We start from the raw sequence: 113,521 nt of genomic DNA, 5'->3' as shown, positions 1-113,521 counted from the left end.
TCTCGGACGGCGTCACCGGCATCACGAGCAGGTGCTCGATCGTACCGTGCTCGCGCTCCCGAATCAGCGCAGCTCCGGTCAGCACGATCGAGAGCATCGTGATATTCGACATCAGGTTGTTGATGGCGCCAAACCAGGCCTGCTTGAGCTCCTGGTTGAAGCGCGCCCGCAGGTCCAGATCCGCCTGCGGGGCGGCGGAGCTGCGATATCGCTTGAGGAACTCGCTGACCTCACTTGTGAGGATCGACTGGATGTAGCCCGCGCCGGTAAATGCCTGTGAGACGCGCGTCGCATCAATGTTGAGCTGAAGCGCGGGAGATTTCCTCGCCAGCAGGTCGCGCTGGAAGTTTGGCGGAATGTCGAGAGCGAAGGTGTCGATGCCATTGTCCATCCGGCGATCCATCTCCGGCTGGCTGATCAGCCGGGGCAGGGAAAAATAGGGCGGATTGAATGCCGTGATGATGCGGGACGAGGCCGGCGACCGATCCTCGTCGACGATGGCGATAGTCGCCATGTTCAGGTTTTCCGGCATCGACTTGGAGCCGGTGTAGATGGCGGCCGAGAACGCGTAGATGATGAGCACGAGCATCATCGGGTCGCGGAGCAGGCTGCGCAGCTCCTTGATGCCAAGCTGGACGATGTTGACGAACTGCATGATCAATCTGCCTGCTTCTTGAGGAGCGCGGCGCCGGCTCCGATCAGCACGGGAATGGCCGCGGCCAGCGGCAACAGCTGCGTCCACAGCTCGCGAAGATCGAGCGCCTTGGAGAAGGTGCCACGCGCAATGGTCACGAAATAGGTGGTCGGGTAGACCCGGCCGATGACTGCTCCCACGCCCTGCAGCGACGAGACCGGATCGATCAGGCCGGAGTATTGGACGGCGGGGATCATCGTGAGCAGCGTCGTAGCGAACATCGCCGCGATCTGGCTGCTGGTGAAACTCGAGATCAGCAGCCCGATCCCGGTCGTGGCGGTGACATAGAGCAGGGCGGCGAGCATGAAGGTCGGGAAGCTTCCCGTGAACGGGACGCGGAACACGAGGACTGCAAACAGGACGAGCAGCACCGCGTTGGACAGCGCGAGTGCGACGTAGGGAAGCTGCTTGCCGATCAGGAACTCGAGCCTGGTGACCGGTGTGACGTAGAAGTTGATGATCGAGCCGAGCTCCTTTTCCCGGACGACGCTGAGGGCCGCCAGCATCGAGGGGATCATCAGCAGCAGGAGCGGAATGACGGCCGGCGCCATGGCGACGAGGCTCGCCACGGCCGGGTTGTAGCGGTAGCGCATCTCGAGCTGGAAATCACTCGCGGCGGCGCGCTTCCCCAGGAGCTGGGTCGCCTTCTTCGACAGCCAGTCGGCATGGATGCCTTGCACGTAGCCGCGCACCGTCTCGGCGCGGCTCGGCATCGCTCCGTCGATCCACGCGCCGATCTGCACGTTCCGTCCGTGCTCGAGATCGCGGCCGAACCCCGGCGGGATCTCCAGCGCCAGACTGAGTTCGCCGTCGCGCATGCGCCGGTCCAGATCGGTATAGTCCGCGATCGGCGGCCTCTCGACGAAATAGCGGGATCCCGCGATCTGCAGCGCGTAGTCGCGGCTGATGGTCGTATTGTCGCGATCGAGCACGGCAAAGGACAGGTTGTCGACGTCGAGGTTGAGGCCGTAGGCCATCACCAGCATCAAGACCACGCTGCCGATCGTGGCGAGGGCGGCCCGGATCGGATCGCGCCGCAGCTCCAGCGCCTCCCGCTGGCTGTAAGCGAGCAGGCGCCTCGCATCGAACAGGCGCCGTCGCCCGGCATTGTGTTCCGCGGCGACGTCGTCTCCGTCCCGAGCCGTCGGGGCAGGCGTGGGCACCGGATCCGTTGCGTGCGTCGCCTCCTCCAGATACGCGATGAACGCCTGCTCCAGCGTCGACGCCGCGCGCTGCGCGACGATGGCCGCCGGCGTGTCGCTGACGAGCACGCGTCCCGCATGCATCAGCGAGATGCGGTCACAGCGCTCCGCCTCGTTCATGAAGTGCGTCGAGACGAAGATGGTGACGTTGTCCCGGCGCGACAGATCGGCCAGGATCCGCCAGAACGCATCGCGGGCCACCGGGTCCACGCCCGACGTGGGCTCGTCGAGGATCAGCATCTCGGGCAGATGGATCATCGCCACCGCCAGGGACAGCCGCTGACGGATGCCGAGCGGCAGAGCCTCGGGCAGTGCGTCCATGACGCCGGCAAGCTCGAAGCGCTGCGCCATGTCTTCGATCCGCGCCGGTGTCTCTGCCGGAGCCAGGCCGAACAGACGCGCGTGCAGCTCGAGGTTTTGCTGCACGGTCAATTCGGTGTAGAGCGAGAACGCCTGCGACATGTAGCCGACGCGGCGGCGGACGGCCATGTCGTTCGGGTCGACGTCGTGCCCGAATAGTCGCGCCTCTCCCGAGCTGGCCGGCAGCAGCCCGGTCAGCATCTTCATCGTCGTGGTCTTGCCGCAGCCGTTCGAGCCGAGAAAGCCGAAGATCTCGCCACGCCCGATGCGGAAGCTGACATCGTCGACCGCCGTGAAATCGCCGAACCTCATCGTCAGGTGGTCGGCCTCGATCGCGACGTCCTCGTCGGCTGCAGCGGCACGCGGCGGAATGACCACGGGCGCGTGGCCTTGGCGCTTTTCATGGGGCAGGAGCGCAATGAAGGCGTCGTCGAGCGTCGCCGTTCCGGTCTGCTGCAGCAGTTCGCGCGGTGTCGCGGCCGTCAGCACCCGTCCGGCATCCATCGCCACCAGCCAGTCGAATCTGGCCGCTTCCTCCATATAGGCGGTGGAGACGATGACGCTCATGCCGGCCGAGTCGGCCCGGATGTTGTCGATCAACTGCCAGAACTGGCGGCGCGACAAGGGATCGACGCCTGTAGTTGGCTCGTCGAGAATCAGAAGGTCCGGGTCATGAATCAGCGCGCAGCACAGCCCCAGCTTCTGCTTCATGCCGCCCGACAGCTTGCCGGCCGGCCGCTCGGCAAAGGCCGCCAGGCCGGTGCGCTTCAGCAGGTCGCCAATGCGGCGCTCGCGCTCGCGCCTGTCATGCCCGAACAGGCGTCCGAAGAAGTCGACATTCTCGAACACCGACAGCGTCGGATAGAGGTTCTTGCCCAGCCCCTGCGGCATATAAGCGATCTTCGGGCAGACCCGCGCGCGATGTGCGGCATCCGCCATGTCGCCGCCGAGCACCTCGACCCGGCCTTCCTGGATGACCCGCGCGCCGGCGATCAGCGACAACAGGCTGGACTTGCCGACGCCGTCAGGCCCCAGCAGGCCGACCATGCAGCCCGACGGCAGATCGAGCGTGATGGCGTCGAGCGCTCGCGTCTTGCCGAAGCGCAGGCCGAGTTCTTCCAGACGGACGATGTGGCGTTGCGGCTGGTGATCAGCGCTCACCGGCTCTCCGCTCATTGCACCAGACCTCGCTGCAGCGTCGCCGGCCAGTCCGCATTCTGATCGAGCTGGACATAGGCCATGCCCGGCAGCCCGGTCTTGACGTTGCGGATGTTCTTCCTGAGCAGCTCCGGCGATATCCGGGCCTTGATCCGGAACATCAGCTTCTGCCGTTCCTCCTCGGTCTCCACTGTCTTCGGCGTGAACTGCGCGACATCGGCGACGAACGTCACCTTCGCCGGCACGATGTATTGCGGCGCCGCGTCGAGCACGAGGCGGACATCGCTGCCCATGGCGACCCGCCCGGCCTCTGCCGTCGGCAGGAAGAACGTCATGTAGACGTCGCCGAGATCGACGAGGTTGAGGATGCGCCCGCCCGCCGCCAACACCTCGCCGAGCTGGGCGACGCGATATTGCACACGACCGTCGCGGGGTGACCTCAAGGTGCTGTCATTGATATCGGCAGAGATCGTCTCGATGGCCGCCCGCGCTGCGTCGACTGCGGCCTCGGCATCCACCACCTGGGCTTTGGCCGCACTCAGCGCTGCCTCGGTCGCGGCCGCATGGGCCTTGGCCGCACTTACCGCTGCCTTGGCCGCGAGTGAATTGGCGCGATCGTCGTCGAGCACCTGCTGCGAGACCGCGGCGGTGGTGATCAACTGCTCGGAGCGTGCACGCTTCTTCTCGGCCTGCTCGAATTTCGCGTCCTGCTGGGCAACCGTGGCATCCGCCGCGACGCCTTCCGCCTCCCTCTGGCGGATCAGGCTCTTCGCCGTCTCGACTCCGATCACGGCGCGCCGCAACTCGGCCTCTGCTTGACGACGCCGCGCTTCCAGCTGCTCCGTGTCCATTCGCACCAGGACCTGACCGGCGGAGACGAAATCGCCCTCGTTGACCAGAATCTCCTTGATCCGGCCGGCGATCTTGGTCGACACGTCGATCTCGGTCGCCTCGATCCGCCCGTTGCCGCCGGCGAGCCCTGGCGGGAGCCCCGGATGGCTGAGCTTCTGCCACGCATAGTACCCGCCGCCCGCACCCAGCAACAGGAGCAGCAACAGGACCTTCCGCCATGACGTCCGCGGCGGCGGCCGTTTGGTCGGCTTGACCGAAAGCGGGGCCGCGTCGGGCGGCGACATGGCTGGTTGCTGCGAACTCTTGGACGGGGTCTCCACGGCTCCAGCCATCGGTCAGTCCTCCATGATCTGCGTGACGCGACGCGCCATGCGCCGATGCGCGCCGAAGCTCCGCGTTCGACCCGCGCATGTGGTGGGAACTGCACCAGCCAATGCCGGACGTGCTCGCTTGACCATGGAGATGATTTCCTCTGCAGGTTCGAAAGGCTGGCTAAGTCTAGGCCATCACGGGCCGCCCGGCTTGATGCAAGTCAACACGCGTTGACCTTCTGGGCATGTTAGGATGATCGTGGCCGGACCGACCGGCATGCCGTTCCGCTCCTGTCCAATCGGAACGGCGACACCCGATAGCGAGCCCTCATGACCGCCACCGCAACATCGCGCCCGAAGACCAGCTCTCGCGAGCGGATCCTGAAGGCCGCCGTCAAACGCTTCTCGCAGAACTCTTACGAGCGGACGAGCCTGCGGGACATTGCAGGGGACGTTGGCATCGACGTCTCCTATGTGCATCGCTGCTTCGGATCCAAGGAGAAGCTGTTTACGGAAGCCATCCGAGACGCTGCGGACATGACGGATCTGATCGCGGGAACGCCGGAGGAGATCGCCGCCTCGATGGCGCAGCGCGCGGTGTCAAGTCGCGTACCAAAGGGGCAGGCGCTCGGGATCTTCATTCATTCGATTTCGAGCCCGGAAGCGCTGCCGATCTTGCGGCAGTTCGTCCTGGAGACGGCGATCGAGCCTCTGTCCGGCCGGATCGGGGATGCGAGCGCCCGCCGTGCGACGCTCGCGATGGCGCTGCTGACCGGGGTCACCCTGTTCAGGAACGTCATTCGCGTCAAACCTTTCGTGGAGTCCGACGAGGACGAGCTGCGGGCCCTCATCGCCGGCGTGCTCGGCGCAATCCTGGAGCATCAGGGCGAGGGCGGCACGGCATGACGACGCGGTCCCGCCACGCTGAGTTCACCACCGGGAGAGTGAGGGCCGGAAAAGTCGAATGAGCTGCTCCGCAGCGGGAGGTTCGCGTGAGCAGGTCCAACTCAGCCGACGTTGAAGCGCTGGGGCCGGTCACGGGCGCTTTCTGCGAGACAACGGCCGGGCGGATCCTGATGATGAACGATCCGACGCTGCGTTCCACTCGCGCATCCAGCGCACGAGAAATTCGCCGAAGGCCTCAGCTGCTGGAGGCAGCGACCGGCGCGTCGGTCGATACAGACAGATATCACGAACCGTTTCCGGCTTCGTGATGCGGCGCATGGTGAGCCCGAGTGGCCGCGCGACGACGCCGACGTAGGCAGGGGGCTGGCGTTGCGGCGAGTCCCTGCGCGGCAATGCCGAGCGCGGTCGTGATGTTGTCCACGATCTCAGTCGGCGCAACCGGCTTGATCTCCGGGGAGGCGCGGCCCATCTGGGCGACGCTGACTTCATGGTCCCGGCTCGCCGCGACCAGCGCAACATCCCTCAGATGATCGTTGAACGATGTCACCAAGGTCACCACCTTCGTCACCGACATCAGAAACGGTCCAGAAGCAGCAAGGTGCCGGAGCGAGGTCTTCGCGGGGATGACTCCGCCGGCGGGGACATTCGTCGTCGTCAGCCAGCTGGCCTGGGATGATGATCGAGGTCGACGTGATAGCTGCGACCGCGAAATAGTCCGTCTTGCGAGCAACACGCCGGAGATCTGCGACCCGGATGACGCTCTGGTCGTGTGCGCGGTCAGGCCGGGACGATACCCGGCTGGCTGCGTGCCAGAAGAAACACCTGCCGGCGTCGTCGCGGTGAGCGTGCGAAAATGACGCGCTCACCGTTCTTCGATCCGGACCGTTCGTCAGCGCTGCCCGTCGTGGACGCTGATGTCCGACGCTGCCAGGCCGCCGATCCGTGCATGCGGCCGCCCGCCGGTGGCCATCACAAGGCCGACGGCGATCTCGTCGCGCCGTGGCGCATCCCACAGGGTCATCTCCGCCGTGCCGAAATGGCTGCGGACATAGGCCGCATGGATATGGCCGAGCGGCACCATGAGGCGAGTGCCCGGGCCGCCGATCGTCTTGGCCGCGGGCACGATGGCCTTGGGCTGTCCCAGCACCTCGCGCATGCCCTGGCCGCCGGCTTCGTGCCAGACAGCGCCGTGTTCGAGCTCGCCGTCCTCGCCGACGATGATGCCCTTGCCATAGGCTTCGATCTGGGCCGCTCCGCCCAGTTGCGCAATCAGGCGCGTGGCCAGCTCGCGTCCAAGCTCACGCAACGCGACTTGAAACGGCATCAGGTCCGGCTCGTAGCGGCCCGCGAAAGGGTTGCGGATCACGGCCATCGATGTTCCGACCAGAAGCGGCGTCTGCAGCCGGGGTCCGCGCTCGTGCCAGACGGTCTCTACGCCGAGCGCCGTCTTCCGGACATCATATGACGACATCCGCCTACGCCTCATCCACAACGGGGTTGCGCAGCACGCCGATGTTCTCGATCTCGACCTCGACGACATCCCCCGGTTTGAGGAAGATCGGTGGCTTGCGGGTGAAACCGACGCCGGCCGGCGTGCCGGTCGCGATCACATCGCCCGGGACGAGGTCGAAAATGGTCGAGCAATATTCGATCAGCCTGGGAATCGAAAAGATCAGCATCGAGGTGTTCGACGACTGCATGACCGCGCCGTTGACGCGCGTCTCGAGCTTCAGATTGGTGGGGTCGCCGATGTCGTCCGGGGTGATGAGCCAGGGACCGAATGGTCCGGTGCCGACGAAGTTCTTGCCGGACGCGATCTGCTGCGCGTGGCGCTGCCAGTCGCGAACGCTGACGTCGTTGTAGATAGAATAGCCCGCGACGTGATCCCAGGACTCAGCCTGGCTGATGTGGCGGCCGCCCTTGCCGATGACGACGGCGAGTTCGCCTTCCCAGTCGAAATTGTCGGAGACTTTCGGCCGGATCACCGGGGCGTCATGAGCAACCTGGGAGCGCCAGATCCGCAGGAAGATGGGCGGAAACTCGGTGATCTCGCGCTTCATTCCGAACGCCACCGCCTCGTTGTGGTGGTCGAGATAATTGCGGACGGCGCAGACGATCTTTTCCGGGCGAGGGATCACCGGCAGATATTTGATGTCGCTGAGCAGCAGTTCCGGCTTGTGCTGAGCGACGATGGCGTCGCGGCGTTCGTAATCACTGCTGCCGAGGAAATCCGCGAGCGTCGGATACTGCGTGAGGATCCGGCCGAGGTCGACGACGCCGCTTCCGACGACGGCCCCCCAGCTTTCCCGATTTCCGTTCAAGAACGACAGCAGCTTCATGATTTCCGTTCCGAGAGTTCACGATTTCGATATTATATATTATTTTCGAAAATAAATCGATGCGCAAGTCCGCTGCCTGTGAAAAGTGGCTTCGAACTATTCGGCGAGAAGATGTCCCGCGTATTTGGCGACGTTGTCCGCGGTGGTCCGGATGTGCGTCTCGATCAGCTGCACGGCGAGATCGGCATTGCGGGACATGGCGGCCTGCATGATCGCCTGATGTTCGCCCGCCTTGTCGCGCGGGCGCGGCCGGAAACTGGCTGACAGGTGGCGATAACGCTCGGCGCGATCGAACAGCTCGGCGCGAATCCCGAGCAGGGTGGCGGAGCCGCAGGCAGCGACCAGCGCCTCATGGAACTGGCGATGAGCGACCTTCCATTCTGGATCGCGCAGCGGGTGCTCGGGGTCGCGCTGCTCGATGCGCTTCAGCCTGTGCAGTGTCGAGATCACCGCGATTTCCCAATCATCGTCGCCCCTCTGAATGGAGCGCCGGATCAATTCCACCTCGATCAGAACCCTGGCGTCGGTGATTTCGACCAGATCCTGACGGCTGACGGGCGCGACGCGAAATCCGCGTTGCTCCTGTGCATCGACCAACCCTTCCGCGGCGATTGCGGTCAGCGCCTCGCGCAACGTGGTGAAGCTCGCGCCGAACCGTTCGCGCAAGACGTCGAACCGGAGCGGTTCGCCGGGTGCAAGGCTGCACGTGATAATTTCCTCCCGCAGCCGATGGGCGATGTCGGCGGCAATCGTCTTGCCGAATTCCTTGCGGGAGCGAATGGCGTGGTCGGGCATGGCTCTGCCAGTGAACAGATGCCGCAAAATGCCCTGCGAACGCCCGTCTTGCAATAATTTTCGTAATCGATATGATTTTCGAAAATTAAGGAATTGGGAGGCATGGGCGGACCCATGAAGGCGGTTCTTGTGCGTCAACCAGGGGGGCCAGAAGCACTGGAGCTGGTCGAGGTTCCAATACCCGTGCCTGGTCCTGGTCAGGTACAAATCCGGGCCGAGGCGTTCGGCGTGGGGCAGCCCGACGTGCTGATCCGCCGCGGCGCCTACAAATGGATGCCGCCGCTGCCGGCCAATCCCGGCAATGACATGACCGGTTGCATCTCTGCGCTCGGGCCCGGCGTCGACGATGTGGCAGTCGGACAAAAAGTGCTGTTGAGCGCGCGAGACCTCGCCCAGCGCGGTGGCTGCTACGCCGAATATGTCGTCGCGCCATCCGACGCGGTCCACGCGCTGCCTGAAAACGTCGATCTGCACGAGGCCGTTTGTCTTTCGAACTATCAGGTGGCCTACGCACTCCTTCACGAGTGTGGTCATCCGCGCGCGCCTGCAAGCGTTCTGGTGATCGGCGCCGCTGGTGGCGTCGGCACCGCACTGGTGCAACTCGCCAAGCTTGCGCAGATGACCGTGGTCGGCACGGTCTCGACGGAAGAGAAGGCGGCGTTCGCGAAGCGCAATGGCGCTGATCACGTGATCTTCTACCGTCACGAAGACGTGGTGGCCCGGACCCGCGCGCTGACGAAGGGCGAGGGCGTTGGCCTGGTGCTCGATCATGTCTGCGGACCGGAGTTCACCGGATATCTCGGCGCGCTCGGCAAATGGGGAACGGTTCTCTCCTACAACGCCTTTGCCGGCCTTCCGGAAGACAATCTGATGGCTGCGATGCGCAATCACCTTGAGATCTGCCCGGCCATCCGCTGCTTCTCGTTCCACATCTACGACCATGATCGAGATGGACGGCGCGCGCTGATGCGTCACGTGATCGATGCGCTCAGCCGTAATGCGATCAGACCTGCAATATCTGCGCGGTTGAAGCTCGAAGAGGTGAGGGAGGCTCATGCGCTGCTCGAACAAGGGTCCGCTTTGGGCAAGATCATCATGACGCCATAGAGCGAGCCGGATCGACGAGAAGATCGCCGCCTCGATGCGGCCAAGAATCAAAACTGAGGGAGGGCGCACGCATGCGCGGCATAACGTGGTGGATGGCGGCGATTCTGTTCGCCGCAAGCGGATTGGTGGCGGGCCATGACGCATTGGCGGACAACTTCCCCGCGCGGCCGATTCGCCTGCTGCACGGATTTGCGGCGGGTGGCGCGGCCGATACCCTGTCGCGCATCATCGCAGACGGGCTTTCGAAGCGACTTGGACAGCCCGTCATCGTCGAGGCCAAGCCGGGCGCTGGTGGTAACATCGCCGCCGATGCCGTCGCCAAATCGGCGCCCGACGGCTATACGATTGCGCTTGTGACGGGCGCTCATGCGATCTCGGCTGCGACTTATAAGAGCCTGAGCTATCACCCGGTCGAGAGCTTCGAGATGGTCTCGACGCTCGTCTACTACGCGCTCGTCGTTGCGGTGCGCAGTGACTATTCCCGCCAAATCGCTGGGTGAACTGATCATCATGGCCCGAGACAAGCCGGGCGCTCTCAGCTTCGGTTCGGTCGGTTTCGGAAGCACGCACCACCTCGCCGGCGAATTGTTGAATGCGATGGCCGGGATCGACATCGTTCACGTGCCGTATCGCGGAGATTCGCAAGCCGTGACGGCTCTGCTGGGCGGCGAGATACCGGTCATCATTGGCACTCCCGTCCTGCTGGCGCAGCAGATCCAGAGCGGAGCGATGCGCGGGCTCGCGGTGACGTCGCCGTCGCGGATCTCGTTGTTGCCGGATATCCCTACGGCCGACGAGTCTGGGGTCAAGGGCTATGACGTCCGTACCTGGGCCGGACTGCTGACTCCGAAAGGTACGCCGCAGGTCATCATCAGCGCGCTGAACGCGGCGACGCTGGATGCGCTCAAGGATCCGGAGGTCAAGCGGCGGCTGGAAGCTGCAGTCGGCGGCGATGTGAGTGGTAGTTCGCCGGAGGAAATGAGGACGTTGATCGAGAAGGAAATCGTGAAGTGGAAGGCGGTCGTGGAGCGGGCCAAGCTGCCGCGGATCTGACGTTCAAGGCCATTCCGCAAGTCCTGATGGAATCGAGATCATGAATTCGAAGGTGAACATGCTTCATTCGCGTCCGAATCTGAGCCACGTCGGAATCTATGTGTGGGACATTAAGGTGATCGAGGAGTTTTATTGCAGGACGCTCGATCTGGTTGTGACTGACCGCGGCGTCGGCAGGCGCTTCCAGAACCAGCTTGTCTTCATGAGCTCGCAGCCAAACATGCATCACCAGTTGGCGCTTGCCTCAGGCCGCGAGCCGAGTTCGCGAAGCACGGTGATGCAGTTGTCCTTCAAGGTCACCGAGCTGGATCAGCTCCGTATCGCCCGCGCCAGGGCACTGGCCAACGGCGCCACCGACATGTTTGGCCTCAATCACGGGAATGCGTGGTCGATCTACTTCAATGACCCTGAGGGAAATCTGGTCGAAGTGTATGTCGATACGCCGTTCTATGTGCCGCAGCCGCATGGCGATCCGCTTGAGCTTGAGAAGTCGGATGAGCAGATCCTGCGCGAAACGGAAGAGGCCTGCCGAAAGGATCCCGGCTTCATGCTCGTCTCCGAGTGGGAGCAACTCATGGCGCAGCGTCTGGAGGCGGACGGCGCGCATTAGAGCGTGATGCGGTTCCACGGAATCGCATCACGCGCTCATCCCTTTGTTTGAGCATGATCTCTCGGAATACCGGTTTCCGCTTTCCGGATCATGCTCTAGGCGAGGCGATCGATCGCGGCGCCTGAACGACGTCACGAGACGCTTCGTTCGAGGATGCTCAGGGGAAGATGAGTCAGCAGATAGTCGATGAGGCTGCGAACCGAGGGAAGCATGCCCCGGGGCGGCGGATAGACCAGATGAATGATGTGGTCCGACGCGTACCAGCCCGGAAGGACCTGTTCCAGCGTGCCGTTCTGCAGAGCCCCGACCGCAATTGGCTCAGGCAAAAGCGCGATCCCGATTCCATGGGTTGCGGCCTGGAATTGAACGCGCAGATCACTGGAGATGAGCTTGGGGCGCAGCTGAAGACGGGTCAGCTGCTGCTCGCTGCCGGTCAGCAACCAGCGGGCAGCGCCTTCATGCACGTCCGTTGCATTGCTCAGGATGTTGACGTTCGACAGCTCATCCGGCTGTCGAGGTCGGCCGTGGCGATTCAGGAAGTCCGGGCTCGCGACCAGGATTCGTCGCGCACGCCCCACCTCGCGGGCGACGAGACCTGATGAATCCTCGATGTCGGGGCGTGCACGAAGGGCAAGGTCGAACCGTTCGTCGGCCGGGTTGGCCATGCGGTCCGAGGCTTCGATGAAGACGGTAACCTTGGGATGCGCCGCCATATATCCCGGGAGTATCGGGGCGAGATAGCTCTGCGCCAGCACCACGGGGCAGAGCACCCTGACGCTTCCTGCCGGTTCCTTCTTCAGCTGTTGCACGCTGTCATAGGCGGCCTTGGCGCTCTCCACGATCAGTTGCGAGCGCTCGTAAAACGCCTGACCTGCTTCGGTCAGCGCGATCCGCCGCGTCGATCGCTGCAGCAGGCGAACGCCAAGTCTGGTCTCCAGATTGGAGACGTGCCGGCTCAGCCGAGTCTTTTCGATACCGATCGCTCGCGCGGCGGCCGAAAATCCATCGTGCTCGACAACAGAGGTAAAATAGTAAATATCGTTCAAATCTTCCATCTCAATTATCAATATATATGCACCAGAGTGTCCGAAATTTGAGGATTATCCAAAGATTGGTGCATTGGTAAATAGTGTTCCAATCGTCACGGAGCATCAACGGCGAATCCGGCGGAAAACGTCGGTGAAGCAAGTGGATATCGAAGGCGGTGACGAGGCTCGGATCAACATTCGTGGATTCGATCGCTTCTGGACGCGTGGCTCCTCATCGATGTTGGGGCGCCCGAACCATCCCAGCTGATGGAGTCAGCCGTGAATGCCCCTGTCGGTTTCGTCGGATCGGCCGCTTCTCACGGAGGTGCGGAGCGACATGATCGAAAAGCGCGTCGGGCTCTGCGTCGTCTCGCGATCCCGACGACGACTTTGATCGTGGTCGCCGTTCTCATTGCGATGGCCATCCTCCGCTGGGATTCGTGGGAGAGCCGGGCCCTGATCCAGCAGACGGACGATGCTTACATCCGGGCCGAGATGACCCGGCTGTCGAGCCGCGTTTCCGGAACGGTCAGCAAGGTTGCGGTGACCGACTATCAGCGTGTCCATTCCGGCGATCTGCTCATTGAAATCGATGCTGCCGACTACGAGGTACAGGTGGCGCAGGCAGAGGCCGGCGTCGCGTCGGCGAAGGCTGTCCGTGACAATCTGGATAACCAGATCGCGCTGCAGAAGGCCATGATCGTGCAGGCCGAAGCTCAACAGGCATCGGCCGTAGCGCAGGAAGATCAGGCGCGTTCGGAACGCGGGCGGCAGGAGGAGCTGAGCACGCAGGGATTCAGTCCGCGGCAGAAGATCGAACAGGTTGTCGCCAGCCACATCAAGGCGCAGAACGACGTCCAGGCGGCGCGTGCAGCCGTCGAAGCCCAGCGTCGCCAGCTCGATGTCCTCGCAGGAACACAAGTTCAGCGCACGGCCGAGCTGCGGTCGGCCGAAGCCGCGCTCGCCGCGGCCCGATTGAAGCTCGGCTATACCAGAGTTGTTGCGCCATTCGATGGCATTGTCGGCGAAAGGCAGAGTCAGGAAGGCGACTACGTCAATGCGGGGAGCAGTCTCATCACGGTGGTCCCCCTTCCCAAGGTCTATATCACCGCAAACTACAAGGAATCGCAGCTGGCCGAAGTCAGCGAAGGCGATATCGTCGACGTGACGGTCGACACGTTTCCGGGGCAGACGCTCCACGGCCGCGTCGAGCGGATCTCACCGGCCAGCGGATCGCAGTTCGCTCTCCTGCCACCTGACAATGCGACCGGAAATTTCACCAAGGTCGTCCAGCGCATCCCGGTCCGCATCGCGCTCGACCGTGATCAGCCGCTGCTGGAGCGCCTGAGACCCGGAATGTCGGTGGTCACGCGAATTCGGACGCGATCCTCGTCGCCATCGGGCGAGCGACAATGAGCGGGGCAACCGTCGTCCGCGCCGGCCCGGTTTCGACCGGCCGACGGTCGCATCATCCTTTGCTGGCCGTTGGTGCGGTCATCTTGGGACCGTTCATCGCCAGCTTTCAGAGCCGCCTGCTCGGCATCGGGCTACCCGACATCAAGGGCGCGATGGGTCTCGGCTTCGACGAGGGCGCCTGGCTCAGCGCCGCCGCCGCTGCGCCGCAGATCCTGATCGCACCAGCTGTCGCCTGGCTCGCAACGGTCTTTGGGGTGCGTCGCCTGTTCGTGGGGCCGGCGTTGGCCTATGCGTACATCTCTTTGCTGATCCCGTTGGTCCACGATTATCGTCTGCAGTTGGCTCTCCATGTGCTGCACGGACTGTTGCTCGGCGTGTTCGTGCCTGCCACTATGATGGTCATTCTGCGAAACCTGCCGACGAAATGGTGGATCCCGGCGATGGCGGTCTATGCGTTCCGCCTGTCGTTTACGTCCAACGCAGGCGTCTCGCTGCTCGCGTTCTATGTTCAGACTGCCGGATGGCAATGGGTCTACTGGCAGGATGTGGCGGTCGCGCCGCTGATGGCCTTGTTGGCCTATTTCGGGGCTCCGAAGGAGCCGATCAACCGCGAGGTCCTGCTTCGTGCCGATTGGGGCGGCATGCTGCTGTTCGGTGCCGGTCTCATGTGTCTCTTTTTGGGGCTCGACCACGGCAACCGCCTGGACTGGACCTCTTCGGGAACGGTCATCGCGCTGCTTGCGGGTGCAGGCGTGTTGTTGATCTCGTTCCTCGTCCATGAGGCGATCGTTGCCGATCCATGGGCGAGTGCAGGGGTCATCCTGTCCCGCAACACGGGTCTGATGCTGTTGACGGCCCTGATGTTCCTGCTGACGAGCGTCTCCAATACGTCGCTGTTGCCGAATTTTCTGATCGCGATACGACAATTGCGGCCCGAGCAGATGGGGCCGCTGTTACTTGACTACGTCGCGCTTCCGCTTTTCGTCGTCACGCCCCTCACCGTCCTGCTTCTGCGGCGGGTCGATGCGCGTCTGGTGCTCACGGTTGGCATGGCGGCGCTGGGCATCGCCAGCTACCTCGGTACGCGGCTGACCGCCGATTGGAGCCTGGACGACTTCATCCCCATGGCGCTGCTTCAGTCGCTGGGGCTCGGAGCGACGTTTCTTGCGATCATCGTCTATGCGTTCGCCAATGCTGATTTCCGCCGAGCCACATCGTTCTCTGCCTATATTCAGGTGTTGCGGCTGGTCGGACCAGAGGTTGGCGCAGCCCTGATGACCACGGTCCTTCGGCAGCGGGAGCAGACCTATTCCTACCTGCTGGGTCTTCACGTTGCGTCCGGAGACCAGCGCGTGGCTCAGACTGTGGGGCGCCTGACTGGCGCCTATATGAGCCACGGCCCTGCCTCGGCGAACGCGCGCTCGCTGAGTTCCCTGTCGTCGATGGTCAGTCGACAGGCCAACGTCCTCGCCTATATCGACGGCTTCTGGCTGACGTTCGCGGCCGCCGTCATCGGACTCTGCGCTGTCATCTTCATGACAGCTGCACCGCCGGGGCCGCTCACGCCGAGAGGCGGTGCGCCATGAGGGATTGCCTCACCGCGCGAGAGAGGATGATTGCTTCCAGACCGAGACATTATTCCAGGCCGCGACATGAAACGCGACGCGCGGCAGGTGAAGACTACCGGGTCTGAAGTTCACGCTTGCTGCCGAGCTGAGTTGGGGCAGCGATCGAATGCCGGGACACGAAATCGAGCAAGGCGGTTCGCGCCGCACCATCCGGCGCGAGCAACTGCCCATGCGTGCCGAACAGCGTCACGGCGACTTCGATCTCTCCCTGCCAGTTCGTGATCGCGGACGAAATCGCATTCAAACCGGGAATGAAGCGGCCGTCGACCTGCGCAATACGCTCGCGCCGAATTGCCTTCGTCAATGCCTCGACGCTTGCCATGTCCGGCGTGAGATCCGGCCAGCTGACTCCGGCTGCCACGGCCCGGTCGAGTTCGAGCGCCAGTCGGACGGCGAGCTGCTGATGCGGCAGATAAGAGAGAAAGGCGCGACCGGTCGCCGAATCCAGCAGCGGGAACGTGCTGCCGAGCCCGATCGACGTCGTCGTCAGGTTGGGACCTCTCTCCAGCGCGACGACCGTCGGGCCGCTGTCGCTCCAGACGGCGAGCAGCGCGGCCTGGCCAGTCGCCCTGGCGAGTTCCTCGAGCTCCTGCGTCGCCCGGACGACGAAATTGTTGCGGCCAATGGCGGCAACGCCGAGCATTGCTGCCTCGCGCCCCAAATCATAGCGCCCGGAGCGCTCCCTCTGCACGGCGAGTCCGGCATGGATGAAGCTCGCCAAATAGCGATGCACCTTGCTCGGAGGCATGCCTGCTTCGCGGGCGATATCCGACAGGGCTGCCGGCCCGTCGAAGGAGCGCAGGACACGAAGCACCACGAGCGCAGCGTCGAGCGCCTGGATGCCGCCTGGCGCTGTGCCGCTGCCGTCGTCGTCAGTGTCCTTTGCCCTTGTGCGTTTCATGTCAGCAGTTCCCTGAACTCCTGCGGCACGCTTGCGCCGCGGAGTTCGCCCTTGTCCGAGACGGAGGCCCAGGCGCGCTGTTCGAAGCCGCTGGCCACCGGCACCGTCCTTACCGAGAGCTTGTAGTCGATTCGAAAACGCCGCTCCTGCCACTCGGTCACTTCGGCGCGGACGATCATTTCATCGTCATAGCGCGCAGGAGCTAAGAAGTGAGCGCCGACATTGACGAGTGGCGTGACGCTCCCGAAGCGGCGGCGCAGCTCGCGCTGGCTCAATCCGAGCTCGCGCAGCCAGCGCTGATAAGTGCAGTCCAGCCAATAGAAGTAGTTGGGATAAAAGACGATTCCCGCTTCGTCGCAATCGCCCCATTCGATCGTGAAGGCTGTCTCGAACATCCGAAATCCTTGCTGAGTGGCGTTGGGGCTAAGCCTAACCGCCTCGCCCGTATTGCGTATAACGCAATTGCTTTGCGTCAGTGAAATTTTATCTTGCGTAATATGGAAATGATTGCATAATAAGGAAAGAAGCGGGTCAACGATAAGGAAGAGGAACGTCATGCGGTTCAATCGCATCGCGGTGCTGGGGGGAGGCCCTGCCGGCCTGTATTTCGGGTCGCTTTGGAAGCGCCGGCATCCGGACGATCAGGTCGATCTGTTCGAGCGCAATCCCGAAGGCGCCACCTGGGGATTTGGCGTGGTGTTCTCCGACAGGGCGCTCGACTTCCTTCGCGCTGACGATCCCGAAATGGTCGATGCCGTCACCGCTCGCATGGAGACATGGCGCGACATCACGTTCGTTCACCGCGGAGAGCGCGTCGTGCTCGATGGCGTCGGCTTTTCTGCAGTCGGCCGGCTCGATTTCATCACGCAATTGACCGAGCGGGCGCGATCCGCAGGTGTCAACCTGCGGTTCGGCACCGTCGTGCGTTCGGTCGATGAGCTCGCGCAGTATGATCTGATCGTCGCTGCCGACGGGGTGAACTCGCTGGTCCGACGGACCTATGAAGGCGACTTCAGAACCTCGCTGTCATACGATGATAACAAGTTCGCCTGGTATGGCACGACGAAGCGCTTCGAGACGCTGACCCAGACCTTTGTCGAAACGGAGCTCGGCAGCTTCAACGCTCACCACTACCGGTACTCGCCGACGATGAGCACGTTCATCGTCGAGTGCGACCGCGCAACCTGGCTGCGGGCCGGTTTTGCGGACAAGACGGAAGAGGAGAGCAGGGCGCTTTGCGAGAAGGTGTTCGCGGACACCCTCGAGGGGCATCCGCTCGTCGCCAACAAATCGATCTGGCGAAACTTTCCCTGGTTGTGGAACGATCGCTGGTCTCATCGTAACATGGTGCTCGTCGGCGATGCGCTGCATACCGCGCATTTCTCGATCGGCTCGGGAACGCGCCTGGCGCTCGAGGACGTCATTGCCCTCGTTCACGCGCTCGATAGCGAGCCGCAGGACCTGCGCCGGGCGCTGGAAGCCTATGAGGCGGCACGTCGTCCGGTGGTGGAGACCCTGGTCCGCGCCGCGAAGACGAGCGCATCCTGGTATGAGCGCTTTCCGGAGCACATGAAGCTCGCACCGCTGGATTTCAGCTACAGCTACATCACGAGGTCCGGCCGGATCGACGATCGTCAACTTCGCGAGATGTCGCCGCGCTTCATGGAGCGCTACGATGCGCATTCGTCGCAATGCTCGATCGCGCGGCAATGAGGAGTGCTCCCATGACCGATCGGCCATCTTCGACGATCGTGGACCACGTCCCCAACGATACCGACGGGGCGCGCGAGATCGGTTTCGACGTCCCGCAGCGCTACAATGCCAGCGAAATCCTGTTCGGGAATCTCCAGGCGGGACGCGCCGACAAGATCGCCATCCATGCCGCGGCCGGCGATGTCAGCTATGGCGAACTCTGCGCGCGGGCGGCGAGAGCCGGACACGCGCTCACGTCTCTGGGTCTCGCTGCAGGCCAGCGTGTGCTGCTGCTCCTGAACGACACTGCAACCTATCCGGCGGTCCTGTTCGGAGCGATCCGCGCCGGGTATGTTCCGATGCTGATCAACACGATGTCGCCCAAGGAGCTGATCGGATTCTACCTGACGGATTCCGAGGCGATCGTCGCGATCGTCGATGCCGAATACGCGCATCTGTTCGACGAAGAGACGATTTCGGACACGTCGTTGCGTACGCTGATCATCGTCGACGGCGAAGCGTTGTCCGCGCCCGTCTCCGTCGACGTGAGGAATGGCGACCAATGGTTCGCACAGTTTCCTGCGGAGCTCGATCCGGCGCCGACCACGCGCGACGACATGGCGTTCTGGATGTACAGCTCCGGAAGCACTGGCCGGCCAAAGGGGATCGTGCATCTGCAGCACGACATGGCCTACACCGCCGAGAGCTTCGGTCGCCACATTCTGGCGATCAAGGAGACCGATATCTGCTTTTCCGTACCGAAGATATTCTTCGCCTATGGCTTCGGCAACTCGATCACCTTCCCGTTCTCGGTCGGCGCCAGCACCGTCCTTCTCGCCAGCCGTCCCGAGCCCAACGCGGTGATCGAAGCGATCGAGAGGTTCAAGCCGACGCTCTTCTTCGGTCTGCCAACTCTCTACAATGCGCTGCTGCACCATCCGCGAATCGAGCGGGCCGATCTGTCGAGCGTTCGCCTCTGCCTGTCGGCCGCGGAGGTGCTGTCACAGGACATCTTCAACGCGTGGAAGCGTCGCTTCGGGCATGAGATCCTGGAAGGGCTGGGATCGACCGAGGCTCTGCACATCTATCTTTCGAACACGCCCCACCAGAAGAAGGTCGGAACGGCCGGTAGACGCGTGCCGGGTTACGAGATCCGGCTGACGACTCCGGAAGGTGAGCCCGTCCCGCGCGGCCAGGCCGGCGTGATGTGGGTGCGTGGTCACTCCAACGCGCCTTGCTACTGGAACCGGCCGGACAAGACCGAGCAGACCATGCGAGTCGGCGGCTGGATCTGGACTGGCGACCGGCTGGTCGAGGATGACGACGGGTTCTTCACCTTCGTGGGCCGTGTCGACGATCTCATCAAGGTCAGCGGCCAGTGGATCTATCCGATCGAAATCGAGCTGTGCCTGGCGGAGCATCCGGCCGTGCGCGAGTGCGCAGTGCTCGGGATGGAGCTTCCGGACCGCCGCATGACGACAAAGGCATTCGTCATTCTGCGCGACGAGTGTTCTGCGAGCGAGGCACTGACGCGCGAGCTTCAGGATCACGTCAAGTCGAAATTGCTGCCCTACAAATATCCGCGCTTGATCGAGTACTGGCCGGATCTGCCGAAGACCGGGACCGGCAAGATCGATCGGCAGAAGCTGCGTAGCGCCGCGTCCGCGGCCAGAACGACAGATTGACCGCTCAACGGCCTGGAAGCGCGCGCTTGCCGTTGGACCGAGGTTTCGCGAACAGACAACGGCCGGCGCCGATCACGTCCAGACCGACGATATCCCCAACATCCAAGAGATGACACGATGTCTCACGAGAGAATCATCGCCCCGACAGCCGACACACCTGAACGGCGGGCATTCTACGACAAGATCGACAAGAAAAATCTCTCGGCTCTCTGGTTGTCGTTGGCCGACCTCGTGACGCCGGAGCCGAGGAGCGCTTGTCTTCCGGCGTCCTGGCGGTTTGACGAGATCCGCACGCACATGATCGAGGCCGGAGATCTCATCACCACCAAGGAGGCCGAGCGAAGAGTTCTCGTTCTCGAGAATCCCGGACTGCGTGGGCAGTCCAAAATCACGACCGATCTCTATGCCGGCGTGCAACTGGTCATGCCGGGCGAAGTCGCTCCGGCGCACCGGCACACCCAGTCGGCGCTACGCTTCATCCTCGAGGGCGAGGGGGCCTACACGGCCGTGAACGGCGAGCGCACCATCATGCATGAGGGCGATTTCATCATCACGCCGCCGTGGGCCTGGCACGATCACGGCAACCCGGGCACTGACCCGATCTTCTGGCTGGATGGTCTGGATATTCCGGTGGTGCAGATGCTGGATGCGTCGTTCGCCGAGCATCTCGACGTCGACGAGCAGCCGATCACGCGACCGATCGGCGACAGTGACGCCCGCTACGGTCACAACCTCTTGCCCGTGGACCACAAGGGCGGTGGAGGCGCCTCGCCGGTGTTCAACTATCCCTATGCGCGCACGCGCGAAGCGCTCGACCGCCTGCAGCGGGCCGCCGCCTGGGATGCGTGCCACGGTCTGAAGATGCGATACACCAACCCGATCACCGGCAATCATGCCATGGCCACCATGGCGACCTTCATCCAGCTTCTGCCGAAGGGCTTTGCGACCGCGGCCTACCGCTCGACCGACGCGACGGTGTTCGTGCCGATCGAGGGGAGGGGACGCAGCATCATATCCGCCCGGTCCGGCGACGAGATGGTGGTCGACTGGAGCAGGCGGGACATCTTCGTCGTGCCCTCATGGCATCGCGTGCGTCACGAGGCCATCGATGGCGATGCCGTGATCTTCTCTTATTCCGATCGACCCATTCAGGAAGCGCTTCATCTGTTCCGGGAGGACCGTGGCAATGCGTGACGATACGACCCACAGCGAATTCGTTCTGCCGCCTCCGCCGCAGGCGTCCGTCGCCGTCAACGGCTCGTCGGCGCGCTTTCCTGTGCGGCGGATCATCTGTGTCGGCCGAAATTATGCGGCCCATGCCCGTGAAATGGGACGCGACCCCGATCGCGAGCCGCCGTTCTTCTTCATGAAGCCCGCCGATGCCGTCGTCGATGACGGCACCGCCGTTCCCTATCCGCCGCTGACCAACAATTTTCATTATGAGATCGAGCTGATCGTCGCCATCGGCCGATCCGGCGCGGATATCCCCTTGGACCGTGCGCTGGATCACGTCTGGGGCTACGGTGTAGGGATCGACCTGACGCGCCGCGATCTGCAGCTTCAGGCGCGCGAGCAAGGCCGTCCCTGGGACTGGGGCAAGGGGTTTGACTTCTCCGCGCCCATTGCGCCGTTGCGCCCGGTGTCCGAGGTCGGACATCCGAAAGCGGGACGAATCTGGCTGGCGGTCGACGGCGTGACCAAGCAGGACTCCGATATCTCGAAGCTGATCTGGCCGGTTCAGGATATCATCTCGATCTGTTCGCAGTCCATGTCTCTTCAAGCCGGTGACATCATCATGACGGGGACGCCGGAAGGCGTTGGTCCGGTGCAGCGCGGGCAAACCATGACTGGCGGAATCGTTGGCCTGGGAGAGATCCGCATACCGGTGAGCTAGTCGCTGATGTTGCGAGCGGGCGGGCTGCCGCTGGGGTGGCATTGACGTCATCGGTTGGTCGTTGTGCACCCATTCATCGCTCGTGATCGAGTGAAGCCATGCGACGTCATCCTTGGCGCCTATCGGATCACATCAGCTGCGCCGTCAGCGCGTCGGCGCCCCGGCGAATTCCGGCTCGTGCCGCCTCCAAGGGACCGATGGTCGCCAGGACATCGATAGCGAGCGGATACTGCTTGCTGACGAAGGAGCGCAAGAGCTTGCGCGACGCTCCGTCATAGATCTCGACGACATAGGTGACGGACCCCGAGAATGCCGCCTGCTTGTCTCCGACGGTCGCGATCGTGTTGAGAACTGCGCCTGCAGGAACGATCTTCGTCGCCGTCGAAATGACCTGCTTTGTGGTCTCGACGCCGGTCAGCGTCAAATGGATGCGCAAGACACCGGAGGCGGGCGCCGTCGCGGACGCAAATCGCTTGCCGAGTGCCGTCGAGAACTGGTTCTGCATGTAGGTCGCAAGCGCGTGCTTGTCGCCGTCGGAGAGATCTCCAAACTGGCTGTCGGCCCCTGCATAGATCGTGACGGGATCGAGAACGAAGCCGGAGTAATTGGTCCAGTTCGTTCCCGGCATCGCATAGGAGAAGGGAACGTGGTCGCTGTCGGCCGATGTGTTCGGGACCATGGCCGATGTTGCGGCAAGGCCCTGATATTTCACTGGGGCGGTGCTGGCGCAGCCCGCCAGCAGCGCTGCGCTCAGCAATGTCAGGGCGGAGGACGTCCTCGAAACGCACATGATCGAACTCACTTTGCAGGGTCTCGGATTGTCGATCGATTGCTGTGGCTCGGGCTGGTTGACTCGTTGCCGTGGTCGGGACGATCGCCTTGGATCGTCCGATTGCTATCGAGATCCGGAATTGGCAGCAGGGAGAGGCTGCAGCCTCTCCCTATGGAGGACGTCCGGCGGCGTTCGCTACGGACCGTAGTAGTAGCCGTAGGGCGCGTAGACGACCGGCGGGGGGACGTAAACGACGCGCGGCGGCGGAGGCGCGACATAGGCCACCGGCCGCGAGGCGGCCGCGGCACCGATGGCAGCTCCGACGGCGAGACCTGCAACAGCGCCGGCCGCGACATTGCCGCGGGCACAGCATGGACCGCGCCCCCAATAACCGGACCCGCGCCAGGTGCTGCCTGCGACCGTGCCGCCGCGAGGCCCTGTGGCGACAAATTGGCCGGCCTGGGCTGAAGGGCCGCTCGTGATGACCGCGGGCAGGGCGAGGGCAGAGACCAGCACCAATTTTCGTAACATGTGCGCTTCTCCTCTATGGTGAGCACGGCACTGATACGGTGCACGGTCGTCTGCGCGACATGTCTGTTGATATTTTCTTGGTGTCGCTCGTGATGGGCCGAGAGCAGTCCAGCCGAGACGCAGGCTGCTGCGCCGTGTCTGAGATCGGGTCAGGGGGCGGATCTCATTCCCGGGTCGGCGGCCAGCCCTCTCCGTCTGCTCTCGGGAGATAGTCTGGCCAGTGCATCCGTCAGTGGTCCATCGAAGGCTTCGTAGAAGGCGTCGGTGGCCGCACGCCAATTCTTGAACTCCTGCTGCACGGCGGCCGGGTCGAAAGGCTCGGCAGCGATGCGCGTAACGAGTTGTTGCCGCGCCTTGGCAAGACCTTTCAGCCCTTCCGCGTAGCTGGGCGCCGCATCCAGGACGGACTTCCGGAACACCGCAGCATCCTGAGGCGGCAGCGTGGCGGTGGCATTGGCGAGCACCCGTGCGACGGGATCGTTTAAGACGGCGGTCCCGCGCAACCCGGAGAGGGCGTGCCCGGCGAGAATCGCGATCAGGAAGATGTTGAGAACAATCGAGGCCGGCAGCGCTATGCGGCGCCAGTTGCGGCGAAGCGTGTCAGTCTGAGACATCTCGTCCGTCATTCTGAGAAGATGTGAATGGGCGCCATCTCGAGTGAGGACAGCAGATCGGCCGGTGGAGGCGCCGCGAGGAAGTGCGACCCGATCAGGACGCCGGCAGCGACGACGATCGTACTGCTGGTCGCGAACCTCAACCACCCGCGGTCCGCTCCGATGGCGTCGCAATTCTCCAGCACATTCCAGCCGAGCGCAAACACCGCAGATCTGCTCCAGGGCAAGGGTGCGATACGGGCGGCAACACCCGATCTCAACCGCGCCAAGGCCGCGGCGTGCTCCCCGGGCGACCAGAGGACCATGTCCTCGCGGCGCCGTGCCGCTTCCATTGCGACATCGAGCTCCCGCTCCCGATCCAACACAGCGCGTGCCGCGGCGGATGCATCGCGCAGCGCCATTGCTTTCGACCTCAGCTCCGCGGGCCAGCGATCGAGATCTGCTCCGTAGCTTTCCGCGAGTGAGGTAAACTCGTCGAGCGACCACATTCTAATCACCCTTTCCAACGTATCCGGTGTGAAGCCTGTCACGCAGCGCGGTTCGCGCGCGGGCCAGCAATCGCTCCACAGCTTTGGCCGACAGCCCGAGGATGCGCGCCGCTTCCGCACCCGACAGCCCTTCATCATAGACCAGCGTCACGGCAGCCCGCTGGTTCTCCGGCAGTGCCCGCAGCGCCGCAGCGAGAGCTGCGTCGCGCTCGCTCGCAGCCATGGCCTCGTCCACCGGCGCGCCGGGGTCGATCGCATCGAAGTCCTCTGGCATCGTCTCTGGCCATACCCGCCGGCGCTGATCGATGCACAGGTTGACGACGATCCTATAGAGCCAGGTTCGGAACTGAGCTCGGCTCGGATCGAAGCGGCGCGCCTGCTTCCAGGCCCGAACCATCGCCTCCTGCGCGGCATCTTCGGCGTCTCGCCGGTCCGAAATCAGGCGAGCAGCGACATTCAGCGCGAATTGGCCGTGGCGCAGGACGATTTCGTCGAACGCTCGTCTGTCGCCTTCAGCCGACCAGCACAGGAGCTCGTCATCTGCCGCGTTGCCATAAGCGCGGAGCTTAGCCACGCCGAGGCTCCCGGTCTGGATCGCCGGTAACCGGCACTCCCCCCAACTGACCTCCAGCCATGATACCGCTACGCATCCTGCTCGCATGGGTGTCGTCCTCGTCATCAGCGGCCGACGTGACTGATACGGAGGACGCGGACCTTTCCCCCGGATCTGTGGACAGATTCGTCGGTGACTGCGCAGACGCGACTGCTGGTCCACCGCTTGCGGAGCCGCGTCAGGTCCAACGGATCACGCCGAGAACAATTTTCAGCCGCATTGCGTCGCATCGCATCGTGGGATCCGTACAACAAGGACAATTGAACTGAGCAGCGCGAGAGGGGACATGCAATTCGTCTGTACTCCGGAACATCATTTCGCCATCGTTCGAGCGGCCGACTTGCCGTGCGATGGCGGTGACATCGGTGTTTTGTCCGACGGAAGTGTTCAGGCAGCCGACCGCTGCCCTGCTTTCAGGCTGCTGCGTCATCACATCAAGAATGCGCTGCAACGGATCATCTCGCAATGTGAGACGAGCGCCTTGCGCAGCACACCATCAGGCGCTGCGCTTGCCGATGATATCCTTCGCCGCATACTGCTTTCGGCGGAGATCTCCGACGCTCTTTTTGGATTCACGGCGCCTCCTGCCGGCTTCGAACGGCGTTTCAGCTCCCTGGTCAGGGCTACGATCGCTCTGCTGAGCGACTGCGATCAGGCAATCCAGGCCAGGGTACAGGTTGCAGGACATTGTCCGGCGCCGATCGTTCCCGTGGTGCTTCAGGTCGGGCATGAACTGGTGGGCAACGCGGTCAGACATGGAATGCACATGCGTGCGACTGGGACGATCCTCGTTTCGCTGCGCGTCTCGTCCACGGGACATGTTCGCCTGACAGTCAGTGATGATGGCTGGGGACCTGGCGGCGCGGGTCAAGGCGAGGGCGGGGCAATCATCAAGGAGCTCATCGCGCCGTATCGGGGCTCGGCGAATTTGACGCGACGTGATGGGCTGACGGTCGCGGACATATCGATACCAGCCAAAGGTGTGTGACGTGGCCCGACGGCAACGATCCTGATGGAACAGACAGGGTCTGAACAGGTGAGCGGCGCGTATCTCGGCGGCGTGCTCGGTGCGATTCTGGATCGAGGGGCCAAGCATGGCACGACATGATGACGCGGAGTGTGGTCTGATGGTTGCCCGTCACCAGGGGTAATCCGTCGGATTGGAGGAGCCACGTCTGTGGCGTGCCTCGCTCGCTGCCGCTGGGACAAAAAATCTGTATTCGCAGGCGGCCGACGATCGTCCGCCCCCCCTAGATTTTCAGTCTCACCGCGATCGATTTGGCCGCCGGTGTCTTCGACTGCTGATCGTGATGCGATAGCGGCATGAGCGGATTCATCTCCGGATAGTACGAGCCGACGCACCCGGCAGGCAGGCTGAACGGCGTCACCTTCAACGGTCCCGCCTCGCGGTGGATGCCATCCTGCGCGTCGCTGATCAGCGAGACCATCTGTCCCTCCCGCAGTCCGGCCTTGGCGATGTCGTCGGGATTCATCAGCAGCACCTGACGGGTGCCCTCGATACCGCGCAGGCGGTCGCTGAATCCGTAGATCGTCGTGTTGAACTGGTCGTTGCTGCGCATCGTCAGCAGCCGGTAGCGTCCGGGTGCGTCGTCGAAGCCAGCGGCGTCCAGGGTGTCGGGGACGGTGAACTCGGCCTTGCCGCTGTTGGTCTTCCAGATTCGCTCGCGTGCGGAATTGCCGCGATAGAATCCGCCCGGCGTGAACATCCGTTCGTTGAAATCGTGGAATTCGTCCGGGTAGGTCTGCGCGATCAGATGCCTGATCAGGGCGTAGTTGCCGACCCATTCGCGCCACTTCGGCCTGGGATGGGGCGGCACGGTTGCCTCGGCCAGACTGGCGACGATATCGACCTCCGATTTGAGATGCTCGCTTGCCGGCTTCCGCAACCCGATCGAGCCCTGGATGCAGCTGAACGTGTCCTCCATCGACACGGCTTGAGGCCCGCTGGCCTGCATGTCCTGTTCGGTGCGGCCGCGACAGGGCAGCAGATAGGCGGTCCTGCCGTTCACCAGATGACTGCGGTTGAGCTTGGTCGCGATCTGGACCGTCAGGTCCATCCTGCGCCATGCACGTTCCATCGCCTCACGCTCCGGTATCGCCCGGACGAAGTTTCCGCCAAGGCCGAAAAAGGCTTTGACCTTCCCCGAGAGAATGCCTTCGCAGGCTTCGACCGTGTTCATCCCCTTGTCGCGGGGCGGATCGAATCCGAACTGTTCGGCGATCTTGTCGAGCGGCACCAGCTCCGGCTTTTCGGAGATGCCGACGGTGCGCTGTCCCTGCACGCTCGAATGCCCGCGGACCGGAGATATTCCGGTCCCGTCGCGGCCGATATTGCCCCTCAGCAGCAGCATGTTGACGAACATGGCGATATTCTCGAAGCCGTGAACATGCTGGGTCAGGCCCATCCCGTAGACGCCGATCACGCGGTCAGCCTTGACGTAGATCTCTGCAGCCCGCTCGATCGCGCCCTGGCTCAAGCCGGACTTCGCTTCGATCTCGGAGCATGAAGTCCCGCGCACCTTGGCCTCGAAGTCTTCGAACCCCTGGGTGTGTTGTTCAATGAAGGGGACGTCGAGAACCCGTTGTCCCTCGGCCTTGGCCGCGTCGTCAGCTGCGAACACATGCTTGCAGATGCCCAGCATGACAGCGATATCGCCGCCGAGCCGGACCTCGTGATATTGCGTGCTGATCGGCGTCTCGCTGCCGGTCAGCATCTCCGCCGGGTTCTGCGGGTTGGTGAACGCAATCAGGCCCTTCTCGCGCACCGGATTGAACGTGACGATCGGCACCCCGCGCTTCGCGGCATCCTGCAGCGGATGCAGGAAGCGAGGGCTGTTGAAGCCGGTATTCTGGCCGAAGAAGAACATGGCGTCGCAATTCTTCAGGTCGTCGAACACGACCGTCCCGACGCCGGCGCCGATGACCTTCTTCAGGGCCACTGAGGTGGTCTCGTGGCACATGTTCGAGCTGTCGGGCAGATTGTTGTTGCCGTAGGCGCGTGCGAACAGCGCGTAGAGGTAGGACGTTTCCAGGCTTGCCCGACCGGACGAATAGAAGATGACGGACTTCGGATCGAGCCGACGGAGCTCTGCGCCGATCGCGTCGAAAGCCTCCTCCCACCGGAGCGTGGTGAGCTCCCACAGCGTGGCCTTGGCTCCGTTTTCGCAAAACTCGAAGGTGTGGTAGTCCGCGGGCTTCGCCCAGGAGCAGGACACGCACATGAACCCCTTGGGCCTGTTCTGCCGCGCCAGGGTCTCAAGCGCCGCCGGCGTGGTCCACTCCTTGCCGAAGATCCGTGCGATGCCGCGCAGCGATCCCCAGCCGCCGCTGGGCCCTTCGTAATGGACTGTTTGCTCGTGTTCCTGAAGGCTCTTATGATCGGCGTGGGACATCTTCAACTCAGTACGGCACGAGCCCCGCACGCAGCCAACGCATATGCGATGCCGCAGTTCCTGAGCTCAGTTGGAGGACGATCGCGATCGCAGCTTGCAGGAAGGGTGGGGCCGTTGCCGAGTGGCTCAGCCTACCGTGCCGCGGGGGACTAGATCTTCCGATCTGCCGCGTATCCTTGCAGCGCGCGGGCCGCGGCTATCAGAGGACGGCCGCTTTTGCCGGCGCCTGTTCTTTGAACCGCGGCGGACTGTCGGCTGGTGCAGGGCGCAACCGCCAATTTGCCGTCGATCAATGGCTGATCCGGAGCAGGTTCCGCACGGCCGGCCGCCATTCGCCGGTCATGGTGTATTCGAGTCCGAGGCGTGCACCGCAGGTGATCGCGAGCATGGTCAGCGGCGCCGACAGCGCGAGCGTCGAGAACGCCGAGAGGCCTTGGCCGATGGTGCAGCCCATCGACATGATGCCGCCGGTGCCCATCAGCAGCGCGCCGACCATGTGACGTTTCAGTTCGCGCGCGTCGTCGCAGGCCTCCCAGCGAAACACGCGCGAGAACATCGCCGCGACGAAGGAGCCCAGGATCACGCCCGCCACCGAGCCGATCGCGAAATCGGCACGGCTGCCGGACAGCGTCGCGATATAGAGCACGGTGTTGCCGAGCGGGGCGACGAATGTCAGCGAGGCCAAGCGCGCCGGATCGAAATCGTCGTTGCCGAGCCAGCCGGTGGCGAACCAGCCGAACGCGACCGCGCCGCCGACGGCGAGGCCCGAGAGCAGCAGCCGTGGCGATCTGACGAGTCGTCCGTCGGCCAGCGCCCAGGCGGCCAGCGCGACGGCCGCGATGGAGACGACGGCCGGCCGCGCATATGATCCAAGCACCGCCGACAGCAGAACGTCGATGCCCTGGCTCATCGTCTCCGGCAGGCGCAGCGACAGCGGCTCGATGAGTCCAACGCGCAGGAATCCGGTGAGCCCGCGCATTGCAGCCAGGGCCGAGACGCCGAGCACCAGGAACACGACGATGGCGCGCAGATCGCCGCCGCCGATGCGGACCAGCGTGCCGAAGCCGCAGGTGCCGACCAGCGCCATGCCGATCCCGAACACAAAGCCGCCCAGGATGGCGCCGCCGAGCGGAATGGATGAGGTCAGATAGATGGAGCGCGAGAGATCGATGAGGCCGAAGCTCGCGAGCAATTGGGTGGCCACCAGCGCCACTGCCGCAGCCAGGGCGAAGGATTTGAGGCGCCGCGTATCCGCACCGAAAAACGCGTCCTCCAGCATCGCAAGCGTACAGAACCGGCCGGCGCGCCCGGCAACGCCGAGAACGCCGCCTGCCAGTACACCGCACATGAACGTCAATGCTGACGGACTGAGCATTGCCCCCGATGTCCTTGTTTTCGTCCCGGCATTGTGCGCCAGGATCGGCGGCGAAGCCAGACCTCCTGCCGCGCCCGCTGCTTGCGGCTCGCGCCTGCCTGCGGCGGGAGCCGGATGGTCAGCGAGGGCGATTGCGATGCGACGAATGTCAGCGGCGGCGCTTGCGGACCGGCTCACAGAAGACGTCGTAGATTGCCGTCAGGATCTTGCGGACGTCCTCGCTGGCGAGGCTGTAGTAGATCGTCTTGCCCTCGCGCCGCGTCGTCACCAGCCGGTCGAGCCGGAGACGGGCGAGCTGCTGGGAGACGGTCGACTGCCGCTCGCCCAGGAACTGTTCGAGCTCGGTGACGGATTTTTCGCCTTCGGAGAGGATGCAGAGCAGCAGAAGCCTGGACTCGTGGGACAGCGCCTTCAGCATCTCGCTGGCCTCTCGCGCCTTCTCGATCATCTGCTCGAGCTCGGCGGAGGTTTCGATGTCCTTCAACTTCGGCAGCGGCATGAATTCTGGATCCTCGATTGTCCGTCAGGAGCGGGCCGGCGTCCCGCTTGTAACATTCATTATACGGCCGAGCAGCCCAAAGAAAAACGCATCACCGGGATAGCCGCGGATCCGTCCGATTTCGCGGCCCTGATCGACCACCACGAAGGTCGGGGTGAACGCGCCCGGATCGATGCCGGCGAGATCCGCCGGCATCGGCTGGCTGAGGTCGACCCGCCGCAGCGGCAATGCGCGCCCTTCATCCGTCTTGGCATAGATCGGTACGATCTCGGCATTGAACCGGGCGCACCAGCCGCAGCCCGCGCGTTCGAACATCACGAGCTCGGAGGCGGCGGCCGGCAACGAGAGACAGAGGCCCGCCGCCACCGCCGATGCGAGCTTTGCGATTTTGAGCGTCATGCCGCAATCCTCTTGCTGGACTTGCGGTCCAATCTATCATTGAATTCGAATATGTACTAGTGCTCCGTTTCCGAAGCTCGCGTCGTCAAGGCGGGCGGCATGGGGCAGGGGTGTCCAGCCCGGGAGGATTGATGGATCTCGACGTCACGCTGGGCGCCGCGCTGGCCGCGGGGCTGCTGTCCTTCCTGTCGCCGTGCATCCTGCCGCTGGTGCCGCCGTTCCTGTGCTACATGGCCGGGGTGTCGGCGGCCGAGACCGTCACCGAGGCCGCACCGGTGCCGCGGCGGCGCACGGTCTTGACGGCGCTCTGCTTCGTCGTCGGCTTTTCGTTTGTCTTCGTCGGTCTCGGCGCCACCGCCTCGGTGTTCGGCCGATTCATCGCCGGCCATCTCAGCCAACTCGGCATCGTCGCCGGCCTCGTCATCATCACGATGGGCCTGCATTTCCTCGGGCTGCTCAGGATTCCGCTGCTGTACCGCAGCGCGACCATCGATGTCGGCCGCAAGCCGGCCGGACTGCTCGGCGCTTTCGTGATGGGGCTGGCCTTCGCCTTCGGCTGGACGCCATGCGCGGGGCCGATTCTGGCCGCCGTGCTGATGATGGCCGGCGCGGAGGCGACGGTCGGGAAGGGCATTCTGCTGCTCGCGGCCTATTCGCTCGGCACCGGCATCCCGTTCCTGATCGCCGCCGCCTTCATGAGCCAGTTCATGACCCTGCTGAAGGGCATCAAGCCGCATCTGCCGCTGGTCGAGAAGACCATGGGCGGCTTTCTGGTGCTGACCGGCACGGCCTTTCTTACCGGCGTGGTCCCGCGGATGTCGGAATGGATCTTCGAGCGCTTTCCCTCGCTGGCCACGATCGGCTGATCAGCCGAAGCGGAAGTCCAGCAGATTGACGAAAGATTGCAGCTCGATCTCATAGCGATGCACAAGACCGGCATCGCCCGCGCGCGCGGCGCCGCCGATCTCGCCCGCGCTTGCTGTGGCGCCGTCGATCAGGCGGCGGAATTCGGCTTGGCTCGCAACGTCCGGCGGCGCCAGGACGTTGCAGCGCTGCAGACGCTCGCGTAGCGCGGTGCCGGCCTGCTCGACCTCGCCGGGATCTCCCTTGTCCGCCGTGAACCGTATCGCGGCATTGCGCAACTCGTTCATGGCAGGCGACAGGTCGAACACGCAATCGCTGAGCTCGACGACGCCGGCCTCGCGTCTGAAGGCGTGAAGCGACTGGCGCAATGCGGCAATGGCCGCCGCAGCGCGGGCTCCGTCACCAGCGGCCAGCTCTTCGTCCGCCAGCTTCAGGCGATCGTGTCCAGTGGCGATCAGAGCGGCGAAGGATTGGGCCGAAGAGGGCGCATTGGAGCGCTCGGCGAGCCGGCTGAGCCTGGCCCAGGCGGTCCTGGCGTCGTCGAGCTCGAGCTGCGCCAAGCCCACATTGCCGGTGCGCCCATAGCTCGCGGCTGTGCGCAGGCTGGCCATCGCAGCGTGCATGAAGGCCGCAATATCCGCGTTCTCTTCGGTGTGCCCGCGGACGCCATGCGTGAGGCATGACAGCACGAGCGACAGCAGGATGGCGCGGCGCAGCATCGAATGTCCTTTTTCACATTCTGTTATTCGAATATTATGTATCGAGATTCCGTGGACTTGGCAAAGCGCGCGAGCAGGCTGATGACGACGAACCGGACGATGACGCGCCGCGATCTGGTTGCGCTGCTGCCCGCAGCGGCCGCGTTCGGCGCCATGCAATCGTCGGCGCGGGCCGACGCGGTGCTCGGCGACGACGGGCTCTATCACCAATCCTGGTTCCTCAACAGCTTCCTGGATCTGCGCGAGGACCTCGAGAGCGCCGCCTCCGAGGGCAAGCGGCTTGCGGTGATGTGGGAGCTGCGCGGTTGCCCCTATTGCCGCGAGACCCATCTGGTGAACTTTGCCGATCAAGGGATCACGGACTACATCCGCGCCAATTTCGAAGTCCTGCAGCTCAACCTGCTCGGCGCGCGCAAGGTGATCGATTTCGACGGCAAGGAACTGACCGAGAAGGAGCTTGCCGAGCGCTACGCGATCCGATTCACGCCGACGTTCCAGTTCTTTCCGCCGTCGGTCGACGGCGTTGCAGCCAAGGAGCCGCTTGCCCGCGAGGTGGCGCGCGCGCCGGGCTATCTCAAGCCGGCGCATTTCCTCGCAATGTTCCGCTTCGTGCGCGACAAGGCCTATGAGCGTGGCACGTTCCGGGACTATCTCGCGTCGACCAAGGGATGAGTGCGCTGCCGCATCGAATTCGGTTGACACCAGTCACATTATCAAATCATTATTTGTGAATATGACGGACCGTAAGTCCGTTGCATCAGCAGGCGAGGGGAAGCCTCGTCGGTCAGGGTGGAAACATGCGCCGTTTGATTCCGGCCGCCTTGCTCTCCGTGTTGCTGTCGGCAACCGCGCGAGGTGACGAGCCGATCAGGCTCGACATCGTCGACTATGCGATTCCAAAATCCCTGACGGGCGCGCCCGGCAATGCCGAGGCCGGCAAGAAGGTGTTTTTGACGCGGACGCTGGGCAACTGCCTTGCCTGTCATCAGGTCTCGGCGCTGAAGTCGGAAGAGTTTCACGGCGAGTTCGGTCCGTCGCTGGATGGCGTCGCGACCCGCTACAACACGGCGCAGCTGCGCCTGATCGTTGCCGATCCCAAGCGCATCTTCACCGATACGGTGATGCCCGCCTTCTACAAGAACGACGGACTCAATCGGGTCAGGCCGGAGTTCGTCGGCAAGCCCGTTCTCACCGCCGCGCAGGTCGAGGACGTCGTCGCCTTTCTCGAAACCTTGAAATAACCGCCTCTGGAGGATGATGCATGGGCGCAATCAACAGACGACAGGCGTTCCTTCTCGGCGGCGGTTTCGTCGCTTTGACGGTGCTGCCGATGGCCGCCAACGCCGAGCCGGGCAACGACGCGGCCGACTTGATCAAGAAGTTCACCGGCGGCAAGGAAGCCGCCAAGGGCAAGATCACGCTCGATCTGCCTGAGATCGCCGAGAACGGCAACACCGTGCCGCTCGCGCTCACGGTCGACAGCCCGATGACGTCGGACAACTACGTCAAGGAAGTGCTGTTTGTCGCCGACGGCAATCCGAACGCCGGCGTCGCGACGCTGATGTTCACGCCGATGTCCGGCAAGGCCGAGGCGTCGATCAGGATCCGTCTGGCGCAGACCCAGAACGTGATCGCGGTCGCGAAGATGAGCGACGGCTCGCTGTTCACGGAGCGCAAGACGGTCAAGGTCACCATCGGCGGCTGCGGCGGCTGAGGCAGGAGAGAGAACATGGCAGACAAGCCGCGGATCAAGCTTCCGAAGGAAGCCAAGAAGGGCGAGATCATCCAGATCAAGACGCTGGTCTCGCATCTGATGGAATCGGGCCAGCGCAAGGATGCGCAGGGCAAGCCGATCCCACGCAAGATCATCAACAAGTTCACCTGCGAGTTCAACGGCAAGCCGGTGTTCTCCTGCGCGCTTGAGCCGGCGATCTCGGCGAACCCATACATACAGTTCGACGCCAGGATCGATGAGGAGGGCACCTTCAAGTTCGCCTGGACCGATGACGACGGCTCGGTCGTGACGGCCGAGGAAAAGATCGCGTTGAAGGCTTGATCGCAGCGTGTGATCGCTACGGAGAGTGACGGATGTCCATTCGCTACGGTTCTCTCGCTGTCCTGGCCACGGCCGCGCTGACCTTCTCGGCCATCGCGGTGTTCGGCCAGGAGGCGGAACGGAAGGGCATTCCGGCGCCTCCCGGTCACGTCTTCAAGACCATCATTTCGGGCTATCAGTTCCGCACGAAGGAAACCCGCGCGCTGCAGGACGACGACCTGGAGAATCCGGGGTTTTCTCGCCGTGGAGCGGGCGGCCGATGTCTGGAAGACGGTTGACGGCGGCGAAGGCAAGTCGTGCATGAGCTGCCACGGCGAGGCGGAAACGGCCATGAAGGGCGTCGGCGCGGCCATGCCGAAATGGAGCGACAAGCTCAACAAGCCCGTCAATCTCGAGCAACAGATCAACATCTGCCGCACCGAGCATATGAAGGCGGAGCCCTGGGCGTTCAAGTCCAAGGAGCTGACGGACATGACGACCTTCGTGCGCTTCCAGTCGCGCGGCCTGCCGGTGTCGGTGAAGACCGATGGCCCGATGTCGCCGTGGTTCGAGAAGGGCAAGGAGATCTATTACACGCGCGTCGGCCAGCTCGATCTCGCCTGCGCCTCCTGCCATGAGAAGAACAACGGCAAGTTCATGCGCGCGGACTTTCTCAGCCAGGGCCAGACCAACGGTTTTCCGACCTACCGGCTGCGCGATCAGCGCCTGATCCCGCTGCACGAACGCTTCGAGGGCTGCATGTTCGACGTGCGCGGCGTGCCCTACAAGCCGCTATCGGATGAGTTCCTCGCGCTCGAGCTCTACGTCGCCTGGCGCGGCATCGGTCTGCCCGTCGAGACACCGTCGGTCCGCAACTAGTCGCGGACACAAGGAAGACACATCATGATATCGCGTCGCGAATTCGTTCAGGTCGCATTGGCGGCGGCTGCCTTGACGGGCGGCACGTCCCGCGCCTTGGCCCAGCAGAAGCTGACCGAGAAGGAGCTGCTGGCGTTCGATCCGGTCGGCAACGTCACCTTGGTGCACGTCACCGACATCCACGGCCAGCTGATGCCGCTGTATTTCCGCGAGCCGTCGACCAATCTCGGCGTCGGCGACGCCAAGGGCCAGCCGCCGCATGTCACCGGCAAGGATTTCCTCACTCGCTTCGGCATCGCGCCGGGATCGTCGTCGGCCTATGCGCTGACCTCGGAGGATTTCGAGGCGCTGGCCAAGACCTATGGGCGGATCGGCGGGCTCGACCGCGCGGCCACCGTCATCAAGGCGATCCGCGCCGAGCGCGGCGACAAGGTCGTGCTGCTCGATGGCGGCGACACGTGGCAGGGATCATGGTCGTCGTTGAAGACCCGCGGCCAGGACATGATCGACTGCATGTCGCTGCTGAAGCCCGATGCGATGACCGGGCATTGGGAATTCACCTACGGCACCGAGCGCGTCAGGCAGGCGGTGGATGCGCTCGGCTTCCCGTTCCTCGGCCTCAACATCCGTGACACCGAGTGGAACGAGCCGGCGTTCGAGGCCTCGACAATGATCGAGCGCGGCGGCGTCAAGATCGCGGTGCTCGGCCAGGCCTTCCCGTATACGCCGGTTGCCAATCCGCGCTGGATGATTCCGAACTGGTCGTTCGGCGTGCGCGAGGAGGATGTCCAGACTCAGGTCGACAAGGCGCGCAGGGACGGCGCTGGCCTCGTGGTACTGCTGTCTCACAACGGCTTCGACGTCGACCGCAAGCTGGCGAGCCGCGTCAAGGGTCTCGACGTCATTCTCACGGGCCACACCCATGATGCGCTGCCCGAAGCGATCAAGGTCGGTAAGACGCTGCTGATCGCATCGGGATCCTCCGGCAAGTTCGTGTCGCGGCTCGATCTCGACGTCAAGGATGGCTCCGTCAAGGCCTATCGCTACAAACTGATCCCGCTGTTCTCCGACGTGATCACGCCGGATGCCGCGATGACCGCCAAGATCGCCGAGGTCCGCAGGCCGTTTGCCGCGGAGCTCGCCCGGCCGTTGGGCCGCACCGAGACGCTGCTGTATCGCCGCGGCAATTTCAACGGCACGTTCGACGATCTGATCTGCCAGGCGCTGCTGCAGGAGCGCGATGCTGAGATTGCGCTGTCGCCGGGCTTCCGCTGGGGCACCAGCGTCATGCCGGGCCAGGACATCACCTTCGAGGACGTCACCAACGCCACCGCGATTACCTATCCCGCGGTCTATCGTATGGGCATGACCGGCACGCGCCTCAAGGAGATCATCGAGGACGTCGCCGACAATTTGTTCAATGTCGATCCGTACTACCAGCAGGGCGGCGACATGGTCCGCATCGGCGGCATGTCCTATGCGATCGACGTCAACAAGCCGCAAGGGCAGCGCATCTCCGACATGCGCCTGATCAAGACCGGCGCCGCGATCGATCCGTCGCGTGAGTACCAGGTCGCCGGCTGGGCGAGCGTCAACGAGGGTACGCAGGGGCCGCCGATCTGGGAGGTCGTGTCGAGCTATCTGCAGCGCCAGAAAACCGTGCGTCTCGAGCCCAACCGGGCCGTCAAAGTCTCCGGAGTGTGACGACGATGTCCAAGGACAAATCACTTCCCTCAGTCCCGCGCGCGTCGCGCCGCGGCTTCCTGACCGCCGCCGGTGGCCTCGCGGCCACCGCGCTGGCTTCGCCGGCCCGAGCCGGCGCCGGCAATCCCGCCAACCAGCCGCCGAACGTGCCGGAATGGACGCGCACCCTCGGCGAGGGCGTGGCCGTGCGCCCCTACGGCAAGCCTTCCAAGTTCGAGAAGGACGTCATCCGGCGCGACGTCGAATGGCTGACGGCCTCGCGGGAATCCTCGGTCAGCTTTACGCCGCTGCATGAGCTCGAAGGCATCATCACGCCGAACGGGTTGTGCTTCGAGCGTCATCACGGCGGCGTGGCCGATATCGATCCGGCCGATCATCGGCTGATGATCCATGGCCTGGTCGAGCGGCCGCTGCTGCTTTCGCTCGACGAACTCAAGCGCTTTCCGCGCGCCAACCGCATCCATTTCATGGAATGTGCCGCCAATTCCGGCATGGAGTGGCGCGGCGCCCAGCTCAATGGCTGCCAGTTCACGCATGGCATGATCCACTGCGTGCAGTACACCGGCGTCTCGCTGCGCACGCTGCTGGAAGAGGCCGGCGTCAAGACCAATGGCAAATGGCTGCTGGTGGAGGGCGCCGATTCCGCCGCGATGGATCGCAGCCTGCCGATCGAGAAGGCGCTCGACGACTGCATCATCGCCTACAAAATGAATGGCGAGGCGCTGTATCCCGAGCAGGGCTATCCGATGCGCCTCGTCGTGCCCGGCTGGCAGGGCAATCTCTGGGTCAAGTGGCTTCGTCGCATCGAGGTCGGCGACCAGCCCTGGCACACCCGCGAGGAGACGTCGAAGTACACGGATCTGCTGCCGAATGGCAAGGCGCGGCGCTTCACCTGGGCCATGGATGCGAAGTCGGTGATCACGAGCCCGAGCCCGCAGGCGCCGATCAAGCATGGCAAGGGGTTCACGATCGTGTCGGGATTGGCATGGTCGGGCAGCGGCAAGGTCAAGCGCGTCGACGTGTCGCTCGATGGTGGCCGCAACTGGTGGCCGGCGCGGCTTGACGGCCCGGTGCTCGATAAGGCGCTGACCCGCTTCTACTACGAGTTCGACTGGAACGGGGAGCCGCTGCTGCTGCAGTCGCGGGTGCAGGACGAGACCGGCTATGTGCAGCCGTCCAAGGCCGAGCTGCGCAAGGTGCGCGGCTACAACTCCATCTATCACAACAATGGCATCCAGACCTGGCACGTGCAGGCAAATGGTGAGGTCGAGAATGTCGAGGTCGCCTAAGCTGATCATTGCCGCCGCGGCGCTGGCAACGCTTGCTGGCTCGGTGGCGTTCGCCGGCGGCCCGGGCGAGAAGACCGAGGCCAAAACCGAGGCCAAGCCGCCGCAGCGCTTCAACATTGGCCGCGCGCCGAGCGCCGAGGAGATCCGCGGCTGGGACATCGACGTGCGTCCGGACGGGCAGGGCCTGCCGGTCGGCAAGGGCACCGTCGCCCAGGGCGAGAAGCTGTTCATGGACAATTGCGCCAGCTGTCATGGCGAGTTCGGCGAAGGCGCCGGTCGCTGGCCGGTGCTCGCCGGCGGCAAGGGCTCGCTGACATCAGACAATCCGGTCAAGACGGTCGGCTCCTACTGGCCCTACGCCTCGACGCTGTTCGACTACGTCCGCCACGCGATGCCGTTCGGCAGCCCGCAGTCGCTGAAGGTCGACGAGTACTACGCGCTGGTCGCCTATGTGCTCTATCTGAACGACGTGATCACCGATCAGAACTTCGAGCTGAGCAACAGCAATCTCGCCACGATCAAGATGCCGAACGAGGGCGGGTTCATCATGGACGACCGGAGTACGAGCGAGAAGGCGTTCTGGCAGAAGGATCCGTGCATGAAGAACTGCATCGCGCCGGTCAAGATCACCGGACGCGCGACCGCTGTCGACGTCACGCCGGAAGACAAGGACGGCAAGCCGCGAGGCGTCGAGTGAGGATTGCCGGATGCAGCCGCCGCCAGATGCTGTTGGCGGCCGCATCCGTCGCCCTGGCCGGAAGCGGGGCAGCGTCCATCGCCACTGCAGCCGAGCCGCACAGGCTCGCGCTGCAGATCAGCGACGAGGATCCGGCCAAGATGCGCGCGGTGCTCGACGTCGCCGCGAATGTCTCTCGCCACTATTCGGGCGAGGGCGCGGAAGTCGAGATCGTGATCGTCGCTTTCAATGGCGGCCTCGACATGCTGCTGGCCGACCGCTCGCCGGTGAAGGAGCGGGTGCTCGGCTTCGCCAAGTCGATGCCCAATGTGAGCTTCGTCGCCTGCGGCAATACCTTGGAGACGCTTGCGAGCAAGGAAGGGCGGCAGCCGCCACTGCTCGACGGCGTCACGGTGGTCAAGACCGGGGTCGCGACCCTGCTGGAGCTGTCGGAGAAGAACTGGACGATCGTGCGTCCGTGAAGGAATTTGCGATGCGGTTGTGGCTCGCTCTTGTTGTCTCGTTCATTGCGTCGTCGGTCGCATTCGCGGCCGAGGAGCCGCGCGAGGTCACGATCGGCGGGCGTACGGCGCTCGGCACGCTCCGGCTGCCGGCGCGGTCGGGGCCCGATGTGCCGCTGGTGCTGATGACGCACGGCACGCTCGCGCACAAGGACATGGAGACCATCCAGGGCCTGTCCAAGGCGTTGGCCGAGCGGGGCATCGCCTCGCTCGCGCACAATCTCGTGCTCGGTCTCGATCGCCGCACCGGCATGTACGATTGCGCCAAGCCCCATGACTATGTGCCTGACGATGCGATCGTGGAGATCGCGGCCTGGCTGAGCGAAGCGCGCAAGACGTCGTCGCGCATCTTCGTGCTCGGGCATTCGCGCGGCGCCAATCAGGTCGCCCGCTATCTGGTCGCCGATCCCAACAAAGCCGCGATCGAGGGTGTGATTCTGCTGGCGCCGGCGACGGCGGGCATCGAGACCGGCTTGAGGACCGCCTACGCGGAGACCTATGGTCAACCGCTGGCGCCGCTGCTCGACAAGGCTGAGGCTGCGATCGCCGCCGGGCGCGCCGGTGACTGGATGTCGGTGCCGGGCTTCATCTATTGCCGCGATGCCAAGGTGACGGCGCGCGCGTTCGCCGCATTCTATCGCGCCGACCGGCGCCAGGATACCGCGGCGCTGATCGCCGATCTGAGCCTGCCGGTTCTGGTGCTTGCGGCAGCGCAAGACAAGACGGTGCCGGACGTGGCAGCGTCCTTCGCGCCGCTGGCGTCAAGCGCCGGCAGCCGTGTCCGGCTGGAGACGATCGACGACGCAGATCACTTCTTTCGCGATCTCGCCGCCGAGGATGCCGCTGATCGCATCGCAGGATTCATTGCAGCCGCGCGTTAGGAGTCACCATGAAACGTCGATCTTTGATGCAAGCCGGTCTTGCCAGTCTGTTCGGAATCTTCGGCGTCGGCAGCGCACGCGCGGCGACGGAGTCTCCGCGCCAGCGCGTCGCCTATCATCTTTCCGATCAGGACCGCGCCCTGTTCGTTCTCGGAAACCTCCAGAACCACCTCGACGGCACCGGAGGACCTGGACGGGCCGACATTCGCCTGGTCATCCACGGTCCGGGCTTACGGGCCTTTCATGCGATTTCGGCCGACCAGACCATCTCGGCTCTGGCCGAGCGCCTCATGAAGGCAGGCGGTTGGCTTCGACGCCTGTGCCAACACCATGAAGGCGCAGGGCGTAAAGCTCGACGATCTCCTGCCGGGCTTCGCCGTGGCGGAGAAGGGCGGCGTGGTGCGCCTTACCGAGTTGCAGCAGAGCGGATATGCCTATCTGCGCCCGTGACGACCGCATACGTCCTTGCCAACGCCGACCGTCGCGTTGTGCGGCAGACTTGAACGACGAGAGCGCCCGTGCTCACCGCATTGATCGATCGTCTGGGTGAGGAGCCGGTGCTGCTGCTGTGCGGGCTCGCGGTCGGCGGTGCCTTCGGCTTCTTCGCCCAGCGCAGCCGCTTCTGTCTGCGGGCCGCGACGATCGAGTTCGCGCGCGGACAGGGCGGGCCGCGCCTCGCCGTCTGGCTCCTGACCTTTGCCTCGGCGCTGCTCGGCACCCAGGCGCTGGTGGCGATGGGCCAGCTCGACGTTTCGGAAGCGCGCCAGCTGGCGCAGCAGGGCAGCATCTCCGGCGCGATGATCGGCGGCCTCATGTTCGGCTGCGGCATGATCCTGGCGCGCGGCTGCGCCAGCCGGCTGCTGGTGCTTTCGGCTAATGGCAATCTGCGCGCGCTGCTGTCCGGACTGATCTTCGCGGTGACCGCGCAATCCGCCTATCACGGCCTGCTCGCGCCGCTGCGCGAGTGGCTCACCAATCTCTGGCTCGTCGACGGCGGACCGTCGCGCGACATCATGAGCGTATTCGGCGGCGGCACGCCGGAGAAGCTCGGCTTCGGCATGCTATGGTTCCTGGCCGGGCTCGCCGCGGTGTCGAAATTCCAGGTCGGAGGCCGGATCCTCCGTTCGGCGGTGGCTGCCGGGGCAGCGGTCGCAGCCGGCTGGTTCCTGACCTATCAGCTCGGCCAGGCCTCGTTTGCGCCGGTGCCGCTGAAGAGCCTGACGTTCAGCGGGCCTTCGGCGGAGCTCTTGATGCAGGTGCTCTCCAACACGCAACTCAAGCCAGGCTTCGATCTTGGCATCATTCCGGGCGTCTTCATCGGCTCGTTCGTCGCGGCCGTGCTGGCGCGCGAGCTGAATCTGGAAGGCTTTTCGGACGGGCGCGGCATGCGTCGCTATCTGATCGGCGCCGTCCTGATGGGCTTCGGCGCAATGCTCGCCGGCGGCTGCGCCGTCGGCGCCGGTGTGACCGGGGCGTCGGTGTTCGCGCTGACAGCATGGATTGTGCTCGGCGGCATGTGGCTCGGCGCAGCCGCCACCGATTTCGTCGTGGACCGTTGGCTGTTCGCCGCCAAGCCGATGCACGACGCTGCACTGCCGAGCGCCACGATACCCTCATAATTAATATTCACAAGTACGAATGTACGTATATAATCGTCGTTGTCAGCGCGGCTGCGCCGCGCGCGAGCAGGAGGATTGGCGTCATGACGATGATGACCGAAATCGTGGTCGGAGATGTACGGAAGGCGAGACGGATCGACTGGTCGCCCTATCTGGTCGGTGCCGGCATCGGCATTCTCAGCTGGGTGGCCTTTGCCGGGTTCGGCGATCCGCTTGGCGTCACCACCGCGTTTTCGCGCGTCGCTTCGCTGTTCGCGGTCCCGGTGATCGGATCCGACGCCGTCGCCGCCAACAGCTACTGGAAGTCGATGCCGCTGAAATGGGACTATGGCGTCTGGTTCCTGGTCGGCATTCCGCTCGGCGCGTTCCTGTCGGCGATCATCTCGGGCACCTGGCGTCTCGAACTGGTGCCGGAGGTCTGGAAGGAGCGCTTCGGCCCTTCCGTGTTCAAGCGCTTCGTCGCCGCGTTTCTCGGCGGCATCGTCATCATGTACGGCGCGCGTCTCGCAGGCGGCTGCACCAGCGGACACGGCATCTCCGGCGGGCTGCAGCTCGCGCTGTCCAGCTGGCTGTTCCTCGCGGTGATGTTCGCGACCGGCCTGTTGGTGTCGCGCCTGATGTTCCGCAAAGCCTGAGAGGAGAAGGTCATGACTTCAGTGATGAGCATTGCCGGCCCGCTCCTGATGGGCGCCGTGTTCGGCTTTCTGCTGCAGCAGGGCAAGGTGACGAGCTGCAACGTCATCGAGAACCAGTTCCGGCTGCGTGACTTCACCGTCTTGAAGGTGATGGGGACCGCGATCGTGGTCGGCGGCATCGGCGTGCTGCTGCTGGTCGATACCGGCAACACTAAATACTACGTCAAGGACGCCAACATGCTGGCCGTCGCGCTCGGTGCAGGGCTATTCGGCATCGGCATGGTCGTCTACGGCTACTGCCCGGGCACCGCGCTCGGCGCCATCGCCAGCGGCAGCGTCCACGCGGCCGTCGGGGCCTTCGGCATGATCGTCGGCGCCATCCTCTATGCGTTGAGCTTCGACTGGGTGAAGGCCCACATTCTCAACGTCTGGGCGCTCGGCAAGGTACGTCTGCCGGACATCACCGGCGTACCCGATGTTATCTGGTTCGCCGCTTTGGCGATCGGCGCGGGTGCTTTCTTCCTCTGGGTCGAATCGTCCGAGGCCAAGGCGCGGCGCGCGCTGGCCGGCTGACCGGCGCGGACGATGCATCATCAACAGTAAGAGGCGTCTCCAATGCTAGCAGGATTGTTCAACAGGCTGACGGGATCGGTCAGCGTGCCAGCCATCGCGCATGACGAGCTGGTCCGGGCGCATCAACAGCGCAGCTGCGTGATCGTCGATGTGCGCGAGGCGCACGAGTTCAACGGCGGCCATATTCCGGGCGCCGTCAATCACCCTCTGTCGCGCTTCGATCCCGGCGGTCTCATCCACGACAAGCCGGTGGTTCTGATCTGCCAGGCCGGCGGCCGCTCGGCGAAGGCGCTTCGGCAGGCGCTAGCGGCGGGACGACAGAACGTCCGTCACTACGCCGGAGGCATGAGCGGCTGGTGCGCACACGGCGGTCCGGTGGCCTGAGCCGCCGGTCCGCGCCCGGCGCGAAGAGTCGCGTCCGCGCACGATACCGGCGACGTTACCGCCTGCTATTTGGTCGCCGCGGCGCGGGCATCCGCAATGGCCTGCTTGAAGGCCTGGGCGTTCGGCGCCCCGGGGACGCGGAAATGGCCGATGATGAAGGCCGGCGTGCCCTGAAAGCCGAGGCCGGTGGCCTGCTCGTGGTTGCGCGCAAGCACCGCATCAATCTCGGTCCGCTTGGCTGCGAGATCGGCCTTGGCGCGAGCGAGGTCGATCCCGGCGGCCGAAAGCGCCACATCGACCTTGGCCTCGGACAGCTTCTCCTTGAGCGAGATCAGCGCCTGATGCGCCTCGGCGAACTTGTCCTGATATCTGGCGGCCAAGGTGAGGCGGGCCGCGTAGATCGAGACGCCGCCGAAGATCGGCCAGTCCTTGAAGACCAGCCGGACGTGACCGTCGTCGCGCACCACCTTGGCGAGGTCGGGGCTGATCTTGCGACAATACGGACATTGGTAGTCGAAATACTCGACGATCGTGATGTCGCCATCGGCATTGCCAATGGCGGGAATCGCGGGATCATGCAGGATGCGCGCTTCGCTGAGGATGTCGGTGTCGCCGTCTTCGGCGCGGGCCTGCAGCGGAAGCATTGCAGCTGTCAGCAGCAGCAACATCGCAAAGGATGAGCCAAGGCTTGTTCTGGTCATGTCTTGTTGTTCTCCGGGTGAGGTGGGTTGGATGCGGTGTGGATCGCGTCGAGCACGATCTGGGGAGTCAGCAGCTCGGGAAGCACGATGCCGGCTGGCGCGCCTGGGCCGAACACGACGTTGAACGGCAGGCCGTAGCGGCCGAAGGACCTGAGATAGGCCGCGATCGTATCGCTGGGCGAGGTCCAGTCCGCGCGGATGGCGACCACGCCGGAGGCGAGGCGGCGGCGCACGGCTACGCTGTCGAGCACGAGCTTCTCATTGACCTTGCAGGTGACGCACCAGCTCGCGCCGATGTCGACGAATACGGTGTGCCCGGCGCGGACCTGCGCTGCGATCTCGGCCGGCACCAGCGGCTGCCAGGCAATCCTGGTCGATGGTGTCGTCGCTGCCGGCTGCGGCACATGGGTGGCGGCCGTCAGCGCCAGCGCGATCGTGATGGCGAGGCCGGCTCCGGCCATCGCCCGCCGGAGCGGAAAGCGGCGCGCGGTCATGATCAGGATGGCAACGAGCAGCGCGGCGGCGAGCATGATGGCGGGCATCGGCCCGCTGATATCCGAGAGCACGGTCAGCAGCCATGCCACGGTCGCGGCCATCGCAATCGCTGCGACGGTGCGCAGCTTCAGCATCCAACGCCCCGGCCGCGGGACGAGCGTGGCAAAGCGGGGTGCTGCGGCGAGGCAGAGATAGGGCGCCGCCATCCCGACGCCGAGCCCGGTGAACACGAGCAGGATCTGAGGCGCAGCCTGCGACAACGCGAACGCTATGGCCGTACCGACGAACGGAGCCGAGCACGGCGTCGCCAGCAGCGTCATGACGAAGCCGTTCACGAGATGGCTCGCGAGCGTCCGATCGCCGGTGGCCGCTCCGAGCCAGCTTGCGATCCGCCAGGGCAGGTTGATCTCGAACAGGCCGAGCAGATTGGCGCCGAAGGCGGCGAGCACGATGATCATCGCGACGAGAAAGACAGGCTGCTGGAACTGCAGGCCCCAGCCGACTTGCGCGCCCGCTGCCTTCATGGCCGAGAGGACGACGGCGAGGGTCACGAACGATGCGATGATGCCGGCCGCCGTCGCCAGGAATGCCGATCGCGGCGAAGCCGACCGATCCGGCGCATGATCGACCAGCGACACCAGCTTCAGGGACAGCACCGGAAACACGCACGGCATGAAGTTGAGGATGAAGCCGCCGAGCAGGGCGATGCCGAGAATGCTCCAGATCGATGCGGCCGGGTGGGGCGTTGCCGTCGCCTGATCGGCCGCGGGTGCAGTTCCGGCTACGCTCATGGGGAGCGTCGCTTCAATGGATCGGTCGCCGTCGACCAGCGTGACCCGAAGCCGGTCGATCAGTCCGGCCTGATCGAGACCCAGCACCGGCACGGTGAGACGCACGCCGCCGTCGGACCTGCGGGTTACCCGCACGCGGCCTCCGGAGATTGCGTCATGGCCATCTATGAAGACGTCCGGTGCGGCTAGCGGCGGTGAGGCCTGCACGTCGAGCAGCAGTTGCGGCTTGGCTTGGCGATCCAGCCGCAGTTCCGTGATGGATAGGCTTGGCGCTGTCGCGCGCGGGACGAGATGCCGCCATGCGTCGATCTGTGCCTGATCGTTCGGCTGGCGTGTCGATGCGGGGATGTCGGCCGCGAGCTGCACCTCCTGCTGGGTACAGATGACCGAGCACACAAATAAAACGGCCTTGAGCGCAAGATGCGCGGGAGCCGTCTTGTCCTGCAGCCGGACCCGCAAGGGGAACAGCACATGTTCGTCATAACCGAACGTGTCGATGTCCTGCTCGGTGAAGCGGCGCGGCGCCGGCCATTCGATGGTGACGTCCGCGACGTTGCGGGAGCCGGACCAGTCGAAGTCAGGCGGTGCACCGGCATCGCCGGCCGATCGCCAGTACGTATGCCAGCCGGTTCCAAGCCTGACGTCCAGACCCGCCCAGGCCTCGGTCGAACCGCCACCGGTTCGCGCGACCTCGCCGATTAGCAGGCGTGTGTCGACCTCCGCCTTGTGCGGCGGGCCGGCGGCTGCGGCCATCATTGGTATCAGATGCAACACTCCGAGCAGAAGGGCACCGAGACCGAGACGACGAATGGACATGAAGAACTCCCTCGCGTTGATCGCGCACGGCCTGGCAAGCCCGCGCTGCGCCGCATCCGGCGTTGGGCGAGCCAGCTCACAGGTTCCGGAGATGATCCGGTCGACATGCGATCGATATATTCGTCCGCCGATGTCGCAGCGTTACGTTGCGCGCGACAAGGAGCGAGCTGGCAGCCAGCGAGCGGTCAGCCTAGGACAGCCGACAGGGAGGGCGGTAGGGTGAGGACGCGTGACACTGCGTCGACAGCGCAACATCGTGCGGCCGCCATGTCAGTGTCCTAGCGGCCGCGATCGGCTGCGCGGTCAGGTGTTCGCCCGGCGGAATCGCCGTGACACCGGCTCCGGCGAACGGGCAGGTGTTGATGGCGCCTGGAAGCACGGCCTTCGTGCAGGGCTTCGGCATGTCCGCTTGTGTGTCAGACCAATGCCTTGCGGCGTCAGCGCGACCAGCCGTTGCGGCTGCAGCCGGCTCGAATGCGCCCAGAAGAGGAGCCAGACCCATGACGATCGCAATCAGCGCCGCGGCCAGGCGGCGCATCATCGCATGCAGCATGAGAACGGGGCGTCGCATCGGGACCATCTGCTCCGATCGGAACTGGTCGCGCAAACCGGCCGTGTCTGGCAACTGACATCTTCGTGACGCGGCAGGGCGGCAGCGCATGGTGGCTCGACTCCTCATTCGTTGTCAGAGCACGTTGATCGGCACCTTCAGGAAGACCTTTCCGCTCGTGTCCGCAGGCGGGAAATGGCCGGCGCGGATGTTGACCTGCAGCGAGGGAATGATCAGGCGGGGGCATGCCCAGCGTCCTGTCGCGGGCTTCGCGGAGCGCGACGAACGCGCCCTCGGTCATGCCGTCCCGCACATGGATGTTGTGCACCCGTTCCTCGCTCACGGTCGTCTCCCAGCGCACGGTCCGGCCGTTCGGTCCGTAGTCGTGACACATGAACAGCCGGGTCTCGCGCGGCAGGGTTTCAAGGATGGTCCGGATCGAGCGAAACAGCGTGCGCGCATTGCCGCCCGGGAAGTCCGCGCGTGCGGTGCCGCCATCGGGCATGAACAGGGTATCACCAACGAAGCCTGCATCCCCCATGACATGGGTGGTGCAGGCGGGCGTGTGCCCCGGCGTGTGCATGACGAACGCCGTCATCTGGCCGATCGTGTAGGTCTCGCCATCCTTGAACAGCCTATCGAACTGACTGCCGTCGCGGCGAAACTCGGTGCCTTCGTTGAACACCTTGCCGAAGGTCTCCTGGACAGTCAGGATATGCTCGCCGATGCCGATCCTGCCGCCGATCCTGCCCTGGATGTAGGGCGCGGCGGACAAGTGATCGGCGTGGGCGTGCGTCTCGATCAGCCATTCCGGCTGCAGACCGTTCAGCGTCACATAGTCGATCAGCATGTCGGCCGACCGCGTGCCGATGCGGCCCGCCGCGTAATCGATGTCAAGGACGGGGTCGACGATCGCGCAGGCGGCGGACGACGGATCCTTGACGACGTAGCTGATGGTGCTGGTTTCCGGATCGAAGAAGCCCGCCACCTTGGGCTGCACGCGCAGATCGATGGGATAGGACATGGCTGCTGCTCCAGGAGGAAGCGCGTCGGGCGGCGCCGTCGCCCGATATCGTTGTCGTCCGGTCGAGCTAAGACGCCGCGCCGGGCTTGGTTCCGCAGGTGTTGATGCCGAGCATCGCGTAGGGCGGGCACCAGCCGATCAGCGCCGTGCCGAGCGGGATCAGGCCGAGCAGGCCCCACAGCGTTTGCGGGCCGATGATGGTCAGGCTCAGGATCGCCAGTCCCACGACGATCCGGATCAGACGATCGATCTTGCCAATGTTCTGTGTCATCTCGCGCTCCCCTTTGGCTTGTGCCGGAAAATCCATAGAACGCTGCGTTGGGGCGGTCTGTAACTAAGTCACCGAGCGGGCGGCCTTCTAGCCATGTCGGGCAAGCTGCGCGAGGGCCGATCCGTCGATGATCTCGACCGTGCCGCGATTCACTCGCAGCCAGCCCCGCCGTGCGAATTCGCTGAGTTGCCGGCTGATGACCTCGCGCGCACTGCCGAGTTCGTTGGCGAGATCCTGGTGCGTTGCCGCGATGTGCTGCCTCGATCCGGCAAGTTCGAGAAGCTTCTGGGCCAGCCGCGCGTCGATCCGCTGGAACGCGACCTCTTCGATGAGGCGGAAGAGGTTGGTGACGCGGCGGCTGAACGCGGTGAAGACGAACTGGCGGAATTCGCGCGAGCTGGCGATCAGCCGGTCGAACAGCGCGCGGGGCATTGCGACCGCACGGATCCGCGTCTCCGCGATTCCCTCGGCCTGATAGTCTTCGTAACCCAGCAGGCACGCGGTGGTCAGCGCGCAGCTCTCGCCAGCCTGGACGCGATAGAGCACGATCTCGCGGCCGGATTCCGAGGTCTGTTGCACGCGAATGGTGCCATCCAGCAGCAGCAGGAAGGAGTCCGGCGCCTGACCGGGTCCGAAGATGCGGCTGCCCTCGGGCAGCTCAACGATCAGGCTGGTGTCGCGCAGCTGAACGAAGAGCTCCTTCGGCAGCTGTCGGAGCAGCGGAAACGCGTGGGTCCAATCCTGTGTGCTATCAATTTGCATCGTCGGATACGGCCATCATCGGTGCGTTGCCTAAAGCGCGATGAGATCAGGATGAATCGTCATCGCGCTTTAGGTTGTTGTTTGCGCATGATCTTTCCGGAAAACCGCTGCGCACTTTTCCGGATCATGCTTTAACGGAGAAATGACCAACAACTCCCTGGTGAGCTCCCGAAACCTTCCCCGTGAAGATCGATATCGCGAGCGCCGTCCTCGCCGGTTGAGCTATGTCAATGGATGGTCGGCTGAAACGGCGAGGGTAAGCGCAGGTCAGGCACCAGCCGGGCCGGGTCGATGATGCCGAGCTTCGCCAGCACAAGGCGGTGCTTTCGCCCGCAACTTGCTCGACGCCACTACGCTGCCTGCTCGGCCTCCGCCGGACTTTCGTCGACGCGCTTCCTGTTGATGAGATTCAGCAGCCGCGCTGCCGCCCGAGCATCGCATAGAGCGCGATGATGATCGTCGAGCGCAATGCCGTAGATCGCACACAATTTTCCCAGCCCGTAGGATTTATGCCCGGGATAGCGCCGCCGCATTCCGACGCAGGTGCACAATTTCGGGAAACGGAAGCGCCGTTCGAGCCGTTCATACTCGTACGATAAAAACCCGTAATCGAAGTTTACATTGTGGGCGACGAAGATTCCGTCGCCCATGAACGCCATGAAACTGTCGGCGATGTCGTGGAACAAGGGGGCATCCCGGACCATCTGGTTGGTGATGCCGGTCAGCTCGACGATCTTCGCCGGGATCGGCCGCTGTGGATTGATCAGCGAGTGCCACTCCTCGACGATTTGATGGTTGCGGACCTTCACCGCCCCGATTTCGGTGATCCGATCACCAGACGACCAGGAGCCTGTGGTCTCGATGTCCACGACCACGTAGTCCTGCTCCGGGTCGAACCGGTAATCCACACGACCGATCTCAGCACGGATGCCGGCGTGTTCCAGCTGGCGTAGCCGGATCAATTGATTGCGGCGGATGGCGTCGCCTTCGGCCTTGACCTCGACGAAAGACACTTTGCCGTCGCGCACATGCATCAGGTCGGGGAAGCCGTCCCGCATGCCGCGGAAATCCTCGCACATCGCCCGCACAATGGCTGCCAGGCCGTCCGCATTGGCGCATGCGAGCAGGGCACGCAACGCACCCATCTGTACGTGGTCCCAGGCAAAGAGTCCGTTCGGTCGTCCCCATTTGGAAGCGATGGTGCGCAGAACAATCGGAAGCGCATCTCCAGCTCTGACCTGCGCGAGCTTGCTGTCGATCTGCGGGGCGAACCGGCGATGGAAGGTCCGGTCGCGCAGGCAATGCGGGATCCAATCGAAACCACTGCTGAGCTGGCCGGACTCGAAGAGCTCATCCCAGAACAACAATCCGAACAGCGTGAGCCAGAGCGTATTCTCCGCAAAATAGACTTCGCCGCCCTGACGTCTCAGCACGCCGGCGACGCCTGCTTCCGGATGACCGCGATGTGTGTCGTCGACGACTATTTGGCGCCCCGAGCGCAGCAACTCGGTACACAGGCCTGTCCGCCGCCCGCCGAACTTCCGAGCGTAGAAGTCCGTTGCGAAGAGATGCTCGTCGTCAGTTTCGGGATCGTCGATCATGTCCCGCAGCAGAGCTTCAGCGGCGTCCTTGTCGCCTTTGGCGTACAGCAACCGGACAAGGCGCTCGCGGCAGTCGGCCGACCGGCCGAAACGATAAAGCCGTTCGGCGAGACCTGTATCGCCGTGCTTCTCGAAAAACTGTCCGACCTGACACGCGGCGCGGGCCGCAAGGTCGGCGGCGTAATCGGTTGTCCGCGGCGGACCGTCCAGGATCTCCGCGACCGCCCGTTGGTCGATGTCGGCGGATTGCAGCTCGATGCGGTCCAGCACCTGGCTGTAATGAAAGCACGCACGTGCTTCGTCGGCGTCGGCGAAGCGAGAGCTGAACGACGTCTCCTTGTTGGTGCGGAGGACGCCGAGATCGCGCAGCGCGAAGTTCTTGAGACTATCGGCGGTCTTGCCGAAATAGAGATACAGCAGAAATTCGATCGACCGTGTGTTGTCGAGCGCTATGAAGCTTCCGGCGCCGCAATACTTCGCGGCAAGATCGAAGGGGATTGCTGCGACGAAGAAGTCGGCCAGCGCCGTTTTCGACCAGGACGTGCGGACCTCGCGGCCAAATCCGGCCGCACGGGCACCGTCGAGGAGCGCCGTCTTGGGCAGGCTGAGCACGAAGGCTGAGTAATCTTCGGCGCGAAGATCGCGCGCCTGGCCACAGCCGATCAAGTCCTGAGCCGCGGACTCGAGATCGGTGATCTCCTTGTACTTGAACAGCGCGCGATTGAAGATCGTCCCGCGCCTGTTGACCATCCTGATCAAGAGACACTGCGCGTCCTTGGAGAGGCCGCGAAAGCGCTGCGTGAACGCATGATCTTCATCGGTGAGGATCTCGCCATACGTCGTCTCGACGAACTGGAGCATTTCGACGAAATGGTCGAGATAATAATAGACCGGCAGCGTGATGGGTTTCATGTGAGGTGCGCCGGGCTCCTAATCATCCTGGTCAACGAACCTGCTTTCCGCGAGCAGTCCAAGGGATTCATTGTTCCTTTTTTGTTCTGAAAGCGCCCTTTGTCAAGGTGGAGCATTGACGGGAAGCTGCTCACCGTCGAGTTCGTACGCTTGGAGATCGTCACGGGGAGCCGTTCCGTCGTCGCGTCTGAACCGCGTCGCGGCCGGCCGTCGTCTGCTTCGTGTCAGGTGCGGACCTCGAGCAACAACCGCGGACATTGCCGATGTGCTATCGGCCTAGACTGTCGAGGCTCGCCGCCAATTCCAAATTTCGAAAAGGCTTGGTCAGCCTCGGGAGATCAGGCGCTATGCCGACCGCCTCTGCATATCCCGACACGATCAGCACCTTCACGTTGGGACGTTCGGCCTGGATGCGCCGGGCCAGTTCTGTGCCGGACATTCCAGGCATCAGGTGATCCGTCACGACGAGATCGGGGAACAGCCCGCCGTTGAGCAGCCGGAGCGCCTCTTCGGCCGAGCCCGCTTCGACAACCTCATGCCCGAGTTCGATCAGCATCTCGGCGGTACTGAGCCGAACGAGGTCTTCGTCGTCGACGAGCAGCACGGTCCCGCGGCGGGCCGCAAGCGCCGGCGCTCGTTCGAGGGCAAGCAGCGTGCCCGTCTGCGCGTCTCCCTGCGGCAACCAGAGTTCGACGTTGGTGCCCACTCCCGGAGTGCTGTGGATGGTGAGGGCGCCACCCAACTGAGTGGCGAGGCCGTGCACCATGGACAGGCCCAACCCCGTTCCCTTGCCGATGCCCTTCGTCGAGAAAAAGGGTTCAATCGCGCGGGACAGTGTCACCTCGTCCATCCCGGTCCCACTATCCGCGACTGAGAGATGGAGATAGGGGCCGGGTTTGAGGTTGGAGCGGTGTTGCCGGCCGATCGTTGCAGCCCGGACGGATATGCGTAGCGTCCCGCCGTCCGGCATCGCATCGCGGGCATTCACTGCAAGGTTCAACACCGCCATCTCGAGTTGATTGGGATCGGCCTTGGCCGGCGGCAGGTCACGTGCGGCATCGACGACGACCTTGATCTGTGGTCCCGTCGTGCTCGCCACCAGCTCGCCCATGCCGGCAACGAGCATGCCGAGGTCGACCGCGACGGGCTGGAGCGGCTGTCGGCGGGCGAAGGCGAGCAAGCGCTGCACGAGCGTTTTTGCTCGATCTGCCGATTGCGCCGCGCCGGCGATGAGCCGTTGCTCCCGCTCGCTGCCCACACCCCTGCGCTGAAGCATATCGAGCGCTCCGACGATGGGGGTGAGCAGGTTGTTGAAGTCATGCGCGACGCCGCCGGTGAGCTGTCCCATCGCCTCCATTTTTCGGCTCTGACGCAGCGCCTCATCCTGCTCGCGTTCCCGGCTGACGTCGCGACCGACGGCATAGAAGCGGTCGCCTTCCGGCACCGCGGCCCAGGCGACCCAGATCGTGTTGCTGCCCGCGGTGATCAGGCGGTTTTCAAACCGCTGCAGCGGATCGCGCGTCTGCAGCGCCGCGATCACCTGACCCGCAGCAGCGAGGTCATCAGGATGGATGACCGCTGCGAGCGGCTTGGCCAGAAGCTCCGCGCGTGAATAGCCCAGCAGTCTCTCCCAGGCGGGATTGATGGTCTTGAGGAAGCCGTCGAAGCCAACGACAGCGAAGAGGTCGTTGCTGAGGTCGTAGATCCGGTTCCGCTCCCGTTCGCTTGCCTCGACCGCGGTCTGCAGATCGCCGGCCAGCTCACGCAGTCCTTCCTCGCGTCGACGCTCGCCCGTGACGTCGACATTCACCCCCACGATGCGGGCAGGCCTGCCTTGGTCATCGAGCACGGCCGTCGCGCGCGAACGCACCCACCGCTGCTCGCCAGTCTGCTGGTGCGTGATTCTGAAGTCGATGCTGAACGCCTCGCCATTTGCCGCCGCTTCTCTCGCCGTCCTGTCGGCCAGGTCACGGTCATCCGGATGGAGAATACCGAGCCACGCGTCATAGGGCATTCCCGCATGCTTGGCTGGATCGAGCCCCAGAATGTCGTACATTTCCGGCGACCAGCTGATCGCGCCTGTGACGAGGTCCCAATCCCACACGCCGATTCCGGCTGCCTGCTGTGCAAGCTTCAGCCGCGCTTCGCTGGCTCGGAGCGCCGCCTCGGCGCGAACGCGTTCGGTGACATCATAGCCCTCGACGAAAACGCCGGTGGCGGCGCCATCGGTATCTCGAACCGGCTGGTAGACGAAGTCGACCAGACGCTCACGGATGGGGCCGCCGGGTGCCACCTGCATGGCGTAGGGAGCGCTCGAGAAAATGAGCGCTTCTCCGGTGCCGAACGCCTTGTTCAAGTGCTCGACGTACCCCTGGGCAGCGGCGTCGGGCAGGGCCTCGGACACGGGTTTACCAACCACGTTACGGTGGCCGATCAGTTGCTGAAAGGCGGGGTTGGTGAGCGTGAAGCGGTGCTCGGGCCCGCTCAACATGGCCATGAAGCCCGGCGCCTGCTCGAACATGCGCTGCAGCCGCTCGCGCTCCTCCAGGGAATGGCGTTCAGCGACCACCTTTGCCGTCGTCTCGCTACAGGCACAGAACATTCCGGCGACCTGGCCCGCTTCGTCCCGCACCGGCGAGTAGCTGAAGGTGAACCAGGTCTGCTCCTCAAACCCTTTGCGGTTCATGAGGAGCGGCAGGTCCTCGCGATAGGTCGCCTCGCCGGCCATCGCCGCCTCGATGAGCGGGGCGATATCGGGCCAAATCTCGGCCCAGATTTCGGAAAAGCGCTCACCAAGCGCCTTCGGATGCTTGCCGCCGAGGATTTCGGCGTAGGAGTCGTTGTAGAGGAACCCCAGCTCGGTTCCCCATGCAACGAACATCGGAAACTTGGAACCAAGCAGCAGGCCGACCACCGAGCGCAGGCTCTGAGGCCATCCGTCCGGCGGTCCCAGCGGCGAAGCCGACCAGTCGTGCGCGAGCATGAGCCGGCCCATCTGACCGCCGCCAGACAGGAAGTCGTATTGGGACGTCCGGTCTGCTCTATAGGCCACGCGAAATCTCTTTGCTCGAACATAGCTGTCGGGTGAGCCGCAAACCGAAGCCTTTGCCACGGCTCGTCTCAATGTCCGACGAGTGCGGTGGCTTGAAAATTGGCATGATCCAGACTCATGTCATTCATCTCGCCGGAGTGCAAATGACCAGAATGTGCATCGCGGGCGAGCGGCTGGTATGTGGCCCTCCCATGCGCCTCAAGGACTTCAAGCCAGGACGTCAATTTGGTCCGAAGCGGGGGAACTCAGCTTCCCGAGAGTCAGCTCAACCGCTGCGCAAGCCATCGCATTGCAGATTGTCCGAACACGGCTCCCAGCGTGGCGAACACCAAGGCCGTGCCCACGTTCCACATCAGGATCATCGCCGATGCATCGATCGTATGGAACAGCGACAGCGCCGCGGCTGTGAGCGCTCCGACCGCGAGGCTGCCGGTGACTGCCACCGCAGTGGGGCGTAGCACCGCGGCATAACGCAGCATGACGCCAAGAAGCAGCGAAAGCGGCAAGCCCGTCAGGGCCAATGTCGAGAAGCAGCGGACAGCTTCGCCCGGACTGACGCCCTCCGGTCCGATCACGACCCAATGGGTCAAGCATTGATAGCCGATATTCGAGAGCCAGATGCAAACAGTTGGAACCGGCAGCAGCAGCCAGAGCCTCGAACGGTCCGGCAGGCTGATATGAAAGGCGGCGACCGCCGCGAGGACGCCCGTCGCGAGCGCCGCAGCCATGCTGGTCGCAAAGGCTGGGTCCTGCAGCCGCTCGGCAAGATCGGGACGAATGCCGCGGTTGACGGCGAGCAGGACCAACAGCACGGCGGCGGAGGACAGCCAGCCAAGCGCGCGCAAGAGCGGTGGCTGCAGCCGTTTCACCGGCTTCATGTCCGACGCGAGCGAGGCGATGAGGTCTAGCGTATCCATCATGGTAGGTCCCGGTCGGAAAACAACTTCTGCAAATTCTTCAGCGCCCGGTGGATGTTCACCTTGAGCGCGTTGACCGACATGCCGCTGACCTTCGAGGCGTCGTTCAAGGACATTTCCTGCAGCTTGACGAGGCGCAAGGCCTGCTGCTGAGCAGGCGGAAGGCTGTCGACCGCAGCTCGAAGAATATGACCGTCATGTCCGGTGTCGGGCTGCGGTTCGACGACGGATTCGTGTTCGCGCTCGAGGACCACTTCCCGTCGGCGTGTGTGGCCCTGGCGCCGCAGACGGTCGATCAGCCGGCGTCGGGCGATGGTGACAAGCCACGGCGCGAACGGACGTGCAGGATCGTAGGTGTGCCTGATGGTGTGTATCGTCAGCAGAATGTCCTGCACTGCGTCTTCGATGTCGACGCCCTGGCGATTCCACCTGGCGGCCAGCGAGCGGAGGTAGGGCGAGATGTCGGTGAGTAGCCTGTGATAAGCGTCGCGATCGCCGTCTTGCGCGCGCGCCATCAGGATCGACCAGTCGAGCTCGCGCGGCCGCAACCTGTCCTGCTTATCGGAGCTTTTGCCGTCGACAACCGTGAGCGTCACCTTCCGCGCAATAGGATCCCTAGCCGTCAAGGTGCAACTCCAGCCAGGCGATCTGCTGCATCAATGAGATGGCCATCGCCGACGTCACTTCCAGGCGACGATCCTCCAGCACGCTGACGCTGGGATCCAGCGGCCGCCAGTTGGCAATGATCCGGTCGCGCTCCCTCAGCAGGTCCTCGATCTGCGGTCTGAATAGCACGATCATGGCGTTCAGCCACCGGTTAAGCGGCCTCGATGGCTGATCCCTGGTCATGATGAAGCGGTCGAGCATGGCGATCACGTCGGCGGCGGGATACCAGCTTTCGTCCGTCACCCACCGGTTGGTCGTAAACAGGCGTTCCGGCATCCCGTCCGGCGTCATCGAGATGGCGATCAGATGGATCGGTCCGCCTGCCTCGGGAATCTTGCGGCGGAGATGATCGGGCAGTCCGGCGACATCCATGAAAGCGTGGAAATGTGCGTAGTCCGCCCGCTCGCGGTCATCAGGTGAATGAGCATGCAGATAGTACCTGGCATGCGTCACGGGATCGCAGGCATCGTCGGCCGGATAGTGCTCCCACTCCGTGAAATCATCGCCGTGTCGCAGGACGTCGAGCACCAGATTGCTGCCGGCTGCATGCAGTTCGCTGATGCAGGCGACGACCTCGTTCGCGGCAGTCGCCATGCGCCGCAGTTGGTCGCGAGGCGGTGCGTTGCCCGATCGCGCTGGTCCCGATGGTTGTGGTTCAATACGCAGCGGCTTGGTCGCGGTCGCCGTCATGGAATGCCCCTCATCATGGGATTGGGCGGAGGCGGCGCGTCTCGCCGTCTCCTCCCAGTTCGTGCTTGTGACGAATTCGCTGCTATTTCTTCGCTGCGCACGGGTTTTTCACGCCCGACTTCGCCGCACAGGGATTGGCTTTCTTGTTCTTGGGCGCGCAAGGATTGGCCATCGAGCCGGACTTGGGCGCGCAGGGATTGCCGGCCTGGGCCTTGGCCGGCACCGGCGCAGCTGCGATGATGCCGCCGACGGCGGCAATGGCACCGAGAGCTTGGAGAGATTTGCGTAGTGTCGTCATCTTGAGTCTCCTTCGCGTGAACAATGACGCGTCAAAGCCGCGTCGTAACGGCAGCCAGCCAGTCCGGCATGGCGCGCGTCAGGGATGCTTCGACGGTCGTGTCGAAGCCCATAAGGATGAAAAAGCCGGTCAGAGCGATGGGTGCGCCCCCGGCATGGCCGGTGTCGACTCTGCCGCGCTGCGCCTGACGGTCGCTGCGTTGCGGCTGAAGCCGGCAGGGCTGCGAACAAGGTCGATGGCATGTGTTTCTCCGTGCGAGCGCGGGCTGCAGGGCGGGGTCACCCTCGCAAGGCGGTTCGGCGCGAAGCAGGAAAAGGTTACGCCTGCCGGAACAGGATTTCTTGCCCGATCGGCTGATTACGAACGTACCGGCTCACGTCGCTGATCGTGCGGCGGCAGCCGGCGCGCCGCGCATCGTGGCTCCAACAACCAAGCACACGGCAAACGGCCCTGTCGGCGGTCGTCGTGAGTTCACGCCTTCTGCTGTGACGTCGCCAACCCGCGCAGGATTTGCGCGATGACGGCAAGGACATTGTCCGTCGGCTCGCCCTCGGCGACATCTATGGCGGCGCGCTCGAACATGGCTGAGAGCAGCGAGGTGAGCGCCTCGATCGGCAGGCGGGGCAGGGTGCCCTCGGCGATCGCCTCTTCGAGGCCGGTCTTCAGGCTGGCGTCCCCGTTGCGGCCTTCGATCTCGCGGATCGTGTCGCGGCCCAGCACGGCTGGGCCTTCGATCAGGAGCAGCCGCGTGCGTCCCTGGGCCTGCATTGCCAGCACATACGCTTTGGCGCCAGCGAGCAGCCGCGCGCGCGCGGACAAGCCCGGCGTGTCGGCTGCTGCAATCGCCGCGGCGACGGCTTCCGATTCAGCTTCGACCACGGCGCGGAAGATCGCCTGCTTGTCCGCAAAGTGGTGGTACAGCGCGCCGCGCGTGACGCCGGCTGCCTCGACGATGGACGGCGTGCTGGTCGCGGCATAGCCGTGGGTCACGAACAGCCGGCGCGCCGTGGCGACCAGCCGCGCCCGCATCTCAGCCGTCCGCTCGGGATTGCTGCGCCGGGCCGATTTCTCTTGCATGCAGTCTGCCTGTTTGTTAAATAAGAAACAGGCAGAATGTATGTTTATTTGAGGGAGAAGGGAAGCATGAAGATGACCAGCTATTACCCCGTCCTCATGGCCGACGACGTCGCCACCACTGCGGCGTTCTATGTCCGGCACTTGGCGTTCCAACCGCTGTTCGAGGCCGATTGGTACGTCCACCTGCAATCCACGCGCGATCCCGCGGTCAATCTCGCGATTCTGAGGGGGGATCACGAGACGATTCCCGCCGCAGGTCGCGGACGGGCCTCGGGCCTGCTGCTGAATTTCGAAGTCGACGACGTCGACACGATGCATGCCGAGGCGGTCGCGGCGGGATTGCCGATCCTGCTGCCGCTGCGCGATGAGCAGTTCGGTCAGAGGCATTTCATCATGCAGGATCCCAACGGCGTGCTGATCGATGTCATCAAGCCGATTCCGCCGAGCGCTGCGTTTGCTGCTCAATATTCGCGCGACGCGCTGCCGCAGTGACGAATGACGGTTGCGGTCGGCCACATCGGTTGAGACGTTCGCAGCAACCAATCGAACGCCTGCGTGCTCAAACTCGGGTCTGTTCCCGCAGCATCAGCTGAGCTGCAATGACAGCTATCATGTCTTCGGGAAGCGCCTGAACGATTAGCTGATCGTTGGGCAGGCGCGCGTTCGGGCCCCAGGAAGGAATCACGGCAGAGCGGGGACCCGCGATGAGGCGATGGAGCATGCCGCCGCTCCTTGCCGGGGAGAGGGGCCTCCGCTGCCGCAAGTCGCTGGATGCCGGGCGGGACTCATGCTCCATTCCTCATGATCTTCTCGAGGTGGAAGAAGTCCGCATCTTCCGCCATGCCCTCGGGCGGCGCCCCGAGCGGGTCGCGGTGATAGGCATTGTAGTAGGCCACGATCTTGAACCCGCATTTGTTGACGTAGAAGTGCAGGTTGCGCTTTTCCAGATAGGGCGTGTGGGTTTCCCAGATCCGGGTGGCCGGATAATGCGCCTCGATGGCTCGCCAGGCCGCGTGGCCGAGGCCGCGCCCCTGGTGCCTGGGCGCGATGTAGAACAGATCGAGCGCATTGCGCTGCGAGACGGGATTGATCGACAAGACGGCGCCGCCGATGGCTTCCCCGTTCAGCAGAACACGATGGGTCGCGCTTTCCGAGGCATTGACCGAGTCCTGAATGTCCGCATCGGAGGGAATGAGCAGGTCGAGGCTCGCACCAGAGGCGTCGAGGATCGCGAAGGAGAATGCCTCCTGCAGATCCTGCGCAAATGCGAGCATATCCGTCTGTCCGGCCGGCGCGAGTGTTACGCCGCACGCTCCCATATTCCTTGGCAATGCTCGCCCCTTGGCCCAATGACCCCAAATGCGGCGATATGGACAACGCCAAGCTTACCGTCGTGTGACCCCCTCGGGGCCGACGGTCGATCACCGATGGCCGGAGATCGGATGCTGGCGCGCCCGACCCTGGCCATGGCAGCGGGCGCGAGACGAGGAACGAGCTCAGCGCGTCAGAGAGCTCTCACCCCGTCGTCGCCAGCCGCAGCGCCAGCGCGCAGGCGCGATCATATTCGTCCAGGTTGATCCACTCGTCGATCGTGTGCGGCTCGTTCTGGCCGGTGCCGAAAGTGACGGTGGGGATGCCGTGGCGGACCATCCAATTGGCGTCGAGGCCGCCATTGCCGGCGCGCAAGGTAGGCGTGGCGCCGATGTCGGTGACGGCGGTGGTGGCGCGCTTGACGACGGGCAGGGTCTCCTTGATCCGGAACGGCGGAAACTCCGTCACCGCCTTGAACTTGACGCGGCCGGACTTGCCGTCGCTGTTGGTGACCTGCTTGGCGGCCTTCTCGAACGCGGCCTTGTAGGCGTTGCTGATCTCGCGAACGAATTTGGCGTCATGGCTGCGGCATTCGCCGCGCACATGGACGTAGTCGGTGACGACATTGGTGGCGTCGCCCGCGGGGCGGCCGTCGCCGCCGGTGACCGGGCCGACATTGCTGGTGCCCTGCTTGGCGTCCTTGCCCTTGCCCTTCACCACCTTGCCGAACCAGCCGCCGGCTCTGACGTCGGCGAGCGCGAGCGCCAGGATCATGGTGGCGCTGATGCCCCGCTCTGGCGCGACGCCGGCATGCGAGGCGCGGCCGAAGATCTCCGCCTCCCAATGGTCGGCGCCCACAGCGGCAATGGTGATGCTGGAGGCGGAGCTGCCGTCGAAATTGAAGGCCATTGCCGGCGCGCCGAGCGCGTCGAGGTCGACGTGGCGCGCGCCGTGCAGGCCGCTCTCCTCGCGTACGCAGAACAGCAGCGTGATCGGCGGATGATCGAGCTTTTGACGGATCAGCTCGGCCGCGAGCGACACCAGGATGCCGCAGCCGCAGCGGTTGTCGCCGCCGAGCGCGGTCTTCGCTTGGTTGACGATCTTCCGGCCGGAGATCTTCGGCTGCGCCCCGGCGCAGAGCGGCACCGTGTCCATGTGGGTCATGAACATCAGGCGCGGCTGATCGCGCATCGTGCCGCGGCCGGGCAGCTCCACGATGAGATTGCCGGTCTCGGTCGGCAGCGCAATGCGCGTATTGGCATCGTCGAAGCGCATCGCCTTGGCCGGCACGCCGGCCTGCTTCAGCGCCGCCATGATTTCGCGCCCGATCGCCTTCTCCTGTCCGGTCACCCCCGGCACGGCGAGAAAACGCATGAGGCGATCGGTGGCGGCGGCGGTGTCGACGGACATGGCGAATCCCTGGTGAGTGCGATGCAGCAGCATCGCGTTCCGTGCGTCGATGTGCAAGGCGAGCCCGTGCAGGACGGCAATGTGCCTCGATCCGGACCCCGGCGTCATCTGCGGGGACCATGTCCAGCCGATACCATGTCCAAGTCGAGCACAACCGCAGCACCCGTCGCGCGCGACACCGCGAGACGGTCTGTCGACCGCAAAAGGCCGCTCTGCTGGCCGCGTGTTCGCGGCGCGTCTCAGCTCGCCTTCGGCGCGGCGGTGGCGGCCTGGTCCTTCATCGATGCAGCCTCGGTCTTGCCGCGTTTCAGCATCTTGTGCCAGAGGTCGCGATAGCGATCGGCGTTGAAGGTGAGGAGCGTGCCGTTGTCCTCGAAATGCGCCTCGAACACCTTGCCGAGCGCGTAGGTGTAGGCGCCGAGCACGGTCGGCATGGCGATGACGCCGCAGGCAGTGCCGATGAAGGGTACGAACTTGACGAGCGTCAGCGACAGCGCCCCGCCGGCGAACGTGCCGCCGGAGCTCGCCATCAGGCTGCCGACGACCGATTTGCCGAGGTTTTCGCTGTACGGCACGCCGTACAATTTGGTCAGCCGCGCCAGCAGCGCGAGCTGATTGGCCAGCGCCGCGCCAAGATCGATGCCCGGCGCGGGAATGAGGCCCGCCGCCATCGAGATCAGCACGTGGTCGCGGATGATCTCGTGCGCCCGGACCTGGCGCGCCTCCGGCGACAGAGCGGGATCGGCGATCGCGCTTTTGCCGTCGTCATTCTTCGGTTGGTCAAGCATGGCCGGCTCCTCCAGAGACATCGCTCAGCAAGCGATCGAGATAACGTTGGGACGAATTGAGACGATACAGCGCGCCGCGCGCGATCAATGCCGTCGTGTCCGGCTGCGCATCGACGATGGGAGCAATCACGTGATCGAACCACGCATTGCCGTGCTCGGCGTCGATCTGATAATGCACGTGGTAATAGTCGAGGCCCGACGGATCGAGCCCGAGCCGCTCCCAGGCCTCGACCACATGGCCGAAGCGGAACGGCACCACATATTCTGTGACGCCGTAATAGCCGATCGCCTTATGGAAGTGGCAGCGCTGCAGCACCATGGTCATCGACAGGTTGCCGCAGGCGATCGACTCGGTGCGCAACTGCGCGCGCACCGCCGAAGGCGTGATGCCGAGCACGTCGAGCACCCGCTGGAACAGCTTGGTATGGATGCGCGGGATCTCGCCATTGCCCATCTCGTCCCAGTAGTTCTTGGCGATTTCCATCTTGGCGACGTCGGGCGTGCCGAGCTGCAGCAGCGCCATCGCGTCGTCGAAGCGGGGATCCAGCGTGGTTTCCTGGATCGAGTAATATTCAAGGTCGCGCTTGGTCGCGCGGCGCATGAAGTCTGTATAGAACGGATGCGCCGTCGCCGGATGCTGCTCGACCAGCTCGCGCAGCCAGCGCGCCAGCGCCACGCCGCTGCGCGGAGCGTTCGCCACCAGCCCGTGATCGATGGCGCGCTCCTCGAAGCCGAGCAGATAGCTCTCGATCAGCTCGGCGATGTCGTCGGCCTCCGCGCTCGGGCGCCGCTCATCGCCGCTCGGCAGCCGCAGCCGCTCAGCATAGATCTGCGCCAGCAATCGATGCGCCGCGCGCAGCGCCTCGGCGTCGTCCTCGCGAAAGCCGCGACGACAGACCGCGTCGATGGTGTCGAGCCGGTGGGCGCGGTCCGCGAGCCGGCTGTAGATCGTGCCGGTCGCCGGCGTGGCGGGAAAACCGCCACCGCGCTCGATCAGATCGATGAGAGCGAGGACCTGGTTCTGGTCCTGGGCGCGCTGATCGGCGCGCGCCGCAGCGGGCGTTGCAAGCGAAAGCTGGTTCATGGCGCTGATCCCATGATGGACGAATCCTCTATGTTTGATGGTTCACGACAGGTCTGCGAAAGGATCGCGGCGATCTCGGCCACGGCAGCGCCGCTCATCAGCCCGTCATGCGTGCCGGCGACCGGCCGCACGACGAGCCGGCTGGCCACGCCTCCCCAGAAATTGTCGGGCGCCGCCTGAGTGGCTTGCAGCATTTCGAGAAAGCCGGAGGGATACGCCGCGACGCACGGCTCCGGCGGCGGCTCGGCTTCGTTGGCCTTCAGCAGCAGCACCGGGCCGTCATATCGCTGGGGGCGGAAGTCGGCGAGCATGGCGTTCTCCATGCGGATCACGCGTGCCATGCGGTCGCGCAGCTCGTCCGGCATGTCGCGACGAAACGGCACGTCGAGAAAGGCCGCACGCGCGGCTGCGTCGAACGCGGCCACGAAGGCTTGGCGTCCGTCATGCGGGCCGAAGGAGTCGAGCAGGATCAATTGCTCGACGCGCTCGCCGGCGGCGGCGAGCTGACAGCTGATCTCATAGGCGACGCTGCCGCCGAACGACCAGCCGCCGAGCAGATAAGGTCCCGTCGGCTGCACGGTCCTGATCGCCGCGAGATAGCGCCGCGCCAGCGAGGGAATATCGGTGACGGGCCGACCGTCGCCATACAGGTTCCAGGACTCGACCGCGCAGATCGCAAGATCATCCTGCAGCAGCGGCGCCAGCGCCGAATAGGCCTCGGCACCGGCATGGCCGGGATGAACGAGAAACAGGATGCGGCGGCCGCGCTTGAGCATCACCGTGGGCTCGAAATCGGCGCCGGCGCCGTCCGTGCGCAGCGCCGCGGCCTGCGCGGCGATGGTGCGGGTGCTGAATATCCAGGCGACGGGGAAGCTGCGACGGAACGTCGTGTTGATGCGCGTAGCAAGGCGGACGGCGAGCAGGGAGTGACCGCCGACGGCGAAGAAGTCGTCCTCGACACCGAATTGGTCGATGCCGATGACCTGGGCCCAGAGATCATGCAACCGGCGCTCGGTCGCGTCGCGTGGCAGCAGCGCATCGCTGTCGAGCGGGCCGATCTCGAGGTCGCGCGCGACCAACGATTTGCGGTCGACCTTGCCGTTGATGGTCAGCGGCAGCGCCGCGAGCTTCACGAACAGCGACGGCACCATGTAGGCCGGCAATTGCCCGGCCAAGTGGTTGCGTAATGCCTGCGGGCTCAGCGCGGTCCCGGCGTCGTCGGCCCCGACGTAGAAGGCGACGAGCTGGCGGCTGCCGCCGATGTCGCGCACCACGGCCACACAGTCGCGGATGCCGGCGAGGCGGCCGAGCGCGGTCTCGATCTCGCCCGGCTCGATGCGGTAGCCATGGATCGACAGCTGATTGTCGTCGCGGCCGAGCACCTCGACGCTGCCGTCGGCGCGCTGACGGGCGAGGTCGCCGGTGTAGTAGGCTCTCACCTCCTGCGCGATCAGCGGCAGCGTGACGAAGCGCTCAGCGGTGAGATCAGGACGGCCATGATAGCCGCGCGCGACGGCGTCGCCATAGACATAGAGCGACCCCGCGATGCCATGCGGCAGCGGCCGCTGGCGGCGGTCGAGGATGCAGATGCCGACGTTCTGCACGGGATGGCCGACCGGCACGTTGGCGCCATAGGCCTCGGTGTTCACGACGTCCTGCCACAGCACCGAGGTCGCCTCGGTCGACCCATAGCGGTTGAACAGCCGGACCGCAGGCATGGTCGCACGGAAGCGCCGGGCGAGCTCGACCGGCAGGATCTCGCCGGAGCAGATGCAGTAGCGCAGATGCGGCAACCTCGCGGCGATGTCAGGCACGTTGTCGAGCAGCGACGCCAGCAGCGACGGCACCGGCTCGAGCCGGCTCACGCGATGGCGGGCGAGCTCGTCGACCATGCGCTCGGGATCGCGGACCACGTCGTCGGAGAACACGACGAAGGGAATGCCGCGCGCCAGCCGGCTGAAGATTTCCCAGACCGCGTCAACGAAATTGATCGAGCTGATCTGCGAGCCGACCTCGTCGTCGGCGAGCGGCAAGGACCGCCACAGCCAGTGAAAGCGGTTGAGCACCGTCGATTGCTGAACCATCACGCCCTTCGGCCGCCCCGTCGAGCCCGACGTATAGGCGATGTAGAGCAGAGGATCGGCGACGGGCTCGCGCGTGGGATCGCAGGCCGGCTCGCTGTCGAGCATGGGATCGTCGAGCGCGATCACCTCGCCCGTGAACTGCGGAAACTTGTTGGCCAGGGCCGCCGTGGTGACCAGCACCGGTGCCTGCGAATCCGCGAGCATGAATTGCAGCCGGTCATCGGGCACGTCGGGTTCGAGCGGCACATAGGCGCCCCCGGCCTTGAGGATGCCCATCAGGCCGACGATCAACGGGATCGAGCGTTCGATGCTGATGCCGACCGCGGTCTCCGCGCGCACGCCGAGCTTGCGGAGACGATGCGCGAGCCGGTTGGCCTGGAGGTTGAGTTCGCCGAACGCGATGGCGCTGTCGCCGTGCAGCACGGCCGCGCGCCGCGGCTGCCGGCGCGCGACGGCCTCGAACATATCCGCAAGCGAGATGTCGCGCGGATAGGGCTCCGCCGTCACAGCTGCCGCAAGGGCCGCGCGCCGTTCCGCTTCGGTCAGCATGGCGGCATCTGCGAGCGGCCGCTCGGGATTGGCTGCCAGCCATCGCAGCGTCTCGGAGAGATGGCCGAGCAGCCGCGCGATCACCGCCTCGTCGAAACAGGCTGCGTCGTAGGAGGCTTGGACCAGAAGCTCGGCGGCGGGCACAACCACGAGCGTCAGCGGGAAGCTGGTCTTGATGTCGCCGCGCATGTCGAGATAGCCGCCGGCCGGCGCGGTGCCGATGCCGTCGTCGGGATAGTTTTCGAACACCAGCAATTGCTGGAACAACGGCGTGCCGTTCGGCACCGCGCTCTGCGCCTGGATCTCGGTCAGCGACAGATAGCCATGCTGGATCACGCTGCGCGTGGCGGCCTGGACCGCATGCAGGTTCTCGAGCACGCTGCGGTCGGCATCGAGCGACAGCCGCAGCGGGACGGTGTTGATGAACAGGCCGATCATGCGCTCGACCTGCGGCAGCTCGCCTGGTCGCCCAGCGACGGCGATGCCGAGCATGACCTCGTCCTGGCCGCTGTAGCGGCACAACACGGCGGCCAGAGCGAGCTCGACCAGCGTGTTGAGCGTGACCTTGTGCTGCCGTGCGAATGTTGCAAGCGCCGCGCTGTCGGCGCGGTCGAGCAGCAGCCGGCGCCGCTCCATGCGTTCGATCGGGCGTCGCATGTCGAGCGGCCGGTGATTGATCGCGAGCGGAGTCGGCGCCTCGATGCCGGCGAGATGCGCGCGCCAGAACGCCTGCGCCAGGTTGCGGTCCCGCCGGGCGAGCCAGGCGATGTGGCGCTCGAATGGCGGCGGCGCGGGCGGCAGCTCGATCGCCTCGCCACAGGCCTGGCGATAGCGCAACGCGACCTCCTGCAGGATCAGCGGCAGGCACCAGCCGTCCATCAGCAAATGATGTGTCGTCCAGACCATCGCCCAGCCATCGTCCCGCAGCCGCATCAGCCGCAACCGTGTCAGGCCGGGTCGGTCGAGCCTGAAGCCGCGGCGGCGGTCCTCGGCCAGATAGGCGTCGAGCTGATCGTCAGGGCCGCCGCGCCAGTCCGCTTCCTCCCAATCGAGCGTGATGTCTGCATAGATCGCCTGCAGCGGCCGCGTCACGCCTTCCCAGATGAAGGCGGCGCGCAGGATGCCATGCCGATCGATGATCCCTTGCCAGGCGCGGCGCAGCGCAGCGGTGTCGAGTTGGCCCTGATGGCGCCACGACAATTGCACGCAATACTGATCGGAGTCCGGTGCGTAGAGTGCGTGGAACAACAAGCCTTCCTGCAACGGCGAGAGGCCGTAGACGGCCTCGACCCGGCCGGCGCGCGCGAGCGCGTCGAGCGTGGCCTGGCTCACATCCGGCGCGAGCGGGCAATCGCTCGGCGTCAGGCCGCCAGCGCCGCTCACACAATGTGTGACGACGTCGCCGAGGGCGGTCGCGAATGCATCCGCAAGACGCTGAGCGCGGCTGCCTGTACAGCACCTGCGGCTGTATTCGACGGTCACTTTGAGCGCACCATCGGACACATAGGCACTGATCTCGATCGGATGGATCAGCCTGTTGCGCGGCGAGACCGCGGTGCCCGCGGGCTCCTCCGACAGGGTGATGTGGCGCCCGCTCAGCGCATCGAAGCGGCCGAGATAGTTGAATCCGATGCGCGCCTTGGCGCCGGTCGCGAGCGCCGCATGACGGGGATCATCGGACAGAAAGCGCAGCGCGCCATAGCCGACGCCCTTGTCGGGAACGGCGCGCAAGGTCTCCTTGATCGTCTTGATGGCCGCGTCGATGTCGCTGCCGGCCGGCAGGGTGAGATGGACGGGGAACATCGAGGTGAACCAGCCGACCGTGCGCGACACGTCGCGTGCGCTCACGCACTCCTCGCGCCCGTGACCTTCGAGATCGACGATCACATCGGCGAGTCCGGTGGAGCTGCGCACTGCCAGCGCCAGTGCGGTCAGCAGCAGATCGTTGATCTGGGTGCGATAGGCCGGGCCGGCCCGGGTCAGCAGCCGTCCCGTGGTGTCGGTGTCGAGCGTGAAGCTGATGCGGTCAGCGTCTTCGCCACAGCCTGGATCGGCCTCGCTGCTGTCGAGCGGCAGCGCTGAGGCGTTGGCGCCGACGGCAAGCCAGTAATCCCATTGCGCGACCGCAGCGGTGCGGGCGTAACGGGCCAGCGCGTTGCGCCAGGATGTAAAGGGCACGGCAGGTCTGGCCGGCGTTCCGCCGGCCAACAGGCATTCAAGGTCTTCGAGCAGGATGCGCCAGGATACGCCGTCGATGATGAGATGGTGGACGGCGAGCAGCAGCCGCGGGCGCCGGTCGGAATGGCCGGTGAACAGCGTCGCGCGCGCCAGCGGCCCGTGGCTGATGTCGAGCCGCGCCTGAACGCGATCGGCTTCCGCACGTAGCGCCGCTGCCGGGTCGGCGCAACCGGCGAGGTCGAACGCCTCGACCGGCCACGCTGCAGGGCCGATCGTCTCGCGCCAACCCTCGTCGGCATGGCTAACGAAGCGGCTCGCGAACGCCGAGTGCAGTTCGCCAAGCCTGGACAGCGCGTGAGCGATGCGCGCGATTGTGACGCTGGCATCGATATGGAACAGGAACGCCTGGTTCCAATGGTTGAGGTCGGAATGCCCGATCGCGAAGAACCATTGCTGGATCGGCGCCAGCGGTGCGCGGCTGGCACCGGCGTCGGCGTCATCAATGACAACCAGGGCCTCGGGCGCCTCGCGCCGCAGGCTGGCGGCGAGCGCGCGGATGGTCGGGGCGGCAAACAGCTGACTGGCGCTCAGTTCCAATCCCATCTGGCGCGCCCGGGCGATCACCTGGATGGTGAGAATGGAGTCGCCGCCGAGCGCGAAGAAATCCTCGTCGATGCCGATCTGGTCGAGCTTCAGCACGGCGCGCCACACCGCGGCGAGGGCGGTCTCGGTGTCGTCGCGCGGTGCGCTGAGTTCGCGCTCGTCAGGCGTAGCGCTCGCGGGCAGCGGAAGCGCCTTGCGGTCGATCTTGCCGTTCGGCGACAGCTGGAGCCGGTCGAGCCGCATCAGAACCGCAGGCACCATATAGGGCGGCAGCAGGGCAGCGAGCCGCACCCGCACCGTCTGCTCGTCGGGCTGTCCGGACGGGGCCGCGTAATAGCCGACGAGCCGCCTTGCCGCGCCGCTGTCGACGACGATGACCGCGCTCTGTGTCACGCCGGGGCAGGCGGCGATGACTGCCTCGATTTCGCTGGGTTCGACCCGATAGCCGCGGATCTTGATCTGGGTGTCGATGCGGCCGAGGCATTCAAGCTGGCGGTCCGGCAGCATCCGGCCGAGATCGCCGGTGCGATAGATCCTGGCGTTGCGACCGGCCAGCCGGTCGGGGAGCGACTGGAACGGATTGTCCATGAACCGCTCGGCGGTGAGCTCCGGGCGGTTGAGATAGCCGGCCGAGACGCCGTCGCCGCCGATATAGATCTCGCCGATGGCGCCGAGCGGCACCGGCCGCAGCCGCTTGTCCAGCAGATAGGCGGTCTGGTTCTGGAAGGGCACGCCGATCGGTGCGTTGCCGCTGCGCCCGGTGTCGCGCTCGACATAATAGGCGATCGAGCCGATCGTGGTCTCGGTGGTGCCATAGCCGTTCACGACGGCAGCTCCGGGCACGGCCTGCTTGATGCGCCACATCGCCTGTTCGAGCGGCGGCTCCACGCCGACCATCAGCCGCTTGAGGGCATAGTTCGCCCCGTCCGCTGCGACCAGCGAGGCGACGGCGCTCAGCAGATGCGGCGGCAGATAGCAGTTCTGGATCCGCTGGTCGCGCAGATAGCGCGCGAAGCGATCAGCATCGAGAATGGTGTCCTTGTCGAGCAGATGGACAGCGGCGCCGAACAACAGGTTAGAGAATATCTCATAGACGGACACGTCGAAGCTGAGGCTGCTGGTCAGCGTTCCCGCATCGCCTGGCGCGATCGCGCGCTTGTTCTGCCATTCGTGGCAGAAGTTGATGACGGCGCGGTGCACGCAGGCGACACCCTTGGGACGCCCGGTCGAGCCCGAGGTGTAGATCACGTAAGCTGCGTCAGCAGGTGCCGTTGCGGCGGCTGGCGGACGATCATCGCCGCTCCCGTCGGTCGGTTCGACGATCAGCAGCTGGCGCTGCGGCGACTGCAGCACGGCGACGTCGCGGGCCGCCTTGGGGCTCGCCAGCACGAGCTCGGCGCCGCTGTCCTCGATCATGAATCTCAGCCGCTCGGCCGGATAATCCGGGTCGAGCGGCACCCAGGCGCCGCCGGCCTTGAGGATTGCGAGAATGGCGATCACCATCTCGATGGTGCGACCACAGCACAGCGCGATCGGGCAGCCGGGCGTGATCCCGCCGGATGGGGCGAGGCTCGCGGCGATGCAATGGGCCAAACGGTTGGCGGCGCGATCGAGCGTGCTGAAGTCGATGTGGCGATGGCCTTCGACCACTGCGGCCGCCGACGGGTGGCGGCGCGCGATCTCGGCAAACAATCCATGCAAGGTGGCATCGCGCGGGTAGGGGACCCAGCGGTCGTTCCAGGCCATGAGCAAATCGTGGCGCTCGGCCGCGGAGAGGAAGTCGAGCTCGCCGAGCGGCCGTGCCGTATGTTGCGTCAGCCAGGCGATGGTGCGGTCGAGATGCGCGCACAATTGCTCGACTGCAGCGGCCGTAAAACTGTCGGCGTCGTACAGCAGGCGGAGCTCGATCGCGGTGCCTGGGAGCACGGCCAAAGTGAGCGGGTAATTAGTCTTCTCATCGATGCGCAGCTCGGTCACTTCGGCTGGAAGACCACCGGGATAGCTTTCGAACACCAGCAGCGACTGGAACAAGGCGCCGCCCGCTTCGAGCTCGCTCCAGCCTTGAATCGTGGCGAGTCCGACCGTCGCATGCGCCTCGGCACCGCGGGTCGCGGCCTGTACCGCGTGCAGATGATCGAGGACGCTGCGCTCCTGGTCGAGCGAAAGCCGCAGCGGCACGGTATTGATGAACAGGCCGATCATCCGTTCGACCTGCGGCAGTTCGGGCGGGCGGCCCGATACGGCAATGCCGAACACGACATCGTCATGCCCGCTATAGCGCGACAGCAGGGCAGCCCAGGCCAATTCTATCAGCGTGTTGAGCGTGATCCGGTGTTGGCGCGCGAACGCGGCCAGCGCCGCGCTGCGCGTCTTGTCGAGCACCACGGACCGGCGCTCCAGCCGTTCGATCGGACGACGGATGTCGAGCGGCCGGTGGTTGATCGCCAGCGGCGTCGGCGCCTCGATGCCGGCGAGATGCGCGCGCCAGAACGCCTGTGCACGGTCGCGGTCCTGCCGCGCCAGCCAAGCGATATGCCGCTCGAACGGCGGCGGCGCCGGCGGCAGCGCGATAGCCTCGCCGCAGGCCTGGCGGTAGCGCAGCGCCACCTCCTGCAGGATCAGCGGCAGGCACCAACCGTCCATCAGCAGATGATGCGTCGTCCAAACGATGGCCCAGCTGTCGTCAGTCAGCTGCATCAGCCGCAGCCGCATCAGCCCGGGCCGACCGAGCGCGAACCCGCGGCTTCGATCTTCGGACAAGAACGTGTCCAGCCTGACGCCATCGTTGCCGCGCCAATCGGCTTCGTCCCAATCGAGCGGGGCAGCTGCGTAGACCACCTGCAACGGCCGACTCACGCCCTCCCACAGGAAGGCGGTGCGCAGAATGCCGTGCCGCGCGACGATGCCTTCCCAGGCGAGGCGCAGCGCCGCGGGATCCAGCCGTCCTTGATGGCGCCACGACAGTTGCACGCAGTATTGATCGGAGCCTGGCGCATAGAGTGCGTGGAACAGCAGCCCCTCCTGCAGCGGCGACAGGCCGTAGACGCCTTCGACCCGCCCGACGCTCCACAAGGTGTCGAGCACGTCAGGTGGAATGTCGATCGGGGCATCCGTCTGCTCGGGCTCAGCGGCTGGCACGACAATTGCCGCCGGCGTGCGCGAGACCGCCTCGGCTAGCCGGGCGATGGTGGGATTGTCAAACATCGCCTGTGCCGTCAGGGCGATGCCGACGGTGCGCGCGGCGGCGCACACCTGGATGGTCATGATGGAGTCGCCGCCGAGCGCGAAGAACTCGTCATCGATGCTGATGCGTTCGAGCCGCAGCACGCTGCACCAGATGCTCGCCAGCGTCGTCTCGATCGGTGTACGCGGCGTCCGGCCCTCCGGCATCACCTCTGCCTGCGGGCGCGGCAGCGCGCGCGGATCGAACTTTCCATTGAGGCCGACCGGCAGCACGTCGAGACGCATCAGCAGTGACGGCACCATGTAAGCGGGCAGCCTTGCGCGCAGATGATGTCGCAGGGCCGGTTCGTCGAACTCCGGGGCCGCGGCGTAGTAGCCGACCAAGCGCGACGAGCGGCCGTCCTGATCAACCAGGACGTGGGCGGAAGCGACACCTTCGTGCTGCTCCATCACGCGCGCGATCTCACCGGGCTCGATCCGCAGACCGTTGAGCTTGATCTGCCCATCGACGCGGCCGAGCCATTCAAGGCGACCATCGTTACGCCAGCGCCCGATGTCGCCGCTGCGATACAGCCGGCCTGGGCCCGTCGGATCGTTGATGAACTGGCGCGCCGTCAGGTCCGAGCGCCCGAGATAGCCACGCGCCACGCCAGCGCCGCCGATGCAGATCTCGCCGGGCACGCCGACCGGGCAAAGCCGCTCGTCGCCGTCCAGGATCCTGATCTGCACATTCGCGATCGGCCGGCCGATCACATGGGGGGTGATCGGCTCGCAGATCGCGTCGGTGGTCGCGAGCACCGCGGTCTCGCTCGGTCCATACGCATTGATGACGCGACACCGTCCGGACCAATAGGCCAGCACGTCCCGCGGACAGACCTCGCCGCCGATTACCAATGTCCGGGGCGCAGCGTCCTGCCGCCTTGGAAGCTGCTGGGCAATGGTGGCCGGCAACTCGACGAGATCGATGGCGTAATCGCGGATCATGGCCGCGATCGCCTCGGGCTCGGCCATCAGCCATTGTGGCACGAGGTGCAGCGTGGCACCGGCAGCAAGCGCGGTGGCGATGGCGCCGATCGAGACGTCGAAGCTCATGGCGACGTAAAGCAGGACCCGGGCGCCCGGCTCGAGATCGAAGAGATCGCGCTGCGCGCGCGCCAGATTCGACAGCGAGCCGTGCTCGATCAATGCGCCCTTCGGGCGCCCGGTCGTACCGGACGTGTAGATGACATAAGCCAGATCGTGCCCGCGCGGCGGTCTGGCCGCCGCATCGGCGTGCGCGTCCTCATGCTGCATGTCCACCGGCAACTGAGGCACCGGCATGCCGTCGAAGAGGCCGGATGTCTGATCCGTGACGATGATCAAGCGCGGCGCGGCGTCCTCCACCATGAAGCGCAGGCGCTCGGACGGAAGATCGGGCGCGAGCGGCAGATAGGCAGCCCCGGCCTTGAGCACCGCGAGGAAGGCAACGATCAGGTCGCCGCTCTTCGGAACCGCGACCCCGATCACGCCATCGGCGAGGGCGAGGCCAGATGCGGTCATGCCCGCCCTGATGTGAGCGGCCAACGCGTCGGATTGGCGGTCGAGCGCGGCATAGGTCAGGGCCTGATCGCCCGCAATCGCCAGGAGTTCGCCATGCGCAGCCACAGTCTGCGCGAACAGATCCACCAGCGTGCTCTCATCCGAAGCCGCGGTCTCCGATGCGCCGAAGGCGATCAGCGCTGCGCGCTCGCATGGCGGCAGGATGTCGAGCGTCTCGATCGGTACCGCGCAATCCCGCGTGGCAGTCTCTGCCAGATGCAGGAATTCCGCGGTCAGGCGCTCGATTGTCGACGGGTCGAACAGATCGGTGCTGTATTCGATCTCGGCGACCATGCCCTCGGCCGTCTCGGAGAGCGTGAGCGTGAGATCGAATTTGGCCGTGCCGGTGTCGATGAAGGCGGTCTCGCAGGTCAGGCCGGGCAGGCGCAGATTGGCGAGGCCGTCGGCGAATGTCTGGTAGACGAAGGCGACCTGGAAGATCGGGTTTCGGCTGGGATCGCGCGCTGCGGCCATGCGATTGATGATCAGGTCGAATGGCGCCTCCTGATGTGCATCGGCGTCGAGCAATTCCGACGCGACCCGTGCCATCAGGGCTGCAAAGCTGGGATTGCCGGTGAGGTCGACACGCAGCGGCAATGTGTTGGCGACATAGCCGATCAGATCGGCGACCGCAGGATCGCGGCGATTGGCAAACGGCATGCCGACGACGATGTCGTCCTGGCCACCGAGGCGCGACAGCAGCAGCGCGAAGATCGCAAGCCAGCCGGCACAGGGGGTGACCGATCGGTCGAGCGCGGCGTCGCGGAGCGCATCGGTGAGCGCCGGCGGTAAGGCTAAGCGGTAAGTCTGGCCATGGCCACTCAGTCGCTGCGGTCGCGGGCGATCGGCAGGCAGGTCGAACGGAGCGAATCCATCGAGCCGCCGCTGCCAATAGTCCAGCGCAGCCTCGATTACGGCCGGGAGCGCGCGGCGCTGCCACAGCGCGAACTCGGCAAATTGCAGCGGCGGGTCAGCGACATCGGACGGCCGGCCCTGCCGCGCGCCATCATACAAGGCGGTGAGGTCGCGCTGCATCACGACGAGCGACCACCCGTCATTGATGATGTGGTGCTGATTGATCAGCAGCACGTGATGGTCGCGCGACAGGGCGAATAGATTGACGCGCCAACATGGGCCGGCCGAGAGGTCGAACGGCCGCCGCGCCTCGGCATCGAGCCGCTGCGGCAACGCGCTCGCACTGATCGGCTCGACATGGAGCTCGACTGGAGCCGGCGCAACGATGCGCTGAGCCGATCCGCCGTCATGCTCGATGAAGGTGGTGCGTAGGATCGCGTGGCGTGCCGCCAGCATCGTCAGCGCCTGGCTGAGCGCGCCGATGTCGAGCGGACCTCGAATATGCGTCGCGAGCGGGACGTTGTAGGCGACACTGTGGCCGTGCTGCAGCCGGTCGATGAACCACATCCGCTGCTGGTTGAAGGACAGCGGCCACATCCGGTCGGCCAGATGCAGCATGATCGACTCGCGCTGCGAGCCGATCTCGCCGCGCAGCGTGTCGGGCAGCGGCCGGTTCGCCAGATTGATCAGGCTGAGCTGTTCGCCGCTGCGGCGAAGCAGGAAGCCTTCTTTTGCCAGCCGGTCGACGAGCTCCGACGGATCGGATTCGATCAGGGACATTACAGCCGCTCCATCACGATCTGACGGCCGGCCGGGCGTGCCGCATCCGATTTGATGTGCTGCGCGAGATCGCACAACACCGCGTTCTCATAGACAGCGCGGAAGGTGAGGCCGACGCGCAGGCTTTGCTCGACGCGGAGCATCATCTCGCCGGCCATCAGCGAATTGCCGCCGAGCCGGAAGAAGTGATCGGTGCGCCCGATCTGCGGCCGTTTCAGCACCACGCTCCAGATCTGGGCCAGCTCGCGCTCCACCGGATCGGCGATCGACACACTGGCCGCAGCAGGGGCAAGGACAACGTCAGGCAATTGCTTGCGATCGAGCTTGCCGTTGGCAGAGAGCGGCAGCGCGTCCAGGACGGTGATGTGGTCGGGAACCATGTAGTCCGGCAGCCGCTGCCTGAGCATCGCGTGAATGCGAGCCAGGTCCGGACGGCCGTTCCGTCCGACGAGATAGGCGACGGTGAGCTCACGGCCATCGGTCGCGCGCCGCGCGACGACGGCTTGCGCGACGTCGGATTGCTCCAGTAGCACCGCTTCGATTTCGCCAAGCTCGACGCGGAAGCCGCGGATCTTGACCTGGAAATCACGCCGGCCGAGGAACTCGATGGCGCCGTCAGGCAGGCGGCGGGCGACGTCGCCGGTGCGGTAGAGCCGCGCCATGTGCGGGGCGCCATCAGCAAAGGGATTGCCGACGAACCGCTCGCGGGTCAGATCCGGCTGATTGACGTAGCCGCGGGCGACGCCGATGCCCGCGATGCAGAGCTCGCCCGGCACGCCGAGCGGCATCGGGCGCAGCCGTCTGTCGAGAATGTGGAGCTCGGTGTTGTCGATCGGCCATCCGAGCGGCGCCACGGCGTGGCGCTCGGCATCGCCGATATCACAGCACCACGCGCTGACATCGATCGATGCTTCGGTCGGGCCGTAAAGATTGTGCAACTCCGCATGCGCCAGCCGCGCGCGGCACTGCGCAGCGACCGCGGTCGGCAGCGCCTCGCCGCTGCAATAGATGCGCTTCAGCGACACCAGGCCGGCGAGATCAGCGTTGCCCAGGAACACCGATAGCATCGCGGGTACGAAGTGAATATCAGTAATGCCGCGATCACGGATCAGCTCGGCGATGGCGCGCGGGTCCTTGTGTGCGTCCGGCGGCGCGACCACGAGCTCCGCGCCGGAAATCAGCGGCAGGAGAAACTCCCATACCGAGACATCGAACGTGTAGGGCGTCTTTTGCAGGATGCGGTCCGTCGGCTGCAGTCCGTAGTGCGCCTGCATCCAGACGATCCGGTTGGCGGCACCGCCATGCGTGAGCATGGCGCCCTTCGGCCGCCCGGTCGATCCCGAGGTGAAGATGATGTAAGCGAGATTCTCGGAGGTCACAAAGGGGCAGTCGGCCTCGGGGCCCGCCGTCGCACCGAGTGGATCAACCGTCAGCCGGTCGATGCCGGCGGACAGGTGGTCCTCGAGCCCGGGCCCGACCAGCACAAGCGCAGGTGCGGCATCTTCGATCATCTGCGCGACGCGCGGATGTGGGTCGCGTGGATCGAGCGGCAGATAGGCCGCGCCAGCTTCCAGGGTCGCGAGCAGCGCGACGACCATGGCGATACCGCGCTCGAACATCAGCGCGACCGTCACGTGATCGCCATGCGCCTGCGTCCGCGCGCGAATCTGTCGTGCCAGAACGCGCACGCGCGCATGCAGCGTGGTGTAGTCGAGGCTGATCGCATTGAACGACACGGCCGGCCGTTCGCCATAGGTCAGAGCGGCGGTGCGCAACAGAGCGTTGAGCGTGAGATCACGGGCCGCTGCGACATCGGGGCCCTTGCTGCTCGCGCGGAGGGCCGCGTGCGCTTCGGCCGAGAGCAAAGGCAGGTCGCCGAGCTGAATGTCGGGATCGGCGCAGCCGGCGTTCCAGACCGTCGCGATCGAATCCGCAAGCGCGGCCACGAATGCAGGCTCCAGGCTGGCGGCGCTCCATTCGAGCGCGGCGGCCTGGACGGCATTCGTCAGGCCCGGCGCGAGCGTCACGCGCAGCCGCAACGGCGCCGCCGGAGCGGACCCGTCGCCGGTCAGGATCGCGACCGGCACCTGCTCGCTCCAATCCGTTCGGCCGAGACGCTGCGGCAGATCGGCCGCCATCGGCTCCGACAAAGCGAGTGATAGAAGGACCTCGCTGTCGGCGCAGAGCTCGGCAAAGCGGCGATCGGCTGGAGCAGCAAGTGTCAACGGCACCAAGCGCGCCGCGAAGGGATCGAGTCGGATCGGCAGTCCGAGCGCGAGGCTGACGGTCGTGGCGTCGAGTGCCCGCGCCGCGGTCGCGACGACGGCTGCCATGAGTGAGGAGAGAGCAGGGGGCTTGGAACGATCGTCGCCGATGTTGGGGGTACCGACCGCAGTCTGTCGGATGCTGGAGTCCGCCGTGTCGTTTGTCGGCTGGATGTTGCGCGTGAGGGCCGCGAGGAAATCCAGGCGCGCCGGCTCGATCGCCGCGATGGCGTTGGTCCATTGCGCCTCCGCCGCCTGCCTGCGCCGCAGGACCGTGGCATCGGGCGGAGCGCCATCGACCGTCCGGCCGACAGCAAACAATGCCGCGATCTCTGTCCGATCGAGCGTGCGGCCATCTGCGTCGCGCAGACCGTCGAGCCGGACGCTTCCGTTCCGGGCGGCGATCAGGACACCGTCCATGCTGACTGCGAGCACACGGCCCGGAGCGGCGTCTGACGGTTCGGCGATGTCGATCTGTCCAACGGTAAGGCCAACGCCTTCTGCGACCAGCCGCAGCGCGCAGCGTGTGCGGCGGGAGCCGAAATCGATAGCCCGGGGCAGCGCGCGGAGCGTCGCGGCGTCGATGTCGAAATGCAGGCGATGCACGGCTCGCAGCGCCGCTGCATCGACCGGAGACGTCACTGGTGGCGGGGTGTCGGCGAGCTCTTCCTCGCGCGCCAGCATGGTAACGAGCTCGGTCAAGCCGTCGAGCGCCGCGCGGTGGGCGCGCTCGACGACGGCGCCCGCGGTGTCGCGCGCCGAGAGCGGCACGGATGCGGTCCATAGCACTCGCTGGCCGTCCATCCAGGCGATCTCGAAGGACGAGCGCTGTGACGCAATCGCAGCTACGAGCAATGCCGGGCCATCGCCGTCGCGCTGCAGCGGCCGCAACACCAGTGTGGCCGGTGCCAGATCCGGAACGCCATCGACCAGACCATCGGCATGGACGGCGAGATCGCAGCCGCCGAGTTCGGAGGGCCGCGATGGCGCGGACATGATCCGCGCGGTGCGCGCGAAAGCGAGACAACGCGGATTGTTGGTGATCAGAGCCGTGACAGCGTGCCCGCTCTCGTGCAGATGACGGGCGATCTCCAGCGTCAGATCGTCATTGCCATGAACAACGCAATCGAGGCTCCGCATGGTGGTTTCGTCCGTCTCCTATCAGCCGTTCTGCGCCAGACTTCAGCGAGCAAGCGTGGCCTTGCCGCGATCTCAACTGTCAACCAGACGCCGGTCCGCGAACGCCTTGCGGATCTCGGGGTCGTCGAGCACGCCGCATTCGGCCAGGAAGTTCACGACCTTGTCGACGATCGGGTTGACGCTGCGGTAAGTGGCGAGATCCTGGTCGAGATGGGTGGCGGCGATGACGGTCTCAATCTGGCGCGCGTCGAGCCCGATGTCGGCGAGAATGTCGATGTCGAACTGCTTCTGTAGAGAGAGTGTGAGATAGTCGCCGAGAAAGTCGGGCAGAACGGCACCGATGGCACGGCGCTGCGCAAGCGTCAGGACGCTCCAGAGATGTCGGAGGACATCGGCGAAGATCAGGCAGTGGCGGACCTCGTCGATCATGTGATCGCCGTTCACGGCATGGAAGGTCTCATTGAGGCCGTCCTCGCGATGCACGTCGATCAGATCCTTGGTGACGGAGTTCTCCGCAATGCAGACGGCGATGGTCTTGAGCGCGATGTGCAGATCAGCCGGCAGCTTGGGAAGGGCGTTTCGGATCGCCTGTTCGACCGTGAGGGTCGTCGGCAATGACAGCGGCGCGACACCGGTCAGCCGCTGCACCTGCTCCATGAAGTCGATCGCGACATGGGCATGGAAGGCCTCGTCGATGACGACGGTGAGCACGTCGGCACGCAGCTGCGCCGGAAACGGCCATGGCAGCTGATCATTGGCAATCGCGAGCGAGACCTCGCTGACGACCCGGGTCTCGACGAATGCGATATCATTCAGGAATTTGTAAAGTGATTGCAGCAGAACGCGCTGCCGAGCGGCGGTGCCGAGAGCCGTGACCAGCGGATGCAGCGCAATGGGCTGACGAGCCACGGGGTAGAAGTGCTCATCGGGACTGACGTTGCGGAGCACGCGCCGTGGCCGCGACCGGATCGACGACGATTTCTCCCAATGCGCCTGTCGGCGCGACAGCGACGCCGTCGTGTCCACATTGATGCCCATCCGCGGTCCCCCAGCCGTCGAAGTGTTTCAGTTGTTGATTGTCGTGCACGTCGCCGCCAGGCACCGCTCCGCTCGACAGAGCTCAAGATGCGCGCCGGGGTGCGTTCGGCCGAACCGGCCATCGTGATGCGAAGCGAGCGTATGGATCATGCATCGCCAACGCTCCGCCAAGTTTGCGTGTCTCCGCACAAATTGCTGGCACGCTCACGACTCCCTTTTGATCAAGACGCAATAGACGGCCGTACGTCGGCACATCAGTCCGACTCGTGCGGTACCACGGAAGAACGAGCGCAACAGAACGGGCGGTGCAAATGGTGAGCGTTACACAACAAACGGAACGCGACTTGAGCAGAGAGCTGATCTACTCGCAAAGGACGAGTATCAGGATAGCTGCAAGAAGAGATATAGGTGTCGATGGTTGACGTCAACTGGAAGCTCTTACGCCAAGGCCTCTGTTGACGGCATCTCGATTGATAGCTGCGCGCTCGTATTGCCGGATGAACTCATTTTAAAAAGATCGTGGATAATGCACAGGCTGGCGATCTCGACGAGCAGCGGTTCGAGCCGCAAGCGGTCCTCTGGAGGGAGTGACGTCAAACGGTCGATCAGCTTGCGCACCTTTCTCGGCTCAAAGAATGGGAGTGCGGCCAGAGCCGGCCCATGCAGCACATCGCGGATCATGGCACCGAACGGGTGGTTGGCGTCGGTGGCGGTCGGCGGCGCCATGAAGGGATGCTTCTGCCGGTCGACCACGTCTGCCGGCAGCAGGTTGCGCATCGCTTGCCGCAAAGCAAATTTTTCCACGCCGTTGCGAATCTTCAAGTGGCTGGGCAACCGCCATGCCAGCTCAACGACCTGGTGATCGAGAAACGGCAGGCGGCCCTCGATGGAATGGGCCATCTCCATTCGGTCGCCGAGCGTGACCAGGACATAATTGGGCAGGGTCGTCTTGAGCATCAGGGCGATCCCGAGATCGACCGTATCGAGAGCTGGAACGGTCCCCGGCTCGATGTAGTTCAAAAAGGCCGCCAACGGCCGGTCGGTCGACCAGGCGGCACGCAGATCATCACGGAGCAGGTCTGCGACGCCCAGCAGGTGGGCCATCTGGTGCCGCAGCCAGGTCGGCACCGTACCAAATCTCGCCGCGACCAGCGGGAGCTGTTCGGTCGCCGCGTGCTGCGGCGTCACCGCATAGGTCGCGCGGTCACGTGTTGCGATCATCGCCTGCATGGCCGCGCTGCCGCCGAGCGCATCGACACGCGAAGGTGCATAGCCGGCGAAGATCTCATCGGCCCCTTCACCGGTCAGGACGACTTTATAGCCGGCATCACGAACGGCCTTGCTGAGGATGAATTTGGCCGTGCCGTGTGGGTTGAAACACGCGGCCTCGCTGTGCCAGAGCGAGTCTGCGAAATGGTCCGCCAGTGCCGTCCCGTTGACGGCTACGCGATGGAAGCGGGCACCCAATTGCGTCGCAAAGCTCTCTGCGCGATGGCTCTCGTCGTAGGCCGCGTCTTCATAGGCGATGGTGAATGCGTCCGGTGCCCGGTTCGTCGTGCCGGTTGCCAGCGCGAGCACGGACATCGAATCGATGCCGCCGCTGAGATAGGCCGCGACCGGTACGTCGGCGCGCATCCGCCATCGCGTCGCCCGCGACATTTGGGCGCGGATCTGATCGAGCGCGCCATGCTCGTCCTCGATCGGTGACAGCGCCGACGCGAAGGGAGCGTTCCAATAGCGTTGAATGGTAATGCCGTGCCGCGTAGCAGTGAGATAACAACCTGGCGGGACCTGACGGATGCCGGAAAACAGCGTCCCGTCCTGCAGGACATGCGCGGCATCGAGGTAGCCTTCGACGTCCCATTGCGCCGGCACGCCCATGGCCAGCAGTGCCTTGATCTCCGACGCGAGCAGAATGCGTCCGGATTGGACGGCGTAGAACAGGGGTTTGATGCCGAATCTGTCCCGTGCGGCGATCAGGCGGCTGGCGTCGGCGTCCCAGAGAATGAAGGCGAACTCGCCGTTGAGATCGGCGAAGCAGCGCGTGCCGGACTCCTCATATAGCCACAGGGCGATCTCGCTGTCGGAGCGGGTCCTGAATCGTGCGCCGCGGGCGGTCAAATCGTCGCGGATGCGTTCGTAATCATAGAACTCGCCGTTGACGACGAGTTGAAGCTTGCCGTTGGGATGCGACAGCGGCTGCTCGCCGGTGACAAGATCGATGATACTGAGACGGGTATGGCCGAGCGCCACCTTGCCGTCCTCGGATATCCACAGCCCGTTTCCGTCGGGTCCGCGATGCTGCAGCAAGCCGAGCGCTCGGGCAATGGCCGGGCGGTCGATCGCCGTATCCCAGCACCAGACGCCCGCCAGCCCGCACATCTGAAATCAGCTCGTGCGCTGCGGTCGCGATGGCTCACCAAACACGACCATCAGCAGCAGAATGACGAATGGCGTGAAGATGAGAGATAGAATGAAGATGATCCACGGTCCCGGACGCGTGTAACGCCCCAAAAAGCCGACAAAGAGACAGAGGAGAATATAGAAAGCGACCAGGATCAGCGGCATTTGTCACTCTCACATGAATCAACAAGATTAGTCTGGATGACGATACTCGGTCATGCAAGGCGCTTCATGTGTAGGACCCGTCCGATTGATTGACAACAATTCGGTGGCTACCTACAGTCGCGGTCGGGCAGTGTTCATGCTGAGAGAAGGGCGACGAGATCGGGGGCGGTCAGTCGCGAACTATTCTTCCGGCGTTTCCGTTTAGTCATCATCTTGCGTTCATCTGTCGTCGCTTCGACGACGGCTGATTGTCGTCGTGGCTCCCGATCCGCATGGATGATTGTCCGTGGGTCGGAGGGGCCGGATATTTGGTGCGAGGTCGCGCGTGGCGGGAAAGTCTCTCAAGCTGTACGGGCTGCAGCACCTCGACATTTTACGCCGCTACCGCGACATTTCGGACCGAGCCCTGCACGACATGAGAGTCGTCGGGCAGGTGTTGCCGTTCCGGGTCAACAATTATGTGCTCGATGAGCTGATCGATTGGGCCGAGCCGGATGAGGATCCGTTCTACCGCCTGACGATGCTGGATCGTCATATGCTCGATCCGGTCGACTTCGACGCGTTGGAACGGGCAATGCGCGTCGGAGGTTCGGCACCGGCCGAGGTGACGACGACGATTCACCGGCGCTTCAATCCACATCCCGGGCGGCAGATGACGATGAACATGCCGCAACTCGGCGGTAGCGGGGTGTCGGGGCTGCAGCACAAATATGCCGAGACCTGCCTGGTCTTTCCAGCCAGCGGCCAGACCTGCGCCGCCTATTGCTCATTCTGCTTCCGCTGGCCGCAATTCATCGGCAACCGGGATCTGCGGATGGCGACTGACGAGAGCCAGCGCTTCGTCGCCTATATTAAAGAGCACAAGGAGATCTCCGACGTGCTGCTGACCGGTGGCGACCCGCTGATCATGCGGGCGTCGGTCTTGCGCCGCTATCTCCTGCCGCTGCTCGATTCTGATGTCGCCCATGTCACGACCATCCGCATCGGGACCAAGATGCTGGGCTTCTGGCCCTACCGCTTCACCACCGACGACGACGCCGACGATTTGATCGCGCTTCTCGAAGAGGTGGTCCGCTCCGGTCGTCATCTGGCGATCATGCTGCATATAAGCCATCAGCGTGAGCTCGAGACGGCGGCTGCGCGTCATGCGGTGCAGCGCCTGTTGTCGACCGGCGCGGTGCTGCGCAGCCAATCGCCTGTCGTCCGGGGCGTCAATGACGACGCCCGAATCTGGCATGAGCTCTGGAGCAGCGAGGTCCGGCAGGGCATCGTGCCCTATTATATGTTCGTGCTCCGCGACACCGGGCCGCGCGCGTACTTCGAGGTGCCGCTGGCGCGCGCACTCGAGATCTACCGCGGTGGTATCAGGCAGGTCTCGGGCCTGGCGCGCTCGGCGCGCGGGCCGATCATGTCGACCGACATGGGCAAGGTCGCGGTCGACGGTGTCGCGGATGTGGGTGGCACCCGCAGCTTCGTCCTCAGCTACGTGCAGGCGCGGGTCGCGGATTGGGTCAAGCGGCCGTTCTTTGCGCGTTTCGATGACAGCGCGACCTGGATCGACGGCTTGCAGCCGCTGTCGAGCTCGGACCGCATGTTCCTGGCGCGCCCCGAGCCGGTGTTGGCCCGGGTTCATCATTGACCGTGTGAGACGCGCAGGAGCTGCTCCCGCATGGGGCCGATACCGAGCTACACCGCACTGATCCGCGATAAATCGGACGCCCCGCGTGAAGCGCTGAGTCTCGCGCTGATGACGGCGCTGTCGGGCATCGCCATGGGCGCCTCCATGGCTGTGGTCAATGCGGTGGTCGGAGGTGGGGAGGCCGGCGCGACGCTGCCGAATCTGCTGCTGTTCGCTCTGCTGGCGACAATCTTTCTTTGGGCACGCAATTATGCCCTGTCGCGGACGGCGATCATCGTCCAGGCGATGCTCACGCGCATACGCGAGAACATCGTGCGCAAGCTCCGCGACATCGACCTTCAGGCGCTCGACGCGATGAACCGCGAACGGCTGATCGGGACGCTGTCGCATGATTGCTTCGTGATCTCGGAGGCCAGCGAGTCGATCGTGATCGGGGCGTCATCGGCGGTGATGCTGCTGTTCTCGGCCTTCTATGTCGCGACCCTGTCGATGTTCGCTTTCATCATGCTGTGCGTGCTAGTGTGCGCGGCAATCATCTATTACCGGCGCAGCCAACGCTCGAGCCGGACGGTCCTGGACGCCGCGAGCGAGAGCGAGCGCCGGTTGTTCGACAGCATCCGCCATCTCGTCTACGGCTTCCGCGAGATCAAGATCGCGCCTGAGAAGGGCGACGATCTGCTCGACAATTACATTCTCGGCTATGGCGCACAGGCGCGGGAGCTGCGCATCCAGTCGCAGCGCCAGTTTCTCAAGGGCCTCGCCTCCAGCCAGACCTTCTTCTATATGCTGCTCGCGGCCATCATTTTCATTCTGCCGCAATACCAGGTCGATCGGCTGGTCATCGAGAAGATCACCTATATCATCCTGTTCATTGCCGGACCGATGGAGGTCTTCGTGCGGGCGCTGCCGGAGGCGATCAAGGCCAATGCCGCGGCGGAGCACATCTGGTCGGTCGAGGCGTGGCTGGACAGCGCCGACCGCGATGCGCAGCCGACGTCATTGTTGTCGGATCCGGAGTTCCACTCGATCGGGTTGCGCGAGTTGACGTTCCAGCATGGCGGCGCCGAGGCCGGGCAGGGCTTTCGCGTCGGCCCCATCGACCTGTCGCTACGGCCCGGTGAGATCGTGTTCATCGCCGGCGGCAACGGCAGCGGCAAGTCGACGCTGCTGCTACTGTTGCTCGCCTTGTACCGCCCGCTCGGCGGCCAGCTGGTATGGAACGGCGCCGCGGTCCGCCCGCATAATGCGGCGCGCTATCGTCAACTGTTCTCGGTGGTATTCGCTGATTTTCATTTGTTCGACCGGCTCTACGGCCTGCGTGATACCGCCCCCGGGCGCGTCGACGAACTGCTGCGCCGGTTCGGTCTGGACCGCAAGGTGAAGTTCGTGGACGGCGCGTTCTCGACGCTCGATCTGTCGACCGGCCAGCGCAAGCGGCTGGCGATGATCGGCGCGCTGCTCGAGAACAAGCCGATCATGGTGTTCGACGAATGGGCGGCGGACCAGGATGTCACGTCGCGCGACTATTATTATACGAAGCTGCTGCCGGAGTTGAAGGCGCAGGGCAAGACGATCGTCGCGGTGACGCATGACGATCGCTATTATGGCGTTGCGGACCGGGTGATCTACATGGAGCAGGGCAGCATCCGCTCGCAGGAGGCGCGCGTATGAAACATGTCCCGATGCCGAATCTGCATATGGGCGGCGGCGGACGGCTGCGCGCTCGTCTCAGGACGGCGTTCCTGGTCACGCTCGCGATCGTCAGCTTCCTCGTCATCTATTCCTGGTGGCATATTTTCATTGTCATTCCGCCCGGTTTCGCCGGGGTCAGATATTCGCTGTTCTTCGGCGGCACCAGCGACAACATGGTCTACAATGAGGGCCTGCACCTGCAATGGCCGTGGAATTCGGTGCGGATCTACGACACAAGGCTGATTTCACGCAGCTACAAGGTCGAGGCGCTGAGCCAGGGCGGATTGACGATCTCGGTCGATGTGACCGTGTTCGCGACGCCCGCGCCCGGCAAGCTCGCCGAGCTCAACCGTCAACTGGGGCCAGACTATTTCGAGAAAATCGTCGAGCCGGCGATCAGCGGCGGGGTGCGCGACGTGGTCGGCAAGATCACCGGCGATCAGCTCTATCTGCTCTCCAATCAGGAGCTGGAAAGCCGTGTCCTCAGCGAGGCCATCAGTGAATTTCCGGTTGATCTGGTGCGCCTCGTCAAGGTGATCATCCGGCGCGTGGAGTTACCCCAGCAGATCAACGAGGCGATCGACCATAAGCTCGCCGAGGAGCAGCGGGCCCAGGCCTACATGTATATTCTGCAATCGGTCGAGGGTGAGGCTGCGCGTCGCCGCATCGAGGCGGCCGGTATCCGCGATTTCCAGACCATCGTCGGCTCGAGTCTCACGCCGGCGCTGCTGACGTGGCAGGGCATCGAGGCGACCTTGCAGCTCGCCAAGTCCAACAATGCCAAGGTGGTGGTGATCGGCAACTCATCGAAGGAGCTGCCGCTGATCCTGGGCGCCGACATGTTCAAGACCAACGAGGCGCTCTCGGGTGAGAAGCAGGACGGCACCGGCGCGACAGCGCAGCCGAAGTCGGTCGACGCCGTACAGCCCACCGCGCCGGCGCCGGCCTCGAGCTCCGCATCGCCGTCGCCCTCCACGAGCCCACAGTCGGCCGCAACGCCGACACCTGCGACGCCGCTGCAGCCGGCGTCGCCGCCGCAGAGTGCTGGGCCGGCGCAGGCCCCGCCGCAGACGCTGCTGTACCCGCAAGCGACGGCGCCGTCGCCGCCAACCAGCCGTCAGTTCGGCGTGCCGCGCGCCCAGACGGGACGTGGCCAGCCATCCCCGTGGAGCGCGCCGCCGCGACCGACGGTTTTGCCGTCCGACCCGTTCGGGCTGCCCATCCAGCGCAATCCGCTGGGATCGGAGCCGGGCCGAACCGCGCAATAATGGCTGCGAAGCTCTTGCTGTAGGCTCCATCCCGCAAGTCTGAGGCGGTCAACCCGAGACGCCCAGCGCAAGCTTGAATCAGCCGCATGGGCGTGCTCCAACGCGCAGAGAAGCCCAATGCGCGGCTGACGGCTTGATGTCGTGAAGCCCCATGTGGGCGCTCCGAGCCGGATGTGTTGGAGAGTTCTGTCATGCGAATCGCCGAGCTGTTTCGACGTCCGGTCGTGGTCGTCGCCTCGGAGATCTGTCACGGCGATGAGGAGCTGTTCCCGGAGGAACTGGCCCATGTCAGAGCTGCAGTTGCCAAGCGGCGCGCCGAGTTCGCGACCGCGCGCACGCTGGCGCGCCGGGCGCTCGCCTCGCTCGGCGCGCCCCCGATATCGCTCGTCCCAGGGGCCGACCGGGCGCCGGTCTGGCCCTCCGGCTATACGGGGAGCATCTCGCATTGCGCCGATTATTGCGCCGTGGTCGTCGGGCGCAGCCGCGATGTCAGGGCGCTCGGTCTCGACATCGAGGATGTGCGAGAGCTCGAGCCGTCGATGCATGACCTGGTTTTGACATCGGGGGAGCGGGCGTGGCTTGGCCACCAGCCGCAGGATCGGCAGCCGATCCTGCCGATCCTGTTCTTCAGCGCGAAGGAGGCCTATTACAAATGTCAGTATCCGATCACCCGCGGCTTCCTCGAATTCAGCGATGTGGAGTTGACGATAGACTGGCCGGCCGGAGCCTTCGAGGCGCGGGTTCTCAAGCGCGATTGGCCGGCCGACGTTGCGCGCCTGGCCGGTCGGTTCGTGATCGACGGCGGGCGCATCTGTTGCGGCGTCGAACTGGCGGCGGCACCAAGCCAGGCGTGACCCTGGAGATCACGCTTCATCCCGCGGGCGTGAGGAGGCACTGCTGATCGCTGGCGATGGGCCGCGCCGCGGCGCGTTGGACGAACATTCGCGTCTCAGCGGATCTCGTTGGAATAGTAGTGCTGCGCCGTCGTCGCGCGGTGCTGGCTGAGGATCGCCAGTGCGCCGGTCTGGTCGTAGGCCTCCTCGTCGATGACCAGCACGGCGCTTGGCGCCGCGAGGCTGAGGAGCTTTCGGTCCTCCTTGGTTGCGACCTCGGCCGTCACCTTCTCCCGCACGGCGGCGATGCGGATGCCGTAGGCCTCGAGCAAGTGGCGATAGATCAGGGACGGCACCTTCTTGGTGTCGCGCGGAAACTGCGGCACGCGACTGGCGGCCAGCGAAATGCGCGAATGCAGCACCGGCGCTCCGGCGACGCGCCGGATGCGATGCAGGTGCAGCAGCTTCTCGCCGACGGCCACGGCGAACAGCGCCGCCTCGGTCGGGGCGGCCGGTCGTTGGACGACCGACAGCACCTCGGCCTCGGATTGGAGCAGGCTGCCGTCGGCGCCGAGCAGGCGGAAATATTGGAAGAAGAAGCTCAGCCCATGCTGTGATGCGCGGCCGGTGACGACCGTGCCGGTCTTGCGCCGGCGCATCAGCATGCCGCCGGCGGTGAGATCGGCCAGCGCACGGCGAATGGTGCCGACGGCCACGCCATATTGATCGGCGAGCGCCACCTCGCCGGGCAGCACCGTGCCCGGGGGAAGGTCGCCGATCAGGATCGCCTCGGCGATCTGCCGTTTGACATGCTCGTACAGCGGCACCGGCAGTCCGCCCGGACCCGCCCCCATGCCGTCTGCCGCTTTGCTGGCCACGCCTGCCTGTTTCATGGAATTGACAAGTGCCACGTCGTGTTCTCTATTTCTATATAGAATATAGGATTGGGTTAGCGGCAAATGATTTCTCTGGACATCCCGGATCGGGGCGCGGCCAGCCTGGCTGGCGCCTTCGCGGCGATCGAGCGGCTGTCCGAAACCGCGGTGGATGATTTGCGCAGCATGGTGGCGATCGACACCAGCTTTCCGCCGGGCGCCGGCTATGAGGCCTTTGCCGATCTGATGGAGCAGTTCGCTGCGCCGCTGGCGTTGGATTGCGAGCGCGTGATCGTTCCTGAGGAGCTGTGGCATGCACCCGGTGTGCGCGGACAGCGCACGAACCTGATTGCGCGGCGCCGCTCCGGCAGGCCTGTGCTCGGGCTGTATTTCCACGTTGACACCGTACCGGCGGCGCCCGGTTGGGCCGGTGATCCGCTGCAGCTCGCTCGCGAGGGTGATCGCCTGATCGGCCTGGGCGCTGCGGACATGAAGGGATCGATTGCGGCCGTGCTGCTCGCGTTACGCGCCGCGCAGCAGTCGGGACTCGTGCTCGCTTATGATCCGATGCTGCTGCTGTGCACGGACGAGGAGGCCGGGCTCTATCCGGGCGTCCGCTATCTCGCAGAGCAGGGACGCCTCGAAGGGCATATTCTGAACTTTAACGGCAGCGCCATGCCGCGAATCTGGGCCGGCTGCTTCGGTCTGTTCACGCTGACGGTGCGCGTGCGCGGCAAGGCGGCCCATGCAGGTGAGCAGCGCAGCGCCGGCGCCAATGCGATCGAAGCGGCGCTGCCGATCCTCACTGCGCTCGCTGGCCTGAAGCCCGTGATCGCCCGGCGGACGTCGGCCCTGCCGCCACCGCCGCAGGCAACTGGACCGCTCACCGCGAGCCTCGACATCTCGGCCGTTAATGGCGGGCAGTGTGGCGGACAAATCCCGTCACAGTTCGAGATCCTGTTGTGCCGTCGCTACGCGCCCGAAGAGGACTTTGCCGCTGCGCACAGCGAGATCGAGACCGTGATCAGGCAGGCGGCAAATGGCCTCGATCTCGACATCATCCTCACCGGTCATCTGACGCCGACCGCCGATCCCGGCGGTCCCCACTGGCCGCGCTGGCAGCAGGCGCTTTCGGCCGGGTTCGGTTACGCCGCCGAGGACTTCGCACGCTGGGGCGCCTCCGGCTGTTCCGATTTCGGCTGGGTGCAGCAGGCCACCGGCATGCGCGAGGTGCTGCTCACGGGCCTCGGCAAGCCCGACAGCCGCATTCACGCGCCGGGCGAGTCGACCACGCTGACCGATATCGTCGCATTGGCGAAATCGGTGCTGGCCTATCTTTCAGCCGAGTTCTGTCCCGAACTCTCTCCCGAAACCATGACGCCCTAAGAGGACTCTGCCCTGATGCCGTCCGTCACCCGTCGCCATTTCCTCGCTGGCACCGCGCTCGCGTTGGGCGCCTTGCCGCAAATCTCTCTCGCCGCTGAGGGGCCGAAGCGCGGGGGCGTGTTGCGCATCTCCGTCGACCAGGGCGCCGCGGTCATCCATCCGCTGCTGGCGCGCGTCAATCCGGAATATCTGGTCACCGAACTGCTCTATTCCAACCTGACCCGGCTGAAGCCGGATATGGCTGTCGAGCCGGATCTGGCGCTGTCCTGGCAACATGCGGCGGGGTTGACCGAGTGGACGTTCAAGCTGCGGCCCAATGTCAGCTTTCACGACGGCTCACCGTTGACGGCCGACGATGTCGTCGCGACCTTCAAGGCGATCCTCGATCCGAAGACGGCCTCGCCCGCGCGCACCAATGTGGGTCCCATCAAGGATGTTGCTGCCGTCGACGCCGCCACGGTGAAGTTCACGCTGTCAGGCTCTTTCGCCGACTTCCCGGTCGCGCTCGCCTACACCAATGCGCGCATCGTGCCGGCGAAAGTGATCGCCAGCGACCTTGCCAGCCTCGCGACGAAGGCGAATGGCTCCGGGCCCTTCAGGCTCGTGTCCTACGAGCCGGACCGCAAGATCGTGGTGGAGCGCAACCCGGCCTATTACGATCCGGCTCGCCCCGCGCTCGATCGCATCGAGATTCTGGTCTATCCCGATCGCACGGCCGAAGCGTCGGCCTTGATCTCGGGCGACATCGATCTGATGCTGTCGACCACGCCCGGCGAATATGAGCGGCTCGGCAAGGCCGCCGGTGTCAAGGCGCTGAGGGTTCCCTCGGGGCAGTTCCTCAACGTCAACATGGGCTGCGATCAGAAGCCCTTCAACGACGTTCGCGTGCGCCAGGCGCTGGCGCTGACCATCGATCGCCAAGCCATGGCGGGGTTCGTCGCCGGCGGCTATGGCACGCCCGGCAATGACACGCCGCTCAGCCCGGCCTATCGCTTCTACAAGGATAGCGCGTTGAAGAAGCCGGATATCGCCAGGGCCAAGCAGCTGCTGGCCGCGGCCGGCTATCCGTCGGGCATCGATCTGACCATGGTTGCCTCCGACAAGCCGGACACGCGCACGCAGCTCGGCGTCGCGATCCGCGAGATGGCCGCTCCGGCTGGGTTCCGCATCAACGTGCAAACGATGCCGCATGCGACCTATCTCGATCAGATCTGGAAGAAGGGCAATTTCTACGTCGGCTTCTACAATATGCAGCCGACGGCCGATGCGATCTTCAAGCTGCTCTATACCTCGGATGCCGCCTGGAACGAGACGCGTTGGAACAATGCGCGCTTCGACGAGCTCATCACCGCCGCCCGCAGTGAGACCGATGACGCCAACCGCGCAGCGCTCTATGAGCGGGCGCAGGCGATGATGACCGAGGAGGTGCCGTCGGTCATCCCGGTGTTCTTCGACATTCTCGCGGCACAGCGGGCCTATGTCGAAGGCTATCAGCTGCATCCGCGCGGGTCGGTGTTCCGGTTCGATCTGGTCTCGCTCGGCGCCGGCGCGCCCAAGCGCGCCTGAGGACGAGGTTCACCCGTGTCGTTCGCCTGGCTGCTGCGGCGGCTCTTGCTCATGATCTATACGGTTGGCATCGTTTGCGTGCTGGTGTTCGCCATCACGCAGGCGCTGCCGGCCGATGCCGCGCAGACCTTGCTGGGCGAAAACGCTTCGCCCGAGGCGCTCGCCGCCGTCCGCAGCCGGCTTGGGCTCGATGATCCGGTCTGGCTGCAATTCGTGCATTGGGTCGCGCGCGCGGTCAGCGGCAATTTCGGCGTCTCGATGCGCACCGGCCTGCCGGTGGCGCCGGAGATGCTGACGGCGCTGTCGCGGTCGCTGCTGCTCGCCGCCGGATCGCTTGCGCTGACACTCCTGATCGCGGTGCCCATGGGAATGTTTGCCGCGCTGCGCCAGGGCAGGGTGGCGGACACCGCCACCAGCGTGATCGCCTATCTCTGCGTGTCGCTGCCGGAGTTCGTGACCGCGACCGTGCTGGCGCTGCTGCTGACGGATATCGTGCCGTGGCTGCCAGCGACCGGCTACGTGTCGCCGCTGGAGGATATCGGGCTGGCGCTGCGTCATCTGGCGCTGCCGGTCCTGACCGTGTCGGTGATCCTCGTCGCGCATGTCATGCGCATGATGCGCTCCGAGACGCTCGACGTGCTGCAATCCGACTACGTCCGCGCCGCTCGGCTGAAGGGCCTGCCGGAGCGCACGGTGCTGGTGCGGCACGTCATGCGCAACGCGCTGCTGCCGGTCATCACCATCGTTGCGCTCGATGTCGGCTATCTGCTCGGCGGCATCATCGTCATCGAGGAGATCTTTGCCATTCCCGGCATTGGCCGTGCGCTGATGATCGCGATCACCACCCGCGATCTGCCGTCGATCCAGGCCGGCGCGATGATCATGGCGATGACTTACGCGATCACCAACACGCTTGCCGACGTCGTCTACGCTCTGCTTGACCGGCGGATCCGCTATGACTGAGCTGCTGCATCGGATGATCCGCAAGCCGCAGGGCGTGATCGGGCTGACACTGCTCGTCGTGCTCGCCATCGTCTGTATCCTCGGACCATGGCTTGCGCCCTATGGTCCGGAGAAGATGGACTTCCTCGGCCGCTTCCGGGCTCCGGGATGGCAGAACTGGCTCGGTGCCGACCAGTTCGGCCGCGATGTTCTGAGCCGGTTGCTGTCCGGTGCGCGGGCGACCGTGCCGATGGCGCTTGCGGCCACGCTGGCCGGCAGCGCGATCGGCGCCGTGATCGGGATTGGCTCGGCCTATCTCGGCGGCAAGTCCGACGAGGCGATCATGCGCACCAACGATGCCGTGATGGCGATCCCCGGTCTGCTGATGGCGCTGCTGCTGGTCAGCACGCTCGGCAATGGTGCCGGCGACGCCGTGGTTGCCATTGCGTTGGCCTTTGCGCCGGGCATGGCCCGGGTGACGCGCTCGGTGGCGCTGGCCGTGCGCAATCAGGACTATGTCAAGGCGGCGGTCGCGCGCGGCGAGGCGGCGGCACACGTCATCTTCCGCGAGATGCTGCCCAATGTAATGGGGCCCGTCATCATCGAGGCCACGATCCGGGTGTCGTTCGCGGTCATGCTGTTCGCGACGCTGAGCTTCCTCGGCCTCGGCGCGCAGCCGCCCGCGTCGGAATGGGGACTGATGGTCGCCGATGCACGCCAATACATGCACCGCGCCCCTTGGATCCTGATCGCGCCCTCGGCCGCGATCGCGCTGTCGGCGATTGCGTTCAATCTCGTCGGCGATGCCTTGCGCGATGCGCTCAACCCGCGAGATGATCGATGAGAGCTGCGCTCACGATCGACAATTACGGGCTCGACTATTTGACGGCGTCGGGCGTCGTCCCGGTGCTGCGCGATGTATCGCTCGCCATCGCGCCGGGTGAGGTGCTCGGCCTCGTCGGTGAATCCGGCTCCGGCAAGAGTTCGCTGGCCTGGGCCTTGATGCGCCATCTGCCGGCCAATGCGCGCGAAATCTCCGGCTCGCTGCAGCTCGGCGACATCGACCTGCAATCGCTGACGGCGAAGCAGCTCACGGGGGTGCGCGGCCGCCGGATCGGCATGGTATTCCAGGATCCGTCGACGGCCCTCAACCCGACGCTCACGATCGGTCGCCAGATCACCGAGGCGCTGATGCGCCACCGTGATCTGAACGCCCGGGATGCCAAGGCGCTCGCGATCGAGCTGCTCGGACATGTCGAGCTGCGTGACCCGGCCGCGGTGCTGCGGCGCTATCCGCACGAGATTTCCGGCGGTGAGAAGCAGCGCGTGATCATCGCCACCGCCTTCGGTTGCCGGCCGGACGTCATCCTGTTCGATGAGCCGACCACGGCGCTCGACGTCATCACGGGGGCCCGCATTATCGATCTGTTTGCGCGTCTGCGCGCCGAGACGGGCGTCGCGGCGCTTTATATCTCGCACGATCTGGCGATGATGACCCGTGTCGCCGATCGCGTCGCAGTGATCCGCCACGGCCGCGTCGTCGAGCAGGCCAAGGCGTCGGACATCTTCCGCAAGCCGCAGCACGACTATACCAGATCGCTGATCGCTGCGGTGCCACGTCCGGAGCGGCGGCTGGTGCACGATATCGCCGGTGCCGATGTGCTGCTTCAGGCGCGGGGCATCGAGGTCCAGTACGGCAGGGCCGGGCTGTTTCGCGCCGCGCCGCCACCGGCAACGAAGGCTGTCGATATCGACATCCGCGCCGGAGAGATCTTGGGCTTGGTCGGGGAATCCGGCTCGGGCAAATCCTCGATCGCGCGCGCCCTGACCGGTCTCGCCCGGTTCTCCGGCGCGATCGGTTTCGACGGCGGCACGTTGCACGGCGCAGGCGACATGACCGCCGGCTATCGCCGCGATGTCCAGATCGTGTTCCAGCATCCGGACTCCTCGCTCAATCCGCGCCATCGCATCGGTGAGATCCTGTCGCGTCCGTTGAAGCTGTATGGCGGGGATGTCGCTGCCGTGCCGCAGCTCCTGGAGCAGGTCCGGCTGCCGGCCTCCTACGCCACGCGCTGGCCGCACCAACTGTCCGGCGGCGAGAAGCAGCGCGTTGCGATCGCCCGCGCGTTTGCGGCGCGCCCGCGGCTCGTGATCTGCGACGAGATCACCGCGCCGCTCGACGTCTCCGTGCAAGCGCAGATCATCGATCTGCTGCTGGCGCTGCGCGCCGAGACCGGCGCGGCCTATCTGTTCATCACCCACGATCTCAATCTGATCCGCCAGATTGCGCACCGCATCGTGGTGATGCGTCATGGTCAGCTGGTCGACAGCCGCGCGATCGACGCGTTCGGGACCGATGACGTTCACCCTTACACCCGCGAATTGATGGCAGCGTCGCCGGCGCCTGTCGGCTGACCGCAAGGATTGCAACACATGGATCGCAACGAACTGCTCGCCCGCATCGACGTCCCCGGGGCACTCGCGCTGCTGTCGCGCATGGTACAGCACAAGAGCTATTCGAAAACGGAGGGTGAGAAGCAGCTCGCGACCTTCATGGCGGAGCGGATGCGCGAGATCGGCCTGGACGCCGCTGTGGCTCCGTTCGGCACCGAAGGCCGGGTCAATGCCGTCGGACGCTGGAAGGGCAGCGGGGGTGGGAAGAGCCTGCTGTTCAACGGCCATGTCGATACCAACCCGGTGACCGAAGGCTGGACCGTCGATCCCTGGGAGGGGAAGGTCGACGACAAGTTCATCTACGGCATCGGCGTGTCCAACATGAAGGCCGGCGACGCGGCCTATTTCTGCGCGGTCAAGACGCTGATCGATGCGGGCGTGAAGCTCAGGGGCGATGTCATCCTGACCTATGTGGTCGGCGAGCTGCAGGGCGGCGTCGGCACCTATTCGCTGATCGAGCAGGGGCTGCGCGCCGACTATTTCATCAATTCCGAGCCGACCGACCTCCAGGCGATGACCATGCACGCGGCGGCGTTCATGTTCATCATCGAGCTCGTCGGCAACACGCGGCATTTGTCCAAGCGCGAGCAGGCGGTCGATGCCATCATGGCAGCCTGCGATCTCGTTCCGCGCCTCAATGCCATGACGTTCTCGGGCGCCCGCTCGCCCGCGCATGCGGCGATCAACCGTGTCCATGTCGGCGTCGTTCATGGCGCGCTCGGCCGCGAGTTGCACGAGTGGCGGACGCCGCAGGTGGCGGATTTCGTCCGCATCAAGGGCTCCGGCCGCTATGCGCCCGGCCAGACCGAGCAGGGCGCGCTGGCCGACATGCGGCGCGAGCTCGACGCGCTCGAGGCACGGTTTCCCGGCCTCAAGGCGCAGCTGATGTCGGAGGACCGCGCCGGCGTGCCGACGATGCCGCCCTTCGAGGTGGCGCCGGACAGCCCGATCGTGCGCGCGGTCAACGACGCCTATCGTGCCGTGCGCGGCGCGGCGCAGTCGACCGGGCCGATCGCGCCGAGCTGCTTCTACGGCACCGACGCCGGCCATCTCTATGCTTCCGGCGGGATGCAGGGCATTGTGTGTGGCCCTGGCGGCCGGTACAACACGATGCCGGATGAGCGCGTCGACATTCCCGATTATCTCGACATGATCCGCATCTACATGCTGGCCATTCTCGACATTTGCAGCTGACGGCCGCTCAGGCGGCCGCGGTCTGCTGCTGGAACTGCTCGAACGCTGCGATGGCGTCGGCCGCATACATCAGCGATGGCCCGCCGCCCATGTAGATTGCCATGCCGAGCGTCTCCTCGACCTCCTGGCGGGTTGCGCCGAGACGGACCAGCGCCTCGGCGTGAAAGCCGATGCAGCCGTCGCAGCGGACCGCGACGCCGATCGCGAGCGCAATCAGCTCCTTGGTCTTCTTGTCGAGTGCGCCGTCGGCGCCGGCGGCCCGCGCCAGCGCGGAGAAGCCCTGCATGACCTCAGGAATGTCCTTGCGCAGCGTCTTCAGGTTGCCGGACAGGTCCTTGCAGATCTCGCTGTACAGCTTGGTCATCAATATCTCCTACGACGTCTTCGTGGTGGGTTTGCCGGGCTCGCGCAGCGCGATGTAGATCGCGGGGATCACGAGCACGGTGAGCAGGGTGGATGAGGCCAGGCCGAATAGCAGCGAGATTGCCAAGCCCTGGAAGATCGGATCGAGCAGGATGGTGGCGGCGCCGATCATCGCGGCCAGCGCCGTCAGCAGGATCGGCTTGAAGCGCACCGCGCCGGCCTCCAAGACCACGTCGCGCAGGGTCTTGCCCTCTCCGCCGCTGTGCCGGATGAAGTCGACCAGCAGGATCGAGTTGCGGACGATGATGCCGGCCAGCGCGATGAAGCCGATCATCGAGGTCGCCGTGAACGGCGCGCCCAGCAACCAATGGCCGAGCAGGATGCCGATCAGGGTCAGCGGGATCGGCGTCAGGATGACGAGCGGCAGGCGGAAGCTTTTGAACTGCGCCACCACCAGCACGTAGATGCCGAGGATCGCCGCGCCAAACGCCGCGCCCATGTCGCGGAAGGTCACATAGGTGATCTCCCATTCGCCGTCCCATAGCAGCGTCGGACGGGACTCGTCCTTGGGCTGGCCGTGGAAGCCGATCACCGGTTTCGGTAGCTTGCCCCAGTCATGGGCGTCGATACGGTCGGCGACCGCGAGCATGCCGTAGAGCGGGGCCTCGAAGCGGCCGGCGAGCTCGGCCATCACCATATCGGCGAAGCGGCCGTCGCGGCGGAAGATCATCGGCGAACCGTCTTCCATCGTGGCCTTCACGACCTGGCCGAGCTCGACCACGGTCTTGCTGCCCGGCACCGTGTTGGCCGGCACCGGCGTCGAGGCCAAAGCCTCGCTCCAGCTCTTGTCGCGCTTGGGCAGCCGCACCGCGATCTCGATCGGGTTGCGGTCCTCGCCGCGATGCGAGTAGCCGACCGAGACGCCGCCGAACAAGGTCTGGATGGTGTCGTAGACGTCGCGCTGCTCGACCCCGAAGAATTCCAGACTGTCCTGGTCGATCGACAGCCGCAGCCGCGGTCGCCGCTGGCCGATCGAATCGTCGATGTCGACGATGAAGGGCACGTCGGCGAACACCTTCTTCAGCTCGGTCGTGACGGCGCGCCTTGTCGCGGCATCCGGGCCATAGATTTCTGCGAGCAGCGTCGCCAGCACCGGCGGTCCCGGCGGCACCTCGACCACCTTGATGCTGGTGCCTGACGGCACCGAAACGGCCTTTAGCCGCTGCCGCAGATCGAGCGCGATGTCATGGCTCGCCCGCTTGCGATCGCCGCGCGCCGCGAGATTGACCTGGAGCTCGCCGAGCTCCGGGCGCTCGCGCAAATAATAGTGCCGGACGAGGCCGTTGAAGTTGAACGGCGCGGCCGTGCCGGCGTAGCTCTGCACAGTCGTGATCTCCGGCAGCTGGTGCGCGATATCGGCTGCGGCGAACAGCGTCCGCTCGGTATCCTCCAGGCTCGCGCCCTCGGGCAGATCGACCATCACGGCGATCTCCGACTTGTTGTCGAACGGCAGCAGCTTGACCGTGACGGACTTGGTGGCGAACAAGGTCATCGACAGCAGCGTTGCGATGCCGACGCCGAGCAGAAAGATCCAGGCGGAGCGCTTGCTGGCGACGATCGGGCGCGCGACGCGGCGGTAGATGCGCCCGAGGCGGCCTTCGCCATGCGCATCGTGATGCGCGCCGGCCGTGGCCGTGGTCTGCTTTGGCGCCAGCCGCAGCATCAGCCAGGGGGCCACGACCATCGCGACGAAGAACGAGAACAGCATCGCGGCCGATGCGTTGGCCGGGATCGGCGCCATATAGGGGCCCATCAGTCCCGACACGAACAGCATCGGGAGCAGGGCGGCAACCACGGTGAGGGTGGCGACGACCGTGGGATTGCCGACCTCGGCCACTGCCTCGATGGTGGCCTGCAGGCGCGGCCGGCCGTCAGCCATGCCCCAGTGGCGGGCGATGTTCTCGACCACCACGATGGCGTCGTCGACCAGGATGCCGATCGAGAAGATCAGCGCAAACAGGCTGACGCGGTTGATCGTGTAGCCCATCAGATTGGCGGCAAACATCGTCAGCAGGATCGTGGTCGGAATCACCACGAACGTCACGAGCGCCTCGCGCCAGCCGATCGCTACCGCGATCAGCACGACGATCGAGATCGTGGCGAGGCCGAGATGGAACAAGAGCTCGTTGGCTTTCTCGTTCGCGGTCTCGCCATAGTCGCGGGTCACCGTGACGGCGACGTCGCTTGGAATAAGACTGGTCTTGAGTCCTGCGAGGCGCTGCGCGATGTCGTGCGACACCACGACCGCGTTGGCGCCGGCGCGCTTGGCGAGGGCAAGGCTCACCGCGGGCACGCGGTGCCAGTCGCCTTTGTCATTGCGCGCGTCGTCCCAGACGCGATGCTCGGCGAGATTGGGGCCGATGACGACGGTCGCGACGTCACGCACATAGACGGGGCGGCCATCGCGGGTCGAGATCAGCAGCAGGCCGATATCGGGAATGCCGGTCAGCGTCTGCCCGGCTGTGACGTTGCGCACGATGCCGCCGTCGCGGACGTCGCCGGCCAGGAAGGAGCGGTTGGCATCCTTCACCTTGGCGACGAGCTGCTGCAAGGTCACGCCGAACAGCGACAGCTTCTCAGGGCTGGGCTCGACGCGGATCTGCTGGGCGCCGCCGCCGGAGATATAGGTCAGGCCGATATTGTCGACCTTGGTCAGCTCTGCCCGCAGCTTGTCGGCAAGCTCGTACAGATCCTTGTCGGACCAGCGCTCGGCTGTCTCCGGCTTCGGTGACAAGGTCAGGACGGTGACGGCGACGTCGTTGATGCCGCGGCCGACGATCAGCGGCTCGGGGATGCCGACCGGGATACGATCGAGATTGGCGCGGATCTTCTCGTGGACGCGCAGGATCGCGTCCTCGAACTTGGTGCCGACCAGGAATCGCGCGGTCACCATGACCCGGTCATCCTCGGTCTGGCTGTAGACGTGCTCGACACCGTCGATCGCTTTCACGATGGTCTCGAGCGGCTTGGTCACGAGTTCGACGCCGTCGGGTGCGCGCAGGCCGTCGGCGTTGACGCGGATGTCGACCATGGGAACGCTGATCTGCGGCTCTTCCTCGCGCGGAATGACGACCACAGCGATGAGGCCGACCACGAGCGCGGCGAGCAGGAACAGCGGCGTCAGCGGCGAGGCGATGGTCGCCTGGGTCAGCTTGCCTGAGAGTCCAAGTTTCACGGCTGCACCAATTGGTCGCCGGCGCGCAGGCCGGACAGGATTTCAAGACCATCGGGATAATCGGCGCTCGGCAGCGCTCGGCCGCGCTGCACCGGCACGCTCACCTTCTGCGCTCCCTGCTGCAGCTGGACGTAGTCGATGCCGAAGCGGGTCGTGACGTAGCGGGCGGGGATCACATAGGCGTCGCGCTGGCCGCCGGAGATCCAGACGCGCAGCCGGTCGCCGACGAAGTACTGGCCGAGGCCTTGAACGATCGCGTCGGCGACGACGCGACCTTCCTCGATCTGCGGATAGACGAGGTCGATGACCCCCCATTTGTCGCCGCTTTCGCCGAACTCGGCGCCATCCAGGCGGATCTTGTCGCCGGCTTTCAGGAACAGCGCATGGCGTTCGGGCACGCGCAGCCGCAGCTTGAAGTTCTGCTGCGCCACCGTGACCACGGGATCGCCGGGCAGAACCACAGATCCCACCGTCACCAGCTTCTTCAGCACGCGGCCGTCATCGGGCGCCAGCACCTGGCCTTCGCTCATCTGCTGGTTGACCACCGCGCGCTCGGCGGTTTTGGCCCGCAGTCCGTTCTCGGCGACATTGAGCGCGGTGCGCGTCTCGTCGAGCTTGACACGGGGCAGGGTGCCGCGTTCGACGAGGCCTTCGGTGCGGGTGAAGTCGATCTGCGCCTGGTTGGCCTGCGCCTGCAGCGCCTCGATCTGGGCGTCGAGCGATTTGAGCTGCAGAGCGAGCTTCTCGTCGCCGATCAGCGCGATCGGCTGGCCGCGCTTGACCGGGTCGCCCTCGCGGACGGAGAGCTGCGCGATCGTGCCGCCGATGCGGCCGCGCGCCGGGACCACGCTGATGCTTTCCACCGTCGCGAACACGGCCTTCTCGTCGGCGATCTGGCGCGGGGCCACCGTCAGCGTCTCCTGCGCCGACGCCACCTGCCAGCCCATCTGCCACGCCATCGCTGCGATCAGGCTTAGGAGCGATAATCTGCGCATCGGTTTCATCCTGTCTTTCTTGAGTCAAATCGGGTGGTCAGGCGAAACGGGCGGTCCAGACATCCCACCGGATTACGGGTTCCCGCTTGATGCTGATCAAGCTAGCGGGATGGCACAGTCATAGTGTCGGTGCGGGTTTCGGCGGCGGCACTGCGCAATAAACCTGATAGAGCGTCTTCAGCACCTCGCGGGCCGGCTCGCTGGTGATCGAATAGTAGATCGTCTGCCCATCGCGCCGGGCGGTGACCAGACCGTCCTTGCGCAGCAGCGCAAGGTGCTGGGAAACGGTTGAGTCGCGCAGTCCGAGGAACGCCGCGAGCTCGCCGACCGACCGTTCAGCGTCGACCAGCTGGCAGATGATCAGCAGCCGGTGCCGGTTCGACAGCGCCTTCAACAGGTCGCTGGCCTGGTCGGCCGCCGCTTCCATGATGTCTGCATCAAATTTCATAGTTGCGTATATACAGAGATGCGAATATATAGTCAAGGCCGGCCGGGAGATCGAGGCTGAGCGAAACAAGAACGAAGCAAGGCGATGGAGGACCCAATGGCGGACGTTGTCGTGATCGGAGCGGGGCTGAGTGGCTCGCTGATGGCCTATGAATTGCTGCCCCAGATGCGAAAGGAGGACCGCGTGACCGTCATCTCGCAGGGATCCTCCTATCATTTCGTGCCGTCCAACCCGTGGGTCGCGGTGGGCTGGCGCAAGCGCGACGAGATCGAGATCGATCTCGTCGACGTCATGCAGCGCAAGGGCATCCGCCTGCTGACGCAGGGCGCGAAGCGGGTGCATCCTGACGAGAACCAGGTCGAGCTGACGGACGGCACCATGGTCGCCTACGATTATCTCGTCGTCGCCACCGGCCCCGAGCTCGCCTTCGACGAGATTCCCGGGCTCGGCCCCGATGGCCATACCCAGTCGGTGTGCCATGTCGACCATGCCGCGCATGCCAAGGCCGCATTCGACAAGCTTGCCGAGAACCCCGGCCCGGTCATCGTCGGCGCGGTGCAGGGCGCGTCCTGCTTCGGCCCGGCCTATGAATTCCTCTTCATCCTCGAGACCGAACTGCGCCGCCGCAAACTGCGCGACCAGGTGCCGATGACCTTCGTGACCTCCGAACCCTATATCGGCCATCTCGGTCTCGACGGTGTCGGCGACACGAAGGGGCTGCTGGAAAGCGAGATGCGCGAGAAGCACATCAAGTGGATCACCAGTGCGCGCGTCACCAAGGTTGAGGACGGCCGCATGGTCGTGGAGGAGGTGGCCGACGACGGTTCGGTTCGCAAGACGCATGAGTTGCCCTTTGCCTATTCCATGATGCTGCCGGCATTCCGCGGCGTCGGCGCCGTCAGAGGTATCGAGAAACTGACCAACCCGCGCGGCTTCGTGATCGTCGACAAGCACCAGCGCAATCCGGCCTTTCCCAATGTCTTCGCAATCGGCGTTTGCGTCGCGATCCCGCCGATCGGGCCGACGCCGGTGCCGGTCGGCGTGCCCAAGACCGGCTTCATGATCGAGTCGATGGTCACGGCGACCGCTCTGAACATCGGCGCGCTGCTGCGCGGCGAGGCGCCGAAGGCGCAGCCGACCTGGAATGCGATCTGCCTCGCCGATTTTTTCGGCGATTCCGGCGTCGCCTTCCTGGCGCAGCCGCAAATCCCGCCGCGTAACGTCAACTGGTCGGCGAAGGGAGAGTGGGTGCATTACGCCAAGGTCGCCTTCGAGAAGTATTTCCTTCGCAAGATGAGGCGCGGCACGCCCGAGCCGTTCTATGAGAAGTTTCTGCTCGACCGGCTCAACATCGCCAAGATCAAGGAGGTCAGGACAGGCACATGAGCGAGACCTTTCAACTGGTGTGCGGCCATTGCGGACAGATCAACCGTCTGCCGGCCGGCCGCGCGCCCAGCCAGGGCAAATGCGGCAAGTGCCACGTGCCGCTGTTCTCTGGTCATCCAATCGAGGTCGACCAGCCCGCGTTCGAGCGCCATGTCGCGCATAGCGACCTGCCGTTGCTGGTCGATGTCTGGGCGCCGTGGTGCGGGCCGTGCCGGGCGATGGCGCCGATGTTCGCGCGCGCCGCCGAGGCGCTCGAGCCGCGCGTGCAGCTTCTCAAGCTGAACTCCGACGAGGCGCCCGAGATCTCGGCGAAGCTCGGCATTTCTGGAATTCCCACCCTGCTGCTGCTGCAGAAGGGGCGGGAACTGGCGCGGATCTCGGGTGCGATGGACTCGCAACGAATCGTCGCCTGGACGCTGTCCGGCTTGCGGCAGTGATGCCGCGGCGCCGGCTTGATTACGCTCAAAGGCAACCATGAAGGACCATGCCATGAACATCGACAAAGCAGTTCTCTCCTTTGCAGGGTTCGTCGTCCTGCTCGGCCTTGCGCTCGGCTGGACCGTCAGTCCCTATTGGTACTTGCTGACCGCCTTTGCGGGCGTCAACATGATCCAGGCCTCGGTCACGGGCTTCTGCCCGGCTGCGATCGTGTTCAGGAAGCTGGGCTTGCGAAGCGGCAACGCGTTTTCCTGAGTCGGTCGGACATGCGGGGCGGGATGAAGATGAAGCGAGGATATCATGGCTGACTCGGACGAAACCTACATCGTCGGGCCGCTCTACAAGGCGCGCGACAAGGTCTATCCGGCAGCCGTGCACGGCCGCTTCCGGCGCATCAAATGGACCATCCTCTGCATCACGCTTGGCATCTACTATCTGCTGCCCTTCGTGCGCTGGGACCGCGGTCCCGGGATGCCGAACCAGGCGGTGCTGGTCGACTTCCCGCACCGCCGCTTCTACTTCTTCTTCATCGAGCTGTGGCCGCAGGAGGTCTACTACTTCACCGGCCTGCTGATCATTGCCGCAGTGGCCCTGTTCCTGATGAACGCGGTCGCGGGCCGGCTGTGGTGCGGCTATCTCTGCCCGCAGACGGTCTGGACCGACCTGTTCTACGCCGTCGAGCGCTGGGTCGAGGGCGACCGCCGCGAGCGCATGCTCAGCGACAAGCGCGGCTGGACCTTCACCCATATCCGCCAGGTCGCGCTGAAGCATTTCCTCTGGATCATGATCGGCTGGTGGACCGGCGGCGCCTGGGTGCTGTATTTCGACGATGCGCCGACCCTGGTGAAGGACCTCGCCACCTTCCAGGCGCCGTTCACGGCCTATCTCTGGATCGGTATTCTCACGGCAACCACTTATGTGTTCGCCGGCCACGCCCGCGAGCAGGTCTGCATCTACATGTGCCCGTGGCCGCGCATCCAGGCGGCACTGACCGACGAATGGGCGCTCAACGTCACCTACAAGGGCGACCGCGGCGAGCCGCGCATGTCGGTCAAGAAGGCGGAGGCGGCGCGGCTGCAGGGCGCGCCGGCCGGCGATTGCGTCGACTGCCACCAATGCGTCAATGTCTGCCCGACCGGCGTCGACATTCGCAACGGCATCCAGCTCGGCTGCATCCAGTGCAGCCTGTGCATCGACGCCTGCGATAGCGTGATGACCCAGATCGGCCGTCCCACCGGTCTGATCGGCTACGACACCGACATCAACGTGGCCAGGCGCAAAGAGGGCAAGCCGGAGATCTACCGCATCATCCGGCCGCGCACGATCATCTATGCGAGCTTCATCGCGATCGTCGGCGGCGTCATGCTGTACACGCTGGCGACACGCGGCACGATGGGCATCAATGTGCTGCATGAGCGCAACCCGCTGTTTGTGCAGTTGTCCGATGGCGGCGTGCGCAATGACTACACGGTGCGGCTGCTCAACAAGCGCGGTGCGCGTGACTTCGTGCTCGACGTCGTCGGCCTGCCGAACGCCAAGGTCACCGTGGCCGGTGAGAGCCGCGAAGCCGACGGCCGCATGCTGATCGATGTGGGCCAGGACCAGACCCGCGAGATCCGGGTGTCGATCGAGGCGAAGGGCGCCGATCTTCCGCCGGCGCCGGTCGACATCGAGATCAGGATCACCGATCCCGCGACCGGTACGTCGGTCAGCAAGCACGATCACTTCGTGCCGGCGCCACGCTAAGCCAGCGTCGGCTGGATCTGTTGCGGAACATTCGCACCAGCTTGCCTCTAACTGATGGGGAACAGGGAGGAGCATGTGCTCCTCCCTGTTTTGTCGTCTCCGGTTGTTCCAGATCAATGATGGACAAAGACCCCGGGCAGAGCATTGCCACGTCAAGGGATCGATGTTTCCTACTGACGGAGAATGAGAGATGTTCAAGGTCGCAATTCTGATCTGGGTCATGCTGGGTACGGTGCTGGCGGGTAGCGCGGTCACGGCGTTGTTGACGGTGCAGGGACCGGTCGGAAGTCCGATGAAGGATCTGCCGCTTGCGGCGATTGTCGGCTTCATCGTTGCGATGCCGCTGTCCTATCTCGTCGCGGCGAAGATCAGCCGGAACGGCGGGGGCCGGGTCGCCTGAGGGCGGGAGGCCGGACTGGGGACGTTCACGGAGTCAAATAGCGCATCGTCAAACCGCGCCTCAACGGGGACCGCAGAAGCGAGACGTCGTGACGCGTTCCCGCGGCGCAATGCGTCCGAGTTCTGCCGGTCCGTTCCGCCCCCCTGTCGAAGAAGAGGGCGCGGGGAATGCCGGGCGCTGGCCGCACCCATGGCCCGCCTGCAGAGAAAAAAGCAGGCGGCAGTCACCACAGGTTCAGCCGAGACGTCCCGGCATTCCCCGCGCGATGGTTTTCACGCTTATGTCGCGCTCTCCTCGGTGTCCGGCCTGTGAGCCACCGTCGCCGTCCGGATCATCGTCACCAGACGACTTGACGCCAGCATCGGGGCGTCAGGACCACGCGATTTCACGTCCGCCACCAGCCGTTCGTCCGCGCGCCGTCAGAGCGCGCTGCGGCATGATTGCAGCCACCGCATCCCGCCTCGCGTGTCGTGACGATCGCGATCCGCCCCTCTTGCCGAAGCAGGATACGCAGGAGTAAATCATGAATTCGGAAAAAATGAAATAGCAAAATGGCGCTCGCCGATCGCGATGCACTCTGCGTCACCGCGGTGTGACCCGCCAGGCGGCAGGGTCGGGTCGCCGATGACGTCGAAGGACGCTGTCAGGGCGGCGGCGATGGCCGTTCACGCGCCGCAGGCGGACCCGGAGTCTTGCAGAATGCCGGGGAGCGTCGATCGCGCGCCGTCCAGGAACAGCTGGATCGCGTCGCGAACGGTCTGCTCGAGATCGGACGGAACCGGCGTCTCGTAGATGAACTTCCGGATCGCGAGGTAGAAGATGCGTCCGTGCAGGCCCCAGAACATTTCGGTTTCGCGGCTACCGAGCGGGCAGGTCTCGACATCAGGCAGGTTCATCTCATGTCGGAGCTCAAGCGCCGCCGGCTCGATGATCTCGCGCCGGACGAGGTCGAGGTAGCGCCCAGTGATGCCGAATGATCGCATTCCGGAGAACACGAAGATCCGCACCCAATTATACTCGAACACGCGGGCCACATAGTCGAGATAGAAGCCCGTCAAGCGCGCCTGCAGCGGTTGGCTGCGATCGCGGATCAGGGGACCCCAATCCTGCGACCAGCGGCTGAGATAGACCTCCTGATAGACGCGTTCGATCAGCGCCTCCTTGCTGGGGAAATGCCGGTAGATCACCGAATGCGCGATGCCCATGCGCTTGGCGAGCTCCCGCGTCTGGCCCTCGAAGCCGCGCTCGGCGAAGAAGCGGATCGCCTCATCCACGATCAGCCTCTCACGGTCGGCGGCACGCATGTTGCGGCGCCGCAGTTTCGGATGGCTTGCGCTCTTGCGCTGGCTGCCCGCACGGCTGGGGCCCTGTTTCTTTGCGCTTGCGGTTTTCGGAGCTCTGGCCATGGCCTTCATCATTGTCGCGGCATCTCGGCTTGATAGCCGAAAGCATATTTGTGACCAATCGTTCGTTTCTGGTTGACCGGGTTGGCGGCGGTGTGCCAGTGTTTTGAGACCAGATGGTCACAAATCTGGGAGTCCGGGCTGATGAGCCCTGGAAGCGAGGAAACGGATGAAAGCGAGGGCTTTCAGCTATTTTCGGGCACGCACGGTCGAAGAGGCGCTCGACGCTCATGCGCAAGGCGGCGATGACGCGCGCTATATCGCCGGCGGCCAGAGCCTGGTTCCGGCGCTCGCGCTGCGGCTGCAGGCGCCGCGCCGTCTGGTCGATATCAACCACATCGATGATCTGCGCGGGGTGCGGCGTGAGGGCGAGTGGCTGCGCATCGGCGCGCTGACGCGCCATCGCGAGATGCTGACCGAGCCGCTGATCGCGGAATTTGCGCCGCTGCTGCGGGCTGCGGCGCCCTTCGTTGCCCATCCCGCCATCCGCAATCGGGGCACCCTCGGCGGCAGCATCGCGCTCGCGGATCCGGCATCTGAATTCCCGGCCGTGGTACTCGCGCTGGAGGCCGAGATCGAGGTCGCCGGGCCCGCCGGCCGGCGCCGAGTCAGGGCTGAGGACTTTTTTGTCGATCTGTTCGAGACGGCACTTGCGCCGGGCGAACTGCTCGTTGCGGTTCATGTGCCGCTGTTCAAGCCGGATCAGCGCATCGCATTCGACGAGCTGGCGCGCCGGCGCGGCGATTATGCCCTGGTGGGCTGCGGCCTCTGCGCGACCTGCGAGGACGATCTGATCAAGGACATTCGCATCGCGTTTTTCTCGGTCGGCAATGTCCCGACGTGCGCTCGCCGAGCCGCAGCCGAGGTCGCTGGATCGCGCCTGAGTCCCGACGTGATCGCGGCGGCGCAGGCCGCGCTCGGCGAGGACCTTGCGCCTGATGACGGCGACGATGTTCCGGCTGCGATGCGCCTGCATCTGGCGCGGGTCCTGCTCGGCCGGCTGCTGGGCCAGATCGGAGGGGCCGCGTGAGCTCGATCGTATCCGATATCGACGAGGCTGACGAGACGGTCCGCGTCCGCTTCGTCGTCAACGGCCGCAACACGACTTGCGATGTCGCGCCGCGCGACACGCTGGTCGATTGCCTGCGCCATCAGCTCGAACTCACCGGCACGCATGCCGGCTGCGAGATGGGCGCTTGCGGCGCCTGTCTGGTCCAGCTCGATGGCCGCGCCGTCCATGCCTGCCTGATGTTCGCGGTGCAGGCCGATGGCGCGCGGATCGACACGATCGAGGGGCTGTCCGAGAGCGGTGTGATCGCTGATCTTCAGGCCGAGTTTCACCGGCGCAACGCGCTGCAATGCGGGTTCTGCACGCCGGGCATGCTGATCAATGCCCACGAGCTGCTCTCAAACGTCGCGCAGCCGAGCCGGGAGGCCATTCGTGACGCGCTCTCGGGCAATTTCTGCCGCTGCACCGGATATGAAGCGATCGTCGACGCGATCGCGGCGGTCGCCGAGGCACGTGCGGCGAAGGCTGCACAAGGTGCGGAGGGCGCAGCGTCATGACCGCGCCGCTCACCCCGCTTGATCGTCCGAACTCCTATATCGGCCGTTCGGTGCCTCGGCCGAACGCGAAGCGGCTGCTCGCCGGGCGCGGGCGCTACGTCACCGACATCCGCCTGCCGCGCATGCTGCATGCGGCGTTCCTGCGCAGCCCGCACGCGCATGCGCGGATCATCAGCATCGATGCCGACGCGGCGCGCGCGCTCGCCGGCGTGCATCTGATCGCAACCGGCGCTGACCTCGCCAGGATCTGCACGCCATGGACCGGCACGCTCGATCATTTCAAGGGCATGACCTCCGAGCCGCAGCTGCCGTTGCCGCTCGATCGCGTCGTCTGGGCCGGGCAGGCCGTTGTCGCGGTCGTGGCGGAGAGCAGGGCGCTGGCCGAGGATGCTCTGGAGCTGATCTCGGTCGACTATGAGGAATTGCCCGCTGTCGTCGATCTCGACGAGGCGCGCCAGCCGGGGACGCCAACAGTCAATCCGGCGGGCCAGTCCAATATCTGCTTTCGGGCCCAGCTCGACAGCGGTGGGGTGGACGAGGCCTTTGCGGCTGCGGCCCATGTGATCGAACAGCAGTTCAGCTTTGGGCGGCATACGCCGGTCACCTTGGAGCCGCGGGCCATCGTCGCGGATTACGAGCCTGACAGCGGCATGCTGACGGTGCATCACGCCACCCAGACGCCGTACCAGTTCCAGGATCTCTATTCCCGGCAATACAACATCCCGGAAGCGCGCGTCCGCGTCATCGCGCCGGATATCGGCGGCTCGTTCGGCATGAAGCTGCATGTCTATCACGAGGACATGGCGGTGATCGGGCTGTCCATGATGCTGGGGCGTCCGGTGAAATATGTCGCGGACCGCATCGAATCCTTCGTCTCCGATATTCACGCCCGCGATCACCGCGTGCAGGCGCGCATGGCCATTGACGCCGATGGCAAGATCCTCGCGATGGACGTCCACGACGCCACGGCCATCGGCGCGTTCTCGACCTACCCGCGCACCAGCGTGGTCGAAGGCAACCAGGTCATCCGCCTGATCGGCGCGCCCTATGGTTTCACCTCTTACCGGGCGGCGCTCGAGGTCGTGTTCCAGAACAAGGTGCAGACCAGCCAGTATCGCGCCGTCGGACATCCGATCGCCTGCGCCGTCACCGAGCGCATGGTCGACATCGCCGCCAGCCACGCGGGGCTCGATCCGCTGGCGATGCGCGATCGCAACGTGATTGCCGACGACGCCTATCCGCTGGTGTCGCCGACCGGCTATAAATTCGAGGCCCTGTCGCACCAGGCCTGTCTGCGGCGCCTGCGCGAGATCATGGACTATGATGCGCTCCGGGGCGAGCAGGCCGAACTGCGCCGGCGTGGCGTCCATCGCGGCATCGGCATTGCGACCTTCGTCGAGATCACCAATCCGAGCCCGGCCTTCTATGGCGTCGGCGGCGCGCGCATCTCGTCGCAGGATGGTGCGACGATCAGCCTGACGCCGACCGGCGAGGTGCGCTGTGCGATCTCGGTCACCGAGCAGGGGCAGGGCACCGAGGCGATCATCGGCCAGATCGTCGCCGACCAGCTCGGCCTCGCCCAGGAGCATGTCAAGGTCATCACCGGCGACACCGAAGTGACGCCGCATGGTGGCGCGACCTGGGCCTGCCGCGGCGCCGGCATCGGCGGCGAGACCGCGCTGCAGGCTGCGCGCCGGCTCAAGGCCAACATCCTTGCGATCGCGGCCCTGGTCCTGCAGGAGCAGGCGGCGGCGCTCGACATCGTCGATGGCCAGGTCGTGAGTGCCGCCTCCCGGCAGCCGCGGCTGGACGTGGCGGAGATCGCGCGGATCGCCTATTTCCGCTCGGACACGCTGCCGCCAGGCACGCAGGCGCAGCTGACCGTCAGCCATCACTTCGCGCCGCAGGGCTATCCCTTCGCCTTCACCAACGGCATCCAGGGCTGCTCTCTCGAAGTCGATGTCGACACCGGCTTCGTCAAGCTGCTGAAGCACTATGTCGTCGAGGATTGCGGGCGTATCATCAATCCCATGCTGGTCGACGAGCAGCTGCGTGGCGGCGTGGTCCAGGGTCTTGGCGCCGCGCTGTTCGAGGAATGCCGCTACGGCGAGACCGGCCAGCTGCTCAACGGATCGCTGGCCGATTATCTCGTGCCGATGGCGATGGAGATGCCCGATATTGTCATCGACCATGTCGAGACGCCGACGGCCGATACCATTCTGGGCGCCAAGGGCTGCGGCGAGGCCGGGACGGCGGCGGCGTCGGCCTGCGTGCTCAATGCCGTCAACGACGCGCTGACGCCGTTCGGCGCATCGATCAATACGATACCGATCACGCCGGCCCGCATCTTGAAAGCGCTCAATCGCTACTAGCAAAACACGTCGAGGGAGGACATCATGCCAGGCTACAAGAGGTCAGGACCAGGCGGCATATCGCGGCGCAACGCGCTGCTGGGAGCATCGGCCGGCATTGCCACGCTGGCCATGCCGCGGCTCGGGCGCGCCGCTGACGATACCATCCGCATCGGTTTTCCGACGCCGCTGACCGGCCCGTTCGCGGCCGAGGCGCGCGACCAGGTCAAATGTGCCGAGCTCGCCGTCAAGCTGGTCAACGACAAAGGCGGCATCGGCGGGCGCAAGGTCGAGCTGCTGGTGCGCGACGACAAGCTCAATGCGGGCGAGGCGGCGACGCGCACCCTGGAGCTGATCGAAAAGGACAGGGTGCATGCGGTGGTCGGCGCGCTCTCCAGCGCGGTGCAGCTCGCAGTCAACGAGGTGACCCGCGCGCGCGGCGTCATCTACGTTTCGATCAGCCAGTCCGATACGATCAACGAGGCCAAGGATTTCAGCAAGTACACGTTCCACGAGGCGCTCAATCCGCACATGACGACGGCCGCCGTGGCGCGGCAGACCCTGAAGAAGGGCATGAAGGTCGCCCATCTCGTCGCCGACTATGCCTATGGCCATGAGATGCTGCGCGGCTTCAAGCGGGCGCAGGCGGCGATCGGGGCCGACACCGTCGGCGAGATCCTGCACCCGTTCGGCGCGGCGGACTATTCGACCTTCATGCCGCGGCTGATGTCGCTGCGCCCGGATGTGCTGTGCATCAGTAATTTCGGCCGCGACCAGGCCAATGCGATCAAGCAGGCGGTCGATTTCGGCATCAAGCAGCAGATGAAGATCGTCGTGCCGGTGATCCTGCACAACCAGCGTCTCGCGGTCGGACCCGACGTGTTCGAGGGCGTGGTCGGCGGCGCCAATTATTATTGGGGACTCGAGACCCAGAACAAGACCGCGTCCGAGTTCAACGCGGCGTTCCGCGCCGCCAATGGCGGCGCCATCCCGACCGATTACGGCGCCTATGGCTATTCGGGTGTCGGCTCGCTGCTGATGGCGATGCAGGCGGCCGGCGGTACCGAGACCGACAAGGTCGTCGCGGCGCTGGAGGCGCTGCAATATGACCTGACCAAGGGTCCGCAGCATTACCGCAAATGCGACCACCAATCGGTGCAGTCGGTGCTGGTGCTGGAATCGAAGAAGAAGTCGGCCATGGCCAATGACAGCGATCTGTTCGCGATCGTGGCCAGCGATCCCGGCGCCGACGAGATGCTGCGCAGCTGCAGCGAACTCGGCCACGCGACCTGACCCGGACCGCATGGACCTCTCCCTGATCATCATGCAGCTGTTCTCCGGCATCGCCCTAGGGGCGGTGCTGGTGATCACGGCGCTCGGCCTCACCATCGTGTTCGGCATGCTGGGCGTCGTCAATTTCGCCCATGGCGCGCTGTTCATGATCGGCGCCTATGCCGGGCTGTATCTGGCGTCGCTGACCGGCAGCTTCTGGTGGGGGCTGCTGCTCGCGCCCGTGCTGGTCGGCGCCTTCGGCATGCTGATCGAGCGCGTCCTGGTCCGGCGCCTCTATGGCCGGTCGGTCGATGATCCCCTGCTGCTCACCTTCGGGCTCAGCTACATCCTGGTCGAGGGCGTGCGCATCGTGTTCGGCAGCGACGGCATTCCGTTTCCGACGCCACCGCAGCTGATCGGCGTCGTCGATCTCGGCGTCGGCTTCTTTCCGAAGTACCGGCTGTTCGTGATCGCCTTGGTGGCCGTCGTGCTGCTGGCGCTGTGGCTGATGCTGGAGAAGACCCGGGTTGGCCTCATCGTGCGTGCCGGCGCTCGCGATCCGCAGATCATGCGCGTGCTCGGCGTCGACATCGGCAGGGTCTGGCTCGCGATCTTCGGCCTCGGCGTCGGCCTCGCTGCGTTGGGCGGCGTCCTGGCAGGGCCGATGCGCAGCGTCAATCCGGAAATGGGAACTCTGGTGCTCGCGGAGGCCTTCGTCGTGACGGTGATCGGCGGCCTCGGTTCGATCGTCGGCGCCGTGGTCGCGGGGCTGATGGTCGGCATCTGTATCAGCATGGTGGCGCTATTCGCGCCGGAAATGGCGACCATCGTGATGTTCGCGCTGATGGCGGCGGTGCTGCTGGTGCGGCCGCAAGGCCTGTTCGGCCTCAAGGGGAGAGCATGATGGCGATGCAGTCGAGCGGTGCGGCACCGGCGCTGCCGCAGGCGCAGCGCGCCATGGCGGCGGTGGCCGACCATCGCGTCCTGGTGTCGCTCGTGGCGCTGGCCCTGTTGCCCTGGCTGCTGCCGTCGAAAGCGCTGGCCGTGAACGTGCTGATCTATGGCGTCGTGGTGATGGGGTATAATCTCCTGTTCGGCTATACAGGGCTGCTGTCGTTCGGCCATGCCGCCTTATTCGGAACAGGCGCGTATCTGACCGGCATCGCCATCGGCCGCTTCGGACTGCCCTGGTTCGCCGCGGTGACGCTGGCGATTGCGGCCAGCACCGCGCTCGCCGCCGCCATCGGAACCATCTCGACGCGGACCCGTGGCATCTATTTCTCGATGGTCACGCTGGCGTTGGCGCAACTGGTCTATTACGTCGCCTTGCAGGCGTCGTCATGGACGGGCGGCGAGAACGGGCTGCGCGGCTTCACCGTCGATCACGTCAATCTGCTCGGCCTGCAGATCAACTTTCTCGATCCGGTCAACAAATATTACGTCCTGATGGCCTTCGCGGCGCTGGCGATCTGGGTGCAGTCGCGCATTCTCAATTCGCCGTTCGGCGCGGTGATCGAGGCGATCCGGGAGAACGAGCAGCGCGCACGGGCGTGCGGCTATGACGTCGAGCGCTGCAAGCTGATCGTGTTCATGCTGTCGGGCGCGATCTCCGCTATCGGCGGCTGCATGTCGGCCTTGCACCTGTCGATCGTGCCGCTCGACATCCTGCACTATCAGACATCCGGCATGATCGTGATGATGGTGCTGCTCGGCGGCGCCCGCAGCTTCTTCGGCCCGTTCATCGGCGCCGCGGTTTTCCTGATCCTGGAAGACGTCGTCTCGGTCTGGACGCCGCATTGGCAGATCGTCGTCGGCGCGATCTTTGTCGGCTTCGTTCTGTTCCTGCCGAAGGGCATCTGGGGCACGTTGCTGGACCTGCTGCCGGCGGCGAGGGAGCGGCGATGAGCACTGAGCTGTTGCGTGCCGACGGCATCGGCCGTCGCTTCGGCGGCTTTGTCGCCCTCGAAGGCATTGCCGTCTCTTTCGCGGCGGGCGAGCTGACCTCGATCATCGGCCCGAACGGCGCCGGCAAGAGCACGTTCTTCAACATTCTCTCCGGCACGCTGTCGCCGAGCATGGGCACGCTACGCTTCAAGGGCCAGGAGCTGAACGGCCTGCCGCAGCACCGCTTCGTGCATCGCGGCATCTCGCGCTCCTACCAGATCACCAACATCTTCCCGGACCTGTCGGTGCACGAGAACGTCCGGGTCGCCGCGCAGGCGATGAGCGTCAGCTACGACATCTGGCGCAGGCGCGCCGACCTCGTCGAGCTGAGCGAACGCGCCGATACGGCGCTGACGGCCGTCGGGCTGATCGGCAAGCGCGGCGAGCAGGCCAAATTCCTTGCCCATGGCCAGCAGCGTGCGCTGGAGATCGCGATCGCTCTGGTCTCCGAGCCGGAGCTGTTGCTGCTGGATGAGCCGACCGCCGGCATGGGGCCCGAGGAGACCAAGGACATGGTCGCATTGCTCGAGCGGCTGGCCGAACGGCGCACCGTGCTGCTGGTCGAGCACAAGATGAAGATGGTGCTGGGGCTGAGTCAGCGCGTGCTGGTGCTGCACCATGGCCGGCTGCTCGCCGACGGCCGGCCGGACGACATCAGGAGCAATCCCGACGTGCGCCGGGTCTATCTGGGACAGAGTGAAGGCTATGGCTGAGACCGCATTGCTCGAACTCGACGGCGTCCAGGCCTGGTATGGCGCGAGCCACGTGCTGCACGGCATCTCGCTTCGCGTCAACGCGGGCGAGGTGGTTGCGCTGGTCGGCCGCAACGGCGCCGGCAAGACCACGACCTTGCGCAGCATCATGGGACTGATGCCGCGGGCCGCGGGGCAGGTGCGTTTCGCAGGCCAGGACCTGCTGCCGCTGGCCGCGCATCGGCGCTTCCACCTTGGCCTCGCTTATGTGCCGGAGGAGCGC

Annotated in this window: 99 protein-coding genes and 4 pseudogenes (2 of these 103 only partly in view); 54 read left to right on the top strand and 49 right to left on the bottom strand. The window is 65.1% G+C overall.

Annotated elements, in window-relative coordinates; all coding sequences use genetic code 11:
* The 3 genes in view from ACVIJ6_RS32480 to ACVIJ6_RS32470 are tightly spaced (at most 2 nt apart) and all read right to left on the bottom strand, a layout consistent with a single transcriptional unit that may run on beyond the window.
* Positions 1-655 carry the 5' portion of an ABC transporter permease gene (locus ACVIJ6_RS32480; protein ID WP_456776052.1) on the bottom strand. 458 nt of this gene lie to the left of the window's left edge, so only the first 655 of its 1,113 coding nucleotides appear in the window; the start codon lies at positions 653-655; its stop codon lies beyond the left edge, outside the window.
* Positions 656-657: 2 nt separating this feature from the next.
* Positions 658-3,432 (bottom strand): ribosome-associated ATPase/putative transporter RbbA, encoded by a 2,775-nt coding sequence (gene rbbA, locus ACVIJ6_RS32475; RefSeq protein ID WP_456776051.1) that lies wholly within the window; start codon positions 3,430-3,432, stop codon positions 658-660.
* Positions 3,429-4,598, bottom strand: a complete 1,170-nt coding sequence (locus ACVIJ6_RS32470) for an HlyD family secretion protein (RefSeq protein WP_456776050.1) — start codon at positions 4,596-4,598, stop codon at positions 3,429-3,431. Before ACVIJ6_RS32470 ends, rbbA begins: the two co-directional genes overlap by 4 nt.
* A gap of 309 nt (positions 4,599-4,907) precedes the next feature.
* Here ACVIJ6_RS32470 and ACVIJ6_RS32465 point away from each other — a divergent pair, with 309 nt between their 5' ends.
* Positions 4,908-5,483: a TetR/AcrR family transcriptional regulator gene (locus tag ACVIJ6_RS32465; RefSeq protein WP_456776049.1), complete on the top strand. Its 576-nt coding sequence runs from the start codon at positions 4,908-4,910 to the stop codon at positions 5,481-5,483.
* 283 nt (positions 5,484-5,766) lie between these two features.
* On the opposite strand, the gene ACVIJ6_RS32460 is transcribed toward ACVIJ6_RS32465, so the two are convergent.
* The 4 genes from ACVIJ6_RS32460 to ACVIJ6_RS32445 all read right to left on the bottom strand — a co-directional run bounded on the left by ACVIJ6_RS32460 (position 5,767) and on the right by ACVIJ6_RS32445 (position 8,617).
* Entirely contained in the window at positions 5,767-6,057 is a 291-nt protein-coding gene (locus ACVIJ6_RS32460; protein ID WP_456776048.1) for a hypothetical protein, read from the bottom strand.
* 315 nt (positions 6,058-6,372) lie between these two features.
* Positions 6,373-6,954, bottom strand: a complete 582-nt coding sequence (locus ACVIJ6_RS32455) for an amino acid synthesis family protein (RefSeq protein WP_456776047.1) — start codon at positions 6,952-6,954, stop codon at positions 6,373-6,375.
* A 4-nt stretch (positions 6,955-6,958) separates the two neighbouring features.
* Positions 6,959-7,822, bottom strand: coding sequence for a fumarylacetoacetate hydrolase family protein (locus ACVIJ6_RS32450; protein ID WP_456776046.1), 864 nt, complete (start codon positions 7,820-7,822; stop codon positions 6,959-6,961).
* A gap of 96 nt (positions 7,823-7,918) precedes the next feature.
* Positions 7,919-8,617, bottom strand: coding sequence for an FCD domain-containing protein (locus ACVIJ6_RS32445; protein ID WP_456776045.1), 699 nt, complete (start codon positions 8,615-8,617; stop codon positions 7,919-7,921).
* Positions 8,618-8,800: 183 nt separating this feature from the next.
* Between ACVIJ6_RS32445 and ACVIJ6_RS32440 the strand changes: the two genes are divergently transcribed.
* The 4 genes from ACVIJ6_RS32440 to ACVIJ6_RS32425 all read left to right on the top strand — a co-directional run bounded on the left by ACVIJ6_RS32440 (position 8,801) and on the right by ACVIJ6_RS32425 (position 11,387).
* Positions 8,801-9,724, top strand: a complete 924-nt coding sequence (locus ACVIJ6_RS32440; RefSeq protein WP_456776044.1) for a zinc-dependent alcohol dehydrogenase family protein — start codon at positions 8,801-8,803, stop codon at positions 9,722-9,724.
* 92 nt (positions 9,725-9,816) lie between these two features.
* Positions 9,817-10,224: a tripartite tricarboxylate transporter substrate-binding protein gene (locus tag ACVIJ6_RS32435; RefSeq protein ID WP_456776043.1), complete on the top strand. Its 408-nt coding sequence runs from the start codon at positions 9,817-9,819 to the stop codon at positions 10,222-10,224.
* Between the two features lie 10 nt (positions 10,225-10,234).
* Positions 10,235-10,777 (top strand): tripartite tricarboxylate transporter substrate-binding protein, encoded by a 543-nt coding sequence (locus ACVIJ6_RS32430; RefSeq protein WP_456776042.1) that lies wholly within the window; start codon positions 10,235-10,237, stop codon positions 10,775-10,777.
* A 40-nt stretch (positions 10,778-10,817) separates the two neighbouring features.
* The gene (locus tag ACVIJ6_RS32425) at positions 10,818-11,387 is read left to right on the top strand and encodes a VOC family protein (protein ID WP_456776041.1); all 570 of its coding nucleotides are present in this window, start codon (positions 10,818-10,820) and stop codon (positions 11,385-11,387) included.
* A gap of 131 nt (positions 11,388-11,518) precedes the next feature.
* On the opposite strand, the gene ACVIJ6_RS32420 is transcribed toward ACVIJ6_RS32425, so the two are convergent.
* Positions 11,519-12,442 (bottom strand): LysR substrate-binding domain-containing protein, encoded by a 924-nt coding sequence (locus ACVIJ6_RS32420; RefSeq protein ID WP_456776040.1) that lies wholly within the window; start codon positions 12,440-12,442, stop codon positions 11,519-11,521.
* A 369-nt stretch (positions 12,443-12,811) separates the two neighbouring features.
* Between ACVIJ6_RS32420 and ACVIJ6_RS32415 the strand changes: the two genes are divergently transcribed.
* A complete protein-coding gene (locus ACVIJ6_RS32415) occupies positions 12,812-13,831 on the top strand; it encodes an HlyD family secretion protein (RefSeq protein WP_456776039.1) in 1,020 nt (339 codons plus the stop codon).
* A gap of 59 nt (positions 13,832-13,890) precedes the next feature.
* Positions 13,891-15,417 (top strand): MFS transporter, encoded by a 1,527-nt coding sequence (locus ACVIJ6_RS32410; protein ID WP_456776038.1) that lies wholly within the window; start codon positions 13,891-13,893, stop codon positions 15,415-15,417.
* 94 nt (positions 15,418-15,511) lie between these two features.
* Here the strand turns inward: ACVIJ6_RS32410 and ACVIJ6_RS32405 are convergent, their stop codons facing one another.
* Positions 15,512-16,360, bottom strand: coding sequence for an IclR family transcriptional regulator (locus tag ACVIJ6_RS32405; RefSeq protein ID WP_456776037.1), 849 nt, complete (start codon positions 16,358-16,360; stop codon positions 15,512-15,514).
* A complete protein-coding gene (locus ACVIJ6_RS32400; RefSeq protein ID WP_456776036.1) occupies positions 16,357-16,917 on the bottom strand; it encodes an acyl-CoA thioesterase in 561 nt (186 codons plus the stop codon). The genes ACVIJ6_RS32405 and ACVIJ6_RS32400 overlap by 4 nt, the downstream gene beginning before the upstream one ends.
* Here ACVIJ6_RS32400 and ACVIJ6_RS32395 point away from each other — a divergent pair.
* The 4 genes from ACVIJ6_RS32395 to ACVIJ6_RS32380 all read left to right on the top strand — a co-directional run bounded on the left by ACVIJ6_RS32395 (position 16,916) and on the right by ACVIJ6_RS32380 (position 21,631).
* The gene (locus tag ACVIJ6_RS32395; protein WP_456776035.1) at positions 16,916-18,073 is read left to right on the top strand and encodes an FAD-dependent monooxygenase; all 1,158 of its coding nucleotides are present in this window, start codon (positions 16,916-16,918) and stop codon (positions 18,071-18,073) included. The two genes, ACVIJ6_RS32400 and ACVIJ6_RS32395, sit on opposite strands and share 2 nt — an antisense overlap.
* Positions 18,074-18,084: 11 nt before the next feature.
* Complete coding sequence (locus ACVIJ6_RS32390; protein WP_456776034.1) at positions 18,085-19,737, top strand: benzoate-CoA ligase family protein; 1,653 nt, start codon at positions 18,085-18,087, stop codon at positions 19,735-19,737.
* 117 nt (positions 19,738-19,854) lie between these two features.
* Positions 19,855-20,931: a gentisate 1,2-dioxygenase gene (gtdA, locus tag ACVIJ6_RS32385; RefSeq protein ID WP_456776033.1), complete on the top strand. Its 1,077-nt coding sequence runs from the start codon at positions 19,855-19,857 to the stop codon at positions 20,929-20,931.
* A complete protein-coding gene (locus ACVIJ6_RS32380) occupies positions 20,924-21,631 on the top strand; it encodes a fumarylacetoacetate hydrolase family protein (RefSeq protein WP_456776032.1) in 708 nt (235 codons plus the stop codon). Before gtdA ends, ACVIJ6_RS32380 begins: the two co-directional genes overlap by 8 nt.
* A 127-nt stretch (positions 21,632-21,758) precedes the next feature.
* Here ACVIJ6_RS32380 and ACVIJ6_RS32375 read toward each other — a convergent pair whose 3' ends face one another.
* The 5 genes from ACVIJ6_RS32375 to ACVIJ6_RS32355 all read right to left on the bottom strand — a co-directional run bounded on the left by ACVIJ6_RS32375 (position 21,759) and on the right by ACVIJ6_RS32355 (position 24,610).
* Positions 21,759-22,421, bottom strand: a complete 663-nt coding sequence (locus ACVIJ6_RS32375) for a DUF3313 domain-containing protein (RefSeq protein ID WP_456776031.1) — start codon at positions 22,419-22,421, stop codon at positions 21,759-21,761.
* A gap of 177 nt (positions 22,422-22,598) precedes the next feature.
* Positions 22,599-22,934, bottom strand: a complete 336-nt coding sequence (locus ACVIJ6_RS32370) for a hypothetical protein (RefSeq protein WP_456776030.1) — start codon at positions 22,932-22,934, stop codon at positions 22,599-22,601.
* A 149-nt stretch (positions 22,935-23,083) separates the two neighbouring features.
* Complete coding sequence (locus tag ACVIJ6_RS32365; RefSeq protein ID WP_456776029.1) at positions 23,084-23,560, bottom strand: periplasmic heavy metal sensor; 477 nt, start codon at positions 23,558-23,560, stop codon at positions 23,084-23,086.
* Positions 23,557-23,949 (bottom strand): hypothetical protein, encoded by a 393-nt coding sequence (locus ACVIJ6_RS32360; protein ID WP_456776028.1) that lies wholly within the window; start codon positions 23,947-23,949, stop codon positions 23,557-23,559. Before ACVIJ6_RS32360 ends, ACVIJ6_RS32365 begins: the two co-directional genes overlap by 4 nt.
* A gap of 88 nt (positions 23,950-24,037) precedes the next feature.
* Positions 24,038-24,610: a sigma-70 family RNA polymerase sigma factor gene (locus ACVIJ6_RS32355; RefSeq protein ID WP_456776027.1), complete on the bottom strand. Its 573-nt coding sequence runs from the start codon at positions 24,608-24,610 to the stop codon at positions 24,038-24,040.
* Between the two features lie 325 nt (positions 24,611-24,935).
* Here ACVIJ6_RS32355 and ACVIJ6_RS32350 point away from each other — a divergent pair, with 325 nt between their 5' ends.
* Complete coding sequence (locus ACVIJ6_RS32350) at positions 24,936-25,637, top strand: hypothetical protein (protein WP_456776026.1); 702 nt, start codon at positions 24,936-24,938, stop codon at positions 25,635-25,637.
* A gap of 262 nt (positions 25,638-25,899) precedes the next feature.
* Here ACVIJ6_RS32350 and ACVIJ6_RS32345 read toward each other — a convergent pair whose 3' ends face one another.
* From ACVIJ6_RS32345 to ACVIJ6_RS32330, 4 genes are all read right to left on the bottom strand, one after another.
* Positions 25,900-28,062 (bottom strand): FdhF/YdeP family oxidoreductase, encoded by a 2,163-nt coding sequence (locus tag ACVIJ6_RS32345; protein WP_456776025.1) that lies wholly within the window; start codon positions 28,060-28,062, stop codon positions 25,900-25,902.
* Positions 28,063-28,351: 289 nt separating this feature from the next.
* Positions 28,352-29,437, bottom strand: a complete 1,086-nt coding sequence (locus tag ACVIJ6_RS32340; protein ID WP_456776024.1) for a YeeE/YedE family protein — start codon at positions 29,435-29,437, stop codon at positions 28,352-28,354.
* A gap of 148 nt (positions 29,438-29,585) precedes the next feature.
* Complete coding sequence (locus ACVIJ6_RS32335; protein WP_012043755.1) at positions 29,586-29,936, bottom strand: ArsR/SmtB family transcription factor; 351 nt, start codon at positions 29,934-29,936, stop codon at positions 29,586-29,588.
* A gap of 24 nt (positions 29,937-29,960) precedes the next feature.
* Positions 29,961-30,335, bottom strand: coding sequence for a thioredoxin (locus ACVIJ6_RS32330; protein WP_456776023.1), 375 nt, complete (start codon positions 30,333-30,335; stop codon positions 29,961-29,963).
* Between the two features lie 131 nt (positions 30,336-30,466).
* On the opposite strand from ACVIJ6_RS32330, the gene ACVIJ6_RS32325 reads away from it, so the two are divergent.
* On the top strand, positions 30,467-31,201 hold the full coding sequence (locus ACVIJ6_RS32325; RefSeq protein WP_456776022.1) for a cytochrome c biogenesis CcdA family protein: 735 nt from the start codon (positions 30,467-30,469) through the stop codon (positions 31,199-31,201).
* Here the strand turns inward: ACVIJ6_RS32325 and ACVIJ6_RS32320 are convergent, their stop codons facing one another.
* On the bottom strand, positions 31,202-31,918 hold the full coding sequence (locus tag ACVIJ6_RS32320; RefSeq protein WP_456776021.1) for a hypothetical protein: 717 nt from the start codon (positions 31,916-31,918) through the stop codon (positions 31,202-31,204).
* Positions 31,919-32,041: 123 nt separating this feature from the next.
* On the opposite strand from ACVIJ6_RS32320, the gene ACVIJ6_RS32315 reads away from it, so the two are divergent.
* From ACVIJ6_RS32315 to ACVIJ6_RS32245, 15 genes and pseudogenes are all read left to right on the top strand, one after another.
* A complete protein-coding gene (locus ACVIJ6_RS32315; protein WP_456777133.1) occupies positions 32,042-32,590 on the top strand; it encodes a SoxW family protein in 549 nt (182 codons plus the stop codon).
* 125 nt (positions 32,591-32,715) lie between these two features.
* Positions 32,716-33,159, top strand: coding sequence for a sulfur oxidation c-type cytochrome SoxX (gene soxX / locus ACVIJ6_RS32310; protein WP_456776020.1), 444 nt, complete (start codon positions 32,716-32,718; stop codon positions 33,157-33,159).
* 20 nt (positions 33,160-33,179) lie between these two features.
* Positions 33,180-33,632, top strand: a complete 453-nt coding sequence (gene soxY / locus ACVIJ6_RS32305; RefSeq protein WP_456776019.1) for a thiosulfate oxidation carrier protein SoxY — start codon at positions 33,180-33,182, stop codon at positions 33,630-33,632.
* Between the two features lie 15 nt (positions 33,633-33,647).
* The gene (gene soxZ, locus ACVIJ6_RS32300) at positions 33,648-33,974 is read left to right on the top strand and encodes a thiosulfate oxidation carrier complex protein SoxZ (protein ID WP_315718309.1); all 327 of its coding nucleotides are present in this window, start codon (positions 33,648-33,650) and stop codon (positions 33,972-33,974) included.
* A 32-nt stretch (positions 33,975-34,006) separates the two neighbouring features.
* Positions 34,007-34,832, top strand: a pseudogene (gene soxA / locus ACVIJ6_RS32295) (sulfur oxidation c-type cytochrome SoxA).
* Positions 34,833-34,856: 24 nt separating this feature from the next.
* Positions 34,857-36,536 (top strand): thiosulfohydrolase SoxB, encoded by a 1,680-nt coding sequence (soxB, locus tag ACVIJ6_RS32290; protein WP_456776018.1) that lies wholly within the window; start codon positions 34,857-34,859, stop codon positions 36,534-36,536.
* 5 nt (positions 36,537-36,541) lie between these two features.
* Positions 36,542-37,825, top strand: coding sequence for a sulfite dehydrogenase (gene soxC / locus ACVIJ6_RS32285; protein WP_456776017.1), 1,284 nt, complete (start codon positions 36,542-36,544; stop codon positions 37,823-37,825).
* Positions 37,809-38,522: a c-type cytochrome gene (locus ACVIJ6_RS32280; protein WP_456776016.1), complete on the top strand. Its 714-nt coding sequence runs from the start codon at positions 37,809-37,811 to the stop codon at positions 38,520-38,522. The genes soxC and ACVIJ6_RS32280 overlap by 17 nt, the downstream gene beginning before the upstream one ends.
* Before the next feature lie 26 nt (positions 38,523-38,548).
* Positions 38,549-38,983 carry a DsrE family protein gene (locus ACVIJ6_RS32275; RefSeq protein ID WP_456777132.1) on the top strand — a complete coding sequence of 145 codons (435 nt, stop codon included), beginning with the start codon at positions 38,549-38,551 and terminating at the stop codon, positions 38,981-38,983.
* A gap of 11 nt (positions 38,984-38,994) precedes the next feature.
* Positions 38,995-39,903, top strand: coding sequence for an alpha/beta hydrolase (locus ACVIJ6_RS32270; RefSeq protein ID WP_456776015.1), 909 nt, complete (start codon positions 38,995-38,997; stop codon positions 39,901-39,903).
* 8 nt (positions 39,904-39,911) lie between these two features.
* Positions 39,912-40,353, top strand: a pseudogene (locus ACVIJ6_RS32265) (DsrE family protein).
* Positions 40,354-40,421: 68 nt separating this feature from the next.
* Positions 40,422-41,522, top strand: a complete 1,101-nt coding sequence (locus tag ACVIJ6_RS32260; RefSeq protein ID WP_456776014.1) for a YeeE/YedE family protein — start codon at positions 40,422-40,424, stop codon at positions 41,520-41,522.
* Between the two features lie 92 nt (positions 41,523-41,614).
* Entirely contained in the window at positions 41,615-42,157 is a 543-nt protein-coding gene (locus ACVIJ6_RS32255; protein ID WP_456777131.1) for a YeeE/YedE thiosulfate transporter family protein, read from the top strand.
* Between the two features lie 12 nt (positions 42,158-42,169).
* Positions 42,170-42,730: a YeeE/YedE thiosulfate transporter family protein gene (locus ACVIJ6_RS32250; protein ID WP_456776013.1), complete on the top strand. Its 561-nt coding sequence runs from the start codon at positions 42,170-42,172 to the stop codon at positions 42,728-42,730.
* 42 nt (positions 42,731-42,772) lie between these two features.
* A complete protein-coding gene (locus tag ACVIJ6_RS32245; protein WP_456776012.1) occupies positions 42,773-43,114 on the top strand; it encodes a rhodanese-like domain-containing protein in 342 nt (113 codons plus the stop codon).
* Between the two features lie 65 nt (positions 43,115-43,179).
* Here ACVIJ6_RS32245 and ACVIJ6_RS32240 read toward each other — a convergent pair whose 3' ends face one another.
* From ACVIJ6_RS32240 to ACVIJ6_RS32215, 6 genes and pseudogenes are all read right to left on the bottom strand, one after another.
* The gene (locus ACVIJ6_RS32240) at positions 43,180-43,815 is read right to left on the bottom strand and encodes a DsbA family protein (protein ID WP_456776011.1); all 636 of its coding nucleotides are present in this window, start codon (positions 43,813-43,815) and stop codon (positions 43,180-43,182) included.
* A complete protein-coding gene (locus ACVIJ6_RS32235; protein ID WP_456776010.1) occupies positions 43,812-45,917 on the bottom strand; it encodes a protein-disulfide reductase DsbD family protein in 2,106 nt (701 codons plus the stop codon). Before ACVIJ6_RS32235 ends, ACVIJ6_RS32240 begins: the two co-directional genes overlap by 4 nt.
* 685 nt (positions 45,918-46,602) lie before the next feature.
* Positions 46,603-47,491: pseudogene (locus ACVIJ6_RS32230) on the bottom strand (MBL fold metallo-hydrolase).
* Positions 47,492-47,558: 67 nt separating this feature from the next.
* Positions 47,559-47,762 (bottom strand): YgaP family membrane protein, encoded by a 204-nt coding sequence (locus ACVIJ6_RS32225; RefSeq protein WP_456776009.1) that lies wholly within the window; start codon positions 47,760-47,762, stop codon positions 47,559-47,561.
* 87 nt (positions 47,763-47,849) lie between these two features.
* Entirely contained in the window at positions 47,850-48,518 is a 669-nt protein-coding gene (locus ACVIJ6_RS32220) for a Crp/Fnr family transcriptional regulator (protein ID WP_456777130.1), read from the bottom strand.
* Positions 48,519-48,874: 356 nt separating this feature from the next.
* Entirely contained in the window at positions 48,875-50,125 is a 1,251-nt protein-coding gene (locus tag ACVIJ6_RS32215) for an exonuclease domain-containing protein (protein ID WP_456777129.1), read from the bottom strand.
* Between ACVIJ6_RS32215 and ACVIJ6_RS32210 the strand changes: the two genes are divergently transcribed.
* Positions 50,093-50,746: a hypothetical protein gene (locus ACVIJ6_RS32210; RefSeq protein WP_456777187.1), complete on the top strand. Its 654-nt coding sequence runs from the start codon at positions 50,093-50,095 to the stop codon at positions 50,744-50,746. The genes ACVIJ6_RS32215 and ACVIJ6_RS32210 overlap by 33 nt on opposite strands.
* A gap of 90 nt (positions 50,747-50,836) precedes the next feature.
* On the opposite strand, the pseudogene ACVIJ6_RS32205 reads toward ACVIJ6_RS32210, so the two are convergent.
* Positions 50,837-50,986 (bottom strand): annotated as a pseudogene (locus tag ACVIJ6_RS32205) (hypothetical protein); the annotation flags it as partial.
* Between ACVIJ6_RS32205 and ACVIJ6_RS32200 the strand changes: the two are divergent.
* Positions 50,933-51,127: a hypothetical protein gene (locus ACVIJ6_RS32200; protein WP_456777186.1), complete on the top strand. Its 195-nt coding sequence runs from the start codon at positions 50,933-50,935 to the stop codon at positions 51,125-51,127. The pseudogene ACVIJ6_RS32205 and the gene ACVIJ6_RS32200 sit on opposite strands and share 54 nt — an antisense overlap.
* 178 nt (positions 51,128-51,305) lie before the next feature.
* Here ACVIJ6_RS32200 and ACVIJ6_RS32195 read toward each other — a convergent pair whose 3' ends face one another.
* From ACVIJ6_RS32195 to ACVIJ6_RS32170, 6 genes are all read right to left on the bottom strand, one after another.
* A complete protein-coding gene (locus tag ACVIJ6_RS32195; protein ID WP_456777128.1) occupies positions 51,306-54,032 on the bottom strand; it encodes a PAS domain-containing protein in 2,727 nt (908 codons plus the stop codon).
* A gap of 317 nt (positions 54,033-54,349) precedes the next feature.
* Positions 54,350-55,006 (bottom strand): NrsF family protein, encoded by a 657-nt coding sequence (locus tag ACVIJ6_RS32190; RefSeq protein WP_456776008.1) that lies wholly within the window; start codon positions 55,004-55,006, stop codon positions 54,350-54,352.
* The gene (locus ACVIJ6_RS32185) at positions 55,006-55,602 is read right to left on the bottom strand and encodes a sigma-70 family RNA polymerase sigma factor (protein ID WP_456776007.1); all 597 of its coding nucleotides are present in this window, start codon (positions 55,600-55,602) and stop codon (positions 55,006-55,008) included. Before ACVIJ6_RS32185 ends, ACVIJ6_RS32190 begins: the two co-directional genes overlap by 1 nt.
* A gap of 19 nt (positions 55,603-55,621) precedes the next feature.
* Positions 55,622-56,362 (bottom strand): DUF6969 family protein, encoded by a 741-nt coding sequence (locus ACVIJ6_RS32180; RefSeq protein ID WP_456776006.1) that lies wholly within the window; start codon positions 56,360-56,362, stop codon positions 55,622-55,624.
* An 82-nt stretch (positions 56,363-56,444) separates the two neighbouring features.
* The gene (locus ACVIJ6_RS32175) at positions 56,445-56,660 is read right to left on the bottom strand and encodes a hypothetical protein (protein ID WP_456776005.1); all 216 of its coding nucleotides are present in this window, start codon (positions 56,658-56,660) and stop codon (positions 56,445-56,447) included.
* Between the two features lie 471 nt (positions 56,661-57,131).
* Positions 57,132-57,737 carry a TetR/AcrR family transcriptional regulator gene (locus tag ACVIJ6_RS32170; protein ID WP_456776004.1) on the bottom strand — a complete coding sequence of 202 codons (606 nt, stop codon included), beginning with the start codon at positions 57,735-57,737 and terminating at the stop codon, positions 57,132-57,134.
* A gap of 66 nt (positions 57,738-57,803) precedes the next feature.
* Here ACVIJ6_RS32170 and ACVIJ6_RS32165 point away from each other — a divergent pair, with 66 nt between their 5' ends.
* Positions 57,804-58,229 carry a VOC family protein gene (locus ACVIJ6_RS32165; protein WP_456776003.1) on the top strand — a complete coding sequence of 142 codons (426 nt, stop codon included), beginning with the start codon at positions 57,804-57,806 and terminating at the stop codon, positions 58,227-58,229.
* Positions 58,230-58,296: 67 nt separating this feature from the next.
* Here ACVIJ6_RS32165 and ACVIJ6_RS32160 read toward each other — a convergent pair whose 3' ends face one another.
* The 10 genes from ACVIJ6_RS32160 to ACVIJ6_RS32115 form a co-directional block, all read right to left on the bottom strand.
* Positions 58,297-58,458 (bottom strand): hypothetical protein, encoded by a 162-nt coding sequence (locus tag ACVIJ6_RS32160; protein WP_456776002.1) that lies wholly within the window; start codon positions 58,456-58,458, stop codon positions 58,297-58,299.
* A 64-nt stretch (positions 58,459-58,522) separates the two neighbouring features.
* Positions 58,523-59,011: a GNAT family N-acetyltransferase gene (locus ACVIJ6_RS32155; RefSeq protein ID WP_456776001.1), complete on the bottom strand. Its 489-nt coding sequence runs from the start codon at positions 59,009-59,011 to the stop codon at positions 58,523-58,525.
* Between the two features lie 241 nt (positions 59,012-59,252).
* Complete coding sequence (locus ACVIJ6_RS32150) at positions 59,253-60,458, bottom strand: M20/M25/M40 family metallo-hydrolase (protein WP_456776000.1); 1,206 nt, start codon at positions 60,456-60,458, stop codon at positions 59,253-59,255.
* Positions 60,459-60,697: 239 nt separating this feature from the next.
* Complete coding sequence (locus ACVIJ6_RS32145; protein ID WP_148221462.1) at positions 60,698-61,246, bottom strand: YcjF family protein; 549 nt, start codon at positions 61,244-61,246, stop codon at positions 60,698-60,700.
* Positions 61,239-62,330 (bottom strand): iron-containing redox enzyme family protein, encoded by a 1,092-nt coding sequence (locus ACVIJ6_RS32140; RefSeq protein ID WP_456775999.1) that lies wholly within the window; start codon positions 62,328-62,330, stop codon positions 61,239-61,241. The genes ACVIJ6_RS32145 and ACVIJ6_RS32140 overlap by 8 nt, the downstream gene beginning before the upstream one ends.
* The gene (locus ACVIJ6_RS32135) at positions 62,327-74,140 is read right to left on the bottom strand and encodes an amino acid adenylation domain-containing protein (RefSeq protein WP_456775998.1); all 11,814 of its coding nucleotides are present in this window, start codon (positions 74,138-74,140) and stop codon (positions 62,327-62,329) included. The genes ACVIJ6_RS32140 and ACVIJ6_RS32135 overlap by 4 nt, the downstream gene beginning before the upstream one ends.
* On the bottom strand, positions 74,140-77,544 hold the full coding sequence (locus ACVIJ6_RS32130; RefSeq protein WP_456775997.1) for an amino acid adenylation domain-containing protein: 3,405 nt from the start codon (positions 77,542-77,544) through the stop codon (positions 74,140-74,142). Before ACVIJ6_RS32130 ends, ACVIJ6_RS32135 begins: the two co-directional genes overlap by 1 nt.
* Before the next feature lie 72 nt (positions 77,545-77,616).
* Positions 77,617-78,582 carry a diiron oxygenase gene (locus ACVIJ6_RS32125; RefSeq protein ID WP_456775996.1) on the bottom strand — a complete coding sequence of 322 codons (966 nt, stop codon included), beginning with the start codon at positions 78,580-78,582 and terminating at the stop codon, positions 77,617-77,619.
* A gap of 438 nt (positions 78,583-79,020) precedes the next feature.
* Entirely contained in the window at positions 79,021-80,964 is a 1,944-nt protein-coding gene (asnB, locus tag ACVIJ6_RS32120; protein WP_456775995.1) for an asparagine synthase (glutamine-hydrolyzing), read from the bottom strand.
* Between the two features lie 6 nt (positions 80,965-80,970).
* On the bottom strand, positions 80,971-81,150 hold the full coding sequence (locus ACVIJ6_RS32115) for a hypothetical protein (protein WP_012043793.1): 180 nt from the start codon (positions 81,148-81,150) through the stop codon (positions 80,971-80,973).
* Positions 81,151-81,475: 325 nt separating this feature from the next.
* On the opposite strand from ACVIJ6_RS32115, the gene ACVIJ6_RS32110 reads away from it, so the two are divergent.
* The 4 genes from ACVIJ6_RS32110 to ACVIJ6_RS32095 all read left to right on the top strand — a co-directional run bounded on the left by ACVIJ6_RS32110 (position 81,476) and on the right by ACVIJ6_RS32095 (position 86,603).
* Positions 81,476-82,789, top strand: a complete 1,314-nt coding sequence (locus ACVIJ6_RS32110; RefSeq protein ID WP_456775994.1) for a KamA family radical SAM protein — start codon at positions 81,476-81,478, stop codon at positions 82,787-82,789.
* A 30-nt stretch (positions 82,790-82,819) separates the two neighbouring features.
* Positions 82,820-84,460, top strand: a complete 1,641-nt coding sequence (locus ACVIJ6_RS32105; protein ID WP_456775993.1) for a cyclic peptide export ABC transporter — start codon at positions 82,820-82,822, stop codon at positions 84,458-84,460.
* Complete coding sequence (locus ACVIJ6_RS32100; RefSeq protein ID WP_456775992.1) at positions 84,457-85,749, top strand: SPFH domain-containing protein; 1,293 nt, start codon at positions 84,457-84,459, stop codon at positions 85,747-85,749. Before ACVIJ6_RS32105 ends, ACVIJ6_RS32100 begins: the two co-directional genes overlap by 4 nt.
* 191 nt (positions 85,750-85,940) lie before the next feature.
* Positions 85,941-86,603: a 4'-phosphopantetheinyl transferase family protein gene (locus ACVIJ6_RS32095; protein WP_456775991.1), complete on the top strand. Its 663-nt coding sequence runs from the start codon at positions 85,941-85,943 to the stop codon at positions 86,601-86,603.
* A 95-nt stretch (positions 86,604-86,698) separates the two neighbouring features.
* Here the strand turns inward: ACVIJ6_RS32095 and ACVIJ6_RS32090 are convergent, their stop codons facing one another.
* Positions 86,699-87,436, bottom strand: a complete 738-nt coding sequence (locus ACVIJ6_RS32090) for a GntR family transcriptional regulator (protein WP_456777127.1) — start codon at positions 87,434-87,436, stop codon at positions 86,699-86,701.
* Between the two features lie 105 nt (positions 87,437-87,541).
* On the opposite strand from ACVIJ6_RS32090, the gene ACVIJ6_RS32085 reads away from it, so the two are divergent.
* From ACVIJ6_RS32085 to ACVIJ6_RS32060, 6 genes are read left to right on the top strand one after another with little or no spacing between them, the layout of a single operon-like run.
* Positions 87,542-88,843, top strand: coding sequence for a M20 family metallopeptidase (locus tag ACVIJ6_RS32085; protein ID WP_456775990.1), 1,302 nt, complete (start codon positions 87,542-87,544; stop codon positions 88,841-88,843).
* Positions 88,844-88,858: 15 nt separating this feature from the next.
* Positions 88,859-90,409 carry an ABC transporter substrate-binding protein gene (locus ACVIJ6_RS32080; RefSeq protein ID WP_456775989.1) on the top strand — a complete coding sequence of 517 codons (1,551 nt, stop codon included), beginning with the start codon at positions 88,859-88,861 and terminating at the stop codon, positions 90,407-90,409.
* Between the two features lie 15 nt (positions 90,410-90,424).
* Positions 90,425-91,372 (top strand): ABC transporter permease, encoded by a 948-nt coding sequence (locus ACVIJ6_RS32075; protein ID WP_456775988.1) that lies wholly within the window; start codon positions 90,425-90,427, stop codon positions 91,370-91,372.
* Complete coding sequence (locus ACVIJ6_RS32070; RefSeq protein ID WP_456775987.1) at positions 91,365-92,195, top strand: ABC transporter permease; 831 nt, start codon at positions 91,365-91,367, stop codon at positions 92,193-92,195. Before ACVIJ6_RS32075 ends, ACVIJ6_RS32070 begins: the two co-directional genes overlap by 8 nt.
* Complete coding sequence (gene nikE / locus ACVIJ6_RS32065) at positions 92,192-93,766, top strand: nickel ABC transporter ATP-binding protein NikE (RefSeq protein ID WP_456775986.1); 1,575 nt, start codon at positions 92,192-92,194, stop codon at positions 93,764-93,766. The genes ACVIJ6_RS32070 and nikE overlap by 4 nt, the downstream gene beginning before the upstream one ends.
* Positions 93,767-93,784: 18 nt before the next feature.
* Entirely contained in the window at positions 93,785-94,999 is a 1,215-nt protein-coding gene (locus tag ACVIJ6_RS32060; protein WP_456775985.1) for a M20 family metallopeptidase, read from the top strand.
* A gap of 7 nt (positions 95,000-95,006) precedes the next feature.
* On the opposite strand, the gene ACVIJ6_RS32055 is transcribed toward ACVIJ6_RS32060, so the two are convergent.
* From ACVIJ6_RS32055 to ACVIJ6_RS32040, 4 genes are all read right to left on the bottom strand, one after another.
* Positions 95,007-95,363 carry a carboxymuconolactone decarboxylase family protein gene (locus ACVIJ6_RS32055; protein WP_456775984.1) on the bottom strand — a complete coding sequence of 119 codons (357 nt, stop codon included), beginning with the start codon at positions 95,361-95,363 and terminating at the stop codon, positions 95,007-95,009.
* 9 nt (positions 95,364-95,372) lie between these two features.
* Complete coding sequence (locus ACVIJ6_RS32050; RefSeq protein ID WP_456775983.1) at positions 95,373-98,597, bottom strand: efflux RND transporter permease subunit; 3,225 nt, start codon at positions 98,595-98,597, stop codon at positions 95,373-95,375.
* A complete protein-coding gene (locus tag ACVIJ6_RS32045) occupies positions 98,594-99,592 on the bottom strand; it encodes an efflux RND transporter periplasmic adaptor subunit (protein WP_456775982.1) in 999 nt (332 codons plus the stop codon). The genes ACVIJ6_RS32050 and ACVIJ6_RS32045 overlap by 4 nt, the downstream gene beginning before the upstream one ends.
* A 118-nt stretch (positions 99,593-99,710) precedes the next feature.
* Positions 99,711-100,019 (bottom strand): ArsR/SmtB family transcription factor, encoded by a 309-nt coding sequence (locus ACVIJ6_RS32040; protein WP_456775981.1) that lies wholly within the window; start codon positions 100,017-100,019, stop codon positions 99,711-99,713.
* 117 nt (positions 100,020-100,136) lie between these two features.
* Here ACVIJ6_RS32040 and ACVIJ6_RS32035 point away from each other — a divergent pair, with 117 nt between their 5' ends.
* From ACVIJ6_RS32035 to ACVIJ6_RS32015, 5 genes are all read left to right on the top strand, one after another.
* Positions 100,137-101,426 carry an NAD(P)/FAD-dependent oxidoreductase gene (locus tag ACVIJ6_RS32035; protein WP_456775980.1) on the top strand — a complete coding sequence of 430 codons (1,290 nt, stop codon included), beginning with the start codon at positions 100,137-100,139 and terminating at the stop codon, positions 101,424-101,426.
* Positions 101,423-101,863, top strand: coding sequence for a thioredoxin family protein (locus ACVIJ6_RS32030; RefSeq protein WP_456775979.1), 441 nt, complete (start codon positions 101,423-101,425; stop codon positions 101,861-101,863). Before ACVIJ6_RS32035 ends, ACVIJ6_RS32030 begins: the two co-directional genes overlap by 4 nt.
* Positions 101,864-101,915: 52 nt before the next feature.
* The gene (locus ACVIJ6_RS32025) at positions 101,916-102,119 is read left to right on the top strand and encodes a YgaP family membrane protein (protein WP_456775978.1); all 204 of its coding nucleotides are present in this window, start codon (positions 101,916-101,918) and stop codon (positions 102,117-102,119) included.
* 45 nt (positions 102,120-102,164) lie between these two features.
* Positions 102,165-103,610, top strand: coding sequence for a cytochrome c oxidase accessory protein CcoG (ccoG, locus tag ACVIJ6_RS32020; protein ID WP_456775977.1), 1,446 nt, complete (start codon positions 102,165-102,167; stop codon positions 103,608-103,610).
* Between the two features lie 190 nt (positions 103,611-103,800).
* Positions 103,801-104,010 carry a hypothetical protein gene (locus tag ACVIJ6_RS32015; protein ID WP_456775976.1) on the top strand — a complete coding sequence of 70 codons (210 nt, stop codon included), beginning with the start codon at positions 103,801-103,803 and terminating at the stop codon, positions 104,008-104,010.
* A gap of 665 nt (positions 104,011-104,675) precedes the next feature.
* Here the strand turns inward: ACVIJ6_RS32015 and ACVIJ6_RS32010 are convergent.
* Complete coding sequence (locus ACVIJ6_RS32010) at positions 104,676-105,314, bottom strand: TetR/AcrR family transcriptional regulator (protein ID WP_456777126.1); 639 nt, start codon at positions 105,312-105,314, stop codon at positions 104,676-104,678.
* Positions 105,315-105,582: 268 nt separating this feature from the next.
* Here ACVIJ6_RS32010 and ACVIJ6_RS32005 point away from each other — a divergent pair, with 268 nt between their 5' ends.
* The 8 genes in view from ACVIJ6_RS32005 to ACVIJ6_RS31970 are tightly spaced (at most 24 nt apart) and all read left to right on the top strand, a layout consistent with a single transcriptional unit that may run on beyond the window.
* On the top strand, positions 105,583-106,443 hold the full coding sequence (locus ACVIJ6_RS32005; protein WP_456775975.1) for an FAD binding domain-containing protein: 861 nt from the start codon (positions 105,583-105,585) through the stop codon (positions 106,441-106,443).
* On the top strand, positions 106,440-106,979 hold the full coding sequence (locus tag ACVIJ6_RS32000) for a (2Fe-2S)-binding protein (protein WP_456775974.1): 540 nt from the start codon (positions 106,440-106,442) through the stop codon (positions 106,977-106,979). Before ACVIJ6_RS32005 ends, ACVIJ6_RS32000 begins: the two co-directional genes overlap by 4 nt.
* Entirely contained in the window at positions 106,976-109,351 is a 2,376-nt protein-coding gene (locus ACVIJ6_RS31995) for a xanthine dehydrogenase family protein molybdopterin-binding subunit (protein ID WP_456775973.1), read from the top strand. The genes ACVIJ6_RS32000 and ACVIJ6_RS31995 overlap by 4 nt, the downstream gene beginning before the upstream one ends.
* A gap of 24 nt (positions 109,352-109,375) precedes the next feature.
* Positions 109,376-110,623 carry an ABC transporter substrate-binding protein gene (locus tag ACVIJ6_RS31990; RefSeq protein WP_456775972.1) on the top strand — a complete coding sequence of 416 codons (1,248 nt, stop codon included), beginning with the start codon at positions 109,376-109,378 and terminating at the stop codon, positions 110,621-110,623.
* Positions 110,624-110,633: 10 nt separating this feature from the next.
* On the top strand, positions 110,634-111,506 hold the full coding sequence (locus tag ACVIJ6_RS31985; protein ID WP_456775971.1) for a branched-chain amino acid ABC transporter permease: 873 nt from the start codon (positions 110,634-110,636) through the stop codon (positions 111,504-111,506).
* Positions 111,506-112,507, top strand: a complete 1,002-nt coding sequence (locus ACVIJ6_RS31980; protein WP_456775970.1) for a branched-chain amino acid ABC transporter permease — start codon at positions 111,506-111,508, stop codon at positions 112,505-112,507. Before ACVIJ6_RS31985 ends, ACVIJ6_RS31980 begins: the two co-directional genes overlap by 1 nt.
* The gene (locus ACVIJ6_RS31975) at positions 112,504-113,259 is read left to right on the top strand and encodes an ABC transporter ATP-binding protein (RefSeq protein ID WP_456775969.1); all 756 of its coding nucleotides are present in this window, start codon (positions 112,504-112,506) and stop codon (positions 113,257-113,259) included. Before ACVIJ6_RS31980 ends, ACVIJ6_RS31975 begins: the two co-directional genes overlap by 4 nt.
* Positions 113,252-113,521, top strand: the beginning of a protein-coding gene (locus ACVIJ6_RS31970) for an ABC transporter ATP-binding protein (RefSeq protein ID WP_456775968.1). Its footprint extends 450 nt past the window's final position; only the first 270 of its 720 coding nucleotides appear in the window; the start codon lies at positions 113,252-113,254; its stop codon lies off the right edge, out of view. Before ACVIJ6_RS31975 ends, ACVIJ6_RS31970 begins: the two co-directional genes overlap by 8 nt.

Source organism: Bradyrhizobium sp. USDA 4369, assembly GCF_054056435.1.
Note: the sequence above shows the minus strand (reverse complement) of the source record. Positions and strands in the feature narration are given on the sequence as shown.

What these genes read in the sequence shown, in the direction of transcription:
- rbbA (WP_456776051.1), bottom strand. Translation starts at nt 3,432, where the DNA reads ATGAGCGGAGAGCCGGTGAGCGCTGATCACCAGCCGCAACGCCACATC.
- ACVIJ6_RS32470 (WP_456776050.1), bottom strand. Translation starts at nt 4,598, where the DNA reads ATGGCTGGAGCCGTGGAGACCCCGTCCAAGAGTTCGCAGCAACCAGCC.
- ACVIJ6_RS32465 (WP_456776049.1), top strand. Translation starts at nt 4,908, where the DNA reads ATGACCGCCACCGCAACATCGCGCCCGAAGACCAGCTCTCGCGAGCGG.
- ACVIJ6_RS32460 (WP_456776048.1), bottom strand. Translation starts at nt 6,057, where the DNA reads ATGTCGGTGACGAAGGTGGTGACCTTGGTGACATCGTTCAACGATCAT.
- ACVIJ6_RS32455 (WP_456776047.1), bottom strand. Translation starts at nt 6,954, where the DNA reads ATGTCGTCATATGATGTCCGGAAGACGGCGCTCGGCGTAGAGACCGTC.
- ACVIJ6_RS32450 (WP_456776046.1), bottom strand. Translation starts at nt 7,822, where the DNA reads ATGAAGCTGCTGTCGTTCTTGAACGGAAATCGGGAAAGCTGGGGGGCC.
- ACVIJ6_RS32445 (WP_456776045.1), bottom strand. Translation starts at nt 8,617, where the DNA reads ATGCCCGACCACGCCATTCGCTCCCGCAAGGAATTCGGCAAGACGATT.
- ACVIJ6_RS32435 (WP_456776043.1), top strand. Translation starts at nt 9,817, where the DNA reads ATGGCGGCGATTCTGTTCGCCGCAAGCGGATTGGTGGCGGGCCATGAC.
- ACVIJ6_RS32430 (WP_456776042.1), top strand. Translation starts at nt 10,235, where the DNA reads ATGGCCCGAGACAAGCCGGGCGCTCTCAGCTTCGGTTCGGTCGGTTTC.
- ACVIJ6_RS32425 (WP_456776041.1), top strand. Translation starts at nt 10,818, where the DNA reads ATGAATTCGAAGGTGAACATGCTTCATTCGCGTCCGAATCTGAGCCAC.
- ACVIJ6_RS32420 (WP_456776040.1), bottom strand. Translation starts at nt 12,442, where the DNA reads ATGGAAGATTTGAACGATATTTACTATTTTACCTCTGTTGTCGAGCAC.
- ACVIJ6_RS32405 (WP_456776037.1), bottom strand. Translation starts at nt 16,360, where the DNA reads ATGAAACGCACAAGGGCAAAGGACACTGACGACGACGGCAGCGGCACA.
- ACVIJ6_RS32395 (WP_456776035.1), top strand. Translation starts at nt 16,916, where the DNA reads ATGCGGTTCAATCGCATCGCGGTGCTGGGGGGAGGCCCTGCCGGCCTG.
- ACVIJ6_RS32400 (WP_456776036.1), bottom strand. Translation starts at nt 16,917, where the DNA reads ATGACGTTCCTCTTCCTTATCGTTGACCCGCTTCTTTCCTTATTATGC.
- ACVIJ6_RS32390 (WP_456776034.1), top strand. Translation starts at nt 18,085, where the DNA reads ATGACCGATCGGCCATCTTCGACGATCGTGGACCACGTCCCCAACGAT.
- gtdA (WP_456776033.1), top strand. Translation starts at nt 19,855, where the DNA reads ATGTCTCACGAGAGAATCATCGCCCCGACAGCCGACACACCTGAACGG.
- ACVIJ6_RS32380 (WP_456776032.1), top strand. Translation starts at nt 20,924, where the DNA reads ATGCGTGACGATACGACCCACAGCGAATTCGTTCTGCCGCCTCCGCCG.
- ACVIJ6_RS32375 (WP_456776031.1), bottom strand. Translation starts at nt 22,421, where the DNA reads ATGTGCGTTTCGAGGACGTCCTCCGCCCTGACATTGCTGAGCGCAGCG.
- ACVIJ6_RS32370 (WP_456776030.1), bottom strand. Translation starts at nt 22,934, where the DNA reads ATGTTACGAAAATTGGTGCTGGTCTCTGCCCTCGCCCTGCCCGCGGTC.
- ACVIJ6_RS32365 (WP_456776029.1), bottom strand. Translation starts at nt 23,560, where the DNA reads ATGACGGACGAGATGTCTCAGACTGACACGCTTCGCCGCAACTGGCGC.
- ACVIJ6_RS32360 (WP_456776028.1), bottom strand. Translation starts at nt 23,949, where the DNA reads ATGGCGCTGCGCGATGCATCCGCCGCGGCACGCGCTGTGTTGGATCGG.
- ACVIJ6_RS32350 (WP_456776026.1), top strand. Translation starts at nt 24,936, where the DNA reads ATGCAATTCGTCTGTACTCCGGAACATCATTTCGCCATCGTTCGAGCG.
- ACVIJ6_RS32345 (WP_456776025.1), bottom strand. Translation starts at nt 28,062, where the DNA reads ATGTCCCACGCCGATCATAAGAGCCTTCAGGAACACGAGCAAACAGTC.
- ACVIJ6_RS32340 (WP_456776024.1), bottom strand. Translation starts at nt 29,437, where the DNA reads ATGCTCAGTCCGTCAGCATTGACGTTCATGTGCGGTGTACTGGCAGGC.
- ACVIJ6_RS32335 (WP_012043755.1), bottom strand. Translation starts at nt 29,936, where the DNA reads ATGCCGCTGCCGAAGTTGAAGGACATCGAAACCTCCGCCGAGCTCGAG.
- ACVIJ6_RS32330 (WP_456776023.1), bottom strand. Translation starts at nt 30,335, where the DNA reads ATGACGCTCAAAATCGCAAAGCTCGCATCGGCGGTGGCGGCGGGCCTC.
- ACVIJ6_RS32325 (WP_456776022.1), top strand. Translation starts at nt 30,467, where the DNA reads ATGGATCTCGACGTCACGCTGGGCGCCGCGCTGGCCGCGGGGCTGCTG.
- ACVIJ6_RS32320 (WP_456776021.1), bottom strand. Translation starts at nt 31,918, where the DNA reads ATGCTGCGCCGCGCCATCCTGCTGTCGCTCGTGCTGTCATGCCTCACG.
- soxX (WP_456776020.1), top strand. Translation starts at nt 32,716, where the DNA reads ATGCGCCGTTTGATTCCGGCCGCCTTGCTCTCCGTGTTGCTGTCGGCA.
- soxY (WP_456776019.1), top strand. Translation starts at nt 33,180, where the DNA reads ATGGGCGCAATCAACAGACGACAGGCGTTCCTTCTCGGCGGCGGTTTC.
- soxZ (WP_315718309.1), top strand. Translation starts at nt 33,648, where the DNA reads ATGGCAGACAAGCCGCGGATCAAGCTTCCGAAGGAAGCCAAGAAGGGC.
- soxB (WP_456776018.1), top strand. Translation starts at nt 34,857, where the DNA reads ATGATATCGCGTCGCGAATTCGTTCAGGTCGCATTGGCGGCGGCTGCC.
- soxC (WP_456776017.1), top strand. Translation starts at nt 36,542, where the DNA reads ATGTCCAAGGACAAATCACTTCCCTCAGTCCCGCGCGCGTCGCGCCGC.
- ACVIJ6_RS32280 (WP_456776016.1), top strand. Translation starts at nt 37,809, where the DNA reads ATGTCGAGGTCGCCTAAGCTGATCATTGCCGCCGCGGCGCTGGCAACG.
- ACVIJ6_RS32275 (WP_456777132.1), top strand. Translation starts at nt 38,549, where the DNA reads ATGCTGTTGGCGGCCGCATCCGTCGCCCTGGCCGGAAGCGGGGCAGCG.
- ACVIJ6_RS32270 (WP_456776015.1), top strand. Translation starts at nt 38,995, where the DNA reads ATGCGGTTGTGGCTCGCTCTTGTTGTCTCGTTCATTGCGTCGTCGGTC.
- ACVIJ6_RS32255 (WP_456777131.1), top strand. Translation starts at nt 41,615, where the DNA reads ATGACCGAAATCGTGGTCGGAGATGTACGGAAGGCGAGACGGATCGAC.
- ACVIJ6_RS32250 (WP_456776013.1), top strand. Translation starts at nt 42,170, where the DNA reads ATGACTTCAGTGATGAGCATTGCCGGCCCGCTCCTGATGGGCGCCGTG.
- ACVIJ6_RS32245 (WP_456776012.1), top strand. Translation starts at nt 42,773, where the DNA reads ATGCTAGCAGGATTGTTCAACAGGCTGACGGGATCGGTCAGCGTGCCA.
- ACVIJ6_RS32240 (WP_456776011.1), bottom strand. Translation starts at nt 43,815, where the DNA reads ATGACCAGAACAAGCCTTGGCTCATCCTTTGCGATGTTGCTGCTGCTG.
- ACVIJ6_RS32235 (WP_456776010.1), bottom strand. Translation starts at nt 45,917, where the DNA reads ATGTCCATTCGTCGTCTCGGTCTCGGTGCCCTTCTGCTCGGAGTGTTG.
- ACVIJ6_RS32225 (WP_456776009.1), bottom strand. Translation starts at nt 47,762, where the DNA reads ATGACACAGAACATTGGCAAGATCGATCGTCTGATCCGGATCGTCGTG.
- ACVIJ6_RS32210 (WP_456777187.1), top strand. Translation starts at nt 50,093, where the DNA reads ATGCTCGTCGTCAGTTTCGGGATCGTCGATCATGTCCCGCAGCAGAGC.
- ACVIJ6_RS32215 (WP_456777129.1), bottom strand. Translation starts at nt 50,125, where the DNA reads ATGATCGACGATCCCGAAACTGACGACGAGCATCTCTTCGCAACGGAC.
- ACVIJ6_RS32200 (WP_456777186.1), top strand. Translation starts at nt 50,933, where the DNA reads ATGATCTTCATCGGTGAGGATCTCGCCATACGTCGTCTCGACGAACTG.
- ACVIJ6_RS32195 (WP_456777128.1), bottom strand. Translation starts at nt 54,032, where the DNA reads ATGGGCCGGCTCATGCTCGCGCACGACTGGTCGGCTTCGCCGCTGGGA.
- ACVIJ6_RS32190 (WP_456776008.1), bottom strand. Translation starts at nt 55,006, where the DNA reads ATGGATACGCTAGACCTCATCGCCTCGCTCGCGTCGGACATGAAGCCG.
- ACVIJ6_RS32180 (WP_456776006.1), bottom strand. Translation starts at nt 56,362, where the DNA reads ATGACGGCGACCGCGACCAAGCCGCTGCGTATTGAACCACAACCATCG.
- ACVIJ6_RS32175 (WP_456776005.1), bottom strand. Translation starts at nt 56,660, where the DNA reads ATGACGACACTACGCAAATCTCTCCAAGCTCTCGGTGCCATTGCCGCC.
- ACVIJ6_RS32170 (WP_456776004.1), bottom strand. Translation starts at nt 57,737, where the DNA reads ATGCAAGAGAAATCGGCCCGGCGCAGCAATCCCGAGCGGACGGCTGAG.
- ACVIJ6_RS32165 (WP_456776003.1), top strand. Translation starts at nt 57,804, where the DNA reads ATGAAGATGACCAGCTATTACCCCGTCCTCATGGCCGACGACGTCGCC.
- ACVIJ6_RS32160 (WP_456776002.1), bottom strand. Translation starts at nt 58,458, where the DNA reads ATGCTCCATCGCCTCATCGCGGGTCCCCGCTCTGCCGTGATTCCTTCC.
- ACVIJ6_RS32155 (WP_456776001.1), bottom strand. Translation starts at nt 59,011, where the DNA reads ATGCTCGCATTTGCGCAGGATCTGCAGGAGGCATTCTCCTTCGCGATC.
- ACVIJ6_RS32150 (WP_456776000.1), bottom strand. Translation starts at nt 60,458, where the DNA reads ATGTCCGTCGACACCGCCGCCGCCACCGATCGCCTCATGCGTTTTCTC.
- ACVIJ6_RS32145 (WP_148221462.1), bottom strand. Translation starts at nt 61,246, where the DNA reads ATGCTTGACCAACCGAAGAATGACGACGGCAAAAGCGCGATCGCCGAT.
- ACVIJ6_RS32140 (WP_456775999.1), bottom strand. Translation starts at nt 62,330, where the DNA reads ATGAACCAGCTTTCGCTTGCAACGCCCGCTGCGGCGCGCGCCGATCAG.
- ACVIJ6_RS32135 (WP_456775998.1), bottom strand. Translation starts at nt 74,140, where the DNA reads ATGTCCCTGATCGAATCCGATCCGTCGGAGCTCGTCGACCGGCTGGCA.
- ACVIJ6_RS32130 (WP_456775997.1), bottom strand. Translation starts at nt 77,544, where the DNA reads ATGCGGAGCCTCGATTGCGTTGTTCATGGCAATGACGATCTGACGCTG.
- ACVIJ6_RS32125 (WP_456775996.1), bottom strand. Translation starts at nt 78,582, where the DNA reads ATGGGCATCAATGTGGACACGACGGCGTCGCTGTCGCGCCGACAGGCG.
- asnB (WP_456775995.1), bottom strand. Translation starts at nt 80,964, where the DNA reads ATGTGCGGGCTGGCGGGCGTCTGGTGCTGGGATACGGCGATCGACCGC.
- ACVIJ6_RS32115 (WP_012043793.1), bottom strand. Translation starts at nt 81,150, where the DNA reads ATGCCGCTGATCCTGGTCGCTTTCTATATTCTCCTCTGTCTCTTTGTC.
- ACVIJ6_RS32105 (WP_456775993.1), top strand. Translation starts at nt 82,820, where the DNA reads ATGGGGCCGATACCGAGCTACACCGCACTGATCCGCGATAAATCGGAC.
- ACVIJ6_RS32100 (WP_456775992.1), top strand. Translation starts at nt 84,457, where the DNA reads ATGAAACATGTCCCGATGCCGAATCTGCATATGGGCGGCGGCGGACGG.
- ACVIJ6_RS32095 (WP_456775991.1), top strand. Translation starts at nt 85,941, where the DNA reads ATGCGAATCGCCGAGCTGTTTCGACGTCCGGTCGTGGTCGTCGCCTCG.
- ACVIJ6_RS32090 (WP_456777127.1), bottom strand. Translation starts at nt 87,436, where the DNA reads ATGGGGGCGGGTCCGGGCGGACTGCCGGTGCCGCTGTACGAGCATGTC.
- ACVIJ6_RS32085 (WP_456775990.1), top strand. Translation starts at nt 87,542, where the DNA reads ATGATTTCTCTGGACATCCCGGATCGGGGCGCGGCCAGCCTGGCTGGC.
- ACVIJ6_RS32080 (WP_456775989.1), top strand. Translation starts at nt 88,859, where the DNA reads ATGCCGTCCGTCACCCGTCGCCATTTCCTCGCTGGCACCGCGCTCGCG.
- ACVIJ6_RS32070 (WP_456775987.1), top strand. Translation starts at nt 91,365, where the DNA reads ATGACTGAGCTGCTGCATCGGATGATCCGCAAGCCGCAGGGCGTGATC.
- nikE (WP_456775986.1), top strand. Translation starts at nt 92,192, where the DNA reads ATGAGAGCTGCGCTCACGATCGACAATTACGGGCTCGACTATTTGACG.
- ACVIJ6_RS32060 (WP_456775985.1), top strand. Translation starts at nt 93,785, where the DNA reads ATGGATCGCAACGAACTGCTCGCCCGCATCGACGTCCCCGGGGCACTC.
- ACVIJ6_RS32055 (WP_456775984.1), bottom strand. Translation starts at nt 95,363, where the DNA reads ATGACCAAGCTGTACAGCGAGATCTGCAAGGACCTGTCCGGCAACCTG.
- ACVIJ6_RS32045 (WP_456775982.1), bottom strand. Translation starts at nt 99,592, where the DNA reads ATGCGCAGATTATCGCTCCTAAGCCTGATCGCAGCGATGGCGTGGCAG.
- ACVIJ6_RS32040 (WP_456775981.1), bottom strand. Translation starts at nt 100,019, where the DNA reads ATGGAAGCGGCGGCCGACCAGGCCAGCGACCTGTTGAAGGCGCTGTCG.
- ACVIJ6_RS32035 (WP_456775980.1), top strand. Translation starts at nt 100,137, where the DNA reads ATGGCGGACGTTGTCGTGATCGGAGCGGGGCTGAGTGGCTCGCTGATG.
- ACVIJ6_RS32030 (WP_456775979.1), top strand. Translation starts at nt 101,423, where the DNA reads ATGAGCGAGACCTTTCAACTGGTGTGCGGCCATTGCGGACAGATCAAC.
- ACVIJ6_RS32025 (WP_456775978.1), top strand. Translation starts at nt 101,916, where the DNA reads ATGAACATCGACAAAGCAGTTCTCTCCTTTGCAGGGTTCGTCGTCCTG.
- ccoG (WP_456775977.1), top strand. Translation starts at nt 102,165, where the DNA reads ATGGCTGACTCGGACGAAACCTACATCGTCGGGCCGCTCTACAAGGCG.
- ACVIJ6_RS32015 (WP_456775976.1), top strand. Translation starts at nt 103,801, where the DNA reads ATGTTCAAGGTCGCAATTCTGATCTGGGTCATGCTGGGTACGGTGCTG.
- ACVIJ6_RS32010 (WP_456777126.1), bottom strand. Translation starts at nt 105,314, where the DNA reads ATGCGTGCCGCCGACCGTGAGAGGCTGATCGTGGATGAGGCGATCCGC.
- ACVIJ6_RS32005 (WP_456775975.1), top strand. Translation starts at nt 105,583, where the DNA reads ATGAAAGCGAGGGCTTTCAGCTATTTTCGGGCACGCACGGTCGAAGAG.
- ACVIJ6_RS31995 (WP_456775973.1), top strand. Translation starts at nt 106,976, where the DNA reads ATGACCGCGCCGCTCACCCCGCTTGATCGTCCGAACTCCTATATCGGC.
- ACVIJ6_RS31990 (WP_456775972.1), top strand. Translation starts at nt 109,376, where the DNA reads ATGCCAGGCTACAAGAGGTCAGGACCAGGCGGCATATCGCGGCGCAAC.
- ACVIJ6_RS31985 (WP_456775971.1), top strand. Translation starts at nt 110,634, where the DNA reads ATGGACCTCTCCCTGATCATCATGCAGCTGTTCTCCGGCATCGCCCTA.
- ACVIJ6_RS31980 (WP_456775970.1), top strand. Translation starts at nt 111,506, where the DNA reads ATGGCGATGCAGTCGAGCGGTGCGGCACCGGCGCTGCCGCAGGCGCAG.
- ACVIJ6_RS31975 (WP_456775969.1), top strand. Translation starts at nt 112,504, where the DNA reads ATGAGCACTGAGCTGTTGCGTGCCGACGGCATCGGCCGTCGCTTCGGC.